This window comes from Streptomyces sp. NPDC012466, assembly GCF_042955215.1.
Classification (GTDB): domain Bacteria; phylum Actinomycetota; class Actinomycetes; order Streptomycetales; family Streptomycetaceae; genus Streptomyces.
Genome location: NZ_JBIBEQ010000011.1, coordinates 210,922 through 300,398, shown reverse-complemented (window position 1 = coordinate 300,398; position 89,477 = coordinate 210,922). Strand labels below are relative to the sequence as shown.

Annotated in this window: 86 protein-coding genes; 63 read left to right on the top strand and 23 right to left on the bottom strand. The window is 71.6% G+C overall.

Annotation, left to right across the window (positions count from 1 at the left end; all coding sequences use genetic code 11):
* From ACFY9E_RS34305 to ACFY9E_RS34290, 4 genes are all read left to right on the top strand, one after another.
* A partial coding sequence (locus tag ACFY9E_RS34305) for a vitamin B12 dependent-methionine synthase activation domain-containing protein (RefSeq protein ID WP_390990901.1) occupies positions 1–996 on the top strand: 996 nt, incomplete at its 5' end.
* Positions 997–1,121: 125 nt separating this feature from the next.
* The gene (locus ACFY9E_RS34300; protein WP_390990899.1) at positions 1,122–1,823 is read left to right on the top strand and encodes an HAD-IA family hydrolase; all 702 of its coding nucleotides are present in this window, start codon (positions 1,122–1,124) and stop codon (positions 1,821–1,823) included.
* A 408-nt stretch (positions 1,824–2,231) separates the two neighbouring features.
* Positions 2,232–3,836: an ABC transporter substrate-binding protein gene (locus tag ACFY9E_RS34295; protein ID WP_390990896.1), complete on the top strand. Its 1,605-nt coding sequence runs from the start codon at positions 2,232–2,234 to the stop codon at positions 3,834–3,836.
* A gap of 107 nt (positions 3,837–3,943) precedes the next feature.
* Positions 3,944–5,527, top strand: a complete 1,584-nt coding sequence (locus ACFY9E_RS34290) for an ABC transporter substrate-binding protein (RefSeq protein WP_390990893.1) — start codon at positions 3,944–3,946, stop codon at positions 5,525–5,527.
* A 100-nt stretch (positions 5,528–5,627) separates the two neighbouring features.
* Here the strand turns inward: ACFY9E_RS34290 and ACFY9E_RS34285 are convergent, their stop codons facing one another.
* Together ACFY9E_RS34285 and ACFY9E_RS34280 are read right to left on the bottom strand one after the other, a co-directional pair.
* Positions 5,628–6,299, bottom strand: coding sequence for a response regulator transcription factor (locus tag ACFY9E_RS34285; RefSeq protein ID WP_030606450.1), 672 nt, complete (start codon positions 6,297–6,299; stop codon positions 5,628–5,630).
* 54 nt (positions 6,300–6,353) lie between these two features.
* The gene (locus ACFY9E_RS34280) at positions 6,354–7,379 is read right to left on the bottom strand and encodes a PD-(D/E)XK nuclease family protein (protein WP_390990890.1); all 1,026 of its coding nucleotides are present in this window, start codon (positions 7,377–7,379) and stop codon (positions 6,354–6,356) included.
* A gap of 199 nt (positions 7,380–7,578) precedes the next feature.
* On the opposite strand from ACFY9E_RS34280, the gene ACFY9E_RS34275 reads away from it, so the two are divergent.
* The 3 genes from ACFY9E_RS34275 (at position 7,579) to ACFY9E_RS34265 (ending at position 11,615) form a co-directional block, all read left to right on the top strand.
* Positions 7,579–9,777: a site-2 protease family protein gene (locus ACFY9E_RS34275; RefSeq protein WP_390990887.1), complete on the top strand. Its 2,199-nt coding sequence runs from the start codon at positions 7,579–7,581 to the stop codon at positions 9,775–9,777.
* A 38-nt stretch (positions 9,778–9,815) separates the two neighbouring features.
* The gene (locus ACFY9E_RS34270) at positions 9,816–10,718 is read left to right on the top strand and encodes a tRNA (adenine-N1)-methyltransferase (protein ID WP_031141913.1); all 903 of its coding nucleotides are present in this window, start codon (positions 9,816–9,818) and stop codon (positions 10,716–10,718) included.
* Positions 10,719–11,036: 318 nt separating this feature from the next.
* Entirely contained in the window at positions 11,037–11,615 is a 579-nt protein-coding gene (locus ACFY9E_RS34265; RefSeq protein ID WP_390990884.1) for a hypothetical protein, read from the top strand.
* Positions 11,616–11,674: 59 nt separating this feature from the next.
* On the opposite strand, the gene ACFY9E_RS34260 is transcribed toward ACFY9E_RS34265, so the two are convergent.
* Positions 11,675–11,980, bottom strand: coding sequence for a ferredoxin (locus ACFY9E_RS34260; RefSeq protein WP_390990882.1), 306 nt, complete (start codon positions 11,978–11,980; stop codon positions 11,675–11,677).
* Between the two features lie 245 nt (positions 11,981–12,225).
* Between ACFY9E_RS34260 and arc the strand changes: the two genes are divergently transcribed.
* From arc to prcA, 5 genes are all read left to right on the top strand, one after another.
* Positions 12,226–13,992, top strand: coding sequence for a proteasome ATPase (gene arc, locus ACFY9E_RS34255; protein WP_390990879.1), 1,767 nt, complete (start codon positions 12,226–12,228; stop codon positions 13,990–13,992).
* A 234-nt stretch (positions 13,993–14,226) separates the two neighbouring features.
* Positions 14,227–15,738, top strand: coding sequence for a depupylase/deamidase Dop (dop, locus tag ACFY9E_RS34250; RefSeq protein ID WP_390990876.1), 1,512 nt, complete (start codon positions 14,227–14,229; stop codon positions 15,736–15,738).
* A gap of 177 nt (positions 15,739–15,915) precedes the next feature.
* On the top strand, positions 15,916–16,134 hold the full coding sequence (locus ACFY9E_RS34245; RefSeq protein ID WP_283971741.1) for a ubiquitin-like protein Pup: 219 nt from the start codon (positions 15,916–15,918) through the stop codon (positions 16,132–16,134).
* Between the two features lie 336 nt (positions 16,135–16,470).
* Positions 16,471–17,316, top strand: coding sequence for a proteasome subunit beta (gene prcB, locus ACFY9E_RS34240; protein ID WP_390990874.1), 846 nt, complete (start codon positions 16,471–16,473; stop codon positions 17,314–17,316).
* A gap of 68 nt (positions 17,317–17,384) precedes the next feature.
* Positions 17,385–18,125 carry a proteasome subunit alpha gene (gene prcA, locus ACFY9E_RS34235; RefSeq protein ID WP_390990872.1) on the top strand — a complete coding sequence of 247 codons (741 nt, stop codon included), beginning with the start codon at positions 17,385–17,387 and terminating at the stop codon, positions 18,123–18,125.
* Between the two features lie 105 nt (positions 18,126–18,230).
* Here the strand turns inward: prcA and ACFY9E_RS34230 are convergent, their stop codons facing one another.
* On the bottom strand, positions 18,231–19,283 hold the full coding sequence (locus ACFY9E_RS34230; protein ID WP_390990869.1) for a substrate-binding domain-containing protein: 1,053 nt from the start codon (positions 19,281–19,283) through the stop codon (positions 18,231–18,233).
* Positions 19,284–19,329: 46 nt separating this feature from the next.
* On the opposite strand from ACFY9E_RS34230, the gene ACFY9E_RS34225 reads away from it, so the two are divergent.
* The 17 genes from ACFY9E_RS34225 to ACFY9E_RS34145 all read left to right on the top strand — a co-directional run bounded on the left by ACFY9E_RS34225 (position 19,330) and on the right by ACFY9E_RS34145 (position 36,758).
* The gene (locus ACFY9E_RS34225; RefSeq protein ID WP_390990866.1) at positions 19,330–20,589 is read left to right on the top strand and encodes an MFS transporter; all 1,260 of its coding nucleotides are present in this window, start codon (positions 19,330–19,332) and stop codon (positions 20,587–20,589) included.
* Positions 20,590–20,598: 9 nt separating this feature from the next.
* The gene (gene pafA, locus ACFY9E_RS34220) at positions 20,599–21,960 is read left to right on the top strand and encodes a Pup--protein ligase (protein ID WP_031106199.1); all 1,362 of its coding nucleotides are present in this window, start codon (positions 20,599–20,601) and stop codon (positions 21,958–21,960) included.
* Positions 21,961–22,152: 192 nt separating this feature from the next.
* Positions 22,153–23,133, top strand: coding sequence for an FKBP-type peptidyl-prolyl cis-trans isomerase (locus ACFY9E_RS34215; RefSeq protein WP_390990863.1), 981 nt, complete (start codon positions 22,153–22,155; stop codon positions 23,131–23,133).
* Positions 23,134–23,189: 56 nt separating this feature from the next.
* Entirely contained in the window at positions 23,190–23,561 is a 372-nt protein-coding gene (locus tag ACFY9E_RS34210; protein ID WP_019754140.1) for an FKBP-type peptidyl-prolyl cis-trans isomerase, read from the top strand.
* Between the two features lie 128 nt (positions 23,562–23,689).
* Positions 23,690–24,667: a WYL domain-containing protein gene (locus tag ACFY9E_RS34205; protein WP_390990860.1), complete on the top strand. Its 978-nt coding sequence runs from the start codon at positions 23,690–23,692 to the stop codon at positions 24,665–24,667.
* A gap of 17 nt (positions 24,668–24,684) precedes the next feature.
* The gene (locus tag ACFY9E_RS34200) at positions 24,685–25,755 is read left to right on the top strand and encodes a WYL domain-containing protein (RefSeq protein ID WP_390990858.1); all 1,071 of its coding nucleotides are present in this window, start codon (positions 24,685–24,687) and stop codon (positions 25,753–25,755) included.
* Positions 25,756–25,895: 140 nt separating this feature from the next.
* Complete coding sequence (locus ACFY9E_RS34195) at positions 25,896–26,192, top strand: hypothetical protein (RefSeq protein ID WP_390990855.1); 297 nt, start codon at positions 25,896–25,898, stop codon at positions 26,190–26,192.
* A 45-nt stretch (positions 26,193–26,237) separates the two neighbouring features.
* Positions 26,238–26,432 (top strand): hypothetical protein, encoded by a 195-nt coding sequence (locus tag ACFY9E_RS34190; protein WP_390990852.1) that lies wholly within the window; start codon positions 26,238–26,240, stop codon positions 26,430–26,432.
* 260 nt (positions 26,433–26,692) lie between these two features.
* Positions 26,693–26,974, top strand: a complete 282-nt coding sequence (tatA, locus tag ACFY9E_RS34185; protein WP_033311911.1) for a Sec-independent protein translocase subunit TatA — start codon at positions 26,693–26,695, stop codon at positions 26,972–26,974.
* 47 nt (positions 26,975–27,021) lie between these two features.
* Positions 27,022–27,984: a twin-arginine translocase subunit TatC gene (gene tatC, locus ACFY9E_RS34180; RefSeq protein WP_390990850.1), complete on the top strand. Its 963-nt coding sequence runs from the start codon at positions 27,022–27,024 to the stop codon at positions 27,982–27,984.
* 31 nt (positions 27,985–28,015) lie between these two features.
* The gene (locus ACFY9E_RS34175) at positions 28,016–28,906 is read left to right on the top strand and encodes a diacylglycerol kinase (RefSeq protein ID WP_390990848.1); all 891 of its coding nucleotides are present in this window, start codon (positions 28,016–28,018) and stop codon (positions 28,904–28,906) included.
* 40 nt (positions 28,907–28,946) lie between these two features.
* Complete coding sequence (locus ACFY9E_RS34170) at positions 28,947–31,796, top strand: DEAD/DEAH box helicase (RefSeq protein WP_390990845.1); 2,850 nt, start codon at positions 28,947–28,949, stop codon at positions 31,794–31,796.
* Positions 31,797–32,121: 325 nt separating this feature from the next.
* A complete protein-coding gene (locus tag ACFY9E_RS34165) occupies positions 32,122–33,762 on the top strand; it encodes an ATP-binding protein (protein ID WP_390990842.1) in 1,641 nt (546 codons plus the stop codon).
* Positions 33,759–34,166 (top strand): roadblock/LC7 domain-containing protein, encoded by a 408-nt coding sequence (locus tag ACFY9E_RS34160; RefSeq protein WP_390990839.1) that lies wholly within the window; start codon positions 33,759–33,761, stop codon positions 34,164–34,166. The genes ACFY9E_RS34165 and ACFY9E_RS34160 overlap by 4 nt, the downstream gene beginning before the upstream one ends.
* On the top strand, positions 34,163–34,561 hold the full coding sequence (locus ACFY9E_RS34155; RefSeq protein ID WP_390990837.1) for a DUF742 domain-containing protein: 399 nt from the start codon (positions 34,163–34,165) through the stop codon (positions 34,559–34,561). The genes ACFY9E_RS34160 and ACFY9E_RS34155 overlap by 4 nt, the downstream gene beginning before the upstream one ends.
* Positions 34,542–35,162 carry an ATP/GTP-binding protein gene (locus ACFY9E_RS34150; RefSeq protein WP_390990834.1) on the top strand — a complete coding sequence of 207 codons (621 nt, stop codon included), beginning with the start codon at positions 34,542–34,544 and terminating at the stop codon, positions 35,160–35,162. The genes ACFY9E_RS34155 and ACFY9E_RS34150 overlap by 20 nt, the downstream gene beginning before the upstream one ends.
* 66 nt (positions 35,163–35,228) lie before the next feature.
* The gene (locus tag ACFY9E_RS34145; protein WP_390990831.1) at positions 35,229–36,758 is read left to right on the top strand and encodes a cytochrome P450; all 1,530 of its coding nucleotides are present in this window, start codon (positions 35,229–35,231) and stop codon (positions 36,756–36,758) included.
* Here ACFY9E_RS34145 and ACFY9E_RS34140 read toward each other — a convergent pair.
* Positions 36,752–37,735: a pseudouridine synthase gene (locus tag ACFY9E_RS34140; RefSeq protein ID WP_390990828.1), complete on the bottom strand. Its 984-nt coding sequence runs from the start codon at positions 37,733–37,735 to the stop codon at positions 36,752–36,754. The genes ACFY9E_RS34145 and ACFY9E_RS34140 overlap by 7 nt on opposite strands.
* Positions 37,736–37,810: 75 nt before the next feature.
* On the opposite strand from ACFY9E_RS34140, the gene ACFY9E_RS34135 reads away from it, so the two are divergent.
* Complete coding sequence (locus ACFY9E_RS34135; RefSeq protein WP_390990825.1) at positions 37,811–38,425, top strand: GNAT family N-acetyltransferase; 615 nt, start codon at positions 37,811–37,813, stop codon at positions 38,423–38,425.
* A gap of 6 nt (positions 38,426–38,431) precedes the next feature.
* Here the strand turns inward: ACFY9E_RS34135 and ACFY9E_RS34130 are convergent, their stop codons facing one another.
* Both ACFY9E_RS34130 and ACFY9E_RS34125 read right to left on the bottom strand, forming a co-directional pair.
* Positions 38,432–39,274, bottom strand: a complete 843-nt coding sequence (locus ACFY9E_RS34130) for a siderophore-interacting protein (protein ID WP_390990823.1) — start codon at positions 39,272–39,274, stop codon at positions 38,432–38,434.
* Between the two features lie 79 nt (positions 39,275–39,353).
* Complete coding sequence (locus ACFY9E_RS34125) at positions 39,354–40,283, bottom strand: 5'-3' exonuclease H3TH domain-containing protein (protein ID WP_390990820.1); 930 nt, start codon at positions 40,281–40,283, stop codon at positions 39,354–39,356.
* Positions 40,284–40,480: 197 nt separating this feature from the next.
* On the opposite strand from ACFY9E_RS34125, the gene ACFY9E_RS34120 reads away from it, so the two are divergent.
* From ACFY9E_RS34120 to ACFY9E_RS34105, 4 genes are all read left to right on the top strand, one after another.
* On the top strand, positions 40,481–41,572 hold the full coding sequence (locus tag ACFY9E_RS34120; protein ID WP_390990817.1) for a betaine/proline/choline family ABC transporter ATP-binding protein: 1,092 nt from the start codon (positions 40,481–40,483) through the stop codon (positions 41,570–41,572).
* Complete coding sequence (locus ACFY9E_RS34115; RefSeq protein ID WP_390990815.1) at positions 41,565–44,180, top strand: glycine betaine ABC transporter substrate-binding protein; 2,616 nt, start codon at positions 41,565–41,567, stop codon at positions 44,178–44,180. Before ACFY9E_RS34120 ends, ACFY9E_RS34115 begins: the two co-directional genes overlap by 8 nt.
* A 334-nt stretch (positions 44,181–44,514) precedes the next feature.
* Entirely contained in the window at positions 44,515–45,078 is a 564-nt protein-coding gene (locus ACFY9E_RS34110) for a helix-turn-helix domain-containing protein (protein WP_390990812.1), read from the top strand.
* On the top strand, positions 45,075–45,797 hold the full coding sequence (locus ACFY9E_RS34105; RefSeq protein WP_390990810.1) for a helical backbone metal receptor: 723 nt from the start codon (positions 45,075–45,077) through the stop codon (positions 45,795–45,797). Before ACFY9E_RS34110 ends, ACFY9E_RS34105 begins: the two co-directional genes overlap by 4 nt.
* Here the strand turns inward: ACFY9E_RS34105 and ACFY9E_RS34100 are convergent.
* A complete protein-coding gene (locus tag ACFY9E_RS34100) occupies positions 45,709–46,860 on the bottom strand; it encodes a TDT family transporter (RefSeq protein ID WP_390990807.1) in 1,152 nt (383 codons plus the stop codon). The genes ACFY9E_RS34105 and ACFY9E_RS34100 overlap by 89 nt on opposite strands.
* A 70-nt stretch (positions 46,861–46,930) precedes the next feature.
* Between ACFY9E_RS34100 and ACFY9E_RS34095 the strand changes: the two genes are divergently transcribed.
* Positions 46,931–47,860: a LysR substrate-binding domain-containing protein gene (locus ACFY9E_RS34095; RefSeq protein WP_390990804.1), complete on the top strand. Its 930-nt coding sequence runs from the start codon at positions 46,931–46,933 to the stop codon at positions 47,858–47,860.
* 24 nt (positions 47,861–47,884) lie between these two features.
* Here ACFY9E_RS34095 and ACFY9E_RS34090 read toward each other — a convergent pair whose 3' ends face one another.
* From ACFY9E_RS34090 to ACFY9E_RS34080, 3 genes are all read right to left on the bottom strand, one after another.
* The gene (locus ACFY9E_RS34090) at positions 47,885–48,559 is read right to left on the bottom strand and encodes a gamma-glutamyl-gamma-aminobutyrate hydrolase family protein (RefSeq protein ID WP_390990921.1); all 675 of its coding nucleotides are present in this window, start codon (positions 48,557–48,559) and stop codon (positions 47,885–47,887) included.
* 37 nt (positions 48,560–48,596) lie between these two features.
* Entirely contained in the window at positions 48,597–50,042 is a 1,446-nt protein-coding gene (gene eat, locus ACFY9E_RS34085; RefSeq protein WP_390990801.1) for an ethanolamine permease, read from the bottom strand.
* A gap of 153 nt (positions 50,043–50,195) precedes the next feature.
* Entirely contained in the window at positions 50,196–50,936 is a 741-nt protein-coding gene (locus tag ACFY9E_RS34080; RefSeq protein ID WP_390990798.1) for an FCD domain-containing protein, read from the bottom strand.
* An 84-nt stretch (positions 50,937–51,020) separates the two neighbouring features.
* On the opposite strand from ACFY9E_RS34080, the gene ACFY9E_RS34075 reads away from it, so the two are divergent.
* From ACFY9E_RS34075 to ACFY9E_RS34060, 4 genes are read left to right on the top strand one after another with little or no spacing between them, the layout of a single operon-like run.
* Entirely contained in the window at positions 51,021–52,385 is a 1,365-nt protein-coding gene (locus ACFY9E_RS34075) for a glutamine synthetase family protein (RefSeq protein WP_390990795.1), read from the top strand.
* A gap of 8 nt (positions 52,386–52,393) precedes the next feature.
* The gene (locus tag ACFY9E_RS34070) at positions 52,394–53,767 is read left to right on the top strand and encodes an aldehyde dehydrogenase family protein (RefSeq protein WP_390990792.1); all 1,374 of its coding nucleotides are present in this window, start codon (positions 52,394–52,396) and stop codon (positions 53,765–53,767) included.
* On the top strand, positions 53,764–54,549 hold the full coding sequence (locus ACFY9E_RS34065; protein ID WP_390990790.1) for a 3-oxoacyl-ACP reductase: 786 nt from the start codon (positions 53,764–53,766) through the stop codon (positions 54,547–54,549). The genes ACFY9E_RS34070 and ACFY9E_RS34065 overlap by 4 nt, the downstream gene beginning before the upstream one ends.
* Before the next feature lie 48 nt (positions 54,550–54,597).
* Positions 54,598–55,497, top strand: a complete 900-nt coding sequence (locus tag ACFY9E_RS34060) for a DUF2510 domain-containing protein (protein ID WP_390990918.1) — start codon at positions 54,598–54,600, stop codon at positions 55,495–55,497.
* A 12-nt stretch (positions 55,498–55,509) separates the two neighbouring features.
* On the opposite strand, the gene ACFY9E_RS34055 is transcribed toward ACFY9E_RS34060, so the two are convergent.
* Positions 55,510–56,712 (bottom strand): alanine racemase, encoded by a 1,203-nt coding sequence (locus ACFY9E_RS34055; RefSeq protein WP_390990788.1) that lies wholly within the window; start codon positions 56,710–56,712, stop codon positions 55,510–55,512.
* 268 nt (positions 56,713–56,980) lie between these two features.
* On the opposite strand from ACFY9E_RS34055, the gene ACFY9E_RS34050 reads away from it, so the two are divergent.
* From ACFY9E_RS34050 to ACFY9E_RS34040, 3 genes are read left to right on the top strand one after another with little or no spacing between them, the layout of a single operon-like run.
* Positions 56,981–58,627, top strand: coding sequence for a hypothetical protein (locus tag ACFY9E_RS34050; protein WP_390990785.1), 1,647 nt, complete (start codon positions 56,981–56,983; stop codon positions 58,625–58,627).
* A complete protein-coding gene (gene mycP, locus ACFY9E_RS34045; protein WP_390990783.1) occupies positions 58,624–59,826 on the top strand; it encodes a type VII secretion-associated serine protease mycosin in 1,203 nt (400 codons plus the stop codon). Before ACFY9E_RS34050 ends, mycP begins: the two co-directional genes overlap by 4 nt.
* A gap of 42 nt (positions 59,827–59,868) precedes the next feature.
* On the top strand, positions 59,869–60,600 hold the full coding sequence (locus ACFY9E_RS34040; RefSeq protein WP_390990780.1) for an SseB family protein: 732 nt from the start codon (positions 59,869–59,871) through the stop codon (positions 60,598–60,600).
* 1 nt (position 60,601) lies between these two features.
* On the opposite strand, the gene ACFY9E_RS34035 is transcribed toward ACFY9E_RS34040, so the two are convergent.
* Positions 60,602–60,958 carry a DUF1844 domain-containing protein gene (locus ACFY9E_RS34035; RefSeq protein WP_390990778.1) on the bottom strand — a complete coding sequence of 119 codons (357 nt, stop codon included), beginning with the start codon at positions 60,956–60,958 and terminating at the stop codon, positions 60,602–60,604.
* Positions 60,959–61,354: 396 nt separating this feature from the next.
* On the opposite strand from ACFY9E_RS34035, the gene infC reads away from it, so the two are divergent.
* The 10 genes from infC (at position 61,355) to ACFY9E_RS33985 (ending at position 72,190) form a co-directional block, all read left to right on the top strand.
* Positions 61,355–62,005, top strand: coding sequence for a translation initiation factor IF-3 (infC, locus tag ACFY9E_RS34030; protein WP_142164951.1), 651 nt, complete (start codon positions 61,355–61,357; stop codon positions 62,003–62,005).
* A gap of 108 nt (positions 62,006–62,113) precedes the next feature.
* Positions 62,114–62,308, top strand: coding sequence for a 50S ribosomal protein L35 (gene rpmI / locus ACFY9E_RS34025; protein WP_003977225.1), 195 nt, complete (start codon positions 62,114–62,116; stop codon positions 62,306–62,308).
* A gap of 98 nt (positions 62,309–62,406) precedes the next feature.
* Positions 62,407–62,790 (top strand): 50S ribosomal protein L20, encoded by a 384-nt coding sequence (gene rplT, locus ACFY9E_RS34020; RefSeq protein ID WP_010045263.1) that lies wholly within the window; start codon positions 62,407–62,409, stop codon positions 62,788–62,790.
* Between the two features lie 85 nt (positions 62,791–62,875).
* Complete coding sequence (locus ACFY9E_RS34015; protein ID WP_390990775.1) at positions 62,876–63,736, top strand: TrmH family RNA methyltransferase; 861 nt, start codon at positions 62,876–62,878, stop codon at positions 63,734–63,736.
* A gap of 54 nt (positions 63,737–63,790) precedes the next feature.
* Complete coding sequence (locus tag ACFY9E_RS34010; RefSeq protein ID WP_390990772.1) at positions 63,791–64,933, top strand: ATP-binding protein; 1,143 nt, start codon at positions 63,791–63,793, stop codon at positions 64,931–64,933.
* 128 nt (positions 64,934–65,061) lie between these two features.
* The gene (gene pheS / locus ACFY9E_RS34005; protein ID WP_390990770.1) at positions 65,062–66,189 is read left to right on the top strand and encodes a phenylalanine--tRNA ligase subunit alpha; all 1,128 of its coding nucleotides are present in this window, start codon (positions 65,062–65,064) and stop codon (positions 66,187–66,189) included.
* A complete protein-coding gene (gene pheT, locus ACFY9E_RS34000) occupies positions 66,189–68,702 on the top strand; it encodes a phenylalanine--tRNA ligase subunit beta (RefSeq protein ID WP_390990768.1) in 2,514 nt (837 codons plus the stop codon). The genes pheS and pheT overlap by 1 nt, the downstream gene beginning before the upstream one ends.
* 210 nt (positions 68,703–68,912) lie before the next feature.
* Positions 68,913–69,929, top strand: coding sequence for a SpoIIE family protein phosphatase (locus tag ACFY9E_RS33995; RefSeq protein WP_390990766.1), 1,017 nt, complete (start codon positions 68,913–68,915; stop codon positions 69,927–69,929).
* Between the two features lie 268 nt (positions 69,930–70,197).
* Positions 70,198–71,538: a transcriptional regulator gene (locus ACFY9E_RS33990; RefSeq protein WP_390990764.1), complete on the top strand. Its 1,341-nt coding sequence runs from the start codon at positions 70,198–70,200 to the stop codon at positions 71,536–71,538.
* A 106-nt stretch (positions 71,539–71,644) separates the two neighbouring features.
* Positions 71,645–72,190 (top strand): NUDIX domain-containing protein, encoded by a 546-nt coding sequence (locus ACFY9E_RS33985; RefSeq protein ID WP_390990761.1) that lies wholly within the window; start codon positions 71,645–71,647, stop codon positions 72,188–72,190.
* Position 72,191: 1 nt separating this feature from the next.
* Here ACFY9E_RS33985 and ACFY9E_RS33980 read toward each other — a convergent pair whose 3' ends face one another.
* Complete coding sequence (locus ACFY9E_RS33980; RefSeq protein ID WP_390990759.1) at positions 72,192–72,449, bottom strand: hypothetical protein; 258 nt, start codon at positions 72,447–72,449, stop codon at positions 72,192–72,194.
* Between the two features lie 220 nt (positions 72,450–72,669).
* On the opposite strand from ACFY9E_RS33980, the gene ACFY9E_RS33975 reads away from it, so the two are divergent.
* Positions 72,670–72,897, top strand: coding sequence for a hypothetical protein (locus ACFY9E_RS33975; RefSeq protein ID WP_390990757.1), 228 nt, complete (start codon positions 72,670–72,672; stop codon positions 72,895–72,897).
* 22 nt (positions 72,898–72,919) lie between these two features.
* Here the strand turns inward: ACFY9E_RS33975 and ACFY9E_RS33970 are convergent, their stop codons facing one another.
* Entirely contained in the window at positions 72,920–73,795 is an 876-nt protein-coding gene (locus tag ACFY9E_RS33970; protein WP_283971784.1) for a 3-hydroxybutyryl-CoA dehydrogenase, read from the bottom strand.
* A 179-nt stretch (positions 73,796–73,974) separates the two neighbouring features.
* Here ACFY9E_RS33970 and ACFY9E_RS33965 point away from each other — a divergent pair, with 179 nt between their 5' ends.
* Positions 73,975–75,204, top strand: coding sequence for a family 10 glycosylhydrolase (locus ACFY9E_RS33965; RefSeq protein WP_390990754.1), 1,230 nt, complete (start codon positions 73,975–73,977; stop codon positions 75,202–75,204).
* Position 75,205: 1 nt separating this feature from the next.
* Here the strand turns inward: ACFY9E_RS33965 and ACFY9E_RS33960 are convergent, their stop codons facing one another.
* On the bottom strand, positions 75,206–75,406 hold the full coding sequence (locus tag ACFY9E_RS33960) for a DUF1918 domain-containing protein (RefSeq protein ID WP_010045242.1): 201 nt from the start codon (positions 75,404–75,406) through the stop codon (positions 75,206–75,208).
* Positions 75,407–75,500: 94 nt separating this feature from the next.
* Complete coding sequence (locus ACFY9E_RS33955) at positions 75,501–76,421, bottom strand: EamA family transporter (RefSeq protein ID WP_390990751.1); 921 nt, start codon at positions 76,419–76,421, stop codon at positions 75,501–75,503.
* On the opposite strand from ACFY9E_RS33955, the gene ACFY9E_RS33950 reads away from it, so the two are divergent.
* The 3 genes from ACFY9E_RS33950 to ACFY9E_RS33940 all read left to right on the top strand — a co-directional run bounded on the left by ACFY9E_RS33950 (position 76,420) and on the right by ACFY9E_RS33940 (position 79,005).
* Positions 76,420–77,856, top strand: a complete 1,437-nt coding sequence (locus tag ACFY9E_RS33950) for an aminotransferase class I/II-fold pyridoxal phosphate-dependent enzyme (RefSeq protein ID WP_390990748.1) — start codon at positions 76,420–76,422, stop codon at positions 77,854–77,856. The genes ACFY9E_RS33955 and ACFY9E_RS33950 overlap by 2 nt on opposite strands.
* A 41-nt stretch (positions 77,857–77,897) precedes the next feature.
* Positions 77,898–78,338, top strand: coding sequence for a GNAT family N-acetyltransferase (locus ACFY9E_RS33945; protein ID WP_390990745.1), 441 nt, complete (start codon positions 77,898–77,900; stop codon positions 78,336–78,338).
* Between the two features lie 73 nt (positions 78,339–78,411).
* Entirely contained in the window at positions 78,412–79,005 is a 594-nt protein-coding gene (locus tag ACFY9E_RS33940) for a histidine phosphatase family protein (RefSeq protein ID WP_390990743.1), read from the top strand.
* On the opposite strand, the gene ACFY9E_RS33935 is transcribed toward ACFY9E_RS33940, so the two are convergent.
* Positions 78,987–79,457, bottom strand: coding sequence for a DUF6314 family protein (locus ACFY9E_RS33935; protein ID WP_390990740.1), 471 nt, complete (start codon positions 79,455–79,457; stop codon positions 78,987–78,989). The two genes, ACFY9E_RS33940 and ACFY9E_RS33935, sit on opposite strands and share 19 nt — an antisense overlap.
* A 128-nt stretch (positions 79,458–79,585) precedes the next feature.
* Here ACFY9E_RS33935 and ACFY9E_RS33930 point away from each other — a divergent pair, with 128 nt between their 5' ends.
* Positions 79,586–82,072, top strand: a complete 2,487-nt coding sequence (locus ACFY9E_RS33930; protein WP_390990737.1) for an alpha-L-arabinofuranosidase C-terminal domain-containing protein — start codon at positions 79,586–79,588, stop codon at positions 82,070–82,072.
* 51 nt (positions 82,073–82,123) lie between these two features.
* Here the strand turns inward: ACFY9E_RS33930 and ACFY9E_RS33925 are convergent, their stop codons facing one another.
* Genes ACFY9E_RS33925 through ACFY9E_RS33915 form a run of 3 tightly spaced genes read right to left on the bottom strand, consistent with a single transcriptional unit; the run spans position 82,124 to position 83,388 of the window.
* Positions 82,124–82,333, bottom strand: coding sequence for a hypothetical protein (locus ACFY9E_RS33925; RefSeq protein ID WP_390990924.1), 210 nt, complete (start codon positions 82,331–82,333; stop codon positions 82,124–82,126).
* Positions 82,334–82,393: 60 nt separating this feature from the next.
* Positions 82,394–82,645: a hypothetical protein gene (locus tag ACFY9E_RS33920; protein WP_390990735.1), complete on the bottom strand. Its 252-nt coding sequence runs from the start codon at positions 82,643–82,645 to the stop codon at positions 82,394–82,396.
* A gap of 50 nt (positions 82,646–82,695) precedes the next feature.
* Positions 82,696–83,388 carry a DUF6215 domain-containing protein gene (locus ACFY9E_RS33915; RefSeq protein ID WP_390990732.1) on the bottom strand — a complete coding sequence of 231 codons (693 nt, stop codon included), beginning with the start codon at positions 83,386–83,388 and terminating at the stop codon, positions 82,696–82,698.
* A 169-nt stretch (positions 83,389–83,557) separates the two neighbouring features.
* Here ACFY9E_RS33915 and argC point away from each other — a divergent pair, with 169 nt between their 5' ends.
* From argC to ACFY9E_RS33890, 5 genes are read left to right on the top strand one after another with little or no spacing between them, the layout of a single operon-like run.
* Positions 83,558–84,586, top strand: a complete 1,029-nt coding sequence (gene argC / locus ACFY9E_RS33910) for an N-acetyl-gamma-glutamyl-phosphate reductase (RefSeq protein WP_390990730.1) — start codon at positions 83,558–83,560, stop codon at positions 84,584–84,586.
* Positions 84,583–85,734: a bifunctional glutamate N-acetyltransferase/amino-acid acetyltransferase ArgJ gene (gene argJ / locus ACFY9E_RS33905; RefSeq protein WP_390990727.1), complete on the top strand. Its 1,152-nt coding sequence runs from the start codon at positions 84,583–84,585 to the stop codon at positions 85,732–85,734. The genes argC and argJ overlap by 4 nt, the downstream gene beginning before the upstream one ends.
* Positions 85,731–86,645 (top strand): acetylglutamate kinase, encoded by a 915-nt coding sequence (gene argB / locus ACFY9E_RS33900; protein WP_390990725.1) that lies wholly within the window; start codon positions 85,731–85,733, stop codon positions 86,643–86,645. Before argJ ends, argB begins: the two co-directional genes overlap by 4 nt.
* Positions 86,642–87,841 (top strand): acetylornithine transaminase, encoded by a 1,200-nt coding sequence (locus ACFY9E_RS33895; protein ID WP_390990723.1) that lies wholly within the window; start codon positions 86,642–86,644, stop codon positions 87,839–87,841. The genes argB and ACFY9E_RS33895 overlap by 4 nt, the downstream gene beginning before the upstream one ends.
* 7 nt (positions 87,842–87,848) lie before the next feature.
* Positions 87,849–88,394 carry an arginine repressor gene (locus ACFY9E_RS33890; protein WP_030848800.1) on the top strand — a complete coding sequence of 182 codons (546 nt, stop codon included), beginning with the start codon at positions 87,849–87,851 and terminating at the stop codon, positions 88,392–88,394.
* Between the two features lie 156 nt (positions 88,395–88,550).
* On the opposite strand, the gene ACFY9E_RS33885 is transcribed toward ACFY9E_RS33890, so the two are convergent.
* Together ACFY9E_RS33885 and ACFY9E_RS33880 are read right to left on the bottom strand one after the other, a co-directional pair.
* Positions 88,551–89,354 carry an FAD:protein FMN transferase gene (locus tag ACFY9E_RS33885; protein ID WP_390990721.1) on the bottom strand — a complete coding sequence of 268 codons (804 nt, stop codon included), beginning with the start codon at positions 89,352–89,354 and terminating at the stop codon, positions 88,551–88,553.
* On the bottom strand, positions 89,347–89,477 hold a 131-nt coding region (locus tag ACFY9E_RS33880; RefSeq protein WP_390990915.1), incomplete at its 5' end, for an FMN-binding protein. The genes ACFY9E_RS33880 and ACFY9E_RS33885, both read right to left, overlap by 8 nt.

Below are 89,477 nucleotides of genomic sequence, written 5' to 3'. Positions count from 1 at the left end.
TACGAGGGCGAGGTCCGCTACGCCCGTGACGCCTTCGAGGGCCTGCGCCTGATGGACGCCCTCATCGGCGTCAAGCGGGGCGTGCCCGGCGCGAAGCTGCCCGAGCTCAAGCAGCGCCGGGTCAGGGCCGCGGCCCCGGCCGCCGTGGAGGAGCGCCCCGAGGAGGGGCACGTCCGCTCCGACGTCGCCACCGACAACCCCGTACCCGAGCCGCCCTTCCGCGGTACCCGCGTGATCAAGGGCATCCAGCTCAAGGAGTACGCGAGCTGGCTCGACGAGGGCGCTCTGTTCAAGGGCCAGTGGGGCCTCAAGCAGGCCCGCACCGGCGAGGGCCCCTCCTACGACGAACTCGTCGAGAGCGAGGGCCGGCCCCGGCTGCGCGGCCTGCTGGACCGGCTCCAGACGGAGAACCTGCTGGAGGCGGCCGTGGTCTACGGCTACTTCCCGTGCGTCTCCAAGGACGACGACCTGATCATCCTGGACGAGCAGGGCAACGAGCGCACCCGCTTCACCTTCCCGCGCCAGCGCCGGGGCCGCCGCCTGTGTCTGGCCGACTTCTTCCGCCCGGAGGAGTCCGGCGAGATCGACGTCGTCGGCCTCCAGGTCGTGACCGTCGGCTCGCGCATCGGCGAGGAGACCGCGCGGCTCTTCGAGGCCAACGCCTACCGCGACTACCTCGAACTGCACGGCCTGTCCGTGCAGTTGGCCGAGGCACTCGCCGAGTACTGGCACGCGCGCGTGCGCTCCGAACTCGGCTTCGCGAGCGAGGACCCGGACGGGATGCAGGGCATGTTCGAGCTGAAGTACCGCGGCGCCCGCTTCTCCCTCGGCTACGGCGCCTGCCCCAACCTGGAGGACCGGGCCAAGATCGCGGACCTGCTCGAACCGGAGCGCATCGGCGTCCAGCTGTCCGAGGAGTTCCAGCTGCACCCGGAGCAGTCCACGGACGCCATCGTGATCCACCACCCGGAGGCGAAGTACTTCAACGCCCGCTGAGCCCCGGGCCGGGCACGCCGGTTGAACGAGCGTTTCGGCCGCGCACGACGTAGACTGGTCGGTCCACTGCAGGCCGGTTCCCTTCGTGGGAGCCGGCCTGATCGTCCCTTCAAGGAGGTAGGTGGATGACCAGTACGGTCCCCGCGCTCGGTACCCGTACGGCCGAGGGCTCGGCCCTGCAGGCCGTGCTCCTCGACATGGACGGCACCCTGGTGGACACGGAGGGCTTCTGGTGGGACGTCGAGGTCGAGGTCTTCGCCTCCCTCGGCCACAGGCTCGACGAGTCCTGGCGGCACGTGGTGGTCGGCGGCCCCATGACCCGCAGCGCGGGCTTCCTCATCGAGGCCACCGGCGCCGACATCACCCTCGACGAACTCACGGTGCTCCTGAACGACGGCTTCGAGGCCCGCATCGGCCGCGCCCTGCCGCTGATGCCGGGCGCCGGACGGCTGCTGGCCGAGCTGTACGAGTACGAGATCCCCACCGCCCTGGTCTCCGCCTCGCACCGGCGCATCATCGACCGGGTGCTGACCTCGCTGGGTGCCCACCACTTCAGCCTCACGGTGGCCGGCGACGAGGTACCGCGCACCAAGCCCCACCCCGACCCCTACCTGGCCGCCGCCGCCGGACTCGGAGCCGACCCGGCCCGGTGCGCCGTCGTCGAGGACACCGCCACCGGAGTCGCCTCCGCCGAGGCCGCGGGCTGCCACGTCGTGGCCGTGCCCTCCGTGGCCCCCATCGCCCCCGCCCTGCGCCGCACGGTCGTCACCTCCCTGGAAGAGGTGGACCTGACATTTCTGCACGGGCTGATGACGGAAATGCGCTAGACGTTCACCCAGCGTGCAGTGGCGTTTGAGCGGCAATTCCGCAGGCGAATTCGAACCCTTCCGGATGAACGAATTCCCGTACTCCGAACCCGTTTACGCGTGTGACGTTCCCCACGCGGCCCGGGCTCGACAGCGGTTCGGGCATGTGCTGCGCACCCCCTCCGGGGGGCCGCAGGCGTGCCCTTGTGTCCCGATTGATGGAACGCTGTACCAAAGCTTCCGCTGTCGGGTTTTCGGTGTGTCCGCACCTGGTTCCGCAGCGTGATGGGTGCTCAACTCCGGTGGCTGCGAACCCTCCTGCCGGCCCCGACTAATCTCGTCGCGAGAACATCGCCCCACCCCCGTGATCCGCTGCGCCACCCCTGCATGCCGGATACACGGAGTCGACAGCTCTGGAGAAACTCGAGCATGAACCGCAAGACTTTGGTGCTGCCGGCCGTGATCGGCCTGCTCGCGCCGGTACTCGCCGCCTGCGGCGGGTCCGACAGCGGGAGCGGCGACAGCGGCGCGATCGTCGTCGGCACCACGGACCGGTTCACCGCCTCGAAGGACGCCCCGGCGCCCCTCGACCCGGCGTACGCCTACGACGTCGGCACCTGGAACATCCTGCGCCAGACCGTGCAGACCCTGATGATCCAGCCGCGCGGCGAGGGCGAGCCGGTACCGGAGGCCGCCGAGCGCTGCGGCTTCACCGACACCGGCAACGAGCGCTACGCCTGCACCCTGCGCGACGGACTGAAGTTCGCGAACGGCGACTCCATCACCGCGGCCGACGTGAAGTACTCCATCGACCGCGCTCGCTCCCTCAAGGCCGACAGCGGCGTGTTCGCGCTGCTGTCCACCGTCGACACCGTCGAGACGCAGGGTGACCGCGAGGTCATCTTCCACCTCAAGACCGCCGACGCGACCTTCCCGTACAAGCTGTCGACCCCGGTCGCGGGCATCGTCGACCCCGACGACTACCCGAAGAACAAGCTGCGCGACGGCTTCGAGCTGGACGGCTCCGGCCCGTACACCCTCAAGGCCGACGTCGAGGACGGCGAGCTGGTCAAGGCCGAGTTCACCAAGAACCCCGAGTACCAGGGGACCCTCGAGGTGAACAACGACAAGGTCGACATGGTCTCCTTCAAGAGCGCCGACGCCATGGGCGAGGCGCTGGACAAGGGCGACATCGACCTGATGACCCGCGCCATGTCGCCGGACCAGATCCGCGAGCTCTCCGGCGACGCGGACACCGACATCGACCTCGTCGAGATGCCCGGCCTGGAGATCCGCTACCTGGGCTTCAACACCGACGCCCCGACGGTGAAGTCCAAGGCCGTACGCCAGGCGATGGCCCAGCTCGTCAACCGCAGCGCCCTGATCTCCAAGGTCTACGGCTCCCAGGCCGAGCCGCTGTACTCGCTCGTCCCGGCCAGCGTCACCGGCCACTCCAACTCGTTCTTCAACAAGTACGGCGAGCCGAACGTCACCAAGGCCCGTTCCCTGCTCAACCAGGCGAACATCACCACCCCGGTGAAGCTGACGCTGCACTACACGACCGACCACTACGGCCCGGCCACCAAGAAGGAGTTCGAGGTCCTGCGCGACCAGCTGAACTCCAGCGGGCTGTTCGAGGTCGGCATCAAGGGCACCCCGTGGGACACGTTCCGCCCGGCCGAGAAGAAGGGCGAGTACGACGTCTACGGCATGGGCTGGTTCCCGGACTTCCCGGACGCCGACAACTTCCTCGCGCCGTTCCTCGACGCGGACAACACCCTCGGCTCGCCGTACGACAACCGGCAGATCCGTGACACCCTGATCCCCGAGTCCCGCCGCGAGGCGGACCGGCTGTCCGCCTCCACCAGCCTGACGGACATTCAGGACATCGTCGCGGGCGACGTGCCGGTGCTGCCCCTGTGGCAGGGCAAGCAGTACGTCGCCGCGCGCGACGACATCACGGGTACCGCGTACGCCCTCAACTCCGCCTCGACGCTCCAGCTGTGGGAGCTCGGGCGGGGCGTGAGCGGCTGACGGACCCGCTGGATCCCCGGGGCCCCTGACCGCGGCCCCGGGGAGCCGTGCCCCGGAGCCAGGAACACGCTCCGGGGGTTCTCGAGAACCGACGACAAGGCACACACGTGAAGATACGCAACCAGTGGCCGGTCCTGCCCATCGTGGCGGGCCTCGCCTCCGGACTGCTGACCGGCTGTGGCACGGAGAGCGGAGACTCCGCGGGGGACGGCTCCAACGTGGTGGTGGGGATGTCCGACGACGTCCTGGCCACGGACCCGGCCTCCGGCTACGACCCCGGCTCCTGGCTGTTGTTCAACAACGTCTTCCAGTCCCTGTTGAGCTTCCCCAAGGGCGCCACGGAACCGCAGCCCGAGGCCGCCGAGAGCTGCTCCTTCACCGACACGCAGACCACCGTCTACAAGTGCACGCTGAAGGACGGCCTCAAGTTCAGCAACGGTGACGAGCTCACCTCGAAGGACGTCAAGTTCTCCTTCGACCGCATGCTGAAGATCAACGACCCCGACGGGCCCGCGATCATGTTCCCCATGCTGGAGAAGGTCGAGACGCCGGACGAGAAGACGGTCGTCTTCCGCCTCAACACGGCCGACGCCACCTTCCCGAGCAAGATCGCCTCTGGCGCCGGCTCCATCGTCGACCACAGCCAGTACGACGCGGACGGGCTCCGCAAGGACGGCGAGGCGGTCGGCTCCGGCCCCTACCAGCTCGACTCGTTCGACGAAGGGCAGGCGGTCTTCTCCGTCAACGAGAACTACAAGGGCACCGCCGAGGTGAACAACACCGGCGTGACGCTCAAGTTCTTCGACGGTGACCAGACGGCCCTGAAGCAGGCCATCCAGAACGGCGACGTCGACATCGCCTACCGCGGTCTCACCGCAGGCGACATCGCGGACACCGAGAAGGCCGACGACGGCACCGGCGTCGAGGTCGTCGAGGGCAGCAGCGCCGAGGTCCAGCACCTGGTGTTCAACATGGACGACCCGGTCGCCGGAAAGCTCGGCGTCCGCAAGGCCATCGCCCACCTGCTCGACCGCGAGGCCCTCATCAAGGACGTCTACCAGGGCACCGCGACCCCGCTGTACTCGATCATCCCGGCGGGCATCGCGGGCCACAACACCGCCTTCTTCGACACCTACGGCGCCCGCCCCTCCCGGTCCAAGGCCCAGGCCGCGCTGCGCGAGGACGGCATCACCGGCAAGGTGAAGCTGACCCTCTGGTCGACCCCGTCCCGCTACGGCCCCGCGACCGACCAGGAGCTGAACGCCATCGCCGGCCAGCTCAACGCCAGCGGTCTGTTCGACGCGAGCGTCAAGTCCGTCCCGTTCGGCCAGTACGAGAAGGACATCGCCGCCGGCAAGTACGGCGTGTACGTGAAGGGCTGGGTGCCGGACTACCCGGACGCCGACAACTTCACGGCCCCGTTCTTCGGCAAGGGCAACGTGCTGAGCAACAACTACACCAACGGCACGATCACCGGTTCGCTCATCCCGCGCACCGCCGCCCTGACCAACCGTGCCGCCACGGACAAGGAGTTCGGCGAGCTGCAGGACATCGTCGCCGACGAACTCCCCGTCCTGCCGGTGTGGCAGGCCAAGCAGTACGCGGTCGTCCGCGACGGCGTCTACGGCCTGGAGTACTGCCTCGACGCGTCGACGGTGTTCCGCTTCTGGGAGCTCAGCAAGGACGCCTGACGCATCGGTACCTGACGCACAGGGGCTCGACGCACAGGTGTGAAGAAGGGCGCCTCCCGCTCGGCGGGGGGCGCCCTCTCGTGTAGCGGCCGGCCGGGCGCTACTGCGCTCCGGGGCGTACCAGCCCACTCTCGTACGCGTACACCGCGGCCTGCACACGGTCGCGCAGGCCCAGCTTGGTCAGCACGTGCCCGACGTGCGTCTTGACGGTCGTCTCGCTGACGAACAGGTCCGCGGCGATCTCGGCGTTGGACAGCCCGCGCGCCACCAGCTTCAGCACCTCGACCTCGCGGTCGGTGAGCGTGTGCAGCGTGTCCGGCACCGGCTCGTCCCCCGACGGCAGATGCGTGGCGTACTTGTCGAGCAACCGGCGCGTGATGCTCGGCGCGAGCATCGCCTCACCCGCCGCCACGACCCGGATCGCCTGCACCAACTCATTGGCGGGCGCGTCCTTGAGCAGAAACCCGCTGGCCCCGGCGCGCAGCGCCTCCACCACGTACTCGTCGAGGTCGAAGGTGGTCAGCACCAGCACCTTGGCCGGGCCGTCCCGCCCGGGCCCGGTGATCTGCCGGGTCGCCTCCACACCGTCCATCCGCGGCATGCGGATGTCCATCAGAACCACGTCGGGCTGCAGGGCCCGCACCTGGTCGAGCGCCTGGAGGCCGTCTCCGGCCTCACCGACGACCGCGAGGTCCTGCTCGGCCTCCAGAATCATCCGGAAGCCGGTACGGAGCAGCGGCTGGTCGTCGACCAGTAGGACGCGGATGGCCACGTAAGTCTCCTTCGCTAGTCCGGCCCCATTCTGCCCTGCGCGGGCCCGCCGGACTCAGCCGCCCTCACCGGCGACGACCACGTCACCTCCGGGGCCGGCGCCGGGCCCGCCCTGGCCGGCCCCCTGCACCGGCAGCTCCGCCGCGCTCACCGGCAGCGGGTAGGGCGGGGGAGTGCCGCCGAACTCCGGGCAGTGGGCCTGGTGGTCGCACCAGCCGCACAGCTTCGTGGGGCGCGGCCGCCAGTCACCCGTCTCGGTGGCCAGCCGGATCGCCTCCCACAACGCCAGCAGCTTGCGCTCCACCCGCTCCAGATCGGCGAGGACCGGGTCGTACGTCAGCACCTGGCCGCTGCCGAGGTAGACCAGCTGGAGCCGCCGGGGGATCACGTTCTTCAGCCGCCACACCACCAGGGCGTAGAACTTCATCTGGAACAGCGCGCCCTCGGAGTACTCGGGCCGGGGCGCCTTGCCCGTCTTGTAGTCGACGATCCGGACCTCGCCCGTGGGAGCCACGTCGACCCGGTCGATGATGCCGCGCAGCCGCAGCCCCGACTCCAGCTCGGTCTCGACGAACAGCTCCCGCTCGGCCGGCTCCAGCCGGCTGGGGTCCTCCAGGGTGAACCAGCGCTCGACGAGCTGCTCCGCCTCGCCCAGCCAGCGGGCCAGCCGCTCGCCCTGCGGATCGTCGGCGAACAGCTCCACGACCTCCGGCCGCGTCTCGCGCAGCCGGTCCCACTGGCCGGGGATCAGGGACTTCGCCCGGGGCGCCGTGCGCTCGGCGGCCGGGGCGTCGAAGAGCCGCTCCAGGACCGCGTGCACCAGCGTGCCCCGGGTCGCCGCCTCGCTCGGCTTCTCCGGGAGCCGGTCGATGACCCGGAAGCGGTAGAGCAGCGGGCACTGCATGAAGTCGCTGGCACGCGAGGGGGACAGCGAGGCGGGCGCTATGGCGGCGCGGCCGGTCGGGGCGGTCGTCTCCACCGCCTCCTCTGCTGTCGTCGCGGACCCGGCCGGTACCGGCGGATCCACCGCCGCGGCAGGGCTGCTGTCGGGCTGCGCCGCGCCCTCGGTGCTCGTCTCCATGCCCCAGACCATACGGCCCGCCACTGACAGTGACCCAGCCGCGGTCGCGCCGTGCGCGAGGTCAGAAGCCGTGAGGGGAGGGGAGGTAGGGGAAACACCGGGGGTGCCGGGGCGGAACGCGCCTCGACGGACGCATACCATCGACTCGAGACCCTCCCGTCCGGCAGGCGCGGGAGACGCTTCGATCGAGGGGAAACCGGTGGACGAGAGCGGCGGGCGCGGGCGGCCGCAGTCCGGCAACGACGAGTCGGCCGAGCGCCACGCGGGGCTTCCGGCTCGGGCCGCCGACCCGACCCCCGCCGACGAACAGCCCACGGACGAGCGGCGTTTCACGTCTGAGCAGCCCATCCCGGCAGCGGGCACGGACACTCCGGGAGCAGAGCCTGCCGGGCCCGACGGGCCCGCCGACGCCCCGGCGACGGACACACCGGCAACCCGGCCGGACGCCCGCGAGGACGACCCGTCCCCGGACCGGGCCGACCGGGCCCCCGCCACCGGCGGTTCCCACGACGAGCCCGCCGAGACCACCGGCCCGCCCCCGGCACCCGCCGGTCACGAACACCCGGCCCCCGCCGATGTTCCGCCCGCCGCCTCGGCCGGAGGCCCGCACGCGGCTTCCGCCGGCGGCCCGCACGGAGCGTCCACCGGAGGCTCACACGCGGCCTCCGCCGGCGGCCCGCACGGGGAGCCCACCGACGGCCCGCACGCGGCTTCCGCCGACGGTCCGCACGGAGCGTCCACCGGAGGCCCACACGCGGCCTCCGCCGGCGGCCCGCACGGGGAGCCCACCGACGGCCCGCACAGGGCTTCCGCCTACGGCCCGCACGGAGCGTCCACCGACGGCCCGCACACGGCCTCCGCCGACGGCCCGCACGGAGCGTCCACCGGAGGCCCACACGCGGCTTCCGCCGACGGCCCGCACGGAGCGTCCACCGACGGCCCGCACACGGCTTCCACCGACGGCCCGCACACGGCCTCCGCCGACGGCTCGCCCGAGGCCCCCACCCGGGGCGAGCACGACGGTCGCCCGCCGGAGGGCGACACGCACCCCGACCGCGCCTACGCCAGTGGCCCCCACTCGGTCCCCGTCACCGGCCGGCCCGAGGCGGACCGGCCGCACAAGGCCCCGGTGCCGGGCTCCGGCGACCCCGAGCCTTCCGGCCCCGCCCCTGCCCCTGCCCCTGCCCACGGCGACCGTCCCCTCGCCCACTCCGCCGACGGCAAGGGCCCCGTCCCCCAGCGGCCGGAGCCAAGGGGCGGCCTGCTCATGGGGCGGCCCTTCGGTGTCCCCGTGTACGTCGCGCCGAGCTGGTTCCTCGTCGCCGCGCTGATCACCTGGGTCTTCGGCGGCCAGCTGGAGCGCGTGCTGCCCGATCTCGGTGCCGCCCGCTACCTGGTCTCCCTGTTCTTCGCGGTCGCCTTCTACGCCTCCGTGCTCATCCACGAACTGGCGCACACGGTCGCCGCCCTCCGCTTCAAGCTCCCGGTCCGCCGCATCCAGCTCCAGTTCTTCGGCGGCGTCTCCGAGATCGAGAAGGAGGCCGAGACCCCCGGCCGGGAGTTCGTGCTCGCCTTCGTCGGGCCCCTGCTCTCCCTCGTCCTCGCCGGCGTCTTCTACGCCGCCATGCAGACCGTGGAACCCGGCACCGTCCCGGGCGTCCTGCTCGCGGGCCTGATGATCTCCAACCTCATCGTGGCGGCGTTCAACCTCCTGCCCGGCCTGCCCCTCGACGGCGGACGCATGCTCCGCGCCGTCGTGTGGAAGATCACCGGCAAGCCGATGAAGGGCACCATCGCCGCCGCCTGGGTCGGCCGCGCCCTCGCCGTCTGCGTGCTCATCGGACTGCCCCTGCTGACCCAGTCCGGTGCCCTCGGCACCGACGCCGTCGACAACGTCGGCATGGACACCGTCCTCGACGCCCTGCTCGCCGCCATCCTCGCCGCGATCATCTGGACCGGCGCCGGCAACAGCCTGCGCATGGCCCGGCTGCGCGAGCACCTCCCCGAGCTGCGCGCCCGGGCGCTCACCCGCCGTGCGGTCCCCGTCGAGACCGACACCCCGCTCTCGGAGGCCCTGCGCCGCGCCAACGCCGCCGGAGCGCGCGCCCTGGTCGTCGTCGACGCCGACGGCCAGCCCCTCTCCCTCGTCCGTGAGGCCGCCATCGTCGGCGTGCCCGAGCACCGCCGCCCCTGGGTCGCCGTCAGCGGCCTCGCCCAGGACCTCACCGACGGCATGCGCGTCTCGGCGGAACTGTCGGGCGAGGAACTCCTGGACGCCCTGCGCGCCACCCCGGCCACCGAGTACCTGGTGGTGGAGGAGACCGGCGAGATCTACGGCGTCCTGTCGGCGGCCGACGTGGAGCGCGCCTTCGTCAAGGCGATGGCGAGGCCGTCCTAGTGGTCGGTGGCCCTCTCCGGGGCCGGTAGGCTGGTCACATGTCCGAACCGACCGGTGCCGCCCGCAGGCGCGGGCCCTTCAAGGTCGGGGACCAGGTTCAGCTGACCGACCCCAAGGGCCGCCACTACACGTTCACGCTCGAGGCCGGGAAGAACTTCCACACCCACAAGGGTTCCTTCCCGCACGACGAACTGATCGGTGCTCCCGAGGGCAGCGTTGTCCGCACCACCGGAAACGTCGCCTACCTCGCGCTGCGCCCCCTGCTCCCCGACTACGTCCTGTCCATGCCCCGCGGCGCCGCCGTGGTCTACCCCAAGGACGCGGGGCAGATCCTGGCCTTCGCCGACATCTTCCCCGGCGCGCGCGTCGTGGAGGCGGGGGTCGGCTCCGGCTCGCTCAGCAGCTTCCTGCTGCGGGCCATCGGCGACCAGGGCATGCTGCACAGCTACGAGCGCCGCGCAGACTTCGCCGAGATCGCCCAGGCGAACGTGGAGCGCTACTTCGGCGGCCCGCACCCCGCCTGGCAGCTCACCGTCGGCGACCTCCAGGACAACCTGTCCGACGCCGACGTCGACCGCGTCATCCTCGACATGCTCGCCCCCTGGGAGTGCCTGGAGGCCGTCTCCAAGGCACTCGTGCCCGGCGGCATCCTGTGCTGCTACGTGGCGACCACCACCCAGCTCGCCCGGACCGTCGAGTCCATCCGCGAGATCGGCTGCTTCAACGAGCCGACCTCCTGGGAGACGATGATCCGCAACTGGCACATCGAGGGCCTGGCCGTCCGCCCGGACCACCGGATGATCGGCCACACCGGCTTCCTGCTCACCGCCCGGCGCCTCGCCGACGGCGTCGAGCCGCCCATGCGCCGCCGCCGCCCCGCCAAGGGCGCCTACGGCGAGGACTACGCCGGCCCCAACGCCGACGGCGGCACCGCCCGCTGAACCGGCCCGTCAGCGCGTCAACGCACAGGCGCCGGAGCGCAGTTCCCGGATCCGTACCGGAACTGCGCTCCGGCGCCTTTCCGTTGCCGCCCCGGGTGAACCCTCGCGCAACGCCGTTGACCTGCTGCGAAGGCGGCCACTGCCCGTGTCGCGGCGCGGCAGGGGCCGTGCCCGCACCAGCCCGCTGACACAGCGGCGGGAACCGTAACTCTTCTGCCTTCCCCGGCAACGGAGATGCACACCCCGCCGTTCCCTCGCGGTGTGACGTGTGGCACCATGCTGGCCACCCCACCGGCACAGCCTCAGGAGACCCTCCTAGTGCAGTCTTCCGCCGTCCCGGAGCTCGCCCACACCCACACCCGTCCCATCCACTGGCTCGCCACCGCGACGGCCGTCGCCGGCGTCGTGGCCTTCTCCTCGGTTCTGCAGCCCGGCGCGGCGACGGCGGCCCAGCCGGCCGCCCCCGAGACCAAGAGCGCTCCGGCGCACATGACTCCGCCCGACCCGAACGCCGTGACGTTCCCGGTCGACTGCGGCCCGGTGAAGGCCGTGGTGAAGAAACGGGCTTCCGGGGACCTCGACGGCGACGGCAGGCCCGAGACGGTGGCCGTGGTCCACTGCGACTCCCCGATGGGCACCCCGCCGGACGGCGTGTACGTCCTCACGCGCGACGCCGGCGGGGGCAAGCCGCGGGTCGTGGCCACTCTGCTCGATCCCAAGGACGGCACCACCGTCACCGACTTCGCCGTCCGCTCGGGCGCCGTCACGGCCACGCTGCTCGGCTACTCGTCGGCCGACGTGCCGCGTTGCTGCCCCGACGAGAAGAGCGACGCGAAATGGCGTTGGCAGAACGGCTCGTTCGTCCGCTCGGCCCAGGCGGGGGCCCGCAGCGTGTGAGGCGTGTGAGCCGGCACGTGTGAGATATCAGACAGTAGTAACGGTACGTAGAGAAGTGGTCACTCCGCGTCCGGTCCGAAGACCTCGGCCCTGTCCGAAACCCGACGTACGTGGATGCACTCGCCCGGACATTCCTTCGCGGAGTCGATCACGTCCGTGAGGAGCGGCAGCGGAACGGGCGTTGTCGCACCCTTGTCCTGGAGCAACTCGTCGTCGGCGCTCTTCACATAGGCCAGACCGTCGATGTCCAGCTCGAACACCTCGGGCGCGTACTGGGCGCAGATGCCGTCGCCGGTACACAGGTCCTGGTCGATCCAGACCTCCAGCTCCTCGCCGTCGGCCCCGGCCACCTGCTGCACGCTCATCTCTCCTGCCGTTTCTCCGCCGAGCCGGGCCGGGAATCCGGCCAGCTCCGGCGGGTGTTGAACAGTTCGACCCTACCCTCGGCTGGGTTCCAATCATGTTCGCTGGGTATTCCCCTGGCGTGAGGGAGAGCGCAAGGGTGAAGATCGGACACACCCCGACCGTCTTTGTGATCTAGGGGTTTCAATCGACACCCGCCCAGGTAGGGTCTGGAAGCGTCCAGCTCCCCTTGGAGGAGGTGAGGACCGTGGCAGCCAACGACGACGACATGAACCGCGGCATCCGCCCGGGACGCGGGTCCGACGACCCGGCCGGGCAGATCGCCTACCTTGAGCAGGAGATCGCCGTCCTGCGACGCAAGCTCGCCGACTCTCCGCGACACACGAGGATTCTCGAAGAGCGGATCGTCGAGCTGCAGACCAATCTGGCCGGCGTGTCCGCGCAGAACGAGCGACTCGCCAACACGCTCCGTGAGGCCCGTGACCAGATTGTGGCTCTCAAGGAGGAAGTCGACCGGCTCGCACAGCCGCCGGCCGGCTTCGGTGTCTTCCTGACGGCCAACGAGGACGGCACCGCCGACATCTTCACCGGCGGTCGAAAGCTCAGGGTGAACGTCAGCCCCAGCGTCGAGCTCGAAGAGCTCCGGCGCGGCCAGGAAGTAATGCTCAACGAAGCGCTCAACGTGGTCGAGGCCATGGAGTACGAGCGTGTCGGTGACATCGTCACCCTCAAGGAGATCCTCGAGGACGGCGAGCGGGCCCTCGTGCTCGGGCACACCGACGAGGAGCGGGTGGTACGGCTCGCCGAGCCGCTGCTGGACGTGAACATCCGCCCCGGTGACGCCCTGCTGCTCGAACCCCGCTCGGGCTACGTCTACGAGATCGTTCCGAAGAGCGAGGTCGAGGAACTCGTCCTCGAAGAGGTCCCCGACATCGGCTACGAGCAGATCGGCGGTCTCGGCGGCCAGATCGAGGCCATCCGCGACGCGGTCGAGCTGCCGTACCTCTACCCGGATCTGTTCAAGGAGCACGAACTGCGGCCGCCGAAGGGTGTCCTGCTGTACGGGCCCCCCGGATGCGGCAAGACGCTCATCGCCAAGGCCGTGGCCAACTCGCTGGCCAAGAAGGTCGCCGAGGTGACCGGCCAGGCCGCCGGCAAGAGCTTCTTCCTCAACATCAAGGGCCCCGAGCTCCTGAACAAGTACGTCGGTGAGACGGAGCGGCAGATCCGCCTCGTCTTCCAGCGAGCCCGTGAGAAGGCCAGCGAGGGCACCCCCGTCATCGTCTTCTTCGACGAGATGGAGTCGCTCTTCCGCACCCGTGGCTCCGGTGTCAGTTCGGACGTGGAGAACACCATCGTCCCGCAGCTGCTCGCCGAGATCGACGGTGTGGAGGGCCTGCAGAACGTGGTCGTGATCGGTGCCTCCAACCGAGAGGACATGATCGACCCCGCCATCCTGCGGCCCGGCCGGCTCGACGTGAAGATCAAGATCGAGCGTCCGGACGCCGAGGCGGCCAAGGACATCTTCGGCAAGTACCTCACCGAGCGCCTCCCGCTGCACGGCGACGACCTCGCCGAGCACAGCGGCTCCAAGGCTTCCACGGTCCAGAGCATGATCCAGACGGCTGTGGAACACATGTACGCCGAGTCCGAGGAGAACCGCTTCCTGGAGGTCACCTACGCCAACGGTGACAAGGAAGTCCTCTACTTCAAGGACTTCAACTCCGGCGCCATGATCGAGAACATCGTCGGCCGCGCCAAGAAGATGGCGATCAAGGACTTCCTCGAGAAGAACCAGAAGGGCCTCCGCGTCTCCCACCTCCTCCAGGCCTGCGTGGACGAGTTCAAGGAGAACGAGGACCTGCCGAACACCACCAACCCGGACGACTGGGCCCGGATCTCCGGCAAGAAGGGCGAGCGGATCGTCTACATCCGTACGCTCATCACCGGAAAGCAGGGCGCGGACACCGGACGCTCCATCGACACGGTGGCGAACACCGGTCAGTACCTGTAAAAGGCAGGGCGGCTGCGGGTGCCCTCGGCGGGTACCCGCAGCCGACTGTTTTTCCGGCCACGGCTGGAGCAACGCAATGACGCAAATGATCTCCCCACCAGCGCAAAGGCGTTCTAGGCTCTTGCGTACCGCCACGTCGCGCAGTGCGGGGACGGGCACCGCACACGCAACCGAGCGCCAGCGGTATCTGAGCGGCGCCCACGACCGAGGGTGCCGCCGGGCAAGGAGGGCCGCATGACCGTACGGCGAGTAATGGGCATCGAGACGGAGTACGGGATCTCCGTCCCCGGCCACCCCAACGCCAATGCCATGCTCACCTCGTCCCAGATCGTGAACGCCTACGCGGCGGCGATGCACCGGGCCCGCCGGGCCCGCTGGGACTTCGAGGAGGAGAATCCGCTGCGGGACGCGCGAGGCTTCGACCTCGCCCGTGAGGCCGCCGACTCCAGCCAGCTCACCGATGAGGACATCGGTCTGGCCAACGTGATCCTCACCAACGGCGCACGGCTCTACGTCGACCACGCACACCCCGAGTACAGCTCCCCCGAGGTGACCAACCCCCGGGACGCCGTCCTCTGGGACAAGGCCGGCGAGCGGATCATGGCCGAGGCCGCTGAACGGGCCGCCCAGCTGCCCGGTGCCCAGCCGATCCACCTGTACAAGAACAACACCGACAACAAGGGCGCGTCCTACGGTACGCACGAGAACTACCTGATGAAGCGGGAGACCCCCTTCTCGGACATCGTGCGCCACCTGACCCCGTTCTTCGTCTCCCGCCAGGTCTTCGCCGGAGCGGGCCGCGTCGGCATCGGCCAGGACGGGCACGAGCACGGCTTCCAGCTCAGCCAGCGAGCCGACTACTTCGAGGTCGAGGTCGGCCTGGAGACGACGCTCAAGCGCCCGATCATCAACACCCGCGACGAGCCGCACGCGGACGCGGAGAGGTACCGCCGCCTGCATGTGATCATCGGCGACGCGAACCTGTCGGAGATCTCGACCTACCTCAAGCTGGGCACGACCGCGCTGGTGCTGTCGATGATCGAGGACGGTTTCATCGCCGTCGACCTGGCCGTCGACCAGCCCGTCCGCACGCTCCACCAGGTCTCGCACGACCCGTCCCTGAAGCGCCTGGTCACCCTTCGCAGCGGCCGTACGCTCACGGCGGTCCAGCTGCAGATGGAGTACTACGAGCTGGCGCGCAAATACGTGGAGGAGCGGTTCGGCGCCGACGCCGACGACCAGACCAAGGACGTCCTGTCCCGCTGGGAGGACACCCTCACCCGTCTGGAGCACGACCCGATGAGTCTGGCCGGTGAGCTGGACTGGGTCGCCAAGCGGGAGCTCATGGAGGGCTACCGGCGCCGGGACAGCCTCGACTGGGACGCGGCGCGACTGCACCTGGTCGACCTCCAGTACGCCGACGTACGGCCCGAGAAGGGCCTCTACAACCGTCTGGTGGCCCGCGGTCGCATGAAGCGGCTGCTGACCGACGCGGACGTCGAGCGGGCCCGTACGGTGCCGCCCGAGGACACCCGTGCGTACTTCCGCGGCCGCTGCCTGGAGCAGTACGCGGACGACGTGGCGGCGGCCTCCTGGGACTCGGTGATCTTCGACCTGCCGGGACGGGACTCGCTGCAGCGCGTCCCAACCCTGGAACCGCTTCGCGGAACGCGTAATCACGTCAAGGAGCTCCTGGACCGCTGCCGCACCGCGGAAGACCTGGTCAGGGTGCTTTCGGGCGGGTGAACGCGTGGAGCGGGTACTTTCGGGAACCGGCCGGGCAGGGTGGAAAAGCCCTGGTCCGGGAATCATCGAGATGGTCCCCGTACGTTGGAGCAACTGCGGGGCCATTGTCAGACCCGGCGAGTAGGGTCTGATCTTGACCGAGCAACTGTGTCGGGCGAACCGAGCGGGGTGAGGGATATGGCGACCAAGGACACCGGCGGCGGACAGCAGAAGGCCACCCGGTCCACCGAGGAGGTCGAGGAGCAGGCGCAGGACGCGCAGGGCTCCGAGGACCTCAAGGAGCGTCAGGAGAAGCTGAACGACGACGTGGACTCGGTTCTGGACGAGATCGACGACGTCCTCGAGGAGAACGCCGAGGACTTTGTGCGGTCCTTCGTTCAAAAGGGTGGCCAGTAAGGCGCCTGAACCTCCCATCCGAAGGTGAACGGGGTGCGTGGGTGACGGACGAGCCGAGCGCGGAGCGCTGCGCGCGGGGCGGTACCTGACGTGGTGCCCTCGTGTGCGGCGCTCCGGGCGTCGGCGGCGTCCGGACCCGCCGGCCCGCCCCGCGATGCGCGGCCGGCGAGTGCGGCGTCGCTCCGGCGGAGTTGGTTCCGCCGGGCATGTGGATCACCGCCGAAGGACGGGTAGGGTCCGAGGCATACCGAGCCCCCGGTCGCAACCGGGCCGGGGTTGTTCCAAGGATCGGCCCGACGTCACAGGGCGGGCTGTCGCATACGTGGAAGGAATCGCGTGGAAGCCAACACTCGTAGCACCGGGCGTCTACCAGCTGCCTTCCTGACGCCAGGGTCCTCCTCCTTCATGGACTTCCTCTCCGAGCACCAGCCGGAGATCCTGCCCGGCAACCGGCAACTGCCTCCCACCCAGGGCGTGATCGAGGCGCCGCACGGCACCACGATCGTCGCCGTGACGTTCCCCGGGGGTGTGGTCCTCGCCGGTGACCGGCGGGCCACCATGGGCAACGTCATCGCGCAGCGGGACATCGAGAAGGTTTTCCCGGCCGACGAGTACTCGGCGGTGGGCATCGCCGGCACCGCGGGCCTGGCCGTCGAGATGGTGAAGCTGTTCCAGCTGGAGCTGGAGCACTTCGAGAAGGTCGAGGGCGCGCAGCTGTCCCTGGAGGGCAAGGCGAACCGGCTGTCGACGATGATCCGCTCCAACCTCGGCATGGCCATGCAGGGCCTGGCCGTGGTGCCGCTGTTCGCCGGGTACGACGTGGACCGCGGCAAGGGCCGCATCTTCTCCTACGACGTCACCGGCGGCCGCTCCGAGGAGCTGAACTACGCGGCCACGGGTTCCGGGTCGATCTTCGCGCGCGGCGCGATGAAGAAGCTCTTCCGGAACGACCTCAGCGAGTCCGAGGCCACCACCCTCGTGATCCAGGCGCTCTACGACGCGGCAGACGACGACTCGGCGACCGGCGGTCCCGATGTCGCCCGCCGGATCTATCCCATCGTCACCGTGATCACCGACGACGGCTTCCGCCGGCTCACCGAGACCGAGGCGTCCGAGATCGCGCGCTCGATTCTCGAGCGGCGGCTGGAGCAGCCCGACGGGCCGCGGGCCGCGCTGCTGTAAGCGGCGGTCGTCTTCGTGAGGGTGGTCCTGTGAACCGACGGAATCTTCAAGAGAGGGACGGATAACCGGTGTCGACGCCGTTCTATGTCTCACCCCAGCAGGCCATGGCCGACCGGGCGGAGTACGCCCGCAAGGGCATCGCCCGTGGTCGCAGCCTGGTCGTGCTGCAGTTCGCCGACGGCATCGTGTTCGTCGGCGAGAACCCGTCCCGCGCGCTGCACAAGTTCAGCGAGATCTACGACCGGATCGGCTTCGCGGCCGCCGGCAAGTACAACGAGTACGAGAACCTGCGGATCGGCGGGGTGCGCTACGCCGACCTGCGGGGTTACACCTACGACCGGGACGACGTGACGGCCCGGGGCCTGGCGAACGTGTACGCGCAGACGCTGGGCACGATCTTCTCCAGCGCCGCCGAGAAGCCGTACGAGGTGGAACTGGTCGTCGCCGAGGTCGGGGAGACGCCCGAGGGCGACCAGATCTACCGGCTGCCGCACGACGGCTCCATCGTGGACGAGCACGGCTCGGTCGCGGTGGGCGGCAACGCCGAGCAGATCAGCAGCTATCTCGACCAGCGCCACGAGGAGGGCATGACGCTCGCGGAGGCGCTGAAGCTGGCGGTCCAGGCGCTCTCCCGCGACACCAACGGCAGCGAGCGGGAGATTCCCGCGGAGCGGCTGGAGGTGGCGGTGCTGGACCGCACCCGCCCGCAGAAGCGCAAGTTCAAGCGGATCAGCGGCCCCCAGCTGTCGCGGCTGCTCGGCGCGGACGGCGGCGGTACGGAGGACTCGGCGTCGGAGGACGCCGAGTAGTCCTGACGTGGTGCGACGCGCCCCGGCCGGGTCGTGGCCGGGGCGCGCTGCTGTCCGCGGGCGGCCGGCGGCGGCCACCCGGTCTCCGCGGCAACACCTCCACCGCTAGCGAGGCGGTGCCGTGGAGCTCCGTACCACTAGGTGGACCGGGATGTCCCCGCCCTCGGGCGCACGGTCCTCCAGGACGGCCAGCAGGGCCCGCATGCCGCGCTCGCCGAAGAGCTCGGCGTTCAGGTGGACCGTCGTCAGCTCCGGGTCCATGGCCGTGGCCAGGGCCAGGTCGTCGACGCCCGTGACCGACAGGTCGTCCGGGATGCGCAGGCCCAGACGGCGGGCCGCCTTGTACGTGCCGGCCGCGAGCTGGTCGTCGTCGCAGATCACGGCGGTGGGACGGGGGCCGGGGGCCGTCAGGGCCGCTTCGGCGGCGGTCACCGCTCCCTCGATGGAGATGGGGGAGCGGGCCGTGCGCACCGAGGTGCCCGGTACCTCGTCCAGCCGCGCCGCCAGTTCCCGGGCGCGTACGTCGAAGGTCCAGGAGGGGACGTCCGCCGCCAGATGGAGGAAGTGGCGGTGCCCCAGGGAGAGCAGGTGAGCCGCTGCCTGGCGGATGCCGTCGGCGATGTCCAGGTTCACCGTCGCCGCACCCAGGCTGCCCTCCGGGTCGCTGTCCAGCATCACCAGCGGCAGCGCCTCGCCGCGGATCGCGGTCAGGGCGTCCGCGGCCATGGAGGAGGCGAGGACGCCGTCCAGCGCGGACTGCGCCGAGGCGAAGGGGTCGCGGGCGGGGCCGATGCCCTCGGGGGAGGGGTAGAGGACCACCCCGAAGCCGTGCTCGGCGGCGACGCGGGCGGCGCCCGTGTAGACGCCGGCGAAGAACTCCGTGGTGAGGGCCGGGACGACCAGGAGGACCGTGCGGGTGCGGCCCAGGCGCAGATTGCGGGCGGCCAGGTTCGGGCGGTAGCCCAGGTCGCGGGCGGCCTCGCGGACGCGCTCGGCGGTCGCCTCGGAGACGCGGCCGCGCCATTTGTCGCCGAGGACCAGGGAGACGGCCGCCTGGGAGACGCCGGCGGCCTGGGCGACGTCCCGGCTCGTGGGGCGGGTACTGCCTCGTGCCACCGTCGGCCTGCTCTTTCGTCTGGACTCGTGAACAGCGGACATGGTACGTATGGAAGCCGACGTTATACGTAAAACCTAGGGCGGGGACATGGCCACGGGATACCTGGAGATCCTTCGGGCGCGACACGCCGCCCGACTGCTCGTCGGCACACTGGTCGGCCGGCTGCCCAACGCCACGGCCGCGATCGCGATCGTGCTGTTCGTCCGGGCGGAGGGCGGCACCTACAGCCTGGCGGGGGCGCTGGCGGCCGTCTACGGGGTCGCCAACGCCGTCGGGCAGCCCGTGCTGGGCCGGATCGTGGATCTGCGCGGACAGCCGCTTGTGCAGCTCCCGGCGGCCGTCCTCTCCGCGCTGGCGATGGCGGTCTTCGCCTTCTCGGGCATCGGATCGCTGCCGCTCGCGTATGCCGCCGTGGCCGGCGCCGGGCTCTTCACACCGCCCCTGGAGGGCGGGCTGCGGGCGCTGTGGCCCTCCGTCCTGCGGCGGGAGGACCAGGTGCACACCGCGTACGCCATGGACGCCGTGGCCCAGGAGGTGATGTTCACCGTCGGGCCGCTGCTGGTGACGTTGTGCGTGTCCCTGTGGTCGGCCCAGGCCGCGCTGCTCGTGCTGAACGTGGTCGGGGTGCTGGGGGCGCTGTCCGTGGTGGTCTCGCAGCCCTCGCGCGCCTGGCGTTCGGCGCCGCGCGAGGCGCACTGGCTGGGCGCGCTGCGCTCACCCGGACTGCTCGCACTGCTGGCGGCGTTCCTGTTCATCGGGATGGCGCTCGGCTCCATCACGGTCGCCTCGGTGCCCTACGCGGACGACCACGGCGGGGACGCCGTGTACGGCTGGCTGATGGCCGCCCTGGGTTTCGGGGCGCTGATCGGCGGCGCCGTCTACGGGGCCCGCCAGTGGGCCGGTGAGCCCGCGCGGCGACTGCGGGTGCTGGTGGCCCTTCTGGTGGTCTGTTACCTGCCGCTGATGCTGATGCCGGACGCGGTGCCCATGGTGGCGCTCACCGCGCTCGCCGGCGTCTTCCTCGCGCCCGCCATCGCCTGCGCGTTCGTCCTGGTCGACCGGCACGCCCCGCGGGGCACGGTCACCGAGGCGTTCTCCTGGCTGGTGACGACGTTCACCGTGGGCCACTCGGTCGGAACAGGCGTCGCCGGGCCCGTGGTCGAGACGGGCGGAGCCCTGTGGGGATTCGCCGTGCCGGCTGTCGCCGGTGGCGTGTCTCTGCTGGTTTTGACCGCCACAGGACGGGTAGTCGCAGCTCCCGGCCAGGGAGCGGTTGTTGCGGCCGGTTCGGAAAATGATCCAAACCGTGCTGTCGAACCCCGTTTCAGTTCAGGGGATCGGGCGTAATGTTCCCTCATGGACCGCCGCATTTTCGGGCTGGAGAACGAGTACGGCGTCACGTGCACGTTCAGGGGACAGCGCCGCCTGTCTCCTGACGAGGTGGCGCGGTACCTCTTCCGCCGTGTCGTGTCATGGGGCCGCAGCAGCAATGTCTTTCTGCGAAACGGCGCCCGCCTCTATCTCGACGTGGGATCGCATCCGGAATACGCGACACCGGAATGCGACAACGTGACCGAACTGGTCACCCACGACAAAGCAGGCGAGCGCATTCTCGAAGGACTCCTGGTGGACGCCGAACGACGCCTGCACGAGGAGGGAATCGCGGGCGACGTCTACCTCTTCAAGAACAACACCGACTCGGCGGGCAACTCCTACGGCTGCCACGAGAACTATCTCGTCGCCCGGCACGGGGAGTTCTCCCGGCTCGCGGACATTCTCATTCCGTTCCTGGTCACACGGCAGCTGCTGTGCGGCGCCGGCAAGGTGCTGCAGACGCCGCGCGGTGCCGTGTACTGCGTCAGCCAGCGGGCCGAGCACATCTGGGAGGGCGTCTCCTCGGCGACGACCCGCTCCCGGCCCATCATCAACACCCGCGACGAGCCGCACGCGGACGCCGAGCGCTACCGCCGCCTGCACGTCATCGTGGGCGACTCCAACATGTCCGAGACGACCATGCTGCTCAAGGTCGGCGCCACCGACCTGGTACTGCGCATGATCGAGGCGGGCACGGTGATGCGGGACCTCACCCTGGAGAACCCGATCCGGGCGATCCGCGAGGTCAGCCACGACATCACCGGCCGCCGCAAGGTCCGCCTGGCCAGCGGACGCGAGGCCTCCGCCCTGGAGGTGCAGCGCGAGTACTACGAGAAGGCCCTGGACTTCTGCGAGCGCCGGGGCATCCGCACCGGCACCGTCGAGCAGGTCCTGGAGCTGTGGGGCCGCACACTGGACGCGATCGAGGCCGAGGACCTCGACCGCATCGGCACCGAGATCGACTGGGTCATGAAGTACAAGCTCATCGAGCGGTACCGCGCCAAGCACAACATGACCATGTCGCACCCGCGGGTCGCGCAGATAGACCTCGCCTACCACGACATCCACCGCCGTCGTGGCCTGTACTACCTGCTCGAGAAGAAGGGCCAGGCGGCCCGTATCTGCAACGACTTGAAGATCTTCGAGGGCAAGTCCGTTCCGCCGCAGACCACTCGGGCCCGGCTGCGCGGTGACTTCATCCGGCGGGCCCAGGAACAGCGCCGTGACTTCACGGTGGACTGGGTGCACCTCAAGCTCAACGACCAGGCCCAGCGGACCGTGCTGTGCAAGGACCCGTTCCGTTCCGTGGACGACCGGGTGGAGAAGCTGATCGCCGGGATGTAAGCCGGTTCCGGCCAGTTCTGGAAGCCGGTGCCCAGAGGTTTTCGCACCTGTGGGCACCGGTCTTTTCCGTTCCGGACCCTCCCCTAGGGGTGCGGAACGGGCGACGTCGTGTCGCGCGGTGAGGCGAGTGAGGAGCGTGTACGCCGTAGAGTGGCGGCCATTGCCCCCACACCACCGATCCCAGTTGGACTGATGAACTACAACACGAAACGACGCGTCGCCGCGCTGCTGGCCGTTCCCGCCCTGTTGTTCACCGCCGCGTGCGGATCGGACGACGGGAACAACGGCGACACGGCGGGAGGCGTCGCCGAGGTCAAGGGGAAGGTCGGGGCGAAGCCCGAGATCTCCGTGCCCAAGGACGGCAAGCCGTCCGACGAGACCGTGGTCAAGACGGTCTCGGCGGGCAGCGGGACCCCGATCAAGGGCTCGGACTTCGTCCGCCTGGACTGGACCGTCGAGAAGTGGGGCGGTGACCAGGAGCTCGGCGGTACCTGGGCCGCGGGATCGACGGGTGACAAGGCGCCCCGGCGGCAGTCCATCGAGCAGATCGGCAAGCCGAGCCAGCAGCTCCCCGAGAAGGTCCTCGACGCGGTGAAGGGCAAGAAGCCCGGCAGCCGGATCCTGGTGCAGGGCACCGCGGGCGACCTGATCGGCCAGAGCCTGAACACCTCCTCCGGGATCGCCGCGAAGGACGTGCTGATCTGGGTCGTCGACCCGGTCGGTGCCGCGAGCGTCGACGCCAAGGCCGAGGCCAAGGGCGAGCAGGCTCCCTCCGAGCCGGGCATGCCCGAGGTGAAGTCCCCGTCGCAGAAGGCCGCGGTCATCACCGTCCCCAAGGGCGAGAAGGCTCCCAAGGACCTCAAGGAGCAGGTGCTGATCAAGGGCGACGGCAAGAAGGTCGAGGCCGGGCAGGGCCTCATCGCCCAGTACACCGGGGTCAAGTGGGAGGACGGCAAGAAGTTCGACTCCTCCTGGGACCACGGCGGTGCCACCGCCTTCCAGATCGGCAACGGCTCCGTGGTGGCAGGCTGGGACAAGGGCCTCGTCGGCAAGCACGTGGGCGACCGCGTGCTGCTGGTGATCCCGCCCTCGCTCGGCTACGGCGCGAGCCCGAGCAGTGAGCTGGCCAAGAACACCCTGGTCTTCACGGTGGACATCCTCGGCACGGTCTGACCCGGCCGGTCTGTGAGACTGTTCCCGACGCAGGTCACGTAACAAGGAGAGATGAAGTGAGCATCGACAAGCCCGAGATCGACTTCCCGGGCGGCGAGCCCCCGGCGGACCTCGAGATCAAGGACATCTGGGAGGGCGACGGCCCGGTCGCGCAGGCCGGCCAGACCGTCACCGTGCACTACGTCGGTGTCGCCTTCAGCACGGGTGAGGAGTTCGACGCCAGCTGGAACCGCGGCACCCCGTTCCGCTTCCCGCTGGGCGGCGGCCGGGTCATCAAGGGCTGGGACCAGGGCGTGCAGGGCATGAAGGTCGGCGGCCGCCGCCAGCTGACCATCCCCGCCCACCTCGCCTACGGCAACCAGAGCCCGACCCCGGCGATCAAGCCCGGCGAGACGCTGATCTTCGTGGTCGACCTGCTCGGAGTCTGAGCAGGATCCGAACAGACTCGATCATGTGGGGCCCATGCCTGTTCGGGCATGGGCCCTCGGCTTTTGCCGTGCCACCGTGTGGCGGTACGGTCTCGCTCGTAAGCACCATAGGGAGGCGAAGCGCGTCGATGGCCATTGCCAAGGCCGAGCGGCTGATGAATCTGGCGCTGTGTCTGCTCGGGACACGTCGGCCGCTCAGCAAGCGTGAACTGCGCGACTCCATCGAGGCCTACGTCGAGGCCTTCGGGCCGGGCAACGGCGCGACCGGCTCCGATGATTCCTTCAACCGCATGTTCGAGCGTGACAAGGACGATCTGAGGGAACTCGGGCTGGTCATCGAGACCGTCGAGAGCCTCGACGGCGACGTCGGCTACATGGCCCGCCGCGACAGCAACCGCCTCCCGCCCATCACGCTCGACGCCGAGGAGGCCGCCGCCCTGGGTCTGGCCGCCAAGGTGTGGCAGCAGGCCCGGCTCGCCGGAGCGGCCAGCGGCGCTCTGCAGAAGCTGCGCGCGGCCGGACTCCCCGAGGACGTCGACCCGTACGGGTCGCACGGCGCCCTGGAACCGCGTATCCCCGTGCACGAGGCGGCGTTCGAGCCGCTGATGCTGGCCTGCCGGGACCGCAGGCCCGTCGCCTTCGAGTACCGCAAGGCCACCGCCGCCCACCCCGGGCAGCGCCACGTGGAGCCGTGGGCGCTGGAGTGCTGGCGGGGCCACTGGTACCTGGCGGGCTGGGACCGCGACCGGGGCGCCGAGCGGGTCTTCCGGCTCTCCCGGATCACCGGCAAGGTCCGCTCGCGCGGCGGCCGCTACACCGCTCCCGTGCCGGACGTCGTCACCGTCCGGGAGACCGTGGCGAGCTGGGCCGGGGAGATAGCCGACCGCTCGGCGCGGATCCGGCTGCGCGCGGGCGCGGGGTACCCCCTGCGGGCGAAGGCCACCTCGGTTCGGGAACTCGGGGACGGCTGGGACGAGTTGGAGATTCCGTACGGACACGGGCTGGACGCCTGGCTGGTGGAGTTCGGGCCGGACGTGGTCGTCCTGGAGCCCGCCGAGCTGCGGGCCGACGTGGTGGACCGGCTGCGCGCCGTGGCCAAGGGCTGAGGGGGAGCGGGAAGACAGTGGCAGGCAAACCGGTCAGGCCCGTGAACGCCATCGACCAGACCCGGCGGATGCTCTCGCTGGTGACGTATCTGAGGGAGCGTCCCGGAGCCCGGGTCGAGGACGTCGCGCGTGCCTTCGGCATCAGCGAGGACGAGCTCGTCTCCGACCTCGACGTCCTGCCCATGTGCGGCACCAGCTTCCGCGGCGGCGACCTGCTCGACATCGACACCGACGGCGAGCGCATCTGGTGGCACAACCCGGCCGCCCTCGCGGCGGAAGCGGCCGAGCCGCTGCGGCTCGCCGCCGACGAGGCCACCGCCCTGCTCGTGGCCGCCCGGGCGGTCTCCACCCTGCCGGGACTGCGCGAGAGCGACCGGCAGGCGCTGCTGCGGGCGACGGCCAAGGTGGAGACGGCGGCCGGTGAGGCGGCGGGCGCCAGCTCGCGGCTGTCGGTGACCTTCGAGTCCGAGGGCGGTGTCTTCGCGGACGTCGACCGGGCCATCGCCGAGCGCCGCCGGCTGTGGATCCGCTACTACTCGCCCGCGCGCGACGAGGTCACCGAGCGGGAGATCGACCCCATCCGCCTGGTCAGCGTCGGGCACACGTACGTCGAGGCCTGGTGCCGCCGCTCCGAGGCGCGCCGCACCTTCCGGCTCGACCGGGTCGCCGAGATCAAGATCCTGGACGAGCCGTCGGCGCCGCCCGAGATCGAGCTGCGCGACCTCTCGGAGGCGCTGGTGCAGCCCGCGGCCGAGGACCCGGAGGTCGTGGTCGAGGTCGGGCCCGGTGGCCGCTGGGTCGCGGAGTACTACCCGCACGACAGTGCGGATGAGCTCCCGGACGGCGGACTGCGTATCACTCTGCGGACTCCCGAACCGGCGTCGCTGCGGCGCCTGGCACTGCGGCTCGGGCGGGACGGCCGGATCGTCTCGCCGCCGGAGCTCGCGGACAGCGCCCGGCTGGCGGCCCGCGAGGCGCTGGCGGCGTACGACGGGATCGAGGCGGTGGAGACGGTCCGCGCCGTGGAGACCGCCGACGCGGGCGGGCCGCAGCCGGTCCCGGACGGGCCGGGCGGCGGCCGCGAGTGAGCCACAGGTGCCCGCCGGGACCCGTGGCCGGGCACGGCCGAGCCGGGGCGTCGCCCGGCCGGGGCGTCGGCCATGGCGCCGGTCGTGACGTCGGCCGGGGTGCTCCGGAGGCGAACGACCCCAGGAAGAGGAGCGAGGGCTTGAGCGAGTCGGCGACGTCCGGTGGTGTCGGGGGCATGACGGCGGAGTCCGCGTTCGCCGGGATGAGAAGCGTGGCCCCGGTGGTCTTCAGGGCGGGCTGCCCGGACTGCCGGGGGTGCTTCGAGCTCGCCGCGGGCGCACTGCGCCTGGCCATCGGTGCCACGAGCCGCACCACCTTCTACTCCTTCACCTGCCCCGAGTGCGGCGCGTCCGTCCGCAAGCCGGCGGGGGAGCGGATCGTGGAGCTGCTCACCGGTGGCGGAGTGCGGACCCTCAGGCTGCACTCCACCGTCTAGAGGGTCGGAGCGTTCGCCCCGTCGGGAAGGTCTAGGCTCGGCGTCATGTTCTGGCCGATGTTCGCGGTTGCCGTGGGTTTTGTGGGTCTGGTCGTGCTCGGGGTGTTCGCCGTGCGGGTCTTCGTGGAGGCAGAGCGCCTGGGCAGGCAGGTCACGGACTCGGCGCGCCGTATCAACCGGGCCGCGGAGGACCTGGAGCGGGCAGCCGAGAGCGCCGCCCGTTCCGTCGACGCTCTGTGAGAGGTCCGGCGGGCGCGGCCGGCAGTTGCGTTTCGGGACACTTCGCCCTGTCACGCCGGCGGTTCGTACAGGTACTCTGCTGATCGCGGCCCGGTTAACGAGGCACTGGTCGCGGACGGGAGTACGCACAGGGGTTGCAGAGGGATTGCCTCACGTTTACCCCCGAGCGTTACGATCGCTGCCAGCACGATCGTTCGGACAAGTGTCCGACCGGTCGGACAGCACCCCACACAGCCGCCTCGGTGAGAAGGTAAAGACTTATGTTCGGAAGGCTCGGAGCCCCCGAGATCATTCTCATCCTCGTCGTCATCATCCTGCTGTTCGGCGCGAAGAAGCTTCCGGACATGGCTCGGTCGCTCGGCAAGTCGGCCCGCATCCTCAAGAGCGAGGCCAAGGCGATGAAGGACGAGAACAAGTCCTCCACGACCCCGGCCGGCCCGCCCAACAACGACGAGCCCTCGCAGCGCACCATCCAGGCAGCGCCCGGTGACGTGACCAGCTCGCGCCCGGTCAACGAGCCCACGGACACGACCAAGCGCTGACGCAGGGCCGGTGACCTCCGGCCCGCCGCACGAGATGGGAACGTGGGTTGCTGAAGTCTGCCCGCAAGCAGGAGAAGGATCCCGAGGGGCGGATGCCCCTCGCGGAGCACCTTCGCGAGCTCCGCAACCGGCTCGCCAAGGCGATGCTGGCGATCGTCGCCGTCACGGTCGTCGCCGCCTTCTTCTACAACGACATCATCAACTTGATCACCAAGCCGATCCTCGACTCGGTCGGCTGTGACAAGACCTTCGCGGAACTGGCCAGGGCGCAGTCGGGCACGAAGCCCTGCGCGCAGATCACCATCAACGGCCTGCTCACCCCCTTCACGCTGGCGCTGAAGGTGTCGCTGATGGCCGGTGTCGTGCTGGCCTCGCCGATCTGGCTCTACCAGCTGTGGGCCTTCGTCGCCCCCGGCCTGCACCGGCACGAGCGGAAGTACGCCTACGCCTTCGTGGGCACGGGCGCCCCGCTGTTCATCGCCGGTGCCTACTTCGCGTACACGGTGCTTCCCACCACGGCGAAGGTGCTCCTCGAGTTCACCCCCGGCGGCACGTCCAACCTCCTCCCGCTGGACGACCTGCTCGACCTGGTCATGCGGATGGTGCTCGTCTTCGGCCTCTCGTTCGAGCTGCCGCTGCTGCTGGTCATGCTCAATCTCACCGGGGCGATCACGGGCAAGCGCATGCTCGGCTGGTGGCGCGGCATGATCATGGCCATCACGGTCTTCGCGGCCATCGCCACACCGAGCACCGACCCGCTCACGATGCTGGCGCTCGCCGGGCCGATCTGGCTCCTGTACTTCGCCGCCGTCGCCTTCTCCCTGCTCAACGACCGCCGCCGCAGCCGTCGCGAGGCCCTGGGCCCCGCCGACGACGAGGCGTCCGAGCTGGACCTCACCCCGGACGACATCGGCGAGATCGAGCCCGTGACCACCAGCCGGGCCGCCCTGCCCGAGCAGGCGAGCGCGGACCGCTCGGAGCGGGTCAACGGTTATGACGACGTGACCTGAAGATCGGCAGGCAGATCGTAGGGTCGGTCGCGTGACCAGCGAGATCACCCTCTTCGTCAACCCCACCGCGGGCCGCGGCCGGGGCGCCCGCGCGGCGCAGCCGGCCGCTTCCGCGTTGCGGGCGGCCGGTTTCTCGGTCCGTACGGTGCTCGGGGAGGACGCCGCGGACGCCCTCGCACGCGCCCGTGCGGCCGTCGACGGCGGCACCGGCGCGCTGATCGCCGTCGGCGGCGACGGCATGGCGAGCCTCGCCCTGCGGGCCGTCGCCGGCACCCGCACCCCGCTCGGCCTGGTCGCCGTCGGCACCGGAAACGACTTCGCCCGCGCCCTCGGCCTGCCCGTGCGGGAGCCGGCCGCCGCGGGCCGCATGATCGCCGACGCCCTCAAGTGCGGCCGGATCCGCGACATCGACCTCGGGCGGGTCGGCGACCGCTGGTTCGGCACGGTCCTCGCCTCCGGCTTCGACTCCCGTGCCAACGACCGGGGCAACCGCATGCGATGGCCCACCGGCCGCCTCAGATACGACCTGGCGATGATCTCCGAGCTCGCCGGGTTCCGGCCCGTCCCCTACCGCATACGGCTCGACGACGGTGAGGTCCGCGAGGTCGAGGCGACCCTGGTGGCCGTCGGCAACGGCTCCTCCTACGGAGGCGGCATGCGGATCTGCCCGGACGCCGACCTGACCGACGGGCTGTTCGACGTCACCGTCGTCGGGGACTGCGGCCGCGCGACGCTGCTGCGGGTCTTCCCGAGGGTGTACCGCGGGACGCACGTGGAACATCCGAAGGTGACCGTGCTGCGGGCGGCCCGGGTGGAGATCGCCGCCGAGGGCACCACCGGCTACGCCGACGGGGAGCCGCTCGGGCCGCTGCCGCTGAGCGCGCGCTGCGTACGCGGGGGCGTGCGGGTCGTCGGCCCCTGAGCTGCGCGGATCCGAGGTTTCACAGGAACGGATCCGGATAATGATCGTCCTGTTGTCAGTGCGGCCCGGTACGCTCGAAAGCACGATGACAGAGGACCTCTCACCGGCCGAGCGGTACGCGGCAGCCCGCAAGCGTGCTGTCGAGCAGGCCACCGCGCTCGCCACCTTCCGCGAGATGTACGACTTCGGCCTCGACCCCTTCCAGATCGAGGCCTGCCAGGCGCTCGAGACGGGGAAGGGCGTGCTCGTCGCGGCGCCCACCGGCTCCGGCAAGACGATCGTCGGCGAGTTCGCCGTCCACCTCGCCCTCCAGCAGGGCAAGAAGTGCTTCTACACGACCCCCATCAAGGCGCTGTCGAACCAGAAGTACGCCGACCTGTGCCGCCGCTACGGCACGGACAAGGTGGGCCTGCTCACCGGCGACAACAGCGTCAATTCCGAGGCGCCCGTGGTCGTGATGACCACCGAGGTGCTGCGGAACATGCTGTACGCCGGTTCCCAGACCCTCCTGGGCCTCGGCTACGTGGTCATGGACGAGGTGCACTACCTCTCCGACCGGTTCCGGGGCGCCGTGTGGGAAGAGGTGATCATCCACCTCCCCGAGTCGGTCACGCTGGTCTCGCTCTCGGCGACCGTGTCGAACGCCGAGGAGTTCGGCGACTGGCTCGACACGGTCCGCGGCGACACCGAGGTGATCGTCTCCGAGCACCGGCCCGTGCCGCTGTTCCAGCACGTGCTCGCCGGGCGGCGGATGTACGACCTGTTCGAGGAGGGCGAGGGCCACAAGAAGGCCGTCAACCCCGACCTCACGCGCATGGCGCGCATGGAGGCGAGCCGGCCGTCGTACCAGGACCGCCGGCGCGGCCGGTCCATGCGCGAGGCCGACCGCGAGCGTGAGCGCCGGCAGCGCTCCCGCATCTGGACGCCGAGCCGGCCCGAGGTCATCGAGCGGCTCGACGCCGAGGGGCTGCTGCCCGCCATCACGTTCATCTTCAGCCGCGCCGCCTGCGAGGCCGCCGTCCAGCAGTGCCTGTACGCGGGACTCCGGCTCAACGACGAGGAGGCACGCGAGCGGGTCCGCGCCCTGGTCGAGGAGCGCACGGCGTCCATCCCGACGGAGGACCTGCACGTCCTCGGCTACTACGAGTGGCTGGAGGGCCTGGAGCGCGGCATCGCCGCCCACCACGCGGGCATGCTGCCGACCTTCAAGGAGGTCGTCGAGGAACTGTTCGTACGCGGCCTGGTCAAGGCCGTGTTCGCCACCGAGACCCTCGCCCTCGGCATCAACATGCCCGCCCGGTCGGTGGTGCTGGAGAAGCTCGTCAAGTGGAACGGCGAGCAGCACGCGGACATCACCCCGGGCGAGTTCACCCAGCTGACGGGCCGGGCCGGACGGCGCGGCATCGACGTCGAGGGCCACGCCGTGGTGCTGTGGCAGCGCGGCATGAGCCCCGAGCACCTCGCGGGTCTGGCCGGTACGCGCACGTATCCGCTGCGCTCCAGCTTCAAGCCGTCGTACAACATGGCGGTCAACCTGGTCGAGCAGTTCGGGCGGCACCGCTCGCGCGAACTGCTGGAGACGTCGTTCGCGCAGTTCCAGGCGGACAAGTCGGTCGTCGGCATCTCCCGGCAGGTGCAGCGCAACGAGGAGGGTCTCGAGGGCTACAAGGCCTCCATGACCTGCCACCTCGGCGACTTCGAGGAGTACGCGCGGCTGCGCCGCGAACTGAAGGACCGGGAGAACGAGATCGCCCGGCAGGGCGCGGCGGAGCGGCGCGCGGAGGCCGCCGTGGCGCTGGAGAAGCTGAAGCCCGGTGACGTCATCCACGTGCCCACCGGCAAGTACGCGGGCCTGGCGCTGGTGCTCGACCCGGGCCTGCCCGCGGGCCGTTCCAACGGCCACCGCGGCTTCGAGCACCACGACGGGCCGCGCCCGCTGGTGCTGACCGCCGAGCGGCAGGTGAAGCGGCTGGCGTCCATGGACTTCCCGGTACCGGTCGAGCCGCTGGAGCGGATGCGGATCCCGAAGTCCTTCAACCCCCGTTCCCCGCAGTCCCGTCGGGACCTCGCGTCGGCGCTGCGCACCAAGGCCGGGCACATCCCGGCCGAGCGGCACCGCAAGCGGCGCTCCCAGGCGGCCGACGACCGCGAGATCGCCCGGCTGCGGACCGCGCTGCGCGCGCATCCCTGTCACGGCTGCAACGACCGCGAGGACCACGCCCGTTGGGCCGAGCGGTACCACCGGCTGCTGCGCGACACCTCGCAGCTGGAGCGGCGGATCGAGGGCCGTACGAACACCATCGCCCGCACGTTCGACCGCATCGTGGCGCTGCTGACCGAGCTGGACTACCTGCGCGGCGACGAGGTCACCGAACACGGCAAGCGGCTCGCGCGGCTGTACGGCGAGCTGGACCTGCTCGCCAGCGAGTGTCTGCGCGCCGGTGTCTGGGAGGACCTCGGTCCGGCCGAACTGGCCGGGTGTGTCTCGGCGCTGGTGTTCGAGGCACGGGCCGCCGACGACGCCCTGGCGCCGAAGGTGCCGTCCGGGAAGGCCAAGGCCGCGCTCGGCGAGATGGTGCGGATCTGGGGGCGGCTGGACGCGCTGGAGGAGGAGTTCCGGATCACCCAGACCGAAGGGGTCGGGCAGCGCGAGCCCGATCTGGGCTTCGCCTGGGCCGCGTACATGTGGGCTTCCGGGAAGGGCCTCGACGAGGTGCTGCGCGAGGCGGAGATGCCGGCGGGGGACTTCGTGCGGTGGTGCAAGCAGGTCATCGACGTGCTGGGGCAGATCGCCGCGGCTGCCCCGCAGGGGTCTGCCGTGGTGAAGAACGCGCGCAAGGCCGTTGACCTGTTGCTGCGGGGAGTCGTCGCCTACTCGTCGGTGGGGTGAGGCGCCCCCCGGAACGGCGTTGTACTGAAGCCCATTCACCCCTCACGGTGAGTGGGCTTTCGTACGCCCGTTCGCTGCTACGCACCGTATTCGAACGATGTCGCAGCGTGTAAACGATTGAGCGTACTATCCCTCCGCGCCCGGTTTCCGGCAGTTGCTGAATATGACACGGCGATGATCCGGTCGGACTAAGCTCGCCCGCAGCGCACCGGCTTGAGCTGAATTCGTGCGCTTGTTCCCCAATGTGCGGAAGATCCCGACAGTTTCATGACATACCCCCTGTAAGTCCCCCCGAACCTCAGTCGACTCCTGTCAGAAGGCCCACATGGTGAGTGTTCAATCCCCTCCCGGTCGCCGTGAACTTCCCTACGCGCGCGTGCTGTTGCTGCCCGCCATAGTCATGGCCGCGGCGACCGGAGCCGCCGTCGCCCTGGTGGCGGAGCCTGCCCGGGGCGCCGTCGGCTGGTGCGGCGGCATCGCCACCGCGCTGGTGCTCGCCACGGCGGCCGAGGCGGTGCGCCGCGGCCGTGCGCTGCGCAACCAGCGTGCGGAGCACGCCCGGCACGCCGCGCACCTGGAGCAGCGGATCGCCGCCCACGAGAACGAACTGGTCCGCTTCTCGCGGGAACTCGTCCCCGCCGCGCTCGACCTGCTGCGCACCGGAGAATCCCCCAGGGAGGTGATTCGCAAGCTCGGTCTCGCCAACCCCGCGTTCCGCGACCTCCCCGCCCCGCAGGCCGAGACGCTGCTGACGGTGCTCAAGATCGTCGACCGCGAAGTGACCATGCGTGACGCCGCCGCGCGCTCCTTCGTCAGTGTCGCCCGCCGCGTCCAGGCGATCATCCACCAGCAGGCCGAGGAACTCCGGGAGATGGAGGAGGACCACGGTCGCAACCCCGAGGTCTTCGACGACCTGCTGCGCATCGACCACGGCAACGCCCTGATCGGCCGCCTGGCCGACTCCGTCTCCGTCCTCGGCGGTGGCCGCCCCGGACGGCAGTGGCCCGAGCCGGTGTCCCTGTACAGCACCCTGCGCGGCGCCATGTCCCGCATCCTGGAGTACCGGCGCATCCAGCTGTCCTCCATCGCCAAGGTCAGCGTCAAGGGCATCTACGTCGAGCCGGTCATCCACGCCGCCGCCGAACTCCTCGACAACGCCACGCGCTACTCGCCGCCCCAGACCAAGGTGCACGTCACCGCCACCGAGGTGCAGACCGGCGTCTGCATCGAGATCGAGGACGGCGGTGTCAACCTCAACGAGGAGGCCCGCGCCCGGATCGAGGGCATGCTGGAGGCCGCCAAGGCCGGCGTCGACCTCCAGGACATCGGCGAGCACCCGCGCCTGGGACTGGCCGTCGTGGGCCGCCTCTGCACGGCGTACAACATGCAGGTCTCGCTGCGCGCCTCCGCGTACGGCGGCGTGCGGGCCATCCTCATCGTGCCGAGCGAGATGATCACCCACGAGCCCGGTGTCGGACTCGCCCACGGCATCGGCGCCACCGGCATCCCCATGACGGTCGGCATTCCCGAGGGCCCGAAGCGCGCGCCCAAGAGGCGCCGCCCCACCAGCCCGAAGATCCCCGCCACGGTCTCCCTGGAGGACGACGACGTCCCCGAGGTCACCGAGTGGACCGCGAACGGCCTGCCGCAGCGCCGCAGCAGGGTGAAGATGCCCCTCGCCGAGCGGCTCGCCCAGCAGGCCGCCAACGAGAAGGCCGACCGGGAGGCCGCCGAACGGGGCGAGTTCAACCCCTGGGCGACCGAGGAACCCGAGCAGAAGCCCCTGCTCGACATGTCGGCCCCCGACGCCCCCGGCAAGGGCCTCGAGGCCTTCTGGGAGGGGCTCAAGCAGGGCATCGAGCCCGGCACCCACCCGACCGACTTCATTCGGAACCCGACCAAGTACCTGCACCTGATCAACGACCCGGCCCCCATCGAGGCCGACGACGAGGGGGACCTCAAGTGATCCAGCAACGGGGCAACTTCGACTGGATGCTCAAGCAGCTCGCCGACGGCGTGCCGGGCATCGAGATGATCGTGGTGCTCTCGGCCGACGGCCTGCGCATCGCCCGCTACGGCGGGGAGCCCGACGCGGCCGACCGGGTCGCCGCGGCCTGCGCCGGCCTGCAGTCCCTCGCGGGCAGCATCTGCCAGGAACTCACCGTCGGCGACGGCGAGATGAAGCTCGTCATGATCGAGATCGACCGCGGCTACTTCTACCTGATGAGCGCCGGAGCCAACGCCTTCCTCGCGGTCCTCTCCGACGTGCGGTGCGAACCCGGCCGGATGAGCGCGATGATGCGCGACCTGGTCGTCCGGATCGGCGGACACCTCACCAGTCCGCCCCGGCGGAACGGGCAGATCGTATGACTCCTCCCCAACGCCAGAGGCGCGACCTCGCATCGGAACCGCCCACGCCCAAGGAGGGTGAGGGCAAACCCGGCAACCCCGAGCGGATGTACGTGGTGGCCGGCCCGGACGGTGAACGCGCCGAGCTGGACCTGGTGACGTTAATCGTGGCGCGTGCCACGGACCCGCCGCCCTCCGCCTCTCCCGAGCAGGCGGCGCTGCTCCGACTCTGCGCCGCCCCCCTGTCCGTGGCCGAGCTGTCGGCCTACCTCCACCTGCCGTTCAGCGCGATGGGCGTACTGCTCACCGAGTTGCTGACGGCGGAACTGGTGCAGGCGCGTGCCCCGATCGTCCGCAAGGCGCGCACCGACCGTTCCCTCCTCGAAGCGGTGATGAATGGACTTCAAAGGCTCTGACACCATCCCGGGCCCCCGGACCGAGGACCAGCTGCCCCACACGGCACAGGCCGCGGCCAAGATCGTGATCGTGGGTGGCTTCGGCGTCGGCAAGACGACCATGGTCGGCTCCGTCAGCGAGATCACTCCGCTGACGACCGAGGAGACCATGACGCAGGCCGGCATCGGTGTCGACGACAACTTCGGCTCCGCCTCCAAGACGGCCACCACCGTCGCCATGGACTTCGGCCGGATCAGCATCACCGACCAGCTCGTGCTGTACCTCTTCGGCACACCCGGCCAGCAGCGCTTCTGGTTCCTGTGGAACGGCCTGTTCGAGGGTGCGCTCGGCGCGGTGGTGCTGGTCGACACCCGGCGGCTGGAGGTCAGCTTCGACGTCATGGGACGCCTGGAGGAACGCGGCGTGCCGTTCGTGGTCGCCATCAACTCCTTCCCGGACGCCCCGCGTTACGCCACCGAGGAGCTGCGCACGGCCCTCGACCTCACGCCGGACATCCCGATCATCGAGTGCGACGCGCGGCGGCGGGCCTCCAGCCGCGATGTCCTGATGACCCTCATGCGCTTCCTGCACTCGCTCGCCATGACGGGCTCGCTCACCTGACCCGGAGCGCCCACCCCACACCTCCCCCCAGACACCTGGATTCACTTCAGTTTCGGAGCGATCACTGTGACGCCTGAATCCCACGCCCCGACCAGTACGGACGACCTCCGGCCCGGCCCGCCCCCCGGCTGCCCCGCGCACGGCCCCGGGGGACTGCACCGGCTGCACGAGGCGGAGGACCTGGGAGCGCTGTACGAGCAACTGCGGGACCAGCACGGTCCCGTGGCGCCCGTACTGCTCCACGACGACGTGCCGATGTGGATCGTCCTCGGCCACGCCGAGAACCTGCACATGGTGCGCTCGCCCTCGCAGTTCTGCCGGGACAGCCGTATCTGGACCCCGCTCAGGGAGGGCCTCGTCAAGCCCGACCACCCGCTGATGCCGCACATCGCCTGGCAGCCCATCGCCTCGCACGCCGAGGGGGACGAGCACAAGCGACTGCGCGGCGCGGTCATGGGCGCCATCTCCACCATCGACTTCCGCAGTCTGCGCCGGTACATCAACCGCAGCACGCAGGTGATCGTCAACCGGTTCTGCGAGGCGGGCGAGGCGGACCTCGTCAGCCAGTTCACCGAGCACCTGCCGATGGCGGTGATGTGCGAGATCCTCGGCATGCCCGACGAGTACAACGACCGGCTCGTCGAGGCCGCCCGTGACGCGCTCAAGGGCACCGAGACCGCGATCGCCAGCCACTCCTACGTCATGGACGCCCTCAGCCGGCTCACCGCGACCCGCCGCGCCCAGCCGGAGGAGGACCTCGCCAGCTATCTGATCACCCACCCGGCCCGGCTGAGCGACGACGAGGTCAGGGAGCACCTGCGCCTGGTGCTCTTCGCCGCCTACGAGGCCACCACCAACCTGCTGTCCAACGTGCTGCTCACGGTCCTGATCGACCCGCGCTTCCGGGCCCAGCTCAACGGCGGGCAGATGACGGTGCCGGAGGCGGTGGAGCAATCCCTGTGGAACGAGCCGCCGTTCAGCACGGTCTTCGCCTACTTCGCCAAGCAGGAGACCGAGCTGGGCGGGCAGCGCATCCGCCGGGGAGACGGGCTGCTGTTCGCGCCGCTTCCCGCCAACGTCGACCCGCGGGTGCGGCCGGACCTCAAGGCCAGCATGCAGGGCAACCGTTCCCACCTCGCCTTCGGCGGCGGCCCCCACGAGTGCCCCGGGCAGGACATCGGCCGCTCCATCGCCGACGTGGGCGTGGACGCGCTGCTGATGCGGCTGCCGGACGTCGAACTCGACTGCGACGAGGAGGAGCTGCGCTGGACGGCGTCCATCGCCTCCCGGCACCTGGTGGACCTGCCGGTGCAGTTCTCGCCCAAGCCGCCGCAGGACGTGCAGGAGGTGCCGAACCACAAGCCGGTCGCCGCGCAGCGCTCGGACTGGCAGATCGGCACCGCGCAGCCGCAGGCCGCACCGGCCGGGGCGCAGCCTCAGCCGGCCGCCGCACAGCCCCGGCCCGCGGTCGCGCAACCGCAGCCCGCACCGGTGCGGCCCCAGCCGGTCCCGGTGCCGCCGCAGCCGGCCGTCGCCGAACCGCGCGGCCGCAAGGGTGTCTGGCAGCGCTTCCTGAGCTGGTGGCGCGGCTACTGACCGTCCGACGGGCCGTCGTACGTCCCGGCGGCCCACCGGTCGTACGACGCCCAGGCCGCGAGCGCCCGGCCGCTGCGGAACCGGTGCTCCACGCCAGTGACCGGGTCGGTGAACTCCAGGCTTCGCGCCAGCAGTTGGAGCGGACGCCGGAAGTCACCGGCCGGCACGGGGGCGGCCACCTCGGGGTAGAGGGGGTCGCCGAGGATCGGCACGCCCAGGGCGCACATGTGGACGCGCAGCTGGTGGGTCTGTCCCGTGGCGGGCGTGAGCCGGTACCGGGCGAGTCCGCCGGGGCGGTCGCGGTGTTCCACCAGCTCGACGCGGCTCACGGCGTTGGGCTCGCCCGGCTCCTCCCGGGCCGTGAGCACCCCGCGCTCCTTCACGATCCGGCTGCGCACGGTCCGGGGCAGGGGGAGGGCGGGGTCGTACGGCGCGACGGCCTCGTACTCCTTGCGGATCCGGCGGTCGCGGAACAGCGTCTGGTAGGCGCCGCGCTCCTCGGGGCGCACGGTGAACAGCACGAGTCCCGCGGTGAGCCGGTCCAGGCGGTGCGCGGCGGTGAGCGCGGTCAGGCCCAGCTCGCGGCGGAGCCGGGCCAGCGCGGTCTCGGCGACATGGCCGCCGCGCGGGGTGGTGGCGAGGAAGTGCGGCTTGTCGGCGACGACGATGTGCTCGTCCCGGTGCACGACCTCCAGCGGGAAGGGCACCGGCACCTCGTCGGGCAGGTCCCGGTGGAACCACACGAACATCCCGGGCACGTAGGGCGCGTCCGCCGCGACGGGCCGTCCGTCCGCCCCGACGATCCGGCCCGCGTCGAACATGCCGTCGACGACGCCGGCGCCCGCCCCGGAGAGCCGTTCCACCAAGTGCTCGCGCACCGTGCTCCACCGCCCCGCGACGGGCAGCCGCACCCGCACCGGGTCCACGCCGTGGCGCTGCGGCAGGGGAGAGTGCGGGGTGGGGGTCTTGCGTCTCATCGCGGCCCAGCGTACGAGGCCGGTGCGCGGGAAAAACCACTGGGAGCACCGGTGGGTCCTTGTCAGGATGCGGGCATGCCGTTCCTCATCGGCCCGGTCCTGACCGCCGGGACACTCGCGGGCCGCCCGCAACCCACTCTTCCCGCCGACGGCGGACTCGTCCTGAGGCCCTGGCGGGCCGGGGACGCGCCCGCGGTGTACGAGGTCTTCCAGGACCCGGTGATGCACCAGTGGCACGCCCGGACCGCGGACTCCGTGGCGGAGGTCGCTGACTGGATCCGCGCCTGGCAGCAGGCGTGGGAGAGGGAGCGGGAGGCGCACTGGGCCGTCGTCGGCGCGGACTCCGGCGCGCTGCTGGGCCGGGTGGCGCTGCGCGAGCTACGGCTCGACGACGGGACGGCTGAGATGGCGTACTGGACCGCTCCGGCGGCCCGGGGCCGGGGTGTGGCGGTCCGCGCCACGGCCGCGCTCACCCACTGGGCCTTCGACGAGGCCGGCTTCCACCGGCTGGAACTCCTGCACGCCGTGCGCAACGAGGCGTCCTGTCGTGTCGCCACCAGGACCGGTTTCGCCCTGGAGGGCACCAAGCGCAGTGCCGTCCTGCAGCCGGACGGATGGCACGACATGCATCTGCATGCACGGGTGAGCGGTGATCAGCCGAGCCCGCACACCGCGCTGCCCGGTGGCTGATTGCCCTCAGGCCGCGGACACGCTCTCCTGCTCCGCCTCGATCCGGGCGTTCCACTCGCGCTTGGAGGCCTGCCAGCCATCCTCGTCGTGGCCCTGGCGCCAGTAACCGGAGATCGAGAGGTCCTCGCGCGGGACATGACGCTCCACGCGGAGCAGATGGCGCAACTGCTTGACGAAGTGCGCCTCGCCGTGGACGAAGGCGTGCACCCGGCCCTCGGGGAACTCCAGGCCCCGCACGGCCGCGACCAGTGCCTCGCCGCGAGGGCGGGCGCCGCGGTGCAGCCAGACGACGTCCACGTCCGAGTCGATCTTCTGCTCCTCCTCGGGGCCGGAGACCTCCACGAAGGCATACGCCCTGGCCCCGTGCGGCAGCGCCTCCAGGGCACAGGCGATCGCGGGCAGCGCGCTCTCGTCACCCACGAGCAGATGCCAGTCGGCGTCCGGGGCGGGCGCGTACGCCCCACCGGGTCCCATGAAGCGCACCATCTCGCCCGGCCGGACGCGCACGGCCCACGGCCCCGCCAGGCCCTCGTCACCGTGGATGACGAAGTCCAGTGTCAGTTCGCGGTGCTCGGCGTCCCACTGGCGGACCGTGTACGTCCGGGTGACCGGCCACTGTTCGCGCGGCAGCTCGTCCCGGACGCGCTGCAGGTCGAAGGGTTCCGGGTAGGTCACGCCCACGGGCGGGAACAGCAGCTTCACATAGTGGTCGGTGCACGTGTCCGCCGAGAAGTCGGCAAGGCCCTCGCCGCCGAGCACCACACGCTGCATGTGCGGGGTCAGCCGCTCGGTGCGGACGACCTGCGCGGAGTGGATCCGGCGCGGCTGGCGTCCCGGTCGCTCTGCCATGAGGACCTCCCTGTCTCGGTGGTTAGGCTAACCTAAGTTAGCACCTCGGCCCCACTTCACACCTCTTGTGGCGAGGAGGTCACCGCGCCAGCGTCGTCAACAGGCGCTCCAGTGATCCGCCCAGTCCCCAGCGGGCGGCCAGCGCCTCCAGGGCCTCCGGGTCGCGCGGCGCCCGCGGCAGCGCCGTCGAGACGTCCGGCAGGGGCACGTCGTCGGCGACCCGGACCACCTTCGGGGCGACCGCGAGATACGGACGCGCCTCGTCCAGCCGCCTGCGCTGCGTCGGGGTCAGCTTCGACCGCCGGTCCTCCACCGCCGCCAGGATCCCGGCCAGGTCCCCGAACTCCGCCAGGAGCTTGGCGGCCGTCTTCTCACCGATGCCCGGCACGCCCGGCAGGCCGTCGCTGGGGTCGCCGCGCAGCAGGGCCAGATCCGCGTACCCGCTGCCGCCGACCCCATACTTCTCACGCAGCACCGCCTCATCGGTGTGCTGCAGGGTGCCCACGCCCTTCAGCGGGTACAGCACGCGCACCCCGCGCGCGTCGTCCACCAGCTGGTACAGGTCGCGGTCGCCCGTGACGATGTCGACCGGGCCCTTCGCCCGCGCGGTGAACGTGCCGATCACGTCGTCCGCCTCGTACCCGGCGACGCCCACGCGTGCGATGCCCACCGCGTCCAGCACCGCCTCGATGACCGGTACCTGCGGCGACAGCGTGTCGGGCACCTCCTCCTCGTCCGGCCCGGTCGCGTGCTCCTCGGCGACGCGGTGGGCCTTGTACGAGGGGATCAGCTCCACTCGCCACTGCGGCCGCCAGTCGGCGTCCATGCAGGCGACCAGAAGGTCCGGCCGGTGGTCCTTGACCAGGCGGTCGATGAAGTCGAGCAGTCCGCGCACGGCGTTGACCGGCGTGCCGTCCGGGGCCCTGACCGAGTCCGGGACGCCGAAGTAGGCGCGGAAGTACAGGGAAGCGGTGTCGAGGAGCATCAGTCGTCCGGTCACGCCACGCATTGTGCCGTACCCCGCCGACGGCCACTCGCCGCCGCGCAACGCGTTGCGCCCTACGCGTCCTGTGTGAACCGCCTCACCTTTCCGTTTGAGGGGTGAGATCGGGGGGAGGCGCCGCCCCGCAGCGAGGCTGGTTGCGCATTTCAACTGTTTGCGCCCTGTCCTCGCTCTGTTCTGTCGTCAACGAAATAGAGGTGCACGTGTCAGCGACGCTTGAGGCTGAGGGGCTGTACAAAGTCTTCGGCAGGAGACCGGGACAGGCCGTCGAGCGGCTGCGCGGCGGGGCCGACCGGGAGGAACTGCGCGCCGAGGGCACGACGGCCGCCGTGATCGACGCGTCCTTCACCGTGGAACCCGGCGAGATCTTCGTCGTCATGGGCCTGTCCGGCTCCGGCAAGTCCACCCTGCTGCGCATGCTCAACGGCCTGCTCGAGCCGACCGCCGGACAGGTGCGCTTCGACGGCCAGGACCTGACCGGGCTCGGCGGCCGTGAACTGCGCGAGGTCCGCTCCAAGAAGATCAGCATGGTGTTCCAGCACTTCGCGCTCTTCCCGCACCGCAGCGTGCGCGAGAACGCCGCCTACGGTCTGGAAGTGCAGGGCGTGCCCCGCGCCGAGCGCGCACGCCGCGCCGACGAGGCGCTCGCCCTGTGCGGCCTGGCCGGCTGGGAGAAGTCCTGGCCCGACGAGCTGTCCGGCGGCATGCAGCAGCGCGTCGGTCTGGCCCGCGCGCTCGCCACCGACGCCGACCTGCTGCTGATGGACGAGTCCTTCAGCGCCCTGGACCCGCTGATCCGCCGCGACATGCAGGACCAGCTGCTGGAGCTCCAGCACAAGCTCAAGAAGACGATCGTCTTCATCACCCACGACCTGAACGAGGCCATGCGCCTGGGCGACCGCATCGCCGTCATGCGCGACGGCCGCATCGTCCAGAACGGCACCGCCCAGGACATCCTGCTGCGGCCGGAGAACGACTACGTCGCCTCCTTCACCCAGGACGTCGACCGCTCCCGCGTCCTGACCGCGGGCGAGATCATGGACACCTCGGTCACCGGCGACGGCCCCGGCTGCCACTGCGAGACCGCCACGCCCGGCACCGCGTTCACGGAGCTGTGCGCGATCAGCGCCCGGCTCACCCACCCGGTCTCGGTCGTCGACCAGGACAACAAGCTGGTGGGCGTCGTGCCCCGGCAGCGTCTGATCGGCTTCCTGGGCGACGAGCAGGACGCCGCACCGGAGCCCTGCGACTCCCCGCGGGACAAGGGCGGAGAGAAGGTGACGGCCGGTGCCTAGGATTCAGCTCGGCAACTGGGTCAACGACGCGGTCGACTGGCTCACCACCCACATGGCGTGGCTGTTCGACTTCTGCAAGACCGTCTTCCTCGGCCTCTACGACGGCATCAACGCCGTCCTCCAGGCGCCCGAACCGCTGCTCCTCGCCGGTATCTTCGCCGTGATCGCCTTCTGGCTGCGCGGCACCCTCGCCGGTGTCCTCACCTTCGCCGGGTTCGCGTTCATCGACTCCCTCGAACTGTGGGAGAACGCGATGATCACCCTGGCGCTCGTCCTCGTGGCGACCGTCATCGCGCTGGTGATCTCCCTTCCCGTGGGCATCTGGGCGGCCCGCTCGGACCGTGTCAGCGGACTGGTCCGGCCCGTCCTGGACTTCATGCAGACGCTGCCCGCGATGATCTACCTCATCCCGGCGATCCTGTTCTTCGGCACCGGCGCCCCCGCGGGCATCGTCGCCACCCTGATCTTCGCGCTCGCCCCGGGCGTGCGCATGACCGAGCTGGGCATCCGGCAGGTCGACAAGGAACTGGTCGAGGCGGCCGAGGCGTTCGGCACCTCGCCCCGCAACACCCTGCTGCGCGTCCAGCTGCCGCTCGCGCTGCCCACCGTCATGGCCGGCGTCAACCAGGTCATCATGCTGGGCCTGTCCATGGCCGCGATCGCCGGCATGGTCGGCACCGGCGGCCTCGGCGGCGACGTCAACGAGGCCATCGGCCAGCTCAACGTGGGCCTCGGGTCCGAGGCCGGTGTGGCCATCGTGATCCTCGCGATCTACCTGGACCGCATGACCAGCGCCCTGGGCACCCAGGTCTCCCCGCTCGGCCGCCGCGCCGCCGCCAGGCTGCGCGCCGCCCAGGGGCTGAAGATCTGGTCGTACCGGCCGCGTCCGGCGGTCGCCGTGATCGGCGTCGTCGTCCTCGCGCTCACCGCGGGCGGCATGGGTGTCTTCGGCGGCGGCACCGCCACCGAGGCCGCGGCGGACGGCAAGAACGTCGGCCAGGGCAAGAAGATCAGCATCGGCTACATCCCCTGGGACGAGGGCGTCGCCTCCACCTTCCTGTGGAAGGAGATCCTGGAGCGGCGCGGCTACGAGGTCGAGGCCAAGCAGTTCGACGCCGGGCCGTTGTACACCTCCCTCGCCCAAGGCGACGTCGACGTCCAGACGGACGCCTGGCTGCCCACCACCCACGCCCAGTACTGGAAGAAGTACGGCAAGCAGCTCGACGACCTCGGCGCCTGGTACGACAAGACGTCCCTGGAGCTCAGCGTGCCCGCCTACATGAAGGGCATCGACTCCCTGGCGGACCTCAAGGGCAAGTCCTCTAAGTTCGGCGGAAAGATCACCGGCATCGAGTCCAGCGCCGGCGAGATGGCCCTGCTGAAGAGCAAGGTCCTCAAGGAGTACGGCCTCGACCAGGAGTACGAGGTCGTCGACAGCTCCACGCCCGCGATGCTGGCCGAGCTGAAGCGCGCCTACGCCCAGAAGAAGCCGATCGTCACCACGCTCTGGTCGCCGCACTGGGCGTACAACGACTACGACCTCAAGAAGCTCAAGGACCCGAAGGGCGCCTGGGGCGAGGGCGACGGGGTGCACACCCTGTCCCGCAAGGGCTTCGCGGACGAGGACCCGACGGTCGCCGGGTGGCTGAAGAACTTCACGATGAGCGAGAAGCAGCTCACCAGCCTCGAAGCGGAGATCAACAAGGCGGGCAAGGGCAACCGGCAGGACGCCGTCCGCGCCTGGCTGAAGCAGAACCCCGGCGTCGTCGACAAGCTCGCCCCGGTGCCGGGCTCCGGCGGCAGCACGCCCGCCGAGGCCGAGCGGCCCCTGGACGTCGCCTGGTTCCCCTGGGACGAGGACATCGCCGTCACCTACCTCTGGAAGAACGTCCTGGAGCGGCGCGGCTACACGCTGAACCTGAAGCAGATGGACGTCGGCCCGGTCTACACCGGTCTGGCCTCAGGCGATCTCGACCTCAACTTCGACGCCTGGCTGCCCTACGCCCAGAAGAACTACTGGGACAAGAACAAGGACCGGCTCAAGGACCTCGGCACCTGGTACGAGCCGACGTCCCTGGAGATCGCCGTGCCGTCGTACGTGAAGGGCGTCGACTCCTTGGAGGACCTCAAGGGCAGGTCCGGCACCTTCAAGGGCAAGATCATCGGCATCGAGCCGGGCACCGGCGAGATGGACCTGCTGAAGAACAAGGTCCTGCCCGGCTACGGCCTGGACGAGGAGTACGAGGTCGTCGACGGCTCCACGCCCGCGATGCTGGCCGAGCTGAAGCGCGCGTACGCGAAGAAGGAGCCGATCGCCGTCACGCTCTGGTCGCCGCACTGGGCCTACAGCGACTACGAGCTGACCAAGCTGAAGGACCCGAAGAAGGCCTTCGGCGAGGGCAACACGATCCGCACCATCTCCAACGGGAAGTTCCCCGAGGAGTACCCGCAGCTCACGAAGTGGATCAAGAACTTCAGGATGAGCGAGAACGAGCTCGGCAGCCTGGAGAGCGAGATCAAGGACCGTGGCCAGGGGCACGAGGAAGAAGCGGTGGCCGAGTGGCTCGAGCAGCACCCGGACATGGTGAACCGCATGACACCGCAGTAGGGTTCCGGGGTGGGACGCGCGACACGCCGCGTCCCGCTCCAACCCCCCTGGTCCCACGAGCGGGATCCGGACAACCACAGAGCGCTACGCCACCCCCTGAACCCCCTCTCGCGCCCTGATCCTCCGGCAGGCGGAAGACCTGCCCCGCCCCCGCGGCGGCGGATCCCCTGGCGCGAAGTGTGAGGTCGGGCGGCAGCCCGTATGACGTCGATGTGACGGGCGCATGAAACGGTTTGCCGTACATGCGTAGGGTGCAGACAACTCAACAGGAGCAGTGCGCCGGGACACCGTCGCACGGGGAGCGGATCGACGGGCGAAGGAGGGAGCCGGAGCGATGGGCGACCACAAAGAGCAGCCTCTTCGGGTGGGTGCGGCCGTGCGCCGGCGTCGCCGCGCGCTGGAGCTCACCCTCGCCGTCGTCGCCGCGCGCAGCGGCCTGTCGGTCCCGTTCCTGAGCCAGATCGAGAACGACCGGGCGCGCCCCAGCACCAGCTCCCTGGAGAAGGTCGCCGACGCCCTGCGCACCACGGCGGTGGAACTGCTCGCCGCGGCCGACCCGGCGTGCAGCGTGGACGTGGTCCGCGCCGACGGCACCGAGCCGCTGCCCCGGACCCGGTCCCTCGTGCGCGGGCATCACCAGATGCACGCCTCCGAGTTCACCGGCGACCATGACGCTGCCCGTGAACTCCAGTACCGCAACGACCAGTTGATGTACGTCGCCGACGGCGCCGTGGAGATCGAGGCGGAGGGGCGCGCCTACCGCCTGGGCCGCGGCGACACGCTGTACCTCACCGGCGGCGTACGGCACCGCTGGCGGGCGGCGGAGTCGGACACCCGCGTGATCGTCGTCGCCGTGGCGGAGCACATCGAGGCGGTCCGGGACCGGCCGCGCCGGTGAGGGCGGTTTCGCTCGTCCCCTCGCTGACCGAGGCCGTGGCCCTGTCCGCGCCGCCCGGAACCCTGGTCGGTGCCACCGACTGGTGCACGCATCCCCCGGACCTGGACGTCGTGCGCGTCGGCGGCACCAAGAACCCGAAGACCGACCGGATCCTCTCCCTCGCGCCCGACCTGGTGATCGCCAACGAGGAGGAGAACCGCGCACCCGACCTCCAGGCCCTGCGCGCGGCGGGCGCCGAGGTCCTGGTGACGGAGATCCGCGACGTGCCGCGGGCCTTTCGGGAACTGGCCCGGGTGCTGGCCGCCTGCGGTGTGCCGGCCCGCCCGCGCTGGCTGGACGAGGCGGAGGCCGTCTGGTCGTCCCTGCCGGAGCCCGGGACGCGGCGGAGGGCGGTCGTGCCGATCTGGCGCCGCCCGTGGATGGTCCTGGGCCGCGACACCTTCGCGGGCGACGTCCTCGCCCGCCTCGGCGTCGACCTCGTGCACGCGACCCACCCCGACCGCTACCCCCGCGTCCCGCTGGAGGAACTCCGCGCCTCGGCACCGGATCTGATCGTCCTCCCCGACGAGCCGTACCGCTTCACCGCCGACGACGGCCCCGAGGCCTTCCCCGGCCTGCCCTGCGCGCTCGTCAGCGGACGGCACCTGACGTGGTACGGACCGTCACTGGCCGAGGCGCCGCGGGTACTGGGCCGGGCGCTGCGAGCAGCTCACCCCTGAGCAGCCCGCGCACGGTGCCCGCGACGGCGGTGCCCCACGCCGCGACCAGCACCGCGTACAGCACGACCGCCGGACCCGCGTAGGCGATGAGCCCGGTGTGGCGGCCCAGGGCCTCGGCGCCGGTGACACAGGTGCCGACCGGGAAGGTGAACGACCACCAGGTCATCGAGAACCGCATGCCGTGCCGCCGGGCACGCAGCACGAGGGCGGCGGCCAGGAGGAACCACAGCAGCGCGAACCCCATGACGGGGACGCCGTAGAGCACGGCCAGGATGCCGAAGCCCTCGCTGTACGGCTCCGGCACGACCCCCGGCGCGACGTCCGCGAAGGCGCCGACGGCCGTGGCGGACTGCCCGAGCGGGCCCAGCACCAGGAACAGCGTCGGGGTGAGGGCGAGGGGCAGCGGCCCGCCGGTGACCAGCCGCGCGAAGACCAGCGGCAGCATGACCAGGGTCGCGAGCAGGCTGAGCCCGAACAGCGCGAAGCAGAACAGGAGCAGCGTCTCCCGGGCCTGACCGGGCGGCAGATGCGGCACCAGGAGCGGCCCGACGGCGGCCGACACCATGGGCGCGACGAGCGGCAGCAGCCAGACCGGCGTGGCCTGCCCGGGCTCCACCCGGTGCCGTACGGCCATCAGATACGGCACCGCGACGGCCGCGACGAGTCCGAGGACCGTACCGGCGGTGAACAGCACCGCGTCGAGCGCGACGGCCGCCCGCAGGCCGATCCAGTCCCGGCCGACGGTGAGGGCACCACCGCCCACGGCCAGCAGGGCCATGGCGAGGCAGCCGTAGAACGGCGCCGCCGCCGGGTCGAGGAGGTGGGCGCGGGCCTGGTCCCGGTGCCGGGTCCAGTGCGCGGCCCGCCCCGCGAGGAGGGCCAGGAGCAGGAGGAGCGACAGGGCCCACACTCCCGTGAGCACGCCCCGCAGCCCCGGGACGTGCGGGGGAAGGGCCGCGCCGGCGGTGGCGACGACGGCGGTGCCCATCACGGTGGCGTACCAGTTGGGTCCGAGATGGCGGACGGAGAGCGGGTACGCGAGGGGCTGGGCTGCGGTGACCATGTGTCCACGGTCGGGCCGGGGGAGGCACACCACCAGGGAGTCCGCCTCTATGGCGACATAAGCTGGGTTTATGAGCAACGCGGATGAACAGTCCGGGCCCTCGGCCGCCGGGACACTGGCGCACCGGGTGCCGGATCTGGGCGCCCTGGAGCTGCTGCTCGCGGTGGCGCGGCTCGGCAGCCTCGGTGGGGCGGCGCGGGAACTCGGCATCACCCAGCCCGCGGCCAGCAGCCGGATCCGGTCGATGGAGCGGCAACTGGGCGTGGCGCTGGTGGACCGGTCACCCCGCGGGTCCCGGCTCACGGACGCCGGGGCCCTGGTGACGGACTGGGCGCGGCGGATCGTGGAGGCGGCCGAGGCGTTCGACGTGGGGGCGCAGGCGCTGCGCGTGCGCCGCGACTCCCGGCTGCGGGTGGCCGCGAGCATGACCATCGCCGAGTACCTGCTGCCCGGCTGGCTGCTCGCGCTGCGCGCACAGCGGCCCGACACGGCGGTGTCGTTGCACGCGGGGAACTCGACCGTGGTGGCGGAGCGGCTGCTGTCCGACGAGGCGGACCTGGGATTCGTGGAGGGGCTGTCGGTGCCGGCCGGTCTCGACTCGGCGGTCATCGCCCACGACCGGCTGATAGTCGTGGCCTCGCCCACGCACGCGTGGGCCCGGCGGCGGCGTCCGCTGGCCGCGGGCGAACTGGCGACGACCCCGTTGATCCTTCGCGAGAAGGGCTCGGGCACGCGTCAGGTCCTGGACGCGGCGCTCGGCGGGCTGGCCCGGCCGCTGATCGAGCTCTCCTCCACGACGGCGGTGAAGGCGGCGGCGGTGAGCGGGGCGGGGCCGGCGGTGCTGAGCGAACTCGCCGTGGGGGAGGAGCTGGCGATGCGGCGGCTGGTGCGGGTGCCGGTGGACGGGGTGGCCCTGGCGCGGGACCTGAGAGCGGTGTGGCCCACGGGGCATCGCCCCACGGGCCCGGCGCGGGACCTGCTGTCGCTGACGCGGGGATGACCCCCGCACGTCCCGTCCCCTGCGTCAGGCGCCGGAAGCCGCTTCCACCAACGCCCGCATCACCCGTACGTCCTCGCCCATCTCCGGATGCCACTGCACGCCCAGGACCCAGTCGGCGGAGGGCAGTTCCACCGCCTCCACCGTCCCGTCCGCCGCGTACGCGGAGGGGACGAGGCCCGCGCCCAGACGGTCCACCGCCTGATGGTGGTACGTCGGCACGAACGTCTCCTCCGGAACGACACCGGCGTACAGGCTCCCCGGCACCGGTTTGACGGCATGCCCCCCGAAGACGCCCACGACCTCCGCGTGACCGTCGATGTGCTGCACGAGCGTCCCCCCGAGAGCGACGTTCAGCAGCTGCATCCCCCGGCAGATGCCCAGCAACGGCACCCCGGCCCGCAGCGCCGCCTCGATCAGCGCCAGCTCCCACGCGTCCCGCTCCGGCGCCGGCGGTCCCGTCCGCGGTTCGCGCTCCGCCCCGTAGCGCACCGGCTCCACATCCGGCCCGCCCGCGATGACCAGCCCGTCCAGGCGGGCGACGGCAGCCGCCGCGTGCCGCGGGTCGTCCGGCGGCAGCATCGCGGCCAGGCCGCCCGCCCGCTGCACCAGCCGGGGGTAGCCGACCGGAAGCAGGGCGGCCTCCAGCTCCCACACGCCCCAGCGCGCACCTGATTCCAGATAGGTGCTGACCCCGATCAACGGCCTGCCCACGACAACTCCCTCACCGCTCGACGCCTCAGTCCCGTGCCAACTCTGCCTCGGCCGCCGCCAGCGCCGCGAACTCCTCCTCCGGCGCACTCGCCACCAGCCGCTTGCGGCTGTACAGGCCGAAGTACCCGACGGCCACGGCGTACACCGCCAGTGCGATCAGTGCCGCCGTCACGTCCACCAGGAACGTCGCGACCAGCGCCGCGCACGCCAGCACCAGGGCGACCGAGGACGTCAGCACCCCGCCCGGTGTGCGGTACGGCCGCTCCAGCTCCGGTTCCCTGCGGCGCAGCACGATGTGCGACAGGGACATCAGCGCGTAGGAGATGGTCGCTCCGAAGACGGCGATGTTCAGCATCCGCGCGCCGTTGCCCGACACCGCCGCCAGCAGGAAGCCGATCGTGCCGGGCACCAGAAGGCCCAGATACGGGGCCTTGCGGCGGCTGGTCAGCGACAGGAAGCGGGGCAGGTAGCCCGCCCGGGACAGGGCGAACAGCTGGCGTGAGCCCGCGTAGATCAGGGAGAAGAACGACGCCACCAGACCGGCCAGGCCCGCGTAGTTCACGATCCGGCTGAGGGTCGTCGCCTCGCCGTTCGGCTGGAGCGCCTCGACCAGCGGGTTGCCGGCCTCCTGGACGGCCGCGGAGCCGCGCGCGCCGGCCGCCGCGAAGAACGTGACCACCGCCAGCACCACCAGGATGGCCATCGACCAGCGGATCGCCTTCGGCAGGGTACGGGCCGGCTCCTTCGTCTCCTCGGCGGCCAGCGGCACGCCCTCCACGCCCAGGAAGAACCACATGCCGAAGGGGAACGCCGCCCAGATCCCGAGGAGGCCGAACGGCAGCCAGGAGTTCGACCCCGCGGCGGAGGAGTCGACCGGGATGTCGTCCAGCGACGCGAAGGAGAAGTCGGGCAGCGCCGCGAGCGCGAACACGATCAGCGCGACCACCGCGATGCCGGTGACGACGAAGCTGAAGCGCAGCGCCTCGCCGACGCCCCACAGGTGGATGCCGAGGAAGATCGCGAAGCAGACCAGGTACATCGGCCAGCCGGACTCCAGGCCGAACAGGCCGAGGGACTCGACGTAGTCGCCGATGAAGATGACGATGGCGGCGGGCGCGAGGACGTACTCGATCAGGATCGCCGTGCCGGTCAGGAAGCCGCCCCACGGGCCGAGCGCCCGCCGGGCGAAGCCGTAGCCGCCGCCCGCCGTGGGCAGGATCGAGGACAGCTCGGCGAGCGCGAAGACCATGCACGTGTACATCGCGCCCATCAGCACCATGGCGATCGCCAGGCCCCCGAAGCCGCCTTCGGCGAGGCCGAAGTTCCAGCCCGAGTAGTCGCCGGAGACGACGTAGGCGACGCCGAGGCCGGTCAGCAGCACCCAGCCGGCGCTGCCGCGGCGCAGGGCTCTGCGTTCCAGATAGTCGTCGCCCTCCGGGGCGGCGGGTGTGGCGGTGGGTTCCTGGGACATGGGCAGACTCCCGACGGGGCGGCGGCGGTCACGGGGGCGAGCGGACTACGGCTCAATGGAATGGAGCCATACCTTTGCGGTGCCGACCGAGGGAAGGCAAGACCCGTGCGTTAATCGCCCGTAAATCCTCACCGCGCCGCGACACCGCCCGGCTCAGCCGAGGAAGCCCCGCAGCAGCGCCGCCGTGCCCCCGCAGTGCTCGCGCGCGATCTCCCGCGCCTGGTCGGCCTCGCCCTCGATCACGGCCTCCACCAGGGCGGTGTGCTGGCGCTGGGAGTGCTCCAGGTTGCGCACCAGCAGCGGGATGCAGTCGAGCAGGTCGTTGACCGTCGCGCGGACCGCCGCGTACTGGGCGGTGAGGGTGGGGGAGCCGGACAGCTCGGCGATCGTGAGGTGCAGCAGCGTGTCCAGGCGGCGGTACTCGGCGAGCGGCGCGTCGTGCGTGCGCGCCAGGGCCTCGCGCAGCCGGTCCGCCTGCTTCTCCTCCAGCCCGTGCGCCGCGCACAGCCCGGCCGCGCCCACCTCCAGCACCTCCCGGAACCGCAGCACGTCCTCTATGTCGACCTCGGCGACCCGGCGCCGCAGCTCGTCCTCGCCGACGGCGTCGGCGCGCGGCAGCACGAACGTGCCGCCGTACCGGCCGCGCCGCGACTCGACGAGCCCCTGGTCCTGGAGCACCTTCAGCACCTCGCGCAGCGTCACCCGGCTGATCCCCAGCCGCTCCGCCAGCTCCCGCTCGGCCGGCAGCCGCTCGCCCCCCGGCACCAGACCCAGCCGCACGACCTGCAGGATCTGCTCCAGCGCCTCCTCGAAGCCGTTGCCCGCGCGCACCGGCCGCAGCACCGGTGTCAGCCCGTCGCGCTCCACCCCACCGCCGTCAGCTTCCTCCGGCATGTGGCCGCACCCCCTTCCCAAGCAATGGTTCTCCGCAATACCTTATGGCTCCCGGCGGACCCAAGGAGCCTAGGAGGCCTTCCCGTGGCAGACCGCACACCCCCGCTGAGCGTCGAGGAACTGCACACCCTCGTCGCCGGCGGTGAGATCGACACTGTCGTCCTGGCCTTCCCCGACATGCAAGGGCGACTCCAGGGCAAGCGGTTCGCCGCCCGCTTCTTCCTCGACGAGGTCCTGAGACACGGCACCGAGGGCTGCAACTACCTGCTCGCCGTCGACACCGAGATGAACACGGTCGACGGCTACGCGATGTCCTCCTGGGACCGCGGCTACGGCGACTTCGCCATGCACCCCGACCTGACCACCCTGCGCCGCGTCCCCTGGAACGAGGGCACGGCCATGCTCCACGCCGACCTCGCCTGGAGCGACGGCTCCCCGGTCGTCGCCGCCCCCCGGCAGATCCTGCGCCGCCAGCTGGAGCGCCTCGCCGAACTCGGCTACACCGCCCAGGTCGGCACCGAGCTGGAGTTCATCGTCTTCAAGGACACCTACGAACAGGCCTGGGACGCGGGCTACAAGGGCCTGACCCCGGCCAACCAGTACAACATCGACTACTCGGTCCTCGGCACCGGCCGCATCGAGCCGCTGCTGCGCCGCATCCGCAACGAGATGGCCGGCGCCGGCCTCACCGTCGAGTCCGCCAAGGGCGAGTGCAACCCCGGCCAGCACGAGATCGCCTTCCGTTACGACGAGGCCCTGGTCACCTGCGACCAGCACTCCGTCTACAAGACCGGCGCCAAGGAGATCGCCGCCCAGGAGGGCATGTCGATCACCTTCATGGCCAAGTACAACGAGCGCGAGGGCAACTCCTGCCACATCCACCTCTCGCTCGCCGACGCCGACGGCACCAACGCCATGGCCGGCGACCTCGAGGGCGGCATGTCCGAGGTCATGCGCCACTTCCTCGCCGGCCAGCTCGCCGCCCTGCGCGACTTCTCCCTCCTCTACGCCCCCAACATCAACTCCTACAAACGGTTCCAGCCCGGCTCCTTCGCGCCGACCGCCGTCGCCTGGGGCCAGGACAACCGCACCTGCGCGCTGCGCGTGGTCGGCCACGGCCGCTCCCTGCGCTTCGAGAACCGCCTGCCCGGCGGCGACGTCAACCCCTACCTCGCCGTCGCCGGACTGGTCGCGGCCGGACTGCACGGCATCGAACAGAAGCTGGAGCTGCCCGAGCCCTGCCCCGGCAACGCCTACGCCGCCGACCTCGACCACGTCCCCACCACCCTGCGCGAGGCCGCCGAGCTCTGGGAGAACAGCCCCATCGCCCGGGCCGCCTTCGGCGACGAGGTCGTCGCGCACTACCGCAACATGGCGCGCGTCGAACTGGACGCCTTCGACGCCGCGGTGACCGACTGGGAGCTGCGCCGCTCCTTCGAACGTCTGTGAGGCCCTTCTTGTCTTCCGAGCACCTTCTGGACGTACTGAACCCCGCGACCGAGGAGGTCGTCGCCGTCGTCGCCGGGGCGAGTCCGGCCGACGTCGACGCGGCCGTCACCCACGCCGCCAGGGCACAGCGGATCTGGGCCGCCCTCGCCCCCGGCGACCGCGCCCGGCTGCTGCGCCGCTTCGCCGCCACCGTCGACCAGCACCTGGAGGAGCTGGCCCGCCTGGAGGTCCGCGAGGCGGGCCACCTCATCGGCAACGCCCGCTGGGAGGCGGGCAACGTGCGTGACCTGCTGGACTACGCGGCCGGGGGAGTGGAGCGGCTCACCGGCCGGCAGATCCCGGTGCCCGGGGGCCTGAACGTCACGATCCTCGAACCGCTCGGCGTCGTCGGCGTGATCGCGCCCTGGAACTTCCCCCTGCCGATCGCCGCCTGGGGCACGGCCCCCGCCCTCGCGGCCGGCAACGCCGTCCTCCTCAAGCCCGCCGAGACCACCCCGCTCACCGCCCTGCGCCTCGCCGAACTCGCCTTGGAGGCCGGGCTCCCCGAGCACCTCCTCCAGGTCCTGCCGGGACGCGGTGACATCACGGGCGACGCCCTGGTCCGCCATCCCGGAGTCGCCAAGATCGTCTTCACCGGCTCGACCCGGACCGGGACGCGCGTCGCGGCCCTCGGCGCCGAACAGGTCAAGCCCGTCACCCTCGAACTCGGCGGCAAGAGCCCCAACATCGTCTTCGCCGACGCCGACCTCGAGACCGCCGTCGACCCCTTCTCCTTCCTCGACAACTCCGGCCAGGACTGCTGCGCCCGCACCCGGATCCTCGTGCAGGAACCGGTCTACGACGAAGTCCGCGAGTTGCTCGCCGAGGCACTGTCCGCCGTGGTGGTGGGCGACCCGGCCGACGACAAGACCCAGATGGGCCCGCTGATCTCCCGGCAGCAACTCGACCGCGTCCGGAGCTTTGTGCCCGACGACGCCCCGGCCCTGCGCGGCAGCGCACCCGAGGGCCCGGGCTTCTGGTTCCCGCCCACCGTCCTCACCGGGGAGAGCCCCGACTCGGCGGCGGCCTGCGAGGAGATCTTCGGCCCCGTCGCCGTCCTGCTGCCGTTCACCGACGAGCAGGACGCGATCCGGCTGGCCAACGGCACCCCCTACGGCCTCTCCGGCTCCATCTGGACCCGGGACGTCGGCCGCGCCCTGCGCGTCTCCCAGGCCGTCCGCGCCGGCAACCTGTCCGTCAACTCCCACGCCAGCGTCCGCTACTGGACCCCGTTCGGCGGCTACAAGCAGTCCGGCGTCGGCCGCGAGCTCGGCCCCGACGCCCTGGCCGCCTTCACCGAAACCAAGAACGTCTTCATCAGCACGGAGGGCCCCGCACAGTGACTGCCCAGGAAAACATCTGCCGCCGCCTGGCCGGCCGTACCGCCGTCGTCACCGGAGCCGGCAGCGGCATCGGCCTGGCCGCCGCCCGCCGTCTCGCCTCCGAGGGCGCGCACGTCGTCTGCGGCGACGTCGACGAGGCCCGCGGCAAGGCCGCCGCCGAGGAGACCGGTGGCACCTTCGTGAAGGTGGACGTGACCGACCCCGACGAGGTCGAGGCGCTCTTCAAGACCGCCTACGACACCTACGGCAGCGTCGACATCGCCTTCAACAACGCCGGCATCTCCCCGCCCGACGACGACTCCATCCTGGAGACCGGCCTGGAGGCCTGGAAGCGCGTCCAGGAGGTCAACCTCACCTCCGTCTACCTGTGCTGCAAGGCCGCCATCCCCTACATGCGGCGCCAGGGCAAGGGCTCCATCATCAACACGGCGTCCTTCGTCGCCAGGATGGGCGCGGCCACCTCGCAGATCTCGTACACGGCCTCCAAGGGCGGTGTCCTCGCCATGTCCAGGGAACTGGGCGTGCAGTTCGCCCGCGAGGGCATCCGCGTGAACGCCCTGTGCCCCGGCCCGGTCAACACGCCCCTCCTCCAGGAGCTGTTCGCCAAGGACCCGGAGCGGGCCGCGCGCCGCCTGGTGCACATCCCGCTGGGCCGGTTCGCCGAGGCCGAGGAGATCGCCGCCGCCGTCGCCTTCCTGGCCAGCGACGACTCCTCCTTCGTGAACGCCACCGACTTCCTGGTCGACGGCGGGATCGCCGGGGCGTACGTCACACCCCTGTAAGCCCGTGTCCGGCGGGTCCGGTTCGCGCCCTACAGTGCCGGGATGAGCATGACGCCTCCGCCCGGCTGGTATCCCGACCCGCACGCCCCGCACCTTCAGCGCTGGTGGGACGGCACGGCCTGGACCGAGCACCGCCGCGCGCCCGAGGCCCCCGCCACCCCGCCGCCGGGTGGCGGCACAGGCCGCACGAAGGTGGTCGCCCTGACCGCCACGGGCATCGTCCTGGTCGCGGCGATCGTCACCGGAGCCGTCGCCCTCGCCGGGGGCGACGGCGGCGGCACGGAGACCAGGACGGCCCCCACCTCCACCGTCGAGCCCACCTCGGACTCCCCGGAGCCGACGCCCGAGGCGTCCACCTCCGAGCCCTCCGCCGACGACCCCGCGGTCGTCGAGGACCAGCTCAACGGCATCACGTTCCCGCTGCTCGACGGCTGGGTCCGCCCGCAGTACGTCGCCCAGGACGACGTCGTCATGACGACCGACGGCACCTACGACTGCCCCGGCGGCGTGGGCCTGTGCCGCCACGGCATGATCTTCTCCCGCACGGTGACCGAGAACGACGAGAAGTCCCCCGAGGCCCTCGCCAAGGCGGACATCTCCGAGGCGGCCGACGAGGCCTACGACCGCGACACGCTCGGCCGCGAGCTCTACGGGGGCCTGAAGTCCCACCGGGTCGTCAAGTCCGGGCCGGTCGCGGTGGCGGGCCGCGCCGGGTACCTCGTGCGCTGGCGCGTCACGACCGCCAAGGGGCCGGGCGGCTACGTCCAGTCGCTCGTCTTCCCCTCCAGCGTCGGCACCGAGTCACCGGTCCTCGTCCGGTACGTCTTCGACGCCGGCGAGGACGGACCGCCGCTCGCCGACATGGACCGCGTCACCAAGGGCATCCGCCCGGTCGGCGACGCGGACACGGGCGGCGGCGTCGGCAGCAGCATCGGCCCGACGGACTGACGCCCCACAGGCCTACAGGAACGTGTGACCCTCGCCGCGGTAGGTCGGCACGGTCGCCGTCACCGCGTCACCCTCGATCAGGTGCAGCCGGTCGAACCGCTCGCACAGCTCACCGGCCTTGGCGTGCCGGAACCACACCTTGTCCCCGATCAGCAGGTCGTCGGCGGGCGAGCCGAGCAGCGGCGTCTGCACCTCACCGGCACCCTCCTGCGGGTCGTAGCGCAGCCCCTCGGGCAGGTACGGCACCGGCGACCGGTCGGCCCCGGCCGCGCCCGAGGCGGGGTACCCACCGCCGAGGACCGTCACGACCCCGACCCCCGGCCGCCGCACGACGGGCTGGGCGAAGAGGGCCGCCGGACGGCCGCTGAACGACGTGTAGTTGTCGAACAGACGCGGCAGGTACAGCCCCGACCCGGCGGCGATCTCCGTCACCGCGTCCTCGGCCGCCGTGTGCTGCACCGAGCCGGTGCCACCGCCGTTGACGAACTCCAGACCCGGCACGACGGCGCGCACCGCACGCACCACCTCCGCACGCCGCTCGGCGAGTTCACGCTTGGCGGCCGCCTGCATCAGCCGGATCGCACGGGACCGCAGCGGACGCCCGGCCAGCGCGTCCCCGACACCGGCGACATGCCCCTCGTACGCCATGATCCCCACGACCTCGAAGCCGGGGCGCCGGGCCACCGCCCGCGCCACGTCGGCCACCTGGGCGGGGGAGTGCAGCGGCGACCGCCGGGCCCCGACCCGCACCCGCCCGCCGAGCAGCCTGAGGGAGGTGTCCAACTCCAGGCACACCCGCACCACTTCACGCCCGCCACCCCGGGAGGCGTCGATCAGATCCAGCTGGGCCACGTCGTCGACCATGACGGTCACGGCGGCGGCGAGCTTGGGATCACCGGCGAGTTCGGCGTACGCCGCGCGGTCCGCGGACGGATAGGCGAGCAGCACGTCCTCGAACCCCGACCGGGCCAGCCACAGCGACTCGGCGAGGGTGAACGACATGATCCCGGCGAAGCCGTCCCGGGCCAGGACCCGCTCCAGCAGCGCCCGGCAGCGCACGGACTTGCTGGCGACCCGGACGGGTTTGCCCCCGGCGCGGCGGACCAGATCGGCGGCGTTGGCGTCGAAGGCCTCCAGGTCCACGATCGCGAGAGGGGCGTCGAGATGGGCGGTGGCCCGGTCGTAACGGGCCCGGTCGGCGGCGCGCGCAGTCATGAACGCAGCCTGCCAGACCGGATTACCGCTGGGTAGGGGGATGTTCCGGGCAGATGCCCCGGCCTCGTGGACTGGTTCCCGTTCGCCCAGGAACAAGCCGTAGAGTGACGCGCACGTACGGCGGACGACGCCGGCCGGGGATCCGCGCCGGGATGACGCTCCGTTCGTACGGGTATGTGTGCCCGGGACGATCGGCGTACCGGGCCTCGGGCAGGCGACACCGGCCCGCGCGAGACGAGCGGCCCGGGCATGAGGAAACGGGGGGTGCATGAGCACGGAAGCGCGGCGCGCCTCCTTTCCCCCACGCCCCACCGCCCCACCACGCCCGCCCCACCCCCCGGCCACTCCCGAGGACCCGGTGCCCGACGAGCAGGGCACCCCGGGCACCGCCTCCGGCCCCGTCACGACAGCGGGAGCCACCCCGCCCCGGGCGGATGCCGCGAAACCCTCCGACCGGCCGAACGGCCGCCCCCGGTTCCCGAACCTCGGGGCCGCGAACGCCGCTGCCGCCGTGCCCCGGCGCCCCGAGTCCGTCCCACCGCCGCCGCCCCGCGCCTCCACCCGCTTCCCCGACGCCCCGGCACCGGACGCCCCTCCGCGGCCGCGCCACCTCCCCGCACCGGGCTCGCCCGGCCGGGCGGAGCGTCCCGGCCCCCCGGAGGGACCCACCACCCAGACGTCCGGCAGGCCGTTCCGGCTCTCCTCGCCCGGCCGTACGGACGCCTCGGCCGGGGCGCAGCCGGAGACGGCCGGCCGCCCGTTCCGCCTCCCCACGCCCCGCCGCACCGGCGAGCACGCGCCCGAGACGACCGCGAGCCTGCGCCCGGTTCCCGCGGCCCCGGCGTCGGACGAGCCCGCCCAGCCCCCCGTCCGCCCGGCCGCGCAGGGGACGACGGCCATACGCCCCGGCACCCCGCCGCGCCCCGCGCACGAGCCGTCGGCCGCCACCGGCACCTCCACCGTCAGCGGCGCGACCGCCGGGCGCGGCACGCGCCTGCCTCCGGCTCCCACCCGGCCGCCGGCCCCCTCCGCAGCACCGCCCCGGAACCCCGCCCCCGTCTCTCCCGACCCCGCCCTCTCCTGGAGCGCCACGCGCCCCCTCGTGTCGTTCGGTGAGCCCGAGGGCTACGACGGCGACGCCCGGCCCCGGCCGCTCGGCGGGCGCGGCGCGTCCCAGGCCGCCGCGGCCGCCGTCTGCCTCGTCCTCGGGCTGGGCCTCATCTCGGGCGCGGTCACCGGCAGCTGGCTCGTCGGAGGCTCCGGGGAGGACGGCGCGCCCAGCACCTTCGCCGCGGCGGGAAGCCTCTGGCACAGCGTCCCGGTCGACCAGCTGTTCCCGCCGACGGTGCAGGGCAAGGGCGCCGGCCCCGGCGGCGCCGACCGCACCTGGACCCGCATCGCCGTCGCCCCCGACAGCGGCTGCAAGGACGCCTTCGACCCGCTGCTGCGCAAGGCCCTCGCCCCGGCCGGCTGCGAACGCCTCCTGCGCGCCACCTACACCGACGCCACCGAGAGCTACGTGACCACGGTCGGCCTGCTCTTCACCACGGCCGACGCCCCGGGCATGACCGCCCTCGCGAACCGTTTCCGCAACGAACGCCTGGACCGTCGCAGCGACCTGATGCCCCTGCCCTACGCCGCCGAGGGCACGCCGGCCGCCGGCTTCGGCCCCGGGCAGCGCGCCTCCTGGACCGTCTCCGTGCTCACCGAGGCCCCCGTCGTCGTCTACGCCGTCTCCGGGTGGGCCGACGGCCGCAGCGTCGACGACCCGCAGCCCGCCGGGGACGCCATGGAGGCCGGTGCCACCAGCGCCGCCGCCCAGGCCGGCCTCGGCAACGAGGCGCAGGGCCTCGCGGACCGCGTCGAACGCGACTTCCGCAGAAACGTCCGCTCGGCCTCGGAGCAGCCGTCATGAAGCACACCCGGGCCGGAAAACCCGCGCGCAGGCCGTCCCGCAAGGCCACAGCCCTCGGCGTGCTGCTCACCGCCGGCCTCGTCCTCCTCCCCGCCGCCACCGCACACGCCGACGGCATCCGCGCCCAGCAGTGGGCCCTGGAGGCCATGCACACCGAGCAGGCCTGGCAGACCACGAAGGGCGAGGGCGTCACCGTCGCCGTCCTGGACACCGGCGTCGAGGCCGACCACCCGGACCTGGCCGGCAACGTCCTCCCCGGCAAGGACCTGATCCGCTTCGGAGCCGAGCCCGGCGACCGCGCCTGGGCCCGGCACGGCACCGCCATGGCCGGCATCATCGCCGGCCACGGACACGGCCCGGGCAACGCCGACGGCGTCCTCGGCATCGCTCCCGAGGCGAAGATCCTCCCGGTCCGCGTGATCCTGGAGGACGGCGACCCCTCCCGCGCCAAGGCCCGCAGCACCCGCGGCAATGCCCTCGCCGAGGGCATCCGCTGGGCCGCCGACCACGGCGCCGACGTCATCAACCTCTCCCTCGGCGACGACTCCGCCTCCGCGCACCCCGAACCCACCGAGGACCAGGCCGTCCAGTACGCCCTGAAGAAGGGCGTGGTCGTCGTCGCCTCCGCCGGCAACGGCGGGGAGAAGGGCGACCACATCTCCTACCCGGCCGCCTACCCGGGCGTGATCGCCGCCACCGCCGTCGACCGCGCCGGGACCCGTGCCCCGTTCTCCACCCGCCGCTGGTACGCCACCGTGAGCGCTCCGGGCGTCAACGTCGTCATCGCCGACCCCGACCACAAGTACTACGAGGGCTGGGGCACCAGCGCCGCCGCCGCCTTCGTCTCCGGCGCCGCCGCCCTGGTCAAGGCCGCCCACCCCGACCTGACCCCGGCCCAGATCAAATCCCTCCTCGAGGACACCGCCCGCAACGCTCCCGTCGGGGGCCGCGACGACTCACGCGGCTTCGGCTTCATCGACCCGGCCGCCGCCATCGAGGCCGCCGGCAGGCTGAAGCCGGAAGGCCTCCACTCGGCGTCCTACGGCGCGAAGTACTTCGGCAGCGGCCCGGACGCCGCCGCCTCCGACGACGGCACCGCCGACTGGGCCGCCCCCCTCGCGGGCGGCGCCGGCGCCGCCCTGCTGGTCGCGGCGGTCGTCCTGTGGCGGGGCCGCCGTACGGGCCGCGAGGACGTCTGAGCCGCTGCCGGCGGCCCACCACCCGGCCGATAGGGTCGACGAGTGGCGAACAAGAACATCCCGGACTCCGGCTTCTCCGACGACGACGGCTCCGCCGACCCCCGGCTGAGCGCGGCACTCGCCGCCTGGTCCGAGGACCGCGGCGCGCTGGGCCCGGTCCTCGACGCCCTCAAGGGCGCCCGGCTGCTCGTGCCCGTCGTGGCCGTGCTCGGCGAGGTCGAGGAGGACGAGCGGGGACTGCGCCGCGAGAAGACGAGCGACATGGCCGTCCCGACCCTGAAGGCCGGGAACCGCACCGCCCTGCCCGCCTTCACCTCCACGGACTCCCTCGCCCGCTGGGACCCGGCCGCCCGCCCCGTCGCCGTACCGCTGCACCAGGCGCTCCAGGCCGCCGCGCACGAGAAGGCGGACACGATCGTGCTCGACCTGGCCGGACCGGTGCCCTTCGAGCTGACCGGCCCCGCCCTGCTCGCCCTGGCCGAAGGACGCGCGACCACGGACCCGCTCGCCGACCCGGCGGTCGTCGAGGCCGTTCGGGACGCCGTGGCCGCCGAACCCGCCGTCCTGCGCGCCCACCTCGGCCCGGGTCGTGCCGACGGCACCCTCGCCCTGGTCCTGGACCCCTCCGCGGCCCCCGCCGAAGCCGCCCGGGCCGTCGCCGAGCGCCTGGCCGCCGACGAAACACTGAGGGCCCGCCTGGTGCGCGGCCTCGACCTGGCACTGCTGCCGGCCGAGGCGACGCCCCCGGGCGAGCCCTTGTACGTACGCGGATGAACTAGCCGTAGACCGGACCCGTGTACTTCTCGCCCGGGCCCTGGCCCGGCTCGTCCGGGACGAGGGAGGCCTCGCGGAACGCCAGCTGCAGCGACTTCAGGCCGTCGCGCAGGGGAGCCGCGTGGAAGGAGCTGATCTCGGTCGTGGAGGCGTCCAGCAGACCGGCCAGCGCGTGCACCAGCTTGCGGGCCTCGTCCAGGTCCTTGTGCTTCTCGCCCTCCTCGGTCAGACCGAGCTTCACGGCGGCCGCGCTCATCAGGTTGACGGCGACCGTCACGATCACCTCGACGGCCGGGACCTCGGCGATGTCGCGGGCCATGGCGTCGAAGTCGGGGGACTCAGGAGAGGTCTCACTCATGCCCCACACGATAGGCGCAGAGAGCGGGTCCTCCCCACGGGACCCCGGTACGCCCCGATTGGCCGTCCCTGGCCAATCCTGGTAATCTCGTGTAACGACCGGTCGGACACGTATGCCTCACAGCCCGCGAGCCCGGCCCACAAGTGGAGGCTTTCGAACTCCCACCCGATCACCCTCAGGGCGGCGGGTCACCGGTCAGGCGGTCCCGTCCTCGTGGCGGCGTTCCGTCCGAAAGCGCGCCCCGCGGCTTCCCGCGGCGGTGCTCCGGTAGTTCGAGGAGCCCCGCCTGGGATCGTCCGGGGCATTTTTGTTGCTCCGGCGCGGTTAGGTCTATCGAACACAGACGTTAACGCGGCTGTCCGCCAGACTGTCGCGTGGTGCTACCGAGGAGGATCCATCAGCGCCGAGCCCCGCATCAACGACCGGATTCGCGTTCCCGAGGTGCGACTTGTCGGTCCCAGTGGCGAGCAGGTGGGCATCGTCCCCCTGGCCAAGGCACTGGAGCTTGCGCAGGAGTACGACCTGGACCTGGTCGAGGTGGCGGCGACCGCCCGTCCGCCTGTGTGCAAGCTCATGGACTACGGGAAGTTCAAGTACGAGTCGGCCATGAAGGCCCGTGAGGCGCGCAAGAACCAGGCGCACACGGTCATCAAGGAGATGAAGCTCCGGCCGAAGATCGACCCGCACGACTATGACACCAAAAAGGGTCACGTCGTTCGGTTCCTCAAGCAGGGCGACAAGGTCAAGATCACGATCATGTTCCGTGGTCGCGAGCAGTCCCGGCCCGAGCTGGGCTACCGACTGCTGCAGCGTCTCGCGGAGGACGTGGCCGATCTCGGTTTCGTTGAGTCGAACCCGAAGCAGGACGGCCGCAACATGATCATGGTTCTCGGTCCGCACAAGAAGAAGACCGAGGCGATGGCCGAGGCTCGCCAGGCGCAGGAAGCCCGCAAGGCGGAAGCGAAGGCCAACCCCGGCAAGTCGCAGAACGCCGCGGAGACCGACGCGCCGGCTGAGGAGCCCGCCGAGGAGCACGCCGAGGCGTGACTCCCCGGGACGCCAGTCCCAGGAAGCAACCGAAACAAGACGACGCTCCACCGTGCCCGGTTTCGCGACCGGGCACCGGAGCGCCACCGACGAGGAGAGAACGGCGCTATGCCGAAGAACAAGTCGCACAGCGGTGCCAGCAAGCGCTTCAAGATCACCGGCTCCGGCAAGGTGCTGCGCGAGCGCGCCGGCAAGCGCCACCTGCTCGAGCACAAGTCGTCCCGCGTGACGCGTCGCCTCACGGGCAACGCCGAGATGGCCCCGGGCGACGCCGCGAAGATCAAGAAGCTTCTCGGCAAGTGACGTCCCGGCGCGCGAGCGCCGTACGGACGCCGGACCGGGACCCAATCGATTTCGGGTCGTGTGAGCACCCCCACGACCCCGCTACAAGGAGTTAACTAGTGGCACGCGTCAAGCGGGCAGTCAACGCCCACAAGAAGCGCCGGGCGATCCTCGAGCAGGCCTCCGGCTACCGCGGTCAGCGCTCGCGCCTGTACCGCAAGGCCAAGGAGCAGGTCACCCACTCGCTGGTCTACAACTACAACGACCGCAAGAAGCGCAAGGGCGACTTCCGTCAGCTGTGGATCCAGCGCATCAACGCCGCTGCCCGCGCCAACGGCATGACCTACAACCGCTTCATCCAGGGTCTGAAGGCCGCGAACATCGAGGTCGACCGCAAGATCCTGGCCGAGCTGGCCGTCAACGACGCCGGTGCGTTCGCCGCGCTCGTCGAGGTCGCCCAGAAGGCGCTGCCGAGCGACGTGAACGCGCCGAAGGCTGCGTGACACCGGCTCGAGCCGATGTGACTGAAGGACCCGCAGGCCAACGGTCTGCGGGTCCTGCTGTGCAGCTACCGAGAAAGCGAACCGGATGTCTCCCGCCACCCCCGAGCTCATCTCCCCCCGCTCCCCCCGCGTCCTGGCCGCGCGGCGGCTGGCCAAGCGGAACTTCCGGGGGAAGGAGCGGCTGTTCCTCGCGGAGGGGCCACAGGCCGTCCGGGAGGCGGCCGGACACCGGTCCGGGGGTGCGGCCACGCTCGTGGAGCTGTTCACGACGCTGGAGGCCGCCGAGCGCTACGCCGACATCGTCGGGGCGGCCCGGGACGCCGGAGCACGGGTGCACCTCGCCGCCGAGCAGGTCATCGCCGACATCTCCACCACGGTCACCCCGCAAGGGCTCGTCGGTGTCTGCCGGTTCCTGGACACGCCGTTCGAGGAGGTCCTCGCGGCCCGTCCCCGGCTCGTCGCCCTCCTCGCCAACGTCCGTGACCCCGGCAACGCCGGGACCGTGCTGCGCTGCGCCGACGCGGCCGGCGCCGAGGCCGTCGTCCTGACCGACGCCTCCGTCGACGTGTACAACCCCAAGGCCGTCCGTGCCTCCGTCGGCTCCCTGTTCCACCTGCCGGTCGCCGTCGGCGTCCCCGTGGAGCGGGCCGTCGACACGCTGCGGGACGCCGGGATCCGGGTCCTCGCCGCCGACGGGGCGGGCGACCGCGACCTCGACGACGAGCTCGACAAGGGCACCATGGGCGGGCCCACCGCCTGGGTCTTCGGTAACGAGGCGTGGGGTCTGCCGGAGGAGACCCGCGCCCTCACGGACGCCGTCGTGCGCGTTCCGATCCACGGGAAGGCCGAGAGCCTGAACCTCGCCACCGCCGCCGCCGTATGTCTCTATGCGTCGGCGCGTGCACAGCGCGCCTCCGGAGGGTGCCGCTCCGTCACCGGGAACTAGTAGGGTGACCAGCTCAGGGACCCCTCTGCGGAGCCTTGGAGGTGGGGTACGGGGATGAGTGGCGGCACGAGCAGCGCACCGGGAGCCCAGGACGCCGGGAGCCCGCCCGCCGCGTCCCGGCCACCCGGTGATCCGGCCGGCCTGGGCATCGACCCCGACCAGTTGCCCGACGGGCTCGTCGTCGCCGACGAGCAGGGCCGTGTCATCTGCTTCAACGCGGCCGCCGAGCGCATCACCGCGGTCCGCGCCGAGGACGCCCTCGGGCAGCCGCTGGAGAAGGCCCTGCCGTTAGAGGACCTGGAGGGCCGGCGCTGGTGGCAGCTGACCGACCCGTACGGCGGCCTCGCCATCCGCGCCGGACAGCCCGAGCGCAACCTGCTCCTGCCCGGCGGCCGTGAGGTGCTGGTGTGCGCGCGCTACGTCCGCACCCGGCCCACCGGACCGCTCCGGCGCCTGATCGTCACCCTGCGCGACACCGAGGCCCGCCGCCGCACCGAGCGCAGCCACGCCGAGCTGATCGCCACCGTCGCCCACGAACTGCGCTCGCCGCTCACCTCCGTCAAGGGTTTCACCGCCACCCTGCTGGCCAAGTGGGAACGCTTCACCGACGACCAGAAGCGCCTGATGCTGGAGACCGTCGACGCCGACGCCGACCGCGTCACCCGGCTCATCGCCGAACTGCTCGACATCTCCCGGATCGACTCCGGCCGGCTGGAGGTGCGCCGCCAGCCCGTCGACATCGGCGCCGCCGTCGGACGGCACATCCAGGCCTACGTCGCCGCCGGGCAGCCGGCCGACCGGTTCCTGCTGCGCGTCCAGCAGCCGCTGCCCGACCTGTGGGCCGACCCCGACAAGATCGACCAGGTGCTCAGCAACCTGCTGGAAAATGCCGTGCGGCACGGCGAGGGAACTGTCACGATCGACGTCACGGCCACGGCGTCCCCCCGCGAGGGCGAGGACACCGGTACGTCGGTCACGGTGAGCGACGAGGGGCCCGGCATCCCGGAGGAGTCCATGAACCGCGTCTTCACCCGCTTCTGGCGGGGCAGCAAGCGCGGTGGCACCGGCCTCGGGCTCTACATCGTCAAGGGCATCGTCGAGGCCCACGGCGGCACCATCACGGTCGGCCGCGCTCCCGGCGCCGGCGCCGAGTTCCGATTTACGTTGCCCGTGAGCGCTCCGGCCTATCTCGCCTGAGCCCCGCGGGCGCATTCGTATTCCTCCACCCCGTTAGACTCGGCCATTGGCACCTTTGTGTCCCACCAGACGGCCGTCCGAGTCGGTGACGGGGACCTTCAGCCAGCCAATCGGAAGCACGGGAAGAGATGTCGGCACCGAATAAGTCGTACGACCCTGTCGAGGTCGAGACGTTGAAACCGGAAGAGATCGAGCGCATGCGGGACGAGGCGCTCGCCGCCTTCGCCGCCGCGGACTCCCTCGAAGCGCTCCACGAGGCCAAGGTCGCCCAGACCGGCCCCACCTCGCCGCTGGCACTCGCCAACCGCGAGATCGGCGCCCTGCCCCCGCACGCCAAGGCCGAGGCCGGCAAGCGCGTCGGCCAGGCCCGCGGTGCCGTGAACAAGGCCCTCGCCGCCCGTCAGGTGGAGCTCGAGGCCGAGCGGGACGCGCGGGTGCTCGTCGAGGAGGCGGTGGACGTCACGCTGCCCTACGACCGCGTGCCGTCCGGCGCCCGGCACCCGCTCACCACGATGATGGAGCGGGTCGCGGACGTCTTCGTGGCCATGGGCTACGAGGTCGCCGAAGGACCGGAGGCCGAGGCGGAGTGGTTCAACTTCGACGCCCTGAACTTCCTGCCCGACCACCCGGCCCGGCAGATGCAGGACACCTTCTTCGTGCGGGGCCCCGAGGGCACCGAGGAGTCCGGGTCCGGCGTCGTCCTGCGCACCCACACCTCTCCGGTGCAGGCCCGCGCGCTGCTCGACCGTGAGCTGCCGGTCTACATCGTCTGCCCCGGCCGCGTGTTCCGCACCGACGAGCTGGACGCCACGCACACGCCCGTCTTCCACCAGATCGAGCTGCTCGCGATCGACGAGGGCCTGACCATGGCGGACCTCAAGGGCACCCTGGACCACATGGTCCAGGCCCTGTTCGGCGCGGACATGAAGACCCGGCTGCGGCCGAACTACTTCCCGTTCACCGAGCCCAGCGCCGAGATGGACATGCTCTGCTACGTCTGCAAGGGCGAGTCCATCGGCAACCCCGACCGCCCCTGCCGTACCTGCTCGTCCGAGGGCTGGATCGAGCTGGGCGGCTGCGGCATGGTCAACCCGCGGGTGCTCACCGCCTGCGGCGTCGACCCCGAGAAGTACAGCGGGTTCGCCTTCGGGTTCGGCATCGAGCGGATGCTGATGTTCCGCCACAACGTCGAAGACATGCGAGACATGGTCGAGGGTGACGTCCGGTTCACCCGGCCGTTCGGGATGGAGATCTGATGCGGGTCCCGCTTTCTTGGCTGCGGGAGTACGTCGACCTGCCGGAGACGGAGACCGGTCGCGACGTGCAGGCCAAGCTCATTTCGGCTGGCCTCGAGGTCGAGACCGTCGAGCAGCTCGGCGCCGACCTCAAGGGCCCGCTGGTCGTCGGCCAGGTGGCGACGATCGAGGAGCTGACGGAGTTCAAGAAGCCGATCCGCTTCTGCACCGTCGACGTCGGCCAGGCCAACGGCACCGGCGAGCCCCAGGAGATCATCTGCGGCGCCCGCAACTTCGCCGTGGGCGACAAGGTCGTCGTGGCCCTGCCCGGCGCCGTCCTGCCCGGTGACTTCCAGATCGCCGAGCGCAAGACCTACGGCCGGATCTCGCGCGGCATGATCTGCTCCAGCGACGAGCTGAACATGGGCGACGACGGCACCAAGGGCATCATCGTCCTGCCGCCGGAGACCGAGATCGGCAAGGACGCCGTCGAACTGCTGGAGCTGGTCGACGAGGTCCTCGACATCGCGGTCACGCCCGACCGCGGCTACTGCCTGTCGCTGCGCGGCGTGGCCCGCGAGACCGCCACCGCCTACGGCCTGCCGCTGCGCGACCCGGCGCTGCTCGACGTGCCCAGCCCGAACGCGTACGGCTACCCGGTGCGGATCTCCGACCCCACCGGCTGCGACCGCTTCACCGCCCGCACGGTGACCGGTCTCAGCTCCGAGGCCCGCTCCCCGATCTGGCTCCAGCGGCGGCTCCAGAAAGTCGGCATGCGCCCGATCTCGCTCGCCGTCGACGTCACCAACTACGTGATGATGGAGCTCGGCCAGCCGCTGCACGCCTACGACCGCTCCCTGGTCCAGGGCACCATCGGCGTGCGCCGCGCCGAGCCCGGCGAGAAGCTCACCACCCTCGACGGCGTCGAGCGCACGCTGGACGCCGAGGACCTGGTGATCACCGACGACCGCGGCCCGATCGGGCTCGCCGGCGTCATGGGCGGCGCCAACACGGAGATCGCCGACCACGACGACGTGCAGAACGCCACGGCGGACGTCGTCATCGAGGCCGCGCACTTCGACGCGGTGTCGATCGCGCGCACCGCCCGCCGGCACAAGCTGTCCTCCGAGGCGTCCCGGCGCTTCGAGCGCGGCGTCGACCCGCAGGCCGCGGCGGCCGCCGCGCAGCGCACCGTCGACCTGCTGGTCCTGCTCGCGGGAGGCACCGCCGAGGCCGGCGTCACCGAGGTCCTCGCCCCGTCCGCGCCGCGTACCATCACGATCCCGGCCGACCACCCGGACAAGGTCGCGGGCGTCGCGTACGGCCGCGAGACCGTCGTGCGCCGCCTCCAGGAGGTCGGCTGCGACGTGTACGGGCAGGACGAACTGATCGTCACCGTGCCGTCCTGGCGTCCCGACCTCACCGACCCGAACGACCTGGCCGAAGAGGTCATCCGGCTGGAGGGCTACGAGAACCTGCCCTCCACGCTGCCCAAGCCGCCGGCCGGCCGTGGTCTGACCGACCGGCAGCGGCTGCACCGCCGGGTGGGCCGGGCCCTGGCCGGTGCCGGGTACGTCGAGGCGCTGAACTACCCGTTCATCGGCGAGCAGGTCTTCGACCAGCTCGGCCTCGACGCGGATGACCCGGTCCGCCGCGTCGTGAAGCTCAGCAACCCGCTCAGCGACGAGGAGCCCGCGCTGCGCACGACGCTGCTGCCGGGTCTGCTCGCCGCCCTGCGGCGCAACGACGGCCGGGGCTCGCACGACCTCGCGCTGTTCGAGACGGGTCTGGTCTTCCGGCCGCGCGAGGAGCAGCGGATCGCCGCCGTGCTGCCCGTCGACCGTCGCCCGGCCGACGAGGAACTCGCCGAGCTGAACGCGGCGCTGCCCGAGCAGCCGCGGCACGTCGCCGTGGTCCTCGCCGGTGCGCGCGAGCAGGCCGGCTGGTGGGGCAAGGGCCGCCCGGCCGACTGGGCCGACGCGGTCGAGGCCGCCCGGGCCGTCGCGCGGGAGGCCGGTGCCGAACTCGTCATCCGCAAGGGGCAGTACGGGCCGTGGCACCCGGGGCGGTGCGCGGAGCTGGTGCTCACCGTCGACGGCGCCGAGCGGGTCGTGGGGCACGCGGGCGAGTTGCACCCGCGGGTCGTGAAGGCCCTCGGGCTGCCCGCGCGCACCTGTGCGATGGAGATCGACCTGAACGCGGTGGAGGCCGCCGGTGACGCCACGGCTGCGGCACCGCGGATCTCCACGTTCCCCGTCGCCACGCAGGACGTCGCCCTGGTCGTCGACGCGTTCGTGCCGGCCTCCGACGTCGAGGCGGCGCTGCGGGACGGGGCCGGGGAGCTGCTGGAGTCCATCCGGCTGTTCGATGTGTACGAGAACACCGAGCAGTTGGGGGAGGGGCGGAAGTCGCTCGCGTACGCGCTGCGGTTCCGGGCCTCCGACCGGACGCTGACCGTGGACGAGGCGTCCGCGGCCCGGGACGCGGCGGTGGCGCTCGCGGGCGAGCGTGTCGGAGCCGAGTTGCGGAGCTGAACGCCCGAGGGGCGGGGAGCTGCGGCGGACCGGTGACCGAGGGGTCGCCGCGGTGGTTCGCGCAGTTCCCCGCGCCCCTGACGGTCTCACTCGTTCGAGTGGTGTCGTCGATGTTCCCCCGCTCTCGCGGAGGGACTGCCGACAGAATCGGACCGGCCTTCTCGGGCCGGTCCGATTCTGTGTGTCAGGGCCTATTGGGGGGCCATCGGCATGATCCGCATCAGGGGTCGGGTGCGCAGCCTCGGTCTGCCCACGGTATGGGGCGCGGCAGCCGTCACGTACAAGCTGGCATGCCCGCTCGCCCAGGAGACCGGTCTGCAGGCCCGGATCGTCACCAGCGCGGTGTTCTTCGCGGTGGGGACCGGGCTGATTCTGCATGTGCGGCAGTCGCTGATGCGCGAACTGCGCCAGCTGCGCCGGGTCGCGGGCGCCGCGCAGAGCGCCCTGCTGCGGCCGTTGCCCGCCCGGATCGACGGGCTGGACGTGGCGGCCGCCCAGGTGTCGGCCGAGCGTGGTGCCTCGGTCGGGGGCGACCTGTACGAGGTCGTCGCCACCGAGCACGGCGTACGGGCCGTGATGGGGGACGTACGCGGGCACGGCATCGGCGCGTTCGGGACGGTCGCCGCCGTGCTCGGCTGTTTCCGCGAGGCCGCGCACGACGAGCAGGACCTCGGCGGGGTGCTGCGCCGGATGGAGCGGGCCCTGGACCGGCATCTGCGCCAGGAGCATCCCGCGAGCGCCGCCGAGGAGTTCGTGACCCTGCTGCTCGTGGAGATCCGGCCCGACGGCGAGATGCTCGCGCTGAACTGCGGCCATCCGTGGCCGTACCGGGTGAGCGGCATCGACGTGGAACAGCTGGCTCCCGGCGATCCGCACCCGCCCCTGGGGCTGTTCCCCCTGCCGGCCGTTCTGCCGGCCGTGGATCTGGGGTACCTCCAGGCCGATGAAGCCCTGTTCCTCTTCACGGACGGCGCCCAGGACGCGCGGGACGCCCGTGGCCGGTTCTTCCCGCTGGCGACCGCGTTGACGAGCGTCGCGCGGGACGGCCCGCTCTCCTCCCAGGGTGTCGTCGGCAGGATTTCCACGGCCCTCCTCCAGCACACGCGGGGCACTCCACCGGACGACATCGCCCTGCTGGTGCTCACGAACAGCGGGAGGACGCCGTCGGAGGCGCGGGGAACCGCGCGAACCACCACGACGCATCCGCAGCAGACCACACACCTCTGACACCACGGCGGGCGAACGCACCGCCGGCGATGCCGTCCGCCCCGCCACGGAGTGTCGGGCAGGCAGCCGGGCGGACGGCGGTAGCGGGCCGCCGCACTGTACGAGGGGGAGCCGGCGGCCCGGCCGGCCTCTTTCGAGGCAGTTCAGTCAACCGGCCGGCGACTCTCAGCGACAGTGCGCACACCGTGCGGATTCGGGCACTCCGTTCACACCCCGTGTGAAGACGGAACCACTAATCTGGCCGCACCGAGCCATCCGGGGGGCCCACATGCAGCCCAACACTCTGCTCGACGCGATCCTGGACGAGGCGGGGATCTCGCACGCGGGGCTGGCCGCACACGTCAATCAGGCGGGACGGGCACGTGGCCTGTCCCTGAGGTACGAACACACCGCCGTCGCCCGATGGTTGAAGGGGCAGCGGCCCCGGGGCCAGGTGCCCGACCTGATCTGCGAGGTGCTCGCGGGCCGGCTGCAACGGCAGGTCACCCTCGACGACATCGGCCTCGGTGTGCCCGGCGAGCCGTCCGCCCCGCACACCGGCTCCCTGTCCGGGTTCGTCGAACGGGCCACCGCCCTGTGGCGCTCCGACCAGCAGCAGCGCCCGCACATCCTCGGCGCACCCGCCCTCACCGGCACGCCCGCCGTGATGCCCGTGTGGGAGTGGGAGAACCCGCCCGAGGACGTGGACGTCTCCCGCGGTGGCAGACACCGGGTCACCTCGGGCGACCTGGAGATGCTGCGGGCCGCCCGTACGCACTACGAGCAGATGTACCGCAAGGCCGGGGGCATCGCGACACGGGCCCGTATCGTCGGCTTCCTGAACGCCGAGGCCGCCCCGCTGCTGCGCGGCGGCTACACCGACGAGACCGGCCGGCAACTGCACCGCGCCACCGGCGGGTTGGTGGCCGTCGCCGGGATCTGTGCGTACGACTCCGACGCGCACGGACTCGCCCAGCGCTACTTCCACCAGGCGCTGCGGCTCGCGAAGGCCAGCGGGGACCGGGGACTCGGGGCGTATGTGATCGCCCTGCTGGTCAACCAGTCGCTGTTCATGCGGGAGTACCGGCAGTCCGTCGCCTTCGCGGAGGCCGCGCTGCGAGCCGCCGGCAAGCACATCACCCCCGCGCTCGCCTCCGACCTGTACGCCATGCAGGCCAAGGCGTACGCGCATCTCGGCGACGGCGGCAGTGCCCTGTCCTGCATCCGGCGGGCCGAGCAGTCGGCCGAACGGATCCGGCGCGGTCACGAGCCCGACGAGACCGGCTATGTCCAGCCGGGGCTCGTCAACGTGCAGGTGGCGGAGGCGCTGCTCAGCCTCGGGGAGATCGCGGCCGCCGGGGAGCATGCCGCGGCCGCCGTGGACAACCCGGCGCACGACCGCGGCCGGGTGCACCGGCTGGCCATGCTCAGCACCATCGAACTGCGGCAGGGCAACGCCGACAAGGCGGTGGCCATCGCCGTGCAGATGGCCGAGCAGGCCAGGGGCATGGAGTCCCAGCGGCTGCGCGACCGGCTGCGCGCGGTGCGGGAGCACCTGGTGCGCAGCGGTTGCGCCGGCACGGCCGAGGCCGCCGAACTCATCGACGGAGCACTGCGCGTACCGTTGTAGATCCGGGCGGTGGTGCCCGTGTCGCTCCGAGGCGCTTCCTGTGCGCCTGCTGTCAGTCCGTCCCTGCTGCGATATTGCCACTTACTCGACGGAAGGTGGCAGAACCGTGCAGTGGACGAAACACAACGAGCAAACTGTGTACTCAAACCGCTGGTTCAGCGTCAATCTCGCGGATGTCGAACTGCCGGACGGCCGGCACCTGGACCACTTCCTCATACGGCTGAGGCCCGTCGCGGTGGCCACGGTCGTGAACGAGGCCAACGAGGTGCTGCTGCTCTGGCGGCACCGTTTCATCACCGACAGCTGGGGGTGGGAACTCGCGGCCGGCGTGGTCGAGGACGGCGAGGACATCGCCCGCGCGGCCGCCAGGGAACTGGAGGAGGAGACCGGCTGGCGGCCGGGACCCCTGCACCACCTCATGAGCGTGGAGCCGTCCAACGGGCTCACCGACGCCCGGCACCACGTGTACTGGGCCGACGACGGCGAGTACGTCGGGCACCCCGTGGACGACTTCGAGTCGGACCGCCGGGAATGGGTCCCTCTCAAACTCGTCCCCGACATGGTCGCCCGCGGTGAGGTCCCGGCCGCCAACATGGCGGCCGCGTTACTTCTGCTGCACCATCTCAGGCTGGGTCAGGACACGCTGCCCTGAGCTAATGCCCCAGCGCCTGCCAGATCGCCACGACGAGGGCACCCACGGCGGTGAGGGCGGCGACCGCGGGCAGCGGCCAGCGCGCGTGTTCGAGTGTGTGGATCCGGGTGTTGAGCTCGTCGAGTTCCTTGGCCGTCTCCTCGGTGCGGTGACTGAGCAGCGCCAGCCCGCCCTCGACGCGGGCGTAGGCCACATCGAGGCGGCGTCGTAACTCTGCGAGTTCCCCATGGACGACGGGATGCTCGGGATCGGCGGTCACGAGTCCGCTCCTTTCCGTAGTCGTTTCACATCCCTTGCATGCGCATGAGGAGTCAACTCGCCTGGTGGGCGCCTGGGGAGAGTGTGCGACGGGCATATGCGAGCCCGGCGCGCACACGGTGTGTGAATGCCGCGGGCCCGGCACCATATCCGGTGCCGGGCCCGCCGCTTGGCCGAAATCTGACCGTCCGTAATCGGCCTCGGGGGGCACCCGGACAGACATGACGAAGTGGCAGAAGAACGCGGCGTACACACTGGCGCTCTACGCGCTGGTGGTCGTGATGCTCCGGTTCTCCTCCGGGGAGGGGTGGGGCAGTGCGCTGCTGATCGCGCTCGCCCTCACCCCGCTCGCCTTCTGGATGGGCTGGCTGCGCCGGCGCATGAGCGAGCAGGCGCAGGAATGGGGACGCCGCCGGTTCCGGCCGTGGCCGGAGGAGCGGCGGCGTTGAGGTGGCTGCGGCAGCCGGACGGTCAGGCGTACGTGTAGAAGCCCGAGCCCGTCTTGCGGCCCAGCCGGCCCGCGTCGACCATGCGCTGCAGGAGCGGGGGAGCGGCGTACAGGGGCTCCTTGTACTCCTCGTACATCGACTGCGCGACCGAGGCGACCGTGTCCAGGCCGATCAGGTCGGACAGCTTCAGGGGGCCCATCGGGTGGGCGCAGCCCATCTCCATGCCGTTGTCGATGTCCTCGCGGCTGGCGATGCCCGTCTCGAACATCCGGATCGCGGAGAGCAGATACGGGATCAGCAGCGCGTTCACCACGAAGCCGGAGCGGTCCTGGGCACGGATCGCGTGCTTGCCGAGCAGCTTCTCGGTGAAGAGCTGGGCGCGGCTGATCGTGCCCTCGGACGTGGTGAGCGCGGGGATCAGCTCGACGAGCTTCTGCACCGGGGCCGGGTTGAAGAAGTGGATGCCGATGACCTGGTCGGGCCGCGAGGTCGCCACGGCCAGCTTCACCAGCGGGATGGAGGAGGTGTTGGACGCCAGGATCGCGTCGGGCCGGGTCACGACCTGGTCGAGCACCTGGAAGATCTCGGTCTTGACCTGCTCGTTCTCCACGACGGCCTCGATCACGAGGTCGCGGTCGGCGAACTCGCCGAGGTCCGTGGTGAAGCTCAGGCGGGCCAGCGTGGCCTCCTGCTCCTCCTCGGTGATCTTGCCGCGTTCGGCCGCCTTGGCCAGGGAGGTGAACAGCCGGGTGCGGCCGATCTCCAGGGCTTCGCCGGTGGTCTCGGCGACCATGACGTCCAGGCCGGCCCGGGCGCACACCTCGGCGATCCCCGCGCCCATCTGACCGCAGCCCACGACTCCGACGCGTGCAATGTCTCCCGCTGGGGTGTCCGTCACATCGACCCTTTCGCTGCTGATCCACGACCGGGCAGGCGGGCCGGGTCCCGGCGCCTGCTCCGTTCGTGCACGTTACCGCCAAGTATCGATGATCGATCGCGGGGGGCGGGTCCGATTCGGGCATGCTGGCCCCGGAGTGATCCGCGACCGGGCGGATCCGCGGCTTTTGGGGCATGCGGATGGGACGAGTGTCACGCAGGGCGTTCGCGGTGGCGGCGCTGTCGGCCTTCACGATGATGCCTCGGGCGTCGGCCGCGACCGGACGCGGGGAAAGGGCGCCGGACGCCGAGATGCGGGGCGTCTGGCTCGCGTCCGTGGCCAACCGCGACTGGCCGTCGAAGCCCGGGCTGACCGCGTCGCAGCAGCGCGCCGAGCTGCTCACCCACCTCGACACCGCGGTCCGCAACCGGCTCAACACCGTGTTCTTCCAGGTCCGGCCCACGGCGGACGCGATGTGGCCCTCGCCGTACGAGCCGTGGTCGCAGTACCTCACCGGCACCCAGGGCAAGGACCCCGGCTGGGACCCGCTGGGCACGGCCGTCGAGGAGGCCCACGCCCGGGGTCTGCACCTGCACGCCTGGTTCAACCCGTACCGGATCGCCGCCCACGCCGATCCGGCCCGGCTCGCCGCCTCCCACCCCGCCCGGCAGAACCCGGGCTGGGTGGTGACGTACGGCGGGAAGCTCTTCTACAACCCGGGGCTGCCCGAGGTCCGTGCCTTCGTCGAGGACGCGATGCTCGACGCCGTGGCGAAGTATCCCGTGGACGGCGTCCACTTCGACGACTACTTCTACCCGTACCCCGTGGCCGGGCAGAGCTTCGACGACGACGACGCCTACGACGAGCACGGCGGCGACTTCCCCGACCGGGCCGCCTGGCGGCGGGACAACATCGACCGGCTGGTGCGGGAGACGGCGGACCGTGTGAAGGAGATCCGGCCGAGCGCCCGTTTCGGCATCAGTCCCTTCGGTGTGTGGCGCAACGCCGCGACGGACCCGCTCGGCTCGGACACGCGGGCGGGCGTGGAGACGTACGACGACCTGCACGCGGACACGCGGACGTGGGTGCGCGAAGGCTGGATCGACTACATCGTCCCGCAGCTGTACTGGAACATCGGCTTCGCCGCCGCCGACTACGCGAAGCTGGTGCCCTGGTGGGCGGAGGTCGCGCGCGGCAGCTCGACGCAGCTCTACGTGGGGGAGGCGCTGTACAAGGCCGGCGACCCGGCGCAGCCCGCCGCGTGGCAGCAGACGGACGAGCTGTCCCGGCACCTGACGCTGGCCGGGCAGCATCCGGAGGTGCGCGGACACGTCCACTTCGCCGCCAGGGACGTGGCGGCCGACCGGATCGGGGCGATGGCGCGGGTGGTCGCCGACCACTACGGAGAGCCGGCGTCGCCCCCGCGCTGACTCACGGCCCGGTGGTGGTCTCCCTGTGCCGGATCTCCGTGTCGGGTCCCGGGGAGCACACGCCCTCGTGCCCGTCCTCGAACCGGACCCGGTACGGCGGGTTGCCCTCCTGGCCGAGCACTTCGACGATCTCGCCGACCTTGTCGTGCTGACCGACCACCCTGCCGTGCTGGACAAGCTGGTCGCCCACGGTTGCGCGCATCTGGGTCCTCCTCACGAGGTGCGGAGCAGCGGGTCCGTGGCCTTGGAGTCCAGGCCGGGAGGCGCCTGCCGACGGGGGACGTGCGCCGTTCCGCTCAGCCGCGTGATCGCTGTGTGACGGCGATGCAGACCAGCACCGCCGCGGCCGTCAGCGGGGCGGCGACCGTGAGGTGCTCGCCCAGCAGCAGCACCGACCACACCAGTGTGAGCAGCGGCTGGGCGAGCTGCAACTGGCTGGCCTTGGGGATGCCGATGGCCGCCATGCCGCGGTACCACACGACCAGCCCGACGAACTGTGAGCCCGCCGCGACCCACAGCAGTCCGGTGACGCTGTGCGCGGTGAGCCGCACGGGTTCGTGCGCCAGGGCGAGCGCGGCGACGGGCACGGTCAGCGGCAGGCACAGCACCAGCGCCCAGCCGATCACCTGCCAGCCCGGCATCACCCGGGCCAGCCTGCCGCCCTCGGTGTAACCGGCCGCGCAGACCAGCAGCGCGGCGAAGAGGTACAGGTCGGCGGTGCTCAGGGCGCCGCCGCTCTGCTGCACCGTGAAGGCCAGCACCGCCGCAGCGCCCGCCAGGGCGGCGACCCAGAACGTGCGCGAGGGGCGGGTACCGACGCGCAGCGCGGAGAAGAGCGCCGTCGTCAGCGGGAGCAGACCGACCACGACGGCGGCGTGCGCGGTGGTGGACGTCTGAAGCGCCAGCGTGGTCAGCAGCGGGAAGCCGAGGACGACACCGGCCCCGACGACCGCGAGTCCCGGCCGGTGCCGCCGGGCGGGCAGCGGTACGCGCAGTGCCAGCAGACAGCCGCCCGCGATGACCGCGGCCAGGACGCTCCGGACGGCGACCAGCGACCAGGGCCCGAAGCCCTCCAGTCCCCACGCGGTGGCCGGGAACGTGAGGGAGAAGGCCACGACGCCGAGCGCGGCCTGGAGGGTGCCGAAGCCGGGACGCTCCGGTGCCGAGGCGGCGACTGCTATCGAAGGGGCGGTAGTAGCGCTACTCTGTGCTCTCATGCAAGAGCGTAGCAGCGTAGGTGACCTCGCGGAACAGCTGAGGCGGGAGCTCGACCGCTACTCACCCGGTGGAAAGCTGCCGTCGAGCCGGGCGCTCGTCGAACGGTTCCGGGTGAGCCCCGTGACGGTGTCGCGGGCCCTGGCGCAGCTCGCCGCCGAGGGCCTGGTGGTCACCCGGCCCGGCGCCGGCGCGTTCCGCGCACAGACCCGGACGGCACCGGCCCCCGCCGGGGACACCTCCTGGCAGGAGGTCGCCCTCAGCGCCGACGGTGCCGCCGACCTCGTGCCGCGCTCGGTGGACGCCTCCGGGGTGCTGGTGTCGCTGGCCGCGCCGCCGCCCGGCGTGATCGAGTTCAACGGCGGCTATCTGCACCCGTCGTTGCAGCCCGAGCGGGCGATGGCCGCCGCCCTCTCGCGGGCCGGGCGCCGTCCCGGGGCCTGGGGGCGACCCCCCATGGAGGGGCTGCCCGAGCTGCGCGAATGGTTCGCGCGGAGCATCGGAGGCTCGGTCACGGCCGCCGAGGTGCTGATCACCGCCGGCGGCCAGTCCGCGCTCACCACCGCCCTGCGCGCCCTCGCCCCGCCCGGCGCCCCCGTCCTGGTCGAGTCGCCGACGTACCCCGGCATGCTCGCCATCGCCCGGGCGGCCGGCCTGCGCCCGGTGCCCGTCCCGGTGGACGCCGACGGTGTGCGGCCGGAGCTGCTCGCGGACGCCTTCCGCGCCACCGGCGCCCCGGCCTTCGTCTGCCAGCCGCTCTTCCAGAACCCCACCGGCGCCGTCCTCGCGCCCGGACGGCGCGTCGAGGTGCTGCGCATCGCCCGGGAGGCGGGCGCCTTCGTGGTCGAGGACGACTTCGTACGGCGTCTCGTGCACGAGGACGCGGGGCCGCTGCCGCGCCCCCTGGCCGCCGACGATCCCGACGGCGTCGTCGTCCACGTCTCCTCCCTGACCAAGGCGACCTCGCCCAGTTTCCGGGTGAGCGCCCTGGCCGCCCGCGGACCGGTCCTGGAACGGCTGCGGGCCATCCAGGTCGTCGACACGTTCTTCGTGCCGCGCCCCCTCCAGGAGGCCGCGCTCGAACTCGTCGGCTCGCCCGCCTGGCCCCGCCACCTGCGGGCCGTCTCCGCGGAACTGAAGGCCCGCAGGGACGCGATGACCGGCGCACTCGCCCTGCACCTGCCGGAGTTCTCGCTGCCCCACGTCCCGTCCGGCGGCTACCACCTGTGGCCCCGCCTGCCCGACGGCACGGACGAGTCGGCCCTGACCTCCGCGGCCCTGCGCGCCGGAGTCGCCGTCACACCCGGCCGCCCGTACTTCAGCGCCGAACCACCGGCCGCCCACATCCGCCTGAGTTTCGCCGCGGTCGCCGGGACCGGGGAGATCGCCGAGGGCGTACGGCGGCTGCGCACGGCCTGCGACGAGGTGCCGGCATAACCACTCGACGCACGTCCGCGTGGCCTGCGAGCATCGCGGACATGACCGACACGCCGAGCCTGCCCGAGGGATACGAGATCTCCACCGACCCCGCCCGTATCGACGCCGGACGGGTGCACCACTGGCTGTCCACCGACGCCTACTGGGCGCTGGGCCGGTCCAGGGAGAAGCAGGACCGGGCGATCGAGAACTCGCTCAACTTCGGCGTGTACGACAGGGTGTCGGACGAGCAGGTCGCCTACGCCCGGGTGGTCACCGACCGGGCGACCTTCGCGTGGCTGTGTGACGTGTACGTCGATCCGTCGGTGCGCGGCAAGGGGGTCGGCAGCGCGCTCGTGGGCGCCGTACGGGACGAGACGCGGTCGTACGGGGTGCGGCGGGTGCTGCTCGCCACGCACGACGCGCACGGAGTGTACGAGAAGCTCGGGTTCGCGGCGCTGGAGCGCCCCGAGCGCTGGATGGCGCTCGTCTTCGGCCGGTGAAGGTCGGCACACCCTGGGTAACTCGTAGGTAACACCCCTTGACCTGCGCACTTGTGGACCGCACGATCGCCGCATGCCACTGAGGGTCACGTTCGTCGCCGCCGCGCGCAGCTCCGCGCTGCTCACCGAGCGTTTCGAGGACGACCGGCCGCTGGACCAGGCCGGCTGGGGTGAGGTGGAGCGCGTCGCCCAGGAGCTGCTGCCGCTCGCCGCGGCGGAGCTGCGCTACTGTTCGCCGACCCCGCGCAGCCGGTCGACGGGGGAGGGGCTGGGGTACGCGCCGCTGGTGCAACTCGGCCTGCGCGACTGCGACATGGGCCGGTGGCGCGGGCTGACGCTCGGCGAGGCCATGGCCCGGGAGCCGGAGGCCGTGGACGCCTGGCTCGCCGACCCGCGCGCCACCCCGCACGGCGGCGAGTCCCTGGCCGACTTCATCACCCGGGTCGGCGGCTGGCTCGACACCCGGCCCGTCGAGGACGGCTGCCGGGTCGTGGCGGTGGCCGATCCGTCCGTGATCCGGGCCGCCCTGGTCTATGTCCTGAAGGCGCCGCCCTCGACGTACTGGAACATCGACGTCCGCCCGTTGTCGACGACCTGCGTGACGGGCCGGGCGGGCCGCTGGAACCTGCGATTCGACGGCGCGTCCGTTCAGCCCTCACGCGCGTAGCCGGTCGTCAGCACCAGGTCCTTGGCGGGGCCGCGGACCCGCCACACCGTCCGCCAGTGGTCCGCGTCGCGGACCGTGAACTCGCCGCGGTAGAGGTCGGCCGCACAGGGATGGCCGGCGACATGCCGGCCGGACGTCAGGTCCAGGTCGTGGAACGGCCGCCCGTCGGCGAACCGCACGTCCGCCGTGCCGCCCGGACCCGGCAGGAAGCGCAGCGTCCGCTCGGCGGGCCGGGCGACGCCCTGCCAGACGAAGGTGCCGGACTCGTGGTGCAGCAGCCCGCCGGTGACCTGTGCGGCGCCCCCGGCGCCTTCGTCCGGCAACGGGCCGAACTCCGTGACACCGGTGAACTGCCCTTCCACACCGCTCGCGAGATCCCGCACCGACCGTGACACCCGCCAGCGCCCGGCCAGATACGCCAGTGCGTCCGGCACTGGCCAGAACTCGCCCATCCTGCCCCGCTCTCCGTCCCAGCCGTTGCTGCGCGACCCATTGACGCGCCTTCGCCCCCTCCCTATCTTGCCGTTCGAAGTGCTGACCAATGTCTGATATTTCGAACACTCAGAGCCGCGGAGTATCCATGCCAAGCACCGCCGCACGCACCCGATGGAGACTCGGTCTCACGACCACCGCCCTCCTGACGGCAGCAGCCCTCCTACCGGCCCCCGCGCACGCCGAGGACGTCACCGACTACGCGATCACCGTCGACCCGTCCGCCCACGGCGCGAAGATCGACGACACGATGTACGGCGTCTTCTTCGAGGACATCAACCGGGCCGCCGACGGCGGTCTGTACGCCGAACTCGTGCAGAACCGCTCCTTCGAGTACTCCACCGCCGACAACGGCTCTTACACGCCCCTGACCTCCTGGACGGCCGGTGGCACGGCCCAGGTCGTGAACGACGCGGGCCGGCTCAACGCCCGCAACCGCAACTACCTCTCCCTGGGCGCCGGTTCATCCGTGACGAACGCCGGCTACAACACCGGCATCAGGGTCGAGCAGGGCAAGAAGTACGACTTCTCGGTGTGGGCCCGCGCCGAGAGCGGCAGCACCCTCACCGTCTCGCTGAAGGACACCGCGGGGACTCTCGCCACCGCCCGTCAGGTCGCCGTGAAGGGGGGCTGGGCCAAGTACAAGGCCACGTTCACGGCGACCCGTACGAGCAACCGCGGCCGGCTCGCCGTCACCTCGTCGCACACCGCCGCGCTCGACGAGGTGTCGCTGTTCCCGCGCGAGACGTACAAGAACCAGCCGAACGGCCTGCGCAAGGACCTCGCCGAGAAGATCGCCGCCCTGAAACCGGGCTTCGTGCGCTTCCCCGGCGGCTGCCTGGTCAACACCGGCTCCATGGAGGACTACAGCGAGGCCTCGAACTGGCAGCGCAAGCGCAGCTACCAGTGGAAGGACACCATCGGACCTGTCGAGGAGCGCGCCACCAACGCCAACTTCTGGGGCTACAACCAGAGCTACGGCCTCGGCTACTACGAGTACTTCCGCTTCTCCGAGGACATCGGCGCCATGCCGCTGCCCGTCGTCCCCGCCCTGGTGACCGGCTGCGGCCAGAACAAGGCCACCGACGACGAGGCGCTGCTCAAGCGGCACATCCAGGACACTCTCGACCTCATCGAGTTCGCCAACGGCCCGGCGAACTCCACGTGGGGCAAGGTCCGCGCGCGGATGGGTCACCCCAAGCCCTTCCACCTGACCCACCTCGGGGTCGGCAACGAGGAGAACCTCCCGAAGGAGTTCTTCACCCGTTTCGAGCGGTTCCGGACGGCCATCAAGGCGAAGTACCCCGACATCACCGTCATCTCCAACTCGGGCCCGGACGACGCCGGCACGACCTTCGACACCGCCTGGCAGCTCAACCGCGAGGGCAAGGTCGACATGGTCGACGAGCACTACTACAACAGCCCGACCTGGTTCCTCCAGAACAACGACCGCTACGACTCCTACGACAGGAACGGCCCCAAGGTCTTCCTCGGCGAGTACGCCTCCCAGGGCAACGCCTGGAAGAACGGCCTGTCCGAAGCCGCCTTCATGACCGGCCTGGAGCGCAACGCGGACGTCGTCAAGCTCGCCTCGTACGCCCCGCTGCTCGCCAACGAGGACTACGTGCAGTGGCGGCCCGACATGATCTGGTTCAACAACCGGGCCTCCTGGAACTCGGCCAACTACGAGGTCCAGAAGCTGTTCATGAACAACGTCGGCGACCGCGTGGTTCCGTCGAAGGCCACGACCACGCCGAACGTCAGCGGCCCCATCACCGGAGCCGTCGGCCTGTCGACGTGGGCGACCAGCGCCGCGTACGACGATGTGAAGGTCACCTCGGCGGACGGCTCGACCCTGCTGAGCGACGACTTCTCCGGTGACGCCTCGAAGTGGAAGCACTCCGGCGCGGGCAGCTGGAGCATCCAGGACGGGGCGTACGTCCAGACCGACACCGCCGCCGAGAACACCCTGGTCACGGCGGGCGACCCGGCGTGGAAGGACTACGACCTGCATGTGAAGGCCACCAAGAAGTCCGGAAAGGAGGGCTTCCTCGTCGCCTTCGGCGTCAAGGACACCGGCAACTACTACTGGTGGAACCTCGGCGGCTGGAACAACACCCAGTCCGCGATCGAGCAGGCCGTGGACGGCGGCAAGGGCACCCTGATGACGAAGGCCGGGTCGATCGAGACGGGCCGGGCCTACGACATCGACATCAAGGTGCGCGGCCGTCAGGTCACCCTGTTCCTCGACGGCAAGGAGTGGGGCAGCTTCAAGGACGACAAGCCCGCCGAGCCGTTCCGCCAGGTCGTCACCGAGGACGCCGGGACCGGTGACCTGATCGTCAAGGTCGTCAACGCCCAGTCGGCCGAGGCCCGTACGGCCGTCGACCTCGGTGGCGCCAAGGTCTCCTCCACGGCCCGGGTGACCACCCTGGCCGCCGACGAGGACGCCGTGAACACCGAGACGGACACCCCGGTGACGCCGGTGACGTCCACCTTCCGGGGTGTGGCGAAGAAGTTCACCTACACCTTCCCGGCGAACTCCGTCACGTTTCTGAGGATCAAGCAGAGATAAGGCCGCCGCTGCGGGCCGCTGCTCCCCGGGCAGCGGCCCGCAGCGTGCGCGTCACCGTGAGCGGAGCCCGTCGCCGGTGCGCCGCACACCGCCGAGCCGTGACGCCCGCCGAGCAGGGCGGTCGCGCTGCTGGGGCTCCAGGCCGCCGACGCACAGCCGCTTCAGGTACAGCTCGGGGGCGATGCGCAGGTAGAGGTCGAGGTGCCGGGGCACCGGTGCCGCCGTGAGGCCGGCCGGGTGCGGGGCGCCCTGGCGCGTCATGGGACAGACGACCACCGGGGGCGGCGCGGCGTCCTTCAGGACGGTCGGACCGCCCCGGAGTCACCGGCCGCCAGAGCCCCGGCCCCACGGCGGCAGCCTGCGGCGCCCTGCGGCCCCGAGTTCCAGCAGATCGTCGCGTGACCGCGCACGGGGCGTGAACAGCAGGGCGTCGATGCCCGGCGTGAGGACGTCCGGCGAGTGGCCCACGGGCGGGGCCGGACGCAGCAGTCGGCGTTCCGGTGCGCCGAGGGCCGGGCGGACCCGGGCGCGGCGGCGGCCGAGGACGACCCGGCCGTCCCGGGGCTGGAGCATGCGCATGCTCTTCCTGGCGCGATGGACCCGGGCGCGGCGGCGGGGCGGGCTCAGCCGCGGGCCGTCCACCCCGGGACCGTCGGCAGCACCTTCTCCGCGACGCGCATGAGCACCGCGTCGTCCGGCACCACTCCGTCCGTACGCCACATGGTGACGTCGAGGGAGCCGCCGCGGTCCTTCGGGTCCTGGGCCACGGTGAGGGCCCGGGCCGGTACGCCGGGACCGCTGTCGGCGTCGCCGCCGTCGAGCCGGAAGCTGATGCTGATGGTGCGCGTCGAGTAGAGGACCCCCGGGCGGCCCAGCATCGTCTGCCGGCGGGCGTCGCTCCCGAGCAGTGCTTCCGACCCGGTCACCGGCAGGCCGTCGTAGGTCGCCGAGAGCGTCACGGTGTACGTCTCGAACTCGACCTGTGCCTGCGGTGTGGCGATGTCCTTGCCGCCGGCGGTCCCGATGGAGCTGTCGCTGCCCTGGGCGGTCTTCGCGATCTCGGCCGGCGTGCCCAGCAGCGCGGCCAGGTCGGACCGGTTCAGCGCCTCGCACAATTGCGCACCGGAGAGGTGCTTGCCCTTCGGGGCCGGGGTCTCCCCGTCGGAGCAGGTGGCCGGCTTCGGCTCGCTCTCCGCGGCCGACGTCCGCGCGAGCCCCCAGAAGCCCGCGCCGAGCGCCCCCACCAGAGCCACCGCCGCGAGCGCCTGCCCCCATGCGTTCGCGCTGCTCATGGGCGCGTCGATGTCCTCGGCCATGTCCCCCACCCGCCGTGATCCCCTGATGTGCCCGGGGACCTTAACCTGTGGTCATGGCCAGGACAAAACCGTTTTCCGGGCCGTCGCGGCGACCACCGCGCCGCCCATGAATGGGATTGCATAAACGTGCAGCGAAACGTATAGTCATGCCCTCTAAGGAGGAGGATCCATGGCGGTACGTGCGGCAGTGGCCGGAGCGAGTGGGTACGCGGGCGGGGAACTGCTGCGTCTGCTCCTGGCGCACCCCGAGGTCGAGATCGGCGCCCTGACCGGCAACTCGAACGCGGGGCAGAAGCTCGGTGCGCTCCAGCCGCACCTGCTGCCCCTGGCCGGCCGAGTGCTCCAGGAGACCACCCCGCAGGTCCTCGCCGGCCACGACGTCGTCTTCCTCGCACTGCCGCACGGGCAGTCCGCCGCCGTCGCCGAGCAGCTCGGCCCGGACGTACTCGTCGTCGACATGGGCGCCGACTTCCGGCTGACGGACGCCGCCGCCTGGGAGAAGTTCTACGGCTCGCCGCACGCCGGAACCTGGCCCTACGGCCTTCCCGAACTGCCGGGTGGCCGCGCCGCGCTGGAGGGGTCCAAGCGCATCGCGGTGCCCGGCTGCTACCCGACCGCCGTCTCCCTCGCCCTCGTGCCGGCGTACGCGGCGGACCTGGCCGAGCCCGAGGCCGTGATCGTCGCCGCCTCCGGGACGTCCGGCGCGGGCAAGGTGCCCAAGCCGCACCTGCTGGGCAGCGAGGTCATGGGCTCGATGTCCCCCTACGGCGTCGGCGGCGGGCACCGGCACACCCCCGAGATCACCCAGAACCTCAGCGCGGCCGCGGGGCGGCCGGTCTCCGTGTCCTTCACGCCGACCCTCGCGCCCATGCCCCGCGGCATCCTCGCCACGTGCAGCGCCAAGGCCGCCGACGGCGTCACGGGCGAGTCGCTGCGCACCGCCTACGAGAAGGCGTACGCCGACGAGCCGTTCGTGCACCTGCTCCCCGAGGGTCAGTGGCCCGCCACGGCGTCCGTCCACGGTTCGAACGCCGTTCAGGTGCAGGTCGCGTACGACGAGGCCGCCGGGCGGATCATCGTGATCAGCGCCATCGACAACCTCACCAAGGGCACCGCGGGCGGTGCCGTCCAGAGCATGAACATCGCCCTGGGTCTCGACGAGACCACCGGACTTTCCACGATCGGAGTCGCACCGTGAGCGTCACGGCAGCCAAGGGATTCACGGCGGCGGGCATCGCCGCCGGGATCAAGGAGAACGGCAACCCGGACCTGGCCCTCGTGGTCAACAACGGGCCCCGCCGCACCGCCGCCGGCGTCTTCACCTCCAACCGTGTGAAGGCCGCGCCGGTCCTGTGGTCCGAGCAGGTGCTGAAGAGCGGCCAGGTGTCCGCCGTCGTCCTCAACTCCGGTGGCGCCAACGCCTGCACGGGCCCCAAGGGCTTCCAGGACACCCACGCCACGGCCGAGAAGGCCGCCGAGGTCCTCGGCCGGGGCGCCATCGAGGTCGCCGTCTGCTCGACCGGCCTCATCGGGGTGCTGCTCCCCATGGACAAACTGCTCCCGGGCGTCGAGACGGCCGCCGAGGCGCTCAGCGAGCACGGCGGCGAGAAGGCCGCCATCGCCATCAAGACCACCGACACCGTCCACAAGACGTCCGTCGTCACCAAGGACGGCTGGACCGTCGGCGGCATGGCCAAGGGCGCGGGCATGCTGGCCCCCGGCCTCGCCACCATGCTCGTCGTCCTCACCACCGACGCCGACCTGGACAACGACGTACTGGACAAGGCCCTGCGGGCCGCCACCCGCACGACCTTCGACCGGGTCGACTCCGACGGCTGCATGTCCACCAACGACACCGTGCTGCTGCTCGCCTCCGGCTCGGCCGAGGTCAGCCCCGGATACGAGGAGTTCGCCGAAGCCGTACGGCAGGTCTGCGACGATCTCGGCCAGCAGCTCATCCGGGACGCCGAGGGCGCCAGCAAGGACATCAAGGTCGAGGTGATCAACGCCGCGACCGAGGACGACGCCGTCGAGGTGGGCCGCTCCATCGCCCGCAACAACCTCCTCAAGTGCGCCCTCCACGGCGAGGACCCCAACTGGGGCCGCGTCCTCTCCGCGATCGGCACCACGCGGGCCGCCTTCGAGCCGGACCGGCTGAACGTCGCCATCAACGGCGTGTGGGTCTGCAAGAACGGCGGTGTCGGCGAGGACCGCGACAAGGTCGACATGCGCTACCGCGAGGTGCACATCGTCGCCGACCTCGCCGCCGGGTCCGAGACCGCCACCATCTGGACCAACGACCTCACCGCCGACTACGTCCACGAGAACAGCGCGTACTCGTCATGAGCAGTGGAGCGACGCGCAAGCACACCGCCCTGCCCAAGGCGCAGATCCTCATCGAGGCGCTGCCCTGGCTGGTCCGGCACAACGGCAAGACCGTCGTCATCAAGTTCGGCGGCAACGCCATGATCGACGAGGACCTCAAGGCCGCCTTCGCCCAGGACGTGGTGTTCCTGCACCACGCCGGTCTCAAGCCCGTCGTGGTGCACGGCGGCGGCCCGCAGATCAGCGCCGCCCTCGACCAGCACGGCATCGTCAGCGAGTTCAAGGCCGGCCTCAGGGTCACCACCGAGGACGCCATGGACGTCGTACGGATGGTGCTGGCGGGGCAGGTCCAGCGCGAGCTGGTCGGGCTGCTCAACCAGCACGGGCCGCTCGCCGTCGGCCTGACCGGCGAGGACGCGCACACCATCACCGCCACCAAGCACCAGCCCGAGATCGACGGCGAACTGGTCGACATCGGCCGGGTCGGCGAGATCACCGCGATCGACACCGGCGCCATCGAGGCCCTGCTCGCCGACGGCCGCATCCCGGTCGTCTCCTCGATCGCCCGCTCCCAGGACGACGGACATGTCTACAACGTCAATGCTGATACGGCGGCTGCGGCACTCGCTGCTGCACTGGACGCCGAAACCCTCATGGTCCTCACGGACGTCGAGGGCCTCTACGAGGACTGGCCGCACAGCGACGAGGTGATCAGCCGCCTCACCGCCACGGAACTGGAGCGGCTGCTGCCGGACCTGTCGTCCGGCATGGTGCCGAAGATGGAGGGCTGCCTGCACGCCGTGCGCAACGGCGTGACCACCGCCCGCGTCATCGACGGCCGGGTCCAGCACTCGATCCTGCTGGAGATCTTCACCGACGAGGGCATCGGCACGATGGTCGTGCCCGACGAGCAAGAGGGGGAAGCCGTATGACCGTCCATCAGGAGTACGCCGAGCGGTGGCAGGGCGCGCTCATGAACAACTACGGCACCCCGCTGCTGCCCCTGGCACGCGGCGAGGGCACCCGCGTCTGGGACGCCGACGGCCGTTCCTACCTCGACTTCGTCGGCGGCATCGCCACCAACGCCCTCGGCCACGCCCACCCGGCGGTCGTCGAGGCCGTCACCCGGCAGATCGGCTCCCTCGGCCACATCTCCAACTTCTTCATGGCCGAGCCGACCGTCGCCCTCGCCGAGCGGCTGCTGCGCCTGTTCGGCCGGGACGGCAAGGTCTTCTTCTGCAACTCCGGCGCCGAGGCCAACGAGGCCGCGTTCAAGATCGGCCGGCTGACCGGGCGGACCCACGTCGTCGCCACCGAGGGCGCCTTCCACGGGCGGACCATGGGCGCCCTGGCCATGACCGGCCAGGCCGGCAAGCGCGAGCCGTTCCTGCCCCTGCCCGGTGACGTCACCCACGTGCCCTTCGGTGACGCGCAGGCCCTGGCCGCCGCGGTCACCGAGGAGACCGCCCTCGTCATCCTGGAGCCGATCCAGGGCGAGCTCGGCGTCGTCGTCCCGCCGGCCGGTTACCTCAAGGCGGCCCGGGCGATCACGGCGGCGACCGGGGCGCTCCTCGTCCTCGACGAGGTGCAGACCGGCATCGGCCGGACCGGCCACTGGTTCGAGTACCAGGCCCACGAAGGCGTCCTGCCCGACGTCGTCACCCTCGCCAAGCAGCTCGGCGGCGGGCTGCCGCTGGGCGCCACCGTCGCCTTCGGGCGGGCCGCGGAGCTGCTCCGGCCCGGCCAGCACGGCACGACGTTCGGCGGCAACCCGGTCGCCTGTGCCGCCGGGCTCGCCGTCCTCGACACCATCGAGAACGAGGGGTTGCTGGAGAACGTCAAGCGGCAGAGCGAGAGATTGCGGGAGGGAATCGAGGGCCTCGGCCACCCGTTGATCGATTTTGTCCGGGGCGCGGGACTACTCCTGGGTATCGTGCTCACCGAGCCGCTCGCGCCCCAGCTGCGCCAGGCGGCTCAGGAGGCCGGATTCCTGGTGAACGTGCCCGCCCCCGACGTCGTCCGGCTGATGCCGCCGCTGAACCTCGGCGACGACGAGGCGGACGCGTTCCTCGGGGCGCTGCCCGGCATCCTCCAGGCAGTGAACGGGGACGGACGATCCGGGGAATGAGACGACGATGAGCCAGGCGCAGGACCACGAGCAGCCGGGGGCGAACGGGCCCGCCGTGCCGCAGACCCGCACCGCCCGCCACCGCCGGATCGTGGACATCCTCAACCGGCAGCCGGTCCGCTCGCAGAGCCAGCTGGCGAAGCTGCTCGCCGACGACGGGCTGAACGTCACGCAGGCGACGCTCAGCCGGGACCTGGACGAACTGAACGCGGTGAAGATCCGCAACGCCGACGGCGACCTGATCTACGCGGTGCCCAGCGAGGGCGGGTTCCGTACGCCCCGGGCGCCGCTGGGCGGGTCGGCGAAGGAGGAGCGGATGCGGCGGCTCTCGCAGGAGCTGCTGATCTCCGCGGAGGCGTCGGCGAACCTCGTGGTGCTGCGTACCCCTCCGGGGGCGGCGCAGTTCCTGGCCTCGGCGATCGACCAGGCCGAGCTGCACGACATCCTGGGGACGATCGCGGGCGACGACACGCTGATGCTGATCAGCCGGGACCCGACGGGTGGGCAGGCCCTGGCGGATCATCTGCTGAGGCTGGCGCAGAACGGCCACTGAGGGTCGTCGTTCGGGTGCGGGTGAGCAGTGGCTGATCGCGCAGTTCCCCGCGCCCCGGCCGGCCCAGCTGCGGGCATGCGTGCCGCTAGGGGCGGCACGGGTGGGCGCAGCGGCACCCCGTTCCGCCGGGTTGCGGCCCCCGCCCCCCGCCGGAACTCACCCCAGCCGCGCCGCCAACCCCCCAGTGCAGCGCACCTCGTCGCCGGCGGTGATCAGCAGCGCCTCCACACCAGGCAGCGACTCCAGCCACGCCAGCCCCTCCCGCGAGCCCATCGCGAACGCTGCCGTCGCCCAGCAGTCCGCCCACGTCAGCCGAGGCCCGACCACGGTCACGGCGACCAGGTCCGTCACGGCCGACCGCCCCGTCCGCGGATCCACGATGTGCGCGCCGCGCTCCGCCGTACCGGACGTGGCCACGGACAGCTCGTCCACCCCGGCCGCCGAGATGACCGCCGCCAGGCCCCCCGGCCGCAACGGGTCGGCCACCCCCACGCGCCACGGACGCTGCCCGCCCGGTGTCCCGAGCAACTGCACGTCCCCGCCGCCGTTGATGTTCACTCCGCACACCCCGGGCACGTCCGCCAGCCGCCGTGCCGCCCGCTCGACCGCCCAGCCCTTGACGATGCCGGTCGGATCGAGGCGACCCCGGTACGAGGTGCTGAACCAGCCGTCGCTCAACCGCTCCGCCTCGGCGGCCAGTTCCAGCACCTCGCCGACCTCGGGGTCGCATTCCCCGACGGTCACCTCCCCGCGTTGCAGCCGTGAGATCTGGCTGTCCTCGCGGTACGTGCTGAACACCGCGTCGACCCGGTGCAGTCCGACGACGGCCTCGTCCAGGGCCGCGCGCACGGCGGCCGGTTCCCCGCCGCGGACGTCGAAGGAGAAGACGGTCCCCATCGTCTCCTCGGCATGACGTACCGCGGCGGGAGCCTCTGCGGGGTCGGCCACCTGGTCAGCCACCGGCCTGGTCCAGCGCGGACTGGAGGGACTGCTTGTATCCGGCGCTGGTGTACGTCGCCCCGGACACGGCGTCGATCTGCGCGTTTCCGGCCGCGACGGCCGCCTGGTTGAGGCGGGGGACGG

What these genes read in the sequence shown, in the direction of transcription:
- ACFY9E_RS34300 (WP_390990899.1), top strand. Translation starts at nt 1,122, where the DNA reads ATGACCAGTACGGTCCCCGCGCTCGGTACCCGTACGGCCGAGGGCTCG.
- ACFY9E_RS34295 (WP_390990896.1), top strand. Translation starts at nt 2,232, where the DNA reads ATGAACCGCAAGACTTTGGTGCTGCCGGCCGTGATCGGCCTGCTCGCG.
- ACFY9E_RS34280 (WP_390990890.1), bottom strand. Translation starts at nt 7,379, where the DNA reads ATGGAGACGAGCACCGAGGGCGCGGCGCAGCCCGACAGCAGCCCTGCC.
- ACFY9E_RS34270 (WP_031141913.1), top strand. Translation starts at nt 9,816, where the DNA reads ATGTCCGAACCGACCGGTGCCGCCCGCAGGCGCGGGCCCTTCAAGGTC.
- ACFY9E_RS34260 (WP_390990882.1), bottom strand. Translation starts at nt 11,980, where the DNA reads ATGAGCGTGCAGCAGGTGGCCGGGGCCGACGGCGAGGAGCTGGAGGTC.
- dop (WP_390990876.1), top strand. Translation starts at nt 14,227, where the DNA reads ATGACCGTACGGCGAGTAATGGGCATCGAGACGGAGTACGGGATCTCC.
- ACFY9E_RS34245 (WP_283971741.1), top strand. Translation starts at nt 15,916, where the DNA reads ATGGCGACCAAGGACACCGGCGGCGGACAGCAGAAGGCCACCCGGTCC.
- ACFY9E_RS34230 (WP_390990869.1), bottom strand. Translation starts at nt 19,283, where the DNA reads ATGTCCGCTGTTCACGAGTCCAGACGAAAGAGCAGGCCGACGGTGGCA.
- ACFY9E_RS34225 (WP_390990866.1), top strand. Translation starts at nt 19,330, where the DNA reads ATGGCCACGGGATACCTGGAGATCCTTCGGGCGCGACACGCCGCCCGA.
- pafA (WP_031106199.1), top strand. Translation starts at nt 20,599, where the DNA reads ATGGACCGCCGCATTTTCGGGCTGGAGAACGAGTACGGCGTCACGTGC.
- ACFY9E_RS34215 (WP_390990863.1), top strand. Translation starts at nt 22,153, where the DNA reads ATGAACTACAACACGAAACGACGCGTCGCCGCGCTGCTGGCCGTTCCC.
- ACFY9E_RS34205 (WP_390990860.1), top strand. Translation starts at nt 23,690, where the DNA reads ATGGCCATTGCCAAGGCCGAGCGGCTGATGAATCTGGCGCTGTGTCTG.
- ACFY9E_RS34190 (WP_390990852.1), top strand. Translation starts at nt 26,238, where the DNA reads ATGTTCTGGCCGATGTTCGCGGTTGCCGTGGGTTTTGTGGGTCTGGTC.
- tatA (WP_033311911.1), top strand. Translation starts at nt 26,693, where the DNA reads ATGTTCGGAAGGCTCGGAGCCCCCGAGATCATTCTCATCCTCGTCGTC.
- ACFY9E_RS34170 (WP_390990845.1), top strand. Translation starts at nt 28,947, where the DNA reads ATGATCGTCCTGTTGTCAGTGCGGCCCGGTACGCTCGAAAGCACGATG.
- ACFY9E_RS34165 (WP_390990842.1), top strand. Translation starts at nt 32,122, where the DNA reads ATGGTGAGTGTTCAATCCCCTCCCGGTCGCCGTGAACTTCCCTACGCG.
- ACFY9E_RS34155 (WP_390990837.1), top strand. Translation starts at nt 34,163, where the DNA reads ATGACTCCTCCCCAACGCCAGAGGCGCGACCTCGCATCGGAACCGCCC.
- ACFY9E_RS34150 (WP_390990834.1), top strand. Translation starts at nt 34,542, where the DNA reads ATGGACTTCAAAGGCTCTGACACCATCCCGGGCCCCCGGACCGAGGAC.
- ACFY9E_RS34140 (WP_390990828.1), bottom strand. Translation starts at nt 37,735, where the DNA reads ATGAGACGCAAGACCCCCACCCCGCACTCTCCCCTGCCGCAGCGCCAC.
- ACFY9E_RS34135 (WP_390990825.1), top strand. Translation starts at nt 37,811, where the DNA reads ATGCCGTTCCTCATCGGCCCGGTCCTGACCGCCGGGACACTCGCGGGC.
- ACFY9E_RS34130 (WP_390990823.1), bottom strand. Translation starts at nt 39,274, where the DNA reads ATGGCAGAGCGACCGGGACGCCAGCCGCGCCGGATCCACTCCGCGCAG.
- ACFY9E_RS34125 (WP_390990820.1), bottom strand. Translation starts at nt 40,283, where the DNA reads ATGCGTGGCGTGACCGGACGACTGATGCTCCTCGACACCGCTTCCCTG.
- ACFY9E_RS34110 (WP_390990812.1), top strand. Translation starts at nt 44,515, where the DNA reads ATGGGCGACCACAAAGAGCAGCCTCTTCGGGTGGGTGCGGCCGTGCGC.
- ACFY9E_RS34100 (WP_390990807.1), bottom strand. Translation starts at nt 46,860, where the DNA reads ATGGTCACCGCAGCCCAGCCCCTCGCGTACCCGCTCTCCGTCCGCCAT.
- ACFY9E_RS34095 (WP_390990804.1), top strand. Translation starts at nt 46,931, where the DNA reads ATGAGCAACGCGGATGAACAGTCCGGGCCCTCGGCCGCCGGGACACTG.
- eat (WP_390990801.1), bottom strand. Translation starts at nt 50,042, where the DNA reads ATGTCCCAGGAACCCACCGCCACACCCGCCGCCCCGGAGGGCGACGAC.
- ACFY9E_RS34080 (WP_390990798.1), bottom strand. Translation starts at nt 50,936, where the DNA reads ATGCCGGAGGAAGCTGACGGCGGTGGGGTGGAGCGCGACGGGCTGACA.
- ACFY9E_RS34060 (WP_390990918.1), top strand. Translation starts at nt 54,598, where the DNA reads ATGACGCCTCCGCCCGGCTGGTATCCCGACCCGCACGCCCCGCACCTT.
- ACFY9E_RS34055 (WP_390990788.1), bottom strand. Translation starts at nt 56,712, where the DNA reads ATGACTGCGCGCGCCGCCGACCGGGCCCGTTACGACCGGGCCACCGCC.
- ACFY9E_RS34050 (WP_390990785.1), top strand. Translation starts at nt 56,981, where the DNA reads ATGAGCACGGAAGCGCGGCGCGCCTCCTTTCCCCCACGCCCCACCGCC.
- mycP (WP_390990783.1), top strand. Translation starts at nt 58,624, where the DNA reads ATGAAGCACACCCGGGCCGGAAAACCCGCGCGCAGGCCGTCCCGCAAG.
- ACFY9E_RS34035 (WP_390990778.1), bottom strand. Translation starts at nt 60,958, where the DNA reads ATGAGTGAGACCTCTCCTGAGTCCCCCGACTTCGACGCCATGGCCCGC.
- rpmI (WP_003977225.1), top strand. Translation starts at nt 62,114, where the DNA reads ATGCCGAAGAACAAGTCGCACAGCGGTGCCAGCAAGCGCTTCAAGATC.
- ACFY9E_RS34015 (WP_390990775.1), top strand. Translation starts at nt 62,876, where the DNA reads ATGTCTCCCGCCACCCCCGAGCTCATCTCCCCCCGCTCCCCCCGCGTC.
- ACFY9E_RS34010 (WP_390990772.1), top strand. Translation starts at nt 63,791, where the DNA reads ATGAGTGGCGGCACGAGCAGCGCACCGGGAGCCCAGGACGCCGGGAGC.
- pheS (WP_390990770.1), top strand. Translation starts at nt 65,062, where the DNA reads ATGTCGGCACCGAATAAGTCGTACGACCCTGTCGAGGTCGAGACGTTG.
- pheT (WP_390990768.1), top strand. Translation starts at nt 66,189, where the DNA reads ATGCGGGTCCCGCTTTCTTGGCTGCGGGAGTACGTCGACCTGCCGGAG.
- ACFY9E_RS33995 (WP_390990766.1), top strand. Translation starts at nt 68,913, where the DNA reads ATGATCCGCATCAGGGGTCGGGTGCGCAGCCTCGGTCTGCCCACGGTA.
- ACFY9E_RS33990 (WP_390990764.1), top strand. Translation starts at nt 70,198, where the DNA reads ATGCAGCCCAACACTCTGCTCGACGCGATCCTGGACGAGGCGGGGATC.
- ACFY9E_RS33975 (WP_390990757.1), top strand. Translation starts at nt 72,670, where the DNA reads ATGACGAAGTGGCAGAAGAACGCGGCGTACACACTGGCGCTCTACGCG.
- ACFY9E_RS33965 (WP_390990754.1), top strand. Translation starts at nt 73,975, where the DNA reads ATGGGACGAGTGTCACGCAGGGCGTTCGCGGTGGCGGCGCTGTCGGCC.
- ACFY9E_RS33960 (WP_010045242.1), bottom strand. Translation starts at nt 75,406, where the DNA reads ATGCGCGCAACCGTGGGCGACCAGCTTGTCCAGCACGGCAGGGTGGTC.
- ACFY9E_RS33950 (WP_390990748.1), top strand. Translation starts at nt 76,420, where the DNA reads ATGCAAGAGCGTAGCAGCGTAGGTGACCTCGCGGAACAGCTGAGGCGG.
- ACFY9E_RS33955 (WP_390990751.1), bottom strand. Translation starts at nt 76,421, where the DNA reads ATGAGAGCACAGAGTAGCGCTACTACCGCCCCTTCGATAGCAGTCGCC.
- ACFY9E_RS33945 (WP_390990745.1), top strand. Translation starts at nt 77,898, where the DNA reads ATGACCGACACGCCGAGCCTGCCCGAGGGATACGAGATCTCCACCGAC.
- ACFY9E_RS33940 (WP_390990743.1), top strand. Translation starts at nt 78,412, where the DNA reads ATGCCACTGAGGGTCACGTTCGTCGCCGCCGCGCGCAGCTCCGCGCTG.
- ACFY9E_RS33935 (WP_390990740.1), bottom strand. Translation starts at nt 79,457, where the DNA reads ATGGGCGAGTTCTGGCCAGTGCCGGACGCACTGGCGTATCTGGCCGGG.
- ACFY9E_RS33930 (WP_390990737.1), top strand. Translation starts at nt 79,586, where the DNA reads ATGCCAAGCACCGCCGCACGCACCCGATGGAGACTCGGTCTCACGACC.
- ACFY9E_RS33925 (WP_390990924.1), bottom strand. Translation starts at nt 82,333, where the DNA reads ATGACGCGCCAGGGCGCCCCGCACCCGGCCGGCCTCACGGCGGCACCG.
- ACFY9E_RS33920 (WP_390990735.1), bottom strand. Translation starts at nt 82,645, where the DNA reads ATGCTCCAGCCCCGGGACGGCCGGGTCGTCCTCGGCCGCCGCCGCGCC.
- ACFY9E_RS33915 (WP_390990732.1), bottom strand. Translation starts at nt 83,388, where the DNA reads ATGGCCGAGGACATCGACGCGCCCATGAGCAGCGCGAACGCATGGGGG.
- argC (WP_390990730.1), top strand. Translation starts at nt 83,558, where the DNA reads ATGGCGGTACGTGCGGCAGTGGCCGGAGCGAGTGGGTACGCGGGCGGG.
- argB (WP_390990725.1), top strand. Translation starts at nt 85,731, where the DNA reads ATGAGCAGTGGAGCGACGCGCAAGCACACCGCCCTGCCCAAGGCGCAG.
- ACFY9E_RS33895 (WP_390990723.1), top strand. Translation starts at nt 86,642, where the DNA reads ATGACCGTCCATCAGGAGTACGCCGAGCGGTGGCAGGGCGCGCTCATG.
- ACFY9E_RS33890 (WP_030848800.1), top strand. Translation starts at nt 87,849, where the DNA reads ATGAGCCAGGCGCAGGACCACGAGCAGCCGGGGGCGAACGGGCCCGCC.